We start from the raw sequence: 111,744 nt of genomic DNA, 5'->3' as shown, positions 1-111,744 counted from the left end.
GGCATCCTCAGCGGCACGCCCGACCACTGGGCTCAGTATGGCCACGCCTACCGCACCGCCTGGGACGAGTCCGGCCACCCCGCCGACCGGGCCGACGTAGCCGTCGCCGTCCACGGCTACGTCGCCGAAACCAGCGAGAAGGCCCGCGCCACATACCTCGAGTTGGAGCACCGCATGATGGCCGACGGAATGGCCGAACTCGGCCGCCCCGCACCACCCCGCACCGACCGCAGCGCGGCTCTCGGCCCCGGAGGCATGGTCTTCGCGGGCAGCCCCGACGAGATCGCCGACCGTATCCTCCATCTGCACGGACTGCTCGGTCACACCCGGCAGATCCTGCAGATGGACGTCGGCGGCATGCCACAGCGCGACGTTCTGCGCAGCATCGAGCTGCTCGGCACCAAGGTGCTCCCCCAGATCCGCGCCGAACTGGCCCCGCAGTCCTGATCCGTCGTCAGCGACGTTCCGCGGCAGGTGTTCAGTCGGTCGCGGACATCTCGGCCAAGGTTTGGGCTTCGCGCGCGTTCACCCAACGGGCCAGCTGACGCAGACCCACTTCGGAGGCCGAGCCAGGTTCGGCGGTGTAGATGTTCATCGACAAGCCCGGCTCGGCCTTCATCTCCAGCCCCTCGTAGGCGAGGGTGAGTTCGCCGACGGCCGGGTGGAGAAAGGTCTTCAGCCCGGCGCCATGGCGCCGGACATCGTGGGCGCCCCAGCGGGAGCGGAACTCCTCGCTGCGAGTGGACAGTTCCCCAATCAGATCGTGCAGGTCCTTGTTGTGCGGGTGGTTCCCGGCTTCGGTACGCAGGTTGGCAATCTGGATGTCGGCGAGCAACTCCCAGTCGCGGTAGAAGCACCGGGCGGCCGGGGCGAGGAAGGCAAACCGGGCCAGGTTCGGAGTCGCCCCGCCGAATGCGTACAGATCGCTGTACAGGGCGCGCGCGAGCGTGTTGGCGGCCAGCAGGTCCGAGCGACCGTTGCCGACGAAGGCAGGCCCGGCGACGACCGCCAGCGCATCGGATCCAGCGGCGGCCCGGGCGAGGTTGACTAGATGGGCGCGTTCGGCGTCGTCCAGCTGCAGGGCACGCGCGATGGCCTCCAGTACAGCTGGCGAAGCGCTGCCAAGGTCGCCGCGCTCCAACTTAGCGTAGTACTCGACGCTGACGTCGGCGAGCGCGGCCACTTCGCTCCGGCGCAGACCCGCCACGCGTCGCCGGACGCCGACCGGCAGCCCGGCCCGCTGCGGGGAGATCTTGGCGCGCCGCGAGTTGAGGAACTCGCGGACCTCTTGGCGGTTGTCCACACCACAACGGTACGGCCTGTGACCGCGCCAAGGGGTGTACCAGCAGTACGCCCTTACTGATCTTTTCGTAAGTTCGGTGGGTGTGGTGGGTGGATGGTCAGGCCCGTATGGGCGAGGAATGACCATGGCAGTCGGGGGTTGGCGTTGATGCGGTGGATGCCTTGCTCGGTAGCGTCGGCGACATCGGCGAGCTGGTCGCCGGCGAGGTTGGCGAGTTCGCGCTTCTTGAGCGAGGACCACAGCCGTTCCACCGGATTCAGCTCGGGAGCGTAGGCGGGTAATCGTTCAAGGGTGAGCCAGTCCTGTTCGGCGACCCAGGCCCGCATCGCCCGGCTCCAGTGGGCGGACAGACCGTCCCAGACCAGGACCACTCGCTCGCCGCTGTAGAACACCTTCATCCGCTCCAGGACCTCGATGAGTCCGACCAAGGCCCCGGCCATCGACGCGCGCTTCCAGTTCAGGCGATGCCGCAGGAGCGGAGTCCGCCCTCGCGGCGAGTAGGTGCGGCGGATCTGAGGGAGCAGGGAGACGCCTGATTCGTCGAGGAAGACGATCCAGGCACGTGTGTTCACGGCCCCTTTTTGATGCGCGGCCACTCGTGCGCGATCCAACGGGCGATCTCCGACTCGTTCCGCTCGACCGCCCGCCGCTCGGGCCGTTGCAGGCTCCATCCGAGCCGGCCGGTCAGCAACCGCCACACCGACGCCCTCGACAACACCACCCCCGTTGCCCGGGTGACGACCGCGCCGACTCGTTCCAGGGTCCACAGGTCGGCCTCGAAACCATGAGCCTGGGCACCTTGCGTTCGCTGGCTGACCACAAACCAGGATCTGTACCGCTACCTCAACCAGCGCACGCCCACCGGCGGCTCCGACGACGCCTACACCCTGGTCGACCTCGAGGCCGCCGTCGGCCACCACCTCGCCGGACTGTTCACCGGCTACCTCAGCGCCGCGGAAGCCGACACCCAGGCCGCCGAGCTCTTGGCCTTCGGCGTCGCAGGTTTCGTGCACACGGCGACGCTGCGCTGGCTCAGCACACCGGGCGGCCTCCCCCCGGACGAGTTGGTCGCGAAGCTGGCCCGCTGGATCTGGAGCATGATCGACGAGAGCCTCCGTGGATACGGCATCCACCTGGACCCGCACGCCCCCCTCGACCTCCGCACTGGATAAGCGGTACGCCGCCTCGGGCCAGACCGGGCCTCGCCCGTGTGGCGCGCCGTCGCGTGACCGTTGGACGGAGCCGTCGCGTGGCTGTTGGACGGATCGGGCTTGCGCTCACGGTCAGAAGGCCAGGACCACGCGTCCCCGCAGGCCGCCTGCCTCACAGCCGATGCGCCTTGACGGCCTGTTCGGGAGGCAGGGGCAGGGGCAGGGCGACCCGCATCGCGATCTGCCCCTCCTCCGCCAGATGCCGCAGCCGGTGGAGGGCGGCGTGATCGCGAGCGTACTCGGCACGAAGGTACGCTCTGTGACGATGCCGCGCTCCGTAGCCGGGAGCAGTATGACATGCGCAATCACGGCATGAGCGGGTATGGCAACGGCGGCATCTGCACCGTGGGGCTCACCGAGTATCGCGATGTCGTCGGGCCGGCTCCGGTACTCCGCGTCGCCCCCCGAGACCACGAGCATGAAGAAGGCTCTGCTGTCTGTGTGTATGGGCGCCAACTCCACCGCGGTGGCCTGGGCCAAGCATCCCGAGGAGTTCGCGGAGATTCAGTATCTGATCTTGCTCCAGCCGTTGTCCGGCAGGTCCATGGACGAGCGGTTCTTCGAGGCCATCGGCTTCCAGGGCGGCTACGACCGACTCAACCAGGCCGTCCACGAGTGCACCGGACTCCACTTGGAGGAGCAGTCGCCCCTGACGTACACCCCCGCCATCTCCTTCCCCACGCTGGTGGCGCAGGTCCGTGACGACGCGATGACCCGGCCCGAGGACGTTCAGGCCATCTACGACGCCATCCCGGTCGAAGACAAGAGCATGGTCTGGATCGAAAGCACCACCCGCCGCTTCGACGGCTACAACTACTTCAGCGAACACCCGGAAGACGCCGTCAAATGGTTCGACGACCACGTCCGCTGAAGGTCGCGGAAGCTCGGCGAAGCGGCAGCGAGGTGCGTCTCGGGCCGGGGAGACACCTACCGTTTCAGTACTGCAGGCCGGCCCCGAACCGGAAGAGGGGATTCATGCTCTCCTGGGGGATGTCCGGCCGCCCCTGCTCCACCTCCCGCACCGAGCGCGGCAGTTGGAACGGCAGCTTGCCCTCGGGGCGGACACGGCCGAACAGGACGTCCAGCAGAGCCTCGTCACTGGTTCCGTAGACGGCGAGGAGTGCAGCGGCGTGCTCGGCGATCTCAGGTATGACGGCCGGGCGCTCGAGGTGGATGGCGACGACGGTCGGCACCGTGTCGAGCAGCGTCAGGATCTCCTTGAGGCGGTCCTCGGGGAAGTCGAGGCGTCCGGCATGGAAGTGGGCCTCGAAGCCGCCGGGCCGCGGTTCGAAGGGAGTACCCAGGCGCAGGACGGCGATATCGGCCTTGGCCGGGTCGTGTGTCAACTCGGCGTACCGTGCCGCGGTTTCGGGGGCCACGCCGTCCACGTACAGGAGCGGACGCCTGCTCGCCGGCAGCAGACCGTCCCTGTTCTTGAGCAGGGTGACGGAACGGGCCTGTGCGGCCTTGCCCGCGGCACGGAAGTCGGCACGGCCCACGGTCTGCTCGGCGGCCTCTGCGTCGACGTAACGACGCTCGTCGAACAGGCCGAGGCGGAACTTCTCGGCGAGGAGACGCCGCACGGAGGCGTCGATACGGGACTCGGTGAGGTGGCCGGCGCGGACCAGTTCCACCACGAGCTCGGGACGATGCTCGCCGCCGAACTGGTCGGCTCCCGCGTCCAGGATCTTCCCGGCACGCTCGAGCTCCGTCAGGTGCTCGGCGCCCCAGGCCCGGGCCGGCAGCGGCTGACCCATGATCTCGACGTCGGTGATGAGCCCCCAGTCGGTGACGACGATGCCGTCGAAGCCCAGCTGCTCGCGCAGCAGGCCGGTTAGCACACCCTTGTTGAATCCGAAGCCGATCTCCTCGTACTGGGTGCCGACCGGCATGCCGTAGTACGGCATCATCTGGGCGGCTCCGGCGGCGATCGCGGCGCGGAAGGGCCGCAGGTGGTAGTCGAAGTGTCCGCCGGGGTATACCTGTTCGCGCCCGTAGGCGAAGTGCGGATCCTCGCCGTCCTTCTGCGGACCGCCGCCGGGGAAGTGCTTGACCATCGCCGCGACACTGTCGGGTCCGAGCGTGCGCGTGCCGGGCCCGCGCAGGCCCTCGATGTAGGCGGTGACCAGGCGGGACGTCAGCTCCGCGTCCTCGCCGAACGTTCCGGAGATGCGGGACCAGCGCGGTTCGGTGGCGAGGTCGATCTGCGGGTGCAGCGCGAGGCGGATACCGACGGCCAGGTACTCGCGGCGTACGATGTCAGCGTACTGACGTATCAGCTCAGGGTCGTCGAGGGCGGCAAGTCCCAGGGATTCGGGCCACTGCGAGAAGGGGCCGGACAGCATCGCGGTGCCGGGGTTGTCGGTAAAGGCGTTGCGGGGGTCGGAGGAGAGCGTGACCGGGATGCCCAGGCGTGTCTCCTCGGCCATCTCCTGGAGCCGGTTGTGCCAGGCGGCCATCTCGCCGGGTGCCGCCGACCCGAGGACGTTGAAGTGGTTCATGCCGAGTTCGCCGATCATGCGGTCGGCGGTCGCGGTCATGGCCTGGGCCGGTTCGTCGAGCAGGGTGCCGCCGGGGCCGATCAGCAGCATCTGCTGGAAGAGGAGGCCGGCCTTCTCCTCCAGGGTCATCCGGGCAACGAGGTCCTCGACACGCTCGGAAACGGTGCGCGACGGGTCACGGTAGGCGGGGGTGGTGCTCACAGTAATTCTCCGTGGTTCGGTAAGCTGGCGCGTCAGCGCACGGTACGGATCATGCGAATGGCGAGGGCGCCGACCAAGGCGCAGACGGCGCCGAAGGTGTACAAGGCGGTGTAGTTGGTGTGTGCAGTGCTACCGATGGCCAGGAACAGCGGGGCGATCACGGGGACCAGCGACTGCGGCAGAGCGTTGGCGATGTTGAGCACACCAAGGTCTTTGGCGGCGTCCGCCTTGCTGGGAAGCACACCCACCGTGAGGGCGGTGTCCACGGCCAGGTAAGCGCCGAGGCCGAGGCCGAAGACGAGCATCGCAGCGAGGAACAGCCCCACCTGGTGCGCGGAGGCGATCATGGCCACTCCCAGCACGCACACCAGGGCGCCGAGCAGGACGTACGGCTTGCGCCGTCCGCTGCGGTCGGACAGCGCCCCGCAGCCAAGGGACCCGGCCACCGCACCAACCGTCATCAGCAGCATGGCGATGCCGATGGTCCCGGCAGCGCCGGAGTCGCTCTGCCCCAGCCGGTCGGTCACGAAGTAGTACATGTACGAGGTGACCGTGGCCATGCCCGCGAACATCAGAAACCTGCCTGCGAAGTTCCAGGCGAAGTCCGGGTGCCGGCGTGGTGACACCCAGAACGAGCGAACGAAGGCGCCCAGCCGAAACGGCGGCAGGACGTGCAGGTCTGCCGGTTGTTCCCCGCGCAGGGCGCGGGCGAGCAGCAGCACGCCGATGACGCCCAGCAGACCGGGCACGGCGAAGAGCAGCAGCGGTCGCTCGGAGAATGCCTGCGCGAGAAAACTGCCGAGGACCATGGCAACGTACGACATCATGCCCACGGCGCCGGAAACCTTGCCGCGCTGCTGGTCGGGCACCCGGTCCGGGATGGTCGCCTGAAGGGCGGCCAGGGCTGCGTTGATGCCGAGCTGGGCGACCGCCCAGCCGATGGTCAACAGGGCGATGTTTCCGGCCAGACCGGCGAGGATCAGTCCGAGCAGCCCCACCAGCATGCCGCCGACCAGCCAGGGGCGGCGGCGGCCGAAACGGGAGGTGGTGCGGTCCGAGAGGGCACCGAACACCGGGTTGGCGATCATGGCCAGAAAGGCGCCGACCGCGAGCACGACGCCGAGGGCAGCGGACTTGTCGTCCGGGGCGATCTGCTCCACGCGTAGCGACAGCGATACCACGACCGGGGTGAACAGTGAGATGGACACCAGTCCCTGCGCTGCCACCAGCGACAGGACGAACGACCTGCTCTGGGGTTGTTGGGGCTGTTCACCGCGGAGCGCATCGGCGTGCTCTGCGGTGGTGGGCGTAGTAGTCATAAGACGCTCCTGGGGGCTCCGTCGTCACTGACGGGGATGTGCCGTGCTCAGATTAAAACTTAACGCTTCGAAAATTTTCAAGAGTGGGGAAGATCACCCCTCCTCCAGGAGCGGACCTGTGAGCAACTAGGCTCGTTTCCGTGAGTACGCCAGATGCACCGCAAGGGCCACGCCGCCGTGGACGCGGCACCGGGTCCTACGCCGCGGCGGACACCCGTCGGCACGTCATCGTGGAGGCAGCCACCGCGCGCTTCGCCGCAGAGGGGTACCTCAACACCTCGCTCGCCCAGATCGCGGCCGATGCCGGAACCTCGGCGCCTTTGGTGGCCCATCACTTCGGCTCCAAGGCGAACCTGCTGACAGCAGTCCTCGAACAGCGCGAAGTGCGCACGGAACAACGACTGGACGAACTTGCCGCGGCCGGGCGCCTCAACTGCCTGAACGACATCCTGGCCGCATCCCAGGAACAGATGGCTTACAACCTGGCCAACCCGGGCCTGTTGGAATTGTTCATCAAGCTCTCTGCCGAGGCCGGGAACCCATCCCATCCGGCCCACGACTACTTCGTACAGCGCTACGAGCGAGGAGTGGAGCTCTTGTCCCGCGCCCTCAATCAGGTCGTGGCCTCCGGGGAGATCCGCGCCGACACCGACGTCGGCGGTGTAGCGCGGGAGCTGCTCGCTGTGTCGGACGGCTTGCAGGTCCAATGGGCGCTCGCGAAGAACGCGGTGGATCTCCCTGCAGCCTTGGACGCGTACTTCGCTCGTTTGTCCCGTGCCCTGGCTCCGGACTAAGGAGTTGGCCGAAGCTGGTCACAGACGCTCTGCGGTCGCCCCGGCGCCGCAGTTCAGCGTAGACACATGGGGACGCCATAGGTGCAGTGGAAGGCGACACACAGCACTCTGAACTCGTGCGCGAGCGGGTCCGTGAAGGATTTCTGAGGACCGCCCGTTGCGCCGGGCACGACGCGACGGCAGAACCGCAGCGGCGAACCCGACGAACGGCCTGTCCATGGCTCAGCGCGGGGCGGCAATCAAACGAGCGATGTCCTCACGCATCGGCACCCCGCGCCACCACAGGACGCTCCAGCTGGCCCAGCAACTCCGCCTGCCTGGCGCGGTATGCCGCGACATTGGCCAGCTTGACCTGTTCGTATCCACGGACCATGTCGGGCAGAGCGGCCAGTTCGACTGCCGTCTCTGGGCCCTGGGGCCCCTCGGCGTCCAGGGCCCGCAGTACGGCGTCGCGGAACTCGTCGACAAGAGCTCGCTCCACCCTCCGCACACGCGCGTAGCCGAAGACGTCCATACGGGTGCCTCGTACCTTGCGCATCGAGCGCAGAACACGCAGCACCGGCCGGGACCAGGGGCCGAGGCTGATCTTCCGCTTCATCCCCAGCGCTCGCAGCACCGGCGGATGCAGCTGGTAGGCCAACCGTGAGCCCTCACCGAACTGGTCCTCGATGCCAGCCTTCAGGTCGTCGTCGAGGTGGAGCCGGGCGACCTCGTACTCGTCCTTGTAGGCCATCAGCTTGTACAGGTTGCGGGCCACCACCTCGGTCACCGCGGTGGAACCCGCTTCGAGCTGCCGCACCAGTTCGACGAACTCCGCGTACTCCCGGGCGTAGCTTTCATCCTGATACGCGATGAGTTCCGGCACACGGATGTCCAGGAGCCGGGCCAGTTCCGTGCCGGGTTCCGCGTGTACCAGTGCAGTGATGCGCCGGGCTGCGGCGCTTGGTTCCGTGGCCGCACGGCTGACGCCGGACTCGTTGACGAAGGCGTGCAGGGCCTCAGGGTCGACCACCAGTTGGCGGCCGCATCGGAAGGCCTGCGTATTGCTGTCGACGGCCGCTCCGTTGAGGCGGATGGCCTCCTCGATGGAGGCCGCCGACAACGGGAGTGCTCCGTACTGGTAGGCCGCGCCGAGCAGCAGGATGTTGGCGTACTGGTCGTCGCCGAAGAGCTCCTCGACCAGGCTGCGCGCGTCCACGTAGAAGGCACGCGCGCTGGCGCCGTCGATCACCATGCGGACACTGCTCTGCCCCGGGAAGGTCACCGTCGTATCGATGATCATCTTGCCGGTGGGCACCTCGGTGGTGGACACCACCGCGATCGTACGGCTGGGGTCCGCCGCTGCCAGATATTGCGCGTCGGTTCCCACCAGCGAGTCGCAGGCCACGTACAGATCGCACTCTCCATCGGCCAGCTTCGGAGCCTGTTCCACGATCGTCGAGGTGATCTTGACATCCGAGACCACGGCACCGCCCTTCTGGGCGAGCCCGGTCTGATCGAGGGTACGGACGTGCCTTCCGTCGACTACGGCGGCGGTGGCGAGGATCTGCGCCACCGTGACTACGCCCGTTCCGCCGACGCCCGTGATCCGGACGGTGAAGTCGTCGTCCTTGACCCGTCGTTCGGGGTCGGGCAGTGCCTCGGCATCCAGTCTTGGGACTTCCTTGCGCCCGGGCTTCCGGCCGCTGGGCACCACGGTCATGAACGACGGGCAGTCCCCGGCCAGGCACGAGTAGTCGACGTTGCACGAGGACTGGTCGATCCGCGTCTTGCGGCCGAACTCGGTCTCCACCGGCTGCACAGACAGGCAGTTGGACTTGACGCCGCAGTCGCCGCAGCCCTCGCACACTCGCTCGTTGATGACGACCTTGGACGCCGGGGTCTCGAGCTTGCCGCGCCGCCGCTTGCGGCGCTTCTCCGCCGCGCACTCCTGGTCGTGGATCAGGACGGTGACGCCAGGAACGGCGGCCAACTCCTGCTGGCTACACATCAGTTCATCGCGGTGGCGCACCTCCACCTGCTTGGGCATCTTGGCCTTGCGCAGCCGCTCGGGATTCTCGGTGGTGATGATCACCTTGGCCGCACCCTCGACCAGCAGCAGCCGTGCCACCCGGTCGACGGACAGCCCTCCGACCGCGTCCTGGCCGCCGGTCATCGCCACCGCGGAGTTGTACAGCAGCTTGTACGTGATGTTGACACCGGCCGCGACCGCCGCCCGCACCGCGAGACTTCCGGAGTGCGTGAACGTGCCATCACCTATGTTCTGCACGAAGTGCTGATGGTCCGTGAAGGGCGCCATCCCAATCCACTGCGCGCCCTCACCGCCCATCTGCGTGAGCCCGGTGACCGTGCCCACCTGGTCGGGCTCCATGAAGACAGCCATGGTGTGACAGCCGATCCCGGCCCCGACCAGCGAGCCCTCCGGTACTTTCGTCGACGAGTTGTGTGGACAGCCCGAGCAGAAATATGGGGTCCGGGCCGCGCCGAGTAGCGGCAGCTGGACGCGCTCACGACGACGACGCTCCCGCCATGCGGTGACCGGCTCGATGTCCCCGTACTCGGGCGACGACAACCGCCGCCCCAGCCCGGCTGCTACCGAGTCGGCGCTCAACTCGCCGACCTGAGTGAACAAGGCGGTCCCATCAGGGGCCGTCTTGCCGTGCACGCTGGGGGCGCCGGACACCCCGTACAGGATCTCCTTGACGGCGGACTCCAGGAAGGATCGCTTCTCCTCGATGACGATGATCTCGGTCAGACCATCGGCGAACTCGCGGACGGCGCAAGGGTCTACGGGGTGGATGGCGCCGAGCTTGAGCAGCCGGATCCCGTAACGCTCCAGCGCCGTCTCGTCCAGACCGAGGACGCTGAGGGCCTGTCGGAGGTCCAGGTAGGGCTTGCCCGCAGTGATGATGCCGATCCGGTCGCCCGGCCGGGTGCCACCAATGATTCGGTTGACCCCGCTGGCTCGTATGTACTCCAGAGCAAGCGGTAGCCGCTCGGTGAACAGGCTGCGCTCCAGGGCCGCGAGACTGGCCCCGAGCAGATGAGTACTGGGCTGGTGCGTGTACGGCTCGTTGAAGCCCGACGGCGTCAGAACGGGCGGTGCCCAGTTGCTCCGCACGACCGCAGTGCCGGCGGCGTCGGCGATATTCGTGACAATCTTCATCGAGGCCCACACACCACTGGCCCTGGACAACTCCACAGCGTGTAGGCCCTGATCCAGGACATCCTGCGGGTCCGCAGGATAGAAGATCGGCATCGCCAGGTCGGCGAGGGTCAGCTCCGAGGCACAGGGCACCGTGGAGGACTTGGCGACCGGGTCGTCGCCGACGAGGGCGACCGCCCCACCGCGCGGATCGGTGCCCGCGAGGTTCGCGTGACGGAAGGCGTCGCTCGCGCGGTCCAGACCCGGCGACTTGCCGTACCAAATCCCGGTCACGCCATCGGGCCGCAGAGCACCGACGGTACCCGCGAGCTGGCTGCCCATGACCGCGGTGGCGCCGAGTTCCTCGTTGAGGCCGGGCCGATGTACGACGTCGTACATAGTGAGCAGCTTCGATCGGCGACCGAGCTCCAGGTCGAACCCCGCGAGCGGGGAACCCTCGTAGCCCGAGACGAACGCGGCGGTGTTCCGTCCGTCGCGCCGATCGTGCCTGACTCGGTCGAAAAGGAGACGCACGAGGGCCTGGACCCCGGTGAGATACACCGTGCCGTCTTCGCGCAGATAGCGGTCTTCGAGAGTGAAGCCGCTTTCGGTAAGCCCGGTCAACGCAGCTGACATGTGGAACCGCCCGAGTTCTTGATGTGCACAACCACTTGGCCAATTGGACCGGATGATAGGCTCCACTTACGCGGTCGGGTCAATAACCCAGGCCCTTGACTGGTCCATCGGCACACTTCTGCTGGCGCGTCGCCCGGGTGGGAAAGGCCATCGGTACAGCCATGGATATCGACGATCTGGACAGCGCACTCCTTCGTCTGCTCATCGAAGAACCGCGGGCCGGCACGCGCGAGTACGCGCGCGTCCTCGGGGTGGCCCGCGGAACGGTGCAGAGCAGACTGGCCCGTCTAGAACGCGAGGGTGTGATCACCAGCTCGGCGCCCCGACTCAACCCTGCCGCAATGGGGTATCCCGTGCTCGCGCTGGTCCATCTCCATCTGGCACAGGGCATGTTGGAGGAGGTCGCGGCGCATCTCGGCGCGATAGCGGAGGTGATCGAGGCGCACAGCATCGCCGGTGAGGGTGACCTGGTGTGCCGCGTGGCCGCCCGCGACAACCCTCACCTGGAGGATGTCATCCAGCAACTGATCCGACTTCCTGGCGTGGTCCGCACCAAGACGGAGGTCGCCCTGAGCGAACGAGTTCCCTATCGACTCCTCCCTCTCGTCGCCAAGGCAGGCAAACGACTTGGCCCGCCGAAAACGTAGCGATGGAACCGGAGCACCGTGATCAGAATTGCCACCGCCCGGCGAGGGACAGCCGAGAGCGGCAGCCGGGTACCTGCACGGCCATGACCGGACGAGACGAACCCGGCATACCCTCGCCCAGAATAAGCAAAGGCCCTCCTCCGCATAGCTCGCTTCACGGAGCTGCGTCGGATACGGCCGACTGCCGCCTCGGCGAACGCCTGCGCCCGCCGCAGCCGCTGCGCCGCCCACGGCCAACGGGACCGACATCGCGACTCACGGCTGCGGTACTGGGCGTCAGTCTTCGTTGGGCCCCACGAGGCGTCAACGAGAAACCTCGCCTCAAAATGGCGGCCAGGCCGGGGCGTTTGACTCAGCTTCTCGGGCTCTTGAATCCGTAGACGCGATCCGCATGGTGGACCTGCTGGGCTCGAAGTCCACCTACCACGCCACGGGCATCGGTCCGTGGATCACCACCAAGGACGAGGTTGCCGGCGGCGGCCAGCCCGACCTGGAGATGACGATGCGCGTCAACGGCACTGTCACTCAGAACGACCGCACCAGCTCCATGCACTGGAAGGTCGACGGCGTCCTGCGCGAGGCCGACGTGCGCAGCCGCCTGGCCGCCGGCGACGCCGTGTTCACCGGCACCTGCGGATTCATCGGCGTACCCGACGGATTCTATGAGCCAGGTGACCTGATCGAGGCCGAGATTGAAGGCCTCGGTGTCCTGCGCAACCGAGTTCAGGCGACCAACTCCTATGCGCCCGCCGGGGTATAGGACCGGCTCAGTCGTCGAGCGTTGGCTCAACAAGTAGTTCGGCAGCGAGCTCAACAAGACAAGAGCCGCAGGAAGAGAGAAGGGTCAACCCGTATGAAACCGCGTGCGCTCTCCCACGTCGTCCTCAACTCCTGGCAGCCCGACGTGCTGATGCAGTGGTACGTCGATCTCCTCGACGCCAAGGTCGTCATCGACTCACCCGCCTTCAAGGCGATCACCTTCGATGACGAGCACCACCGGATGGCCTTCGCCAAGCTCCCCGAGAACAAGAAGATGGACCTCACCCGGCCTGGCCTGATGCACGTCGCGTTCACCTACCCCGGCACCCACGCCCTGCTCCAGCACTACGAGCAGATGCGCGACCTTGGCCACGAGCCGACCGTCGCGACCGATCACGGGGTGACCATGTCGCTCTACTACAAGGACCCGGACGGTGGCAACGTCGAGTGCTTCGTCGACAGGTACACAGGTGAGGACGCGTCCGCGTTCATGGACACGGAACCATTCCGCAAGAACCCCTCGGGCATGGACCTCGACTGCGAGGAACTGCTGGCCCGCATGAACGCCGGGGCGACCGAAGAAGAACTGATGGCTCTGGACGAGGAGAAGTTCGTTGCGGCGGACTTCGAGGAAATCACGTCCCGGACGTACGCCCTTCAGGTGCAGACGCCCTGAAGCACCGTTGTCGGGCAGGCGCCGGCACCTGTGGGGTGCACGGCGCCTGTGCCGTCCTGTCCCCGCAGTCCAGGTCCAGGTGGGGTCCAGTGATCACACTCGCCACGCAGAAGTCGCAGCCCGAACGTCAGCCGTTGCCCTCGGTCGGGCAGACCCGCTTGGCGGCCGCGTTGCCGAGCAGCACACGGTGCGTCTGCGCTGGTGTGGGCGCCGCGGGCAGCGGACCGGTCCGATCGGCCCGGAAGCCCTCAAGCATGTAGGCCACCAGTCGCCGCCAGGCGTGCGGCGCGGCACCCCGGGTCGCATGGACCAGGCCGGCGTTGGCCATGAGAAGGACGAAGATGTCCTCGGGTACGAAGTCCTCCCTGAGCCCTCCGGACTCCTGTGCCCTCCGTATCAGTTCCACGGCCGCGCGGTAAGCCCGTTCTCGCACCTCCTGCGCCGTTTCGGAGGCGGGAAGCGCCATGGTAATCACGTCAGTGAAGCCCCGGTCAGACGCCTGCATGCCGCAGATCCGCTCAACATAGGTGCAGAACCCTGCCCAGGGATCCGGATGCTCGAGAGCCTCCTCGGCAGCCACTGCGTATTCCCGGAGTTTACCCTCGAAGACCGCGACGATCAGCTCTTCGCGGGTGGGGAAACGGCGGTACAGCGTGGCGATCCCCACCCCGGCGCGGTCCGCGATGTCCTCCCACGGGACGTCCAAGCCCTTCTCCGCAAAGGCCGAGCGCGCCGCCTCGACGATGCGTTCGCGATTCCGCAGAGCGTCCGCCCTCAGTACGCGCTTCCCGGGGCGAATCTCCTCAGTTGCTGCCACCACGTCAGCCTAGCAAATTGGAGATCAAACTCCGGTTGCCGTAAGGGCAGCATCAGTCCCCCTGCGCCACCGCCAAGTGCTCACCGAAGAACGCCTCTATGCGTTGCCACGCGTCAGCGGCCGATTCGGGGTGCGGACCGATTCCGCTGACGCGGAGCAGCGGACGCAGCAGACGCGGGCCGATCTTGGCGTCATTGAGGAAGGAGTGTCCCGCCTGCGGGTACTCCTTCACGTCATGGGTGACGCCGAGCCGGTCCAGGGCGGCGTCCAGTTTCGCCGCGGCTCCCTTGAGCATCCGGTCTCTTCCGCCGTAGCTGGCGACGACGGGGCAGGCGCCGTTCAGTGTCCGGTCCATGTCCTTGGGCAGGAGACCGTAGTTGGCCGAGGCGGCGTCGAAGGAGCCGCTGCCCGCCGTCATCAGGGCGAACGATCCCCCCATGCAGAAACCGATGAGGCCGATCCTGCCCGTGCAGTCGGGGTGTTCGGCGAGGGTCAGCCGGGCCGCCTCGATGTCCTGGTAGGCACGCCCACGGCCGGACAGGGCGGCGCGCATGGTGGGAACCAGGCAGCGCGCGACACCGCCGTCGGTGAACAGGTCAGGCATCAGGGCGAGATAGCCGGCTCGGGCCAGACGCTCCGCCTGCCGGAGCATGACATCGTCCACTCCCAGGGCTTCGTGAACGATGACCACCCCGGGCCAGGGCCCCGGGCCGTCGGGGCGGGCGAGGTGGCCCGTGAGCCGCCGGGAGCCACCGCTCGTGGCACTGAGGCGGGTGAGATCGATGTGCGTCACAGCCGACATTGCGTCCTCCTGTCAGATATCCGCGCCGGACGCGGTACGCGGCTCGGCAGCGGTACTGGACCGGAACTCCTCGCCCCACATGCCGGGAGCGGTTGCGACCACGCCCAGGCCATCACCGGTCACGTCGATGACACTCAGATCCGTGACGATCCGTTGGATGCAGCCGTGGCCGGTGACCGAGAGCGGCGTGGCCCTGGCCGACGGAAGCCCGCCTGGCCTCTGACGCGGAGTCGAGCACGGGGACGATCGCTAACGTTCCCCAGCTCAAACGGAGAGTACCTTCCGTTAACGTTCCCTGTCCAAGTCCAGAGGGGTGAGGATACGGAAGTCACGACGCATGCAACGCGGCTCGCGTCGACGTGCTTCACAACAACGCCGCGCTGCGCCACGCCTCCTCAGCCGTCGGGCGCCCTCCGCCCGAGCCGACTGCTCACGAAGGCCACCGCCTCGGCCCAGGCCCGTTCGTACGCCGCCGCGTCATGGCGGCCCGGTATCGGGGCGCCGAAAGAGTGGTCGCAGCCCGGTGCGACATGGATCGTATGCTCGACCCCCCACCGCCCGAAGCGCTCACGGACCGACTCCAGCCGGTCCGGGGGCATCAGCGGGTCCTTCTCCCCGTAGACCAGGAACACCGGGCAGTTGAGGTTCCACAGCAGGTCGATGGGGTGCGCTGGACGCCTGTCGGTCAGTTCGTTGAAGACGGGCTGGCTCGGGTAGAAGAGGATGGCCGCCGCGACGTCGCGGCGGAGGCAGGCGGTGAGCCAGGCCAACGTGCCGCCGGTGCAGTATCCCCACACCCCGATCCGCCTCGGGTCGACGGTGGGGTCGGCCTTCAGGTGGTCGAGGGCGGCCATCAGGTCGTACGTGGCCCGCTGGAAGTCCAACCCGTCGACATGTCGCATGATCTCGGCGATGTCGGTGTAGTCGTCGGGGTCGGCCTGGCCCTCGCCGCGGTAGTAATCGGGGACGGCGACGACCAGACCGAGCGCGGCCAGCGCGGCGGCCGTGTCGTGGATGAAGCGATTGACGCCGGTCGCCTCCGCGCCCATGACCAACGCGGGCAGTGGCTCGGCGGGCATCGGCTTGGGCCGGTAGAGCCAGGTGCGCACTTCCGCGTCACCCACCAGAAGCGACACCGCCTCGACCTGCACTCCCGGCTTCGCCTGGGTCCCTTGCTGCATGCCGTCCGGGGCCGTCGCACCGCCTCCTGCCTGTTCCCCGTCCCGGCCCCGGCGGCCGCAGGCGGGCGCATTGTCCGCCCCTCGGTCGGAGCCGGGCAGGCCCGGCACGCGCGCGTGGTGGTCGTCGAGCGGGACCGCCAGGCCCGCGGCGACCCGGGCCACACAGCAGTACCAGGCGATGGTCATGACGAGTTCGACCGCCTGGCGGTCGTCGACCAGATCGGCCACCGGTCCCCAGGTCGCTTCGGCCACGGTGGCGTTCTGCGTCAGTTCGTCGGCCAGAGCGAGCACGGCGCGTTCCAGCGGTGAGTACAGAGCGCTGTCGGGCCACTCCCCGAGCATACCGATCTTGTCCTCGCCGATGCCCGCCCGTCGGGCTTGATGCCAATGGCTGCGCCACACGTAATCGCAGCGCGTCAGCTGCGCCACCCGCAGGATCGCGAGTTCGCACAGGCCCCGGTCGGCGGCCGCGTCCGCACGCAGACTCCAGCCGAGGCCGATCCACCCGTCCAGGATCGCGGGCGAATTGGCGAGGGCCTGGTACATGGCCGGAATAGTGGCCACGGTGCCCTGGACCTTCGCGTAGAGCTCGGCCAGGCGTTCGTCGCCGTCGGCGGTGGCGCGCGGGCGGACGCGTTTACCGCTGGTCATACGTGCCTCCGGGTGCGCTGGTCGCAGCGGCAGGTACCGGTCTGGTGCAACTCGATCATGTTGCCGCTGCCGTCGTACACGAACAGTTGCCGCCGCTCGTCACGCCCCGCCTTCCAGTACGGCACGTCCAGCCGCTCCAGTTCCTTCTTCGCCGCCGCGATGTCGGGCACGCCGAAGGCGACGTGCGGGGTGAAGGGGTCCTGGTCGGGACGGCGTGCGTAGGCCGAGACGCCTTCGACGCCGAAGAGGTGGATCTGCGTGCCGTTGGCGACGTCCATCCAGAACAGCGGCACGTCCGGGATCTCCCGGGCCTCCGGATCGGGTGCGAGGCCGAGCACGTCGCGGTAGAAGCCCAGCGTCTCGTCCGCCGCGTCGGGCCGCATACGGACCGCGTGATGGTGCAGTTCCAGACCGGTCAGCGCCATCGGATCACCTCTCGGGGTCGCACTCGTACCTGTCGTCCTCAGCGTGTGTTCAGCCTATGTAGACTGAACACAATAATCAAGATTAGCTCCAACTGTTCAATGGCTCGGAAGTGGTTCACTCACCTCCGGCAACGGGTGTGCCCGCACCATCCAGATAGCTCTCCGCAACCGCCGCCCCCGCGTCGGTCGCGGTGCCCGACCAGACGGCCACGCCCTTGCGCAGGACCACCGCCGAGTCGGCGAACTCCAGCGCCCGCGTGACGTACTGCTCGATCAGGACGATTGCCGCGCCTGCCGCACGCGCGCTGTCCAGCGCCTCGAAGACCGTGTCGATGAGCGCGGGGGCGAGGCCCAATGACGGTTCGTCAGCGACGATCAGCGCCGGTGCCGGCTGTCCGGCGACTACGCGGGCCAGCGCAAGGATCTGCTGCTCGCCGCCGGACAGGGTCCCGGCTGTCTGCCGGCGCCGTTCCGCGAGGCGAGGGAAACGCTCGTAGGCGGCCTCCACGGCCGGCGAGGACCTGCCGCGGACGCCGAAGAACATGCGGAGGTTGTCCTGCACGCTCAAGCCCCGGAAGATGCCCCGCCCCTCAGGCAGGTACGCGAGGCCGCCCGCACTCACGGCACTGGGCGAGCGTCCGCGGATGTCCTCCCCGCGGAACCTGATCGATCCGGCGGCCGTCGGCACCAGGGCGCACACCGCCTTGCCGAGGCTGGACTTGCCGGCCCCGTTCGTGCCGAGCACCGCCACCGCCGCACCCGCCGACGCGGTGAGATCGACGTCGGACAGCACCAGTGCCGGGCCGTAGGCCACCGACAATCCGCGCACTTCGAGCAGCGGTTTCGCCGGCATGCTCACACCTCCCCGAATCCGAGATAGGCGGCGCGTACCGCTGCCGACTCCGAGATCTCCGCGGGTGTCCCGTGGGCGATGACCTTCCCGAAGTCCAGTACGTACACCTGCTCGCTGAGCCCGAGGACGAACGGCAGATCGTGCTCGACGAGCAGCAGGGCGATGCCCTCGGTGTCGACCGCACGCCGCAGGACCTCGGCGAGTTCGGCCGTTTCGCTCGGGTCCAGGCCAGAGGCGGGCTCGTCGAGCAGCAGGACCCGCGGTTCATTGGCGAGGGCCCGGCCTACCTCCAGGCGGCGGAGCAGACCGAGCGGCAGGATACCCGCCGGGCGGTCGGCTGCCTGCGCCAGGCCCAGTACGTCGAGCAGTAGGGCGATGCGCTCGACTTCGGCGCGGGCAGCGCGCAGACCGAGCGGCGGTATGAGGTCTTTGAGGACGCGGGAGCGCTGGTGGCGGGTCCGCCAACCGAGCGAGAGATGATCCCGCACGGTGGTGGTCGCGAATACCTCCGGCCGCTGGAAGGTCCTGCCGAGGCCGAGCCTGGCACGCTGCTGCGGGGTTGCCCGGCTGACGTCTCTGCCGCCCAGGTGCACGTGGCCCGAGGCGCCGGGTACCAGCCCCGAGAGAACGCCGAAGAGCGTTGTCTTGCCCGCCCCATTGGGACCGATGAGACCGGTCACGGACCCCGGCGGAACCCTCACCGAGACGTCATCAAGGGCCAGGAGTCCGCCGAACCGGACGGTGATGCCCCGGCATTCCAGCAATGCGTTGCTCGTCGCCGCGCTCATCGGGTGACCGCCTGCTTCGGTTCGGACGGTGTGGTGACGCGGTTCCGCGGCGGCCGGAGCCTGTCGGTGAGGGCGTCCAGGGACCTGCTCGCGTCGGCGACGATGCCGTCCGGCTGGCGGACGATCCCGATCGCGGCGAGCCCGAACAGCAGCACCGGCAGTCCGGTCCAGGATGGGGGCAGGTAGGTGACCACCAACTGCGGAATGACGGTGAAGCTGAGACCGGCTAACAGGGCACCCGACAGCGACCGGATGCCGATCGCCACGACGACGGTCAGCCAGATCAGTCCCACCTGTGTGGCGAACGCGTCGGTGAGTGAGGCCTGTTGCTGCATAGCGATCACCGCCCCTCCGAGCGCGGCAACCCCTCCCCCCACCGCGACCACCAGCGTCCGGATCCCGGTCGTGGACAGCCCCAGCACCCGGGCGGCGGGCTCGCTCCAGCGCGCCGCGACGATGGCCCGGCCGGTGGTGGTATGCCTCAGGTAGGCGAGGTAGGCGGCGGCCAACAGGAAGACGGCAAGGGCGAAGTAGAGGAACGGCAGTCCCCCTTCGGCCCATCCGGGGCGTGCGACGTCCACCCCGAAGCCCGCCGCGTAGAAGCGATCGGCCCGGAAGACCAGGTTGTCCGCCAGGAGTCCGACGGTGAGCGTGATCAGCGCTACGTACAGCCCGCCCAGGCGCGCCGTCACAGCGCCGACCAGCGCGCCGACCAGCAGACCCGCGATGGCTGCCGCGCACAGGGCGAGCAGCGGCGGCCAACCCTGCCCGGTGGTCAGTTCGCCCATCGTCAGCGCACCGAGGCCGGCGAAGGTGATCTGGGCGAGGGAGATGAGTCCGCCGTCCCCGGTGACCAGCACAATGGAGAGGAAGACGATCGCGAACCCGACGCCGAGGGCCAGTTGGTCGATCCACAGCGGCTCGAGGAGCGGTACGGCAGCCCCGAACAGGACGAGCGCGGCCAAGGCCCGGAGCCGCACCGCCGGCATCCCGGCACGGCCGCGCCCCGCACGCTCCTGCGTCGACGCGAGCCGTACGCCGAGCCGCCGCAGATCGTCGCCCGTGTCGCCGCCCTGCGCTTGCGCGCCCCGCGTACCGAACAGCAGGAACACCAGGATGAACAGGAACGGCACCGCGATGGCCACCCGACGCGGCAGGTCGCCGTCCTCGGGCACGCCCCACTGCACCAGGGAGATGGCCACCCCCATGAGGAGCGCGGCGATCGCCGCACGCCCCGGACGCCGCAGCCGGGCCAGGACCACGGCGGTGAAGGCAGTGGCGATGAGCACGGTGAAGTTCTGCGGCGAATCGAGGCCGAGCGTCGGGGCCACCAGGACGCCCGCCATGCCGGAGAGCAGGAAACTCACCCCCCACACGGCGACGCCGACCCGCTGGGGGTCAACGCCGGTGAGCGCCGTCATCTCCTCGTTGTCGACGGTCGCCCGCACTACGAGCCCTGCACGCGTAGAGCGCAGCAGCGCTCCGCCGGCGCACAGGACGAGGACCAGGGCACCGAGGACGACGAGCTGGTTCGCCGAGACCGACAGGCCGAGGAGGGTGACGCCGTCGAGGCCGGCCGGGGTGACGCCGGGGACCGAGACGATGTCCTGCACGCCGAACAGCAGTTGGGCCAGCGGCGGGAGCGCCACTGCGAGCCCAATCGTCACGGCCACTTTGACGAGTGCCGAGCCGTCCGCCAACCGCCGGAAGATCAGCGCCCACAGCACGGCGCCGATGGCCGGGGACACCAGCAGGACGACGACGGCCGCGGCGGTCGCGGTGTTCCAGCCCTGCTCGACGGCGAGGAAGTAGAAGAGTCGCGCCGCGAAATAGGCGTAAGCGCCGAACGCGAAGTTCAGTACGCCGGCTGCCAGATACGTCGAGACCAGGCCCAGGGCGGCCAGGGCGTAGACACTGCCGCCGACCAGGCCTGCGAGAATGTACGAGGTCATCGGGGCAAGCCCCTCCTCTTCTGGGGAGTCTGCACGCAGCCGTCAGCTGATCTTCTTGCCGCAGACCGGTTTGCCGCCGTTCTGCATGGCGTAGGCGTCCTTCTCCAGCCGGAGCATGTAGACGCAGCCGTCCGCGCTGAGTCCCTCGGCCGTACCCCGACCGAAGGCAGTGAAGTCGACCTTGCCGGGGAGCATGCCGCCCGCGTCGTAGTCCTTGACCTTGCGCAGGCCGCTGGTGAACGACGCGCGGCTGATGTCGGAACCCGCGGCCTGCAGGCCCTTCACGGCGAGGTCGGCGGCGATCCAGCCGAGGATGTCGAAGCCGTAGTAGTCGCCGTCGGCGAATCCGCCCGACTTCTTGAGCTGGGCGACGATGGCCTTGGTCGCTGCGCTGCCCAGCTCCTGCGGGGTGTAGTAGGTGGAGACGTCGACGCCCGTGAGCGCGGTCGCCGCGTCCGTTCCGAGGACTGCGCGCGAGTAGCCCGACACGATCAGGCCGCCCTTCACATCGGCGCCGGACTGCTTGGCGGCCTGCAAGAGCGCGGCGCTGCCCGCGGCCCCGTAGGCGGTGAAGACGTAGTCGACTCGCTTGTCCTTGGCGGCAAGGGCCTGCGGGCCGAAGTCCTGGCTTCCTATCTGCGCGTCGACGTCCACGACACCGACCTTGAGCCCGGCCGCCCTGGCGGACTTGGCCTGGCTCTCGGCATCGACCTTGGAAGCGGGTGAGTTCCCGAAACCGAAGGCTCCGACGGTGTGCGCACCGGCCTGCTTCATGTAGGTGCCGTACGTCGAGTAGACCGGCGAGGAGGGGTCTGGGCTACCCCAGGTGCCGAACATGTTCTCGTACCCCCGTTGTCCCCACACCTGCCCGGAGTACGGGCCACCGACGACCGGCACCTTCTGCCTGGCCAGGTACCGGGCGCCGCCCGAGACGAACGGCGACTCGACGGCAACGGCGACGGCCTTGTCCCGTTCGACGAGTTTCCTGGCTGCGGCGGCATTCCCCTGGGGGGTGCCCTGGTCGTCGACGACGACCGCCTCGATCCGGCGCCCGCCGAGTTCGTCCTCGTCATTGGCCTTGTCGATACGGGCCTTGAAGTCCCGGTCGACGTTCTTGAACTGCGCGGCGAGCGGACCGCTGAGCGTGGTGATCAGTCCGACCTTCACGGTCCCTTCGCCGTCGCTGGCGCCCTGTCCGCCACCACAACCACCGACACCGGCCGCCAAGGCAATGACGGCGGCTGCCACAACAACCCGGCTGGTTCGCATAGTTCAGTGGTCCCCTCACCGTGTCCATGCGTGTTGCCACGCGTCGTGTGACGACAGTCATAGCACGGTGATGACACTATGCACAGGGTGTGTTCAATATGCTCCACACCGGCACGCGCGGCGAGGCAACGACACCGCTCCGGCACCCTTCGGGAGGCACGCATGACCGGAAAACTCACACGTCGACCGGCCTTCATCACCGGCGCCGCCGGAAGACGTACAGAACGGGACACCGCCGCTCTGCTGCTCCGCGCCACGCTGGGGCCGATGCTCTTCGCCCACGGCTGGAACAAGGTCTACGGCCCCGGCGGCCTCAAGGGCACCACCGGATGGTTCGAGGCCCTCGGACTGCGCCCGGCAGCCGCGCAGGCCCGGCTCGCGGCCGGCACGGAGATGGCAGCGGGCGTCACCATGGCCCTGGGCGTGGCGGGACCGCTGCCTGCAGCGGCCGCCGTCGGCCTGATGACCACAGCCGCCCGCACCGACCACCGGGGCAAGGGCTTCTTCGTCTTCAAAGGCGGCTGGGAGTACGTCGGCGTCGTCGGCGGCGCCGCTGTGGCCCTGGCCGCCATGGGCAACGGCACGTACTCCGTGGACGCCTTGATGCGACGTCAGTGGTCCGGGGCCGGGGCGGCGACGCTCGCCGCCGGGCTCGGCGTAGGCGGCGCCTTGGCTCTGTTGCGGGCGTGCTACCGGCCGGACAGCAATCCGGATGCCGCTCCGGAGGGATGACCGGTCCAACTACTACGAGGCGTGGACGACCCGCCCTCCGCAGACGGTCATCCGCACCAGGTCCGCCGCCGGCTCGTCGAGCGCGACCGCGCGCGGCACGTGCAGGAGGCAGAGATCCGCCGGTTCACCCGGGGCGATCGATCGCGGGGCGCCTCCGGGCCGCAGAGGAGGGGAGAGCATGCCGTCGAGCGCCGTGCACGCGGGCACGCTCTCGTGCGGCCCGAGCGGAGCTCCGTCCGGTGCATGCCGGTCGCGGGCGGCCCGCAGCACGGCCCACGGATCCGGGGAGCCGAACGGCGCGTCGCTGGAGGCGGCGGTCGCGACTCCGGCGCTGAGCAGCGATGCGTAGGGATAGAGATGGGGCAGGTCGACCGGGTCGGCGTCACGGCGGTACGCGTCACCACGTTCCGCGACGAAGCCCGGTTGTGTGACCACCCGTAGCCCCAGTGAGGCCATCGACGCTGCGAGCGCCGGAGGCACGACGGCAGCGTGCTCGATCCGGTCACCGGGCACGACTCCCGCTTCCTCCAGCGCCGTCACGGCGACGACGAGACCTTCGAGCGTCACGCAGTGCACCGCGACGGGCCGGGGCACCACGGGGCCGGCGCCCCGTGCCACGCGGATCCGGGCCAGCAGTTCGTCGTACGGCCAGGGGGCGTGATCTGGGGGCAGCAGTTTGCGTGGTCCCAGTCCTACGCGCTCGGCCGGCAGGCCCGGAGGGAGCGCATCGGCGCCGAGCAGAAGGAGACGCTGCGGGAGGCGGCCGTCCCGGACGGCCGACAGCAGCAGACGCAGGGTGCCAAGAGCCATGTCCGGCGTGGCATCCGTGACCCCGGTGATGCCGTACGCCGCCAGCCGCCGTCCCACTCGGGTGAGGTCCGGTTCCGGATCGACGGCGCCGAGGGTGTCGAGTCGCCCGCGCAGCCAGCTGTCGAGCCGCCAGAGCCGGCCAGTGGCGTGACCGGAGCCATCCCGTTCCACACCTGGCGGGGCGTCGAAGCTGACGGAGTCGAGCCCGAGCATGGCTGCAGCCGCGCTGTTGACCGTCCACAACGCACCACCCCGGTGCTGGATCCGCACCGGGCGGTCGAGGGTCATCGCGTCCAACTGATGCCGGTCGAGGAGTCCCGCCACCGACTCGTGATAGCCAATGCCTCGTACCCATGCGCCGGGCGGAAGTGCCGCGGCGTGGTTCCGCAGCGCCATCCCCAGCGTGGCACTGTCACGTACGTCGGGAGGGCCGCATCCGACGGATGTCTCAGCCGCCGCCATTGCCATCACATGGAGATGGTGATCGTGCAACCCGGGCAGCAGGGCACCGCCTTGGGCATCCAACACCTCCTCACCCCGACGCGAGATCAGCGGGTTGCCGACGGCCACGATGCGGTCGCCGGCGACTCGGACGTCAGCATGGTGACCGGGGCCGACCTCCCCATTCCGCAACAACATCGGCTCCGCAGACTGCGCGGGCAGTTCGTCACGTGACGTGCGCGCGGCCACTACGACTGCTCGCTCGGCGAACCGGCCGACGACGCTCCGGCTGACACCGCCCACGATCCAGCACCTCCTCGGCCCGCTCCCAGCCCCAGGCTCTCTAGCACCGCCTGGCGGTGCTCGCCGTGAGCCGCCGCCCGTCCCGAGGGAACGCGCGCGACCGGGGGCAGTGCGGTGCGGCCGACACGCGCCGGACTGTCGCCGAAGGGAAGAGCCAGCGCGGCGGCGGCCGATTCGCGCATGGCCACATCCACCAACCGGCCGCCGCCCGCGCCGATGCAGGCGAGCGCCGCGACCGCCGCGTGGACACCGGCGAGCGGATCGGCGATCGCGTCCCCGCAGGGCAGCACACCGGTCTCGTCGCGGGCGACGAGTCCCGCAGCGACCGCGACGTCGTCACCGAAGCCGACCCGACCGGACCAGGGGCCGGTGCGTCCGTACGCGGTGATGCTCACCCAGGTCAGGCCGGGCGTCCGGGCGAGGATCGCATATGGGTCGATGCCGAGTTGGGCCATGGCCCGGGGCCGCGAGCTTTCGATGACGATGTGCGCACGGTGCAACAGGGCCCGCAGCAGGTCCAGATCATCGGGATCGGTGAAGTCGAGGGCGATGGCCTCATGGTCCGCGTGCAGCAGGTCGTAGAACGCCCGGGGCCCACGACGGGCACCGTCCGGCCTGCTGGTGCTCTCCACCTTCACCACGCGGGCCCCGGTCAGCCCCAACAGGTGGGCGCAGAGCGGGCCGGCCCACAGCGCGGACAGATCGACGACCAGGGGACGTCCACGCCCGAGCGGCCCCACGGCCTCGCCCACCGAACGCAGCAGGAAAGGACGTACTCGGCCGTACTGGCCTCGGGCCGCGAGCTGAGCGTCCATCATGCCGGGCTCCCCAAGGACCGCCACGGGGATGCCGAGCAGCTGCCCGCGCTCGGCACACGCGGCGGCAGGCCTGCTCGCCGCCCAGGCAGTGAGCACATCCCAGTGGGCCTGCTCCGCTACGTGCCGTTCCGTCAGCGCCGGGACGAGGTCGAGGTCGTCCTGCCGCGCCAGGTTCACCCCGATCCACCCGCCGTCGAGCGTGCCCAGCAGCCGGAACGTCCCGCCCGGCGCGTACGGCCCGCGCCGGGTGAGTTCCGCTGTCGCCGCCCGCTCTGCGAGCAGGCGGGAATCGGGGAGTGCGGGATGGTGGCCCATGCGGTTGGCGAGGGCCTGGATGGCCAGCAGACTGCCGCGAACGGCTGTCGCGGGGCCGCCGGGAGTGGGCAGCGGTGGGCCGTCCGGGCGGCCGGTCAGAGCCATGGCACCGCTCGACGCCCAGTCATCGAGCGGATGTGCCGCGCCGTCACCCGGGTCGATCACGAGGTCCGCCCGCTCGGCCTGGACGGTGTGGGCGCCGAGGCAGTCGAGCAGCCATGCGGCGTAGCGCGCGCCGGGGTCGTCACCTCGCGCCGCCACGTGCAGCCCCGACAGCGGACCGTGGTCGGCATCGGAGCCGGTGGCCGCCTCCCGCACTCGCTTCGTATCAGGCATCCGCGACCACCTCGTCCACGAGACCCCAGCGGTGCGCCCTAGCAGCGTCGACCCGTTCGCCGGTGAGCGCCATCCACGCGGTGCGCCAGCGGCCGATACGCCGGGGCAGACTGACCGTGCCGCCGGCGCCGGGCACCAGACCGAGCGACAGTTCAGGCAGGGCGAAGTATGCGCTGGAGTCCGCCACCACGCGGCCTGCGAACGCCGGCACCTCCACGCCTGCGCCGATGCAGGCACCTCGCAGTTGAACGAGGACACGGTCGGCACACCGATGTACGGCATACCCCACGCTGCGCGCGAGGCGGACTACGTGAGCGGTGGCCGGATCGTCGGCTGTGCCGAACTCGTCCAGGTCGCCGCCACTGCAGAAGTGCTCTCCGCTGCCGCGCAGTTGGACGACGGCGATGCCCGGGTCAGCGGCTACTGCCAACGCGTCAAGCAGTTGGTCCCGCATCTCGCGCCCCAAGGCGTTGCGCCGCGCCGGTCGGTTGAGGGTCACCAACAACTGGTCCCCTGTACGTTCCAGCAGCACCGCATCCGGGGTCGCGGGCGGGATCGGCCGGGCCGGGTGGGCATGCCGCCAGGCGGCAAACTCCGGTCCTGCCAACAGCATCGAGAACCCCAGCGACTCGGCGACGAGCGCGTCCGGCACCGGTAGCATCGGTGTCAGCCGGAGAAGCCCGGCCAGTGTCAGGGCCGCCCTCGGGGCGCCGTGCACGGATTCGATCAACCGATCCAGCGCCGCATCCACGTCATCAACCCTGATGTGGGCCCGTCCGGGTTGATGGACCGTACTGAGTGTCAGCGTGAGTGCGTCAAGCAGTGTCCTGGCAGCGGAAGGCACGCGGCGCCGGGCGACACCCACGAACACACGATGGGCCTGTCCCAGCCGAAAAGCGGCCTCCTGTAGGTCATCCATGCTGTCCAGATCCACCACGGTCAGCACATCGCCGGCCGTGAGTTGCTCGGTCGGCGCCGGGACCAGCAACCGCTCGTCCCGGGCGGCCTCGGCCACCGTCACCACCGGAATGTCCGACACCAGTCGCCCCTTTCTGGCGCTGCCCCACATGGCGTTCGGCGTTGACCCGTCAAGACCGTGACCCTAGTGTGCAGGATGAACAAATACCGTTCAAGTCGTTCACCCTGTTCGGGAGGTCATGTGTTCCAGTTCCTGCTCAGTGCCGATCTCATGGTTTCGGACCCGGACGCCACCGCGTCTCTCCTGGTGAAGTCACTCGGCATCAAGGAGCACCCACGCTGGCGCCAGGCATTCCCCGACCACCCGTACATCGCGCACTTCCTGCGCGTACACAAGTCCCTCGCCGTGGCGCCCACCCGAATCGAACCGCAAGGCCACCTGGACAAGCCGAATCACGGCGACCCCCACTTCCCCGCCTTCCTCAAGAGCCTCGAAGCCTTCCAAGGCGAGCGCCGGCCCATCAAGACGCACTCCCTGGTGCTCATCACCGACCGCCTCGACGACTTGGTACAGCGACTCACGCACCGCCGCCTGCCGTTCCGCATCGCGCCCATGACACCCGAGATGCCCTGGGTACGACTGTGGGTCGGCGTCACGCCCGAGAACCCCCACTACGAGCCCTCGGTCGACGGCGGACTCTGCGTCGAGGTACTGCCGGTCGATCCGCTGCAGATGCCGGCCGAGACCTTCATCACCCCGCCGCCGGAACCGCGCGAACCCACGCCGGGCGAGATGATCAGGGTGACGGCTCGCGGCGTCCTCGTACGGGATATCGACGACACGCTGCGCAAGCTGTCCACCAACCTGGACTGGGAGCCCGCCGGGCCGGTCGAGCACCTACGCAAGGAAGGCTACCGGCGGGCGAGGATGGCCTTCACTCTGCCGCACAGCGCCTCCGTCGACGTGCTCGAACCCACGGCCTGGGACGGCGAGACCGGATCCTACCTGCACAGTTGGGGACCCGGCCCGTACTACACCAGAATCTCGGTCCATGACCTGGAGGCCAAGGCCGCCGATCTGGAGTCCAGGGGAACACCCTTCACCTGGGTGCCGGAGTCCGAAGCGGTCGGCGGAGAATCGCTGATCAAGGTCGACCCGAGGGCGCTCGACGGAGCACTCTTCGAGTTCCACGAGCATCAGGCCGGCCCGCTGCCGACCACGTCCGGCGGGGACTCGGACTGACCGACTGAGCCACAGCAGATGCAACTGAAGGGGCAATCATTGTACAATCCGTTCAGCATGTGCGATTGAACCTGGCCACACATCGGACGGGGGCACCCAACGTGTCCGCAGGACGCAGTATGGAACCCCGCCGTGCGGCCTCCCCCGGGGAGGCCGGAACGGTGGAGCGGATCCTCGACGGCGCGCTCAGAGCAGCCGCCCGCCGTGGACTGCAGAAGCTCTCGATGAGCGACATCGGCGACAGCGCAAACGTCTCAAGGGGCACTCTCTACCGCTACTTCGCCTCTAAGGACGACGTCATCGACGCGCTGCCCGACCATCTCCTCCTGCGCTGGAAGCAGCACCTGCGGCAGGCCGTCGCCCAGCAGCCACGCCCTGAAGAACGAGTGCGGGTGGTCATGGAGGCCATCACCGGATACGCGACCGCCTCCCCCGAGCTGCTGCGGATGATCCAGCTGGAGCCGGAGTTCGGCCTGGACTTCCTGGAGCGGAAGCTCCCGGACAGCGTGCGTATCGTCGCCGACGTTCTGGAGCCCGTGATCGAAGACGCGGCTGTCGTCCATGCCCGTGTCATCACCGGCCCCGAACTCGCCGAAATCCTGCTGCGCATCGCGATGTCCGGCTTCCTCGTACCCGGTACGCGCACCCGGCAACTACCCAAACGCGTCGCCAATTTCTGGGACTACGTGAACGTGGGAGTCGACGTGGCGGCCGAAGAGGGTGACCGCGCCAAGCGTATGGCAGCCGTCGCACAACTCCCGCGCGACCAGCGTCGTCGCCACGCGTGACGTCCACGGCAACGTCGTCCCGTGCATCCTGAAGCGCAGGGCGGACCAGGAATCGGTCCGCCCTGCGCTTCAGGTGCGCAGTCAGAGGAAGATCGCGAGATTCGGCGTGCTCAGCAGGGTCTCATTGAGCAGAACCGTCCTGCGAGCGAGTCGCCACCCCTGCTCGGTTCGTCGCAGCAGATCCTGACGCTCGGCAGCGATCAGGTCCGGGGCGGCGTCGTTGAAGCGATGGCGGACCACCAGCAGATTGTGGACACATTCGAACTCGTCGGGCGAGTCGGTCCGGTTGACCAGCACATTGGACACCATCCGCCGGCATCGCGAAGGCGGGTCCTCTGCCCACGCGCTACTGGTACCGATCAAACGGTAGACCCGGCCCGTAAGCGATCCACGGTCCTCGAAGAAGTGGTAGTTGCCACCGGAGAAGCCTGCCCCATCGGCACGTTGGACGGTCTGCCGGACCGGGGCGCGGTAATCCAGGTCCTCGGTGAGCAGCTCCAGCCATTCCTGGAAGCGCCCCTGGTCGAGCAGGGCCGCCTCCTCGTACAGGAATTGTGTGAGCTCGTTGTGGACCGGATCTCCGACGGGGACCCGGGCTGCGGCGGTTTTGGCGGTTGTGGTCATGGAGTGCGCCTTCCTACCAGGGGTTGCCCGTCATGAACTGCAGCCAGCGCAGCCACCAGTTCCACTGACCGTCGTCCTTCGAGAAGCCGTCGTAGACATAGCCGCTGCCCGGCCAGTCGTCGGGCTTGTTGACGCCCAACAGGGCCTGGTACTTCATCGTCTGGCGCCGTCCCATGGCGCCGTACGAGGACCGGTGCATGGACGGCCACGCCTCGGCGTCGTCCTGCTCGACGGTGCCGCTGGTGCCCACGGCCCGCACCGAGGCCTTGAGCATCTTCTCCTTGACCTCGTCGGGGGCGTCGCGTTCGACGAGCACCCAGTTGATGAACTCGAACTCGTCGGGCCCCTTGGGCATGAAGGTGTGCCAGGTCATGGTCGAGCCCATGGTCCCGTCGGGCGAGGGCTGCCAGATGGACACCAGGCCCGTGTTGGGGAACAGGCCGCCGACCTGGGGCGCGGACTCGGCGAGAACGCGCATCTCGTCCTGGTTGAAACGGCGGGGGAGATGTTCCACGAGCTCGGGCGTCAGCCCGGGAGGGGGAAGGGTGCGCAGCCGTTCCATCGAGCTGAGCTGCGACACGTCCTTGCCCAGCAGCATGCTGAAAGTGGTCTCTGCGGGGATGCAGCGCAGAGAGTGTCCCTGCGGCACGCTCACGTCGACTCCGTACATGGCCGGGGCCATCTCGACGACGGCTTCTCCGGTGGTGTCGGAACCGATCACGCCCAGCTCGAACAGCGAACGATGCAGGGTGAGCGTGTGGTAGCCGTCGGCGTTGAACTGCTCACCCGCGCACTTCCAGTTCGCCTTGACGGTGAACCGCTGGGGAGGGCCGAGCGCTTCGAGGCCACTCTCGGTGCGGTCGTACATCAGATCCAGGTACCACTTGTAGTCGCCGAACCAGTCGTCCAGCGAGGGCGCGGCCGGGTCGAAGGTGGCGAAGACCATGCCGCCGAAGCGCTCCACGCGAGCCTCGGGCAGGCCGAGTTCGGAGCGGTCACGCACGTCGCCCCACATCTGCTCCTTCTTCACCGGGGAGCCGAGAAAGCGGCCGTCCTGGCCGTAGACCCAGCCGTGGTAGACGCAGCGGAACTGGTTGCTGTTGCCTGCGTCAACCCGGCAGACCTGCATGCCGCGGTGCTGACAGATGTTGAGCAGGACCTTTACGTCCCCGGCTCGGGTGCGCGTGATGATGACCGGATCGGCAGCGAGGGTTCGGGTGACGAAGTCACCCGGCCGCGGGATCTCACTCTCGTGCGCCACCGGGATCCATGCCTTCCGGAAGAGGCGCTCGAGTTCCAGTCGGAAGATCTCCGGATCGGAGAGCACCCGCATCGACACCTCGCGTTTCTCCACATCGACGAGGTCCGCGAGAGACGTCCCGTCGGAGAGGATCGGCACCGTGCTACGGGCCATGCCGACTTCCGCCACCATGATGAGCTCCCATCCTGACTGTCGCGCACAACGAACCGTGACAGTACACCTGACGCTAAATCTGTTCAATATGCTCCTAGCGGCAGAACTCTGCGTTCCCGGGCTACAGTTCGGGCGCAGAGGCAAAGACCGGCGTCACGGTCCCTCGTGCACGACGAGCGCCCGTTGGGGGCAGATGTCCGCCCCCTCCCGCGCCCTGCCCTCCAGGCCGGACGGAATGTCTGGGTCCGCTATGTACACGAAGCCGTCGTCGTCAATGCTGTAGACCTCGGGGCACACCTCATTGCACAGGGTGTAGCCGCAGCACCTCCCCCTCAGCGCCTCGACACGCAACTCTTGCCTCCAGGTCGGCGAGCAGCTGCTCGCGTCGTTCGACGTCCAAGGCCGTCGCCACCTGACCGCTTCGCAGCTCTATTCGAAACCTCACAGTCGCAGGGCTGCAAGCGAAAGCTGGATCACTGATTGAACGGACTATGATCTATCTGTTCCATGCGTAAACAGGAGCCTGGATGAACATGTCGTCTCGTCGCCGAACGGCGGCCCACGAATCGACGGGGCAGCACCCTGCCACTCCCCCGACCCCCAACGCGCGGTTGAGCCGACCTCTCGTCCTGGTCATGGCTGTCACAGCGGCGATGGCCATCGCAGGCAACTACTACGCCCAGCCGCTGCTGCCCATGATCGGACGCGAGTTCGACATATCCAACGGCACGGCCGCCCTGATCATGACCCTCGGCCAGCTCGGCTACACATGCGGCCTGCTGTTCATCGTGCCCCTGGCCGATCTGCTGGAGCGTCGACGTCTAGTGGTGGTCATGTCGCTCGCCGCCGCTGTTGCTCTGGCCATCCTCGGCTCGGCGACCTCGGCTGCCGTCCTGCTGCCCGTAGCGTTGCTCGTCGGCACGGCCAGCGTGCTCGCCCAGCTGATCGTGCTCACCGCGACCGCGCTGGCCGACGACGCGGAACGAGGCCGCGCCCTCGGCACCGTCAGCGCCGGGCTCACACTGGGCATCCTGCTGGCGCGCACGGTGTCCGGCGCGCTCGGGGACGCCGGCGGCTGGCGGCTGACGTACTGGCTGGCCGCCGCACTGATGCTTGTTCAGGCAGGCGTGCTCGCACGGGTCCTGCCCCGCTCCCAGGAGGCGGGTCCGCGACTGCGCTACGGGGCCCTTCTCCGGTCGATCCCGGCGCTGCTGCGCGACGAACCGGTGCTACGGCTGCGCGTCGGGTACGGGATGGCGATGTTCGCGTCCTTCAACCTCATGTGGACCGCGATCGTCTTCCTTCTCGCCGAGCCGCCCTACGCGTACGCGGCCGGCGCCATCGGCTTGTTCGGCCTCGCCGGCGCGGTCGGCGCGGCAGCGTCGTCCACGACAGGACGGCTCGCCGACCGCGGGCTTTCCGTCCCCGTGACCGGTGTGGCCTCCTTTCTGCTTGTCGCCGCCTGGCTACCGCTGTGGCTCGGTGGGCACTCGCTGGCGGCACTGATCGCGGGAGTGGTCGTCCTCGACCTGGGCCTGCACGTGATGAGCGTGCTCAACATGAGCGAGATCCTGGGGCTGCGGCCCGAAGCCCGCAGCCGCCTGCAGGCCGCCTATCTCCTCTGCTACTTCGTCGCCGGGGCAGCGGGCTCCGCCCTGGCTGCCCTGCTGTGGACGCACTTCGGCTGGACCGCCGTGTGCGTCGCCGGGGCAGCATGCGGCGCTCTCGATGTCCTGCTCTGGCTTGCCACCTGCCGTTCCCCACGGCTGCGCGCTGCCGACCGGTCCCTCGACTGAACACTCCGAACCCAATGCGGGACTCAACACCCGGAAGCGGACGCTGTGTTGTGACTACCACTATGAGCACGATTCCCCGGGCTCCACCTGCCGCGTCCGCGCAGTGCCCTTCGCGACCCTCGCCGTGCCGAACAGATTGACTCCAAGTCGTTTAATATGTTCACTTGAGTGCTGTGAAGGGCCAGCCGACGGGTGCCGACTGCAGTCGACGTGACACCGCCTGCGCGTGGCTTGCGAGCCAATGGAACCGGAGGTCCCCGTGACGAAGGACGGCTGCCACGTCTGTGCGCTCGGCGCGAGCGCGACGGACACCCAGACCATCTACAAGGACAACGCCTGGACGGCGGCCAGCCCGGCTCCCGTACCGGGATGGATCATGCTCTTCCCCAATCGCCACAACGAGGGTGTCTGGGAGCTCGGCATGGACGAGGCAGAGCAGTTCGGTCGATTGACCGTCCTCCTGACCGGCACGCTGAGGGAGGTGTGTGACGCCGATCGGGTCTACGTGATGTATGCCGGTGAGAACTCCCCGCACTTCCACGCCATGTTGATGGCCCGCGGCGCGGGCATCCCGGCTGAGTGGCGGGGCCCGGCCCTCGTCGACCGGCACTCCGAACTGCTCGACCCCGACCGGGCCAACGGTGTTCTCGCGTCCCTGCGCGAGAGACTCGACGTGACGTCGTCCTGAGACCCACCGGTCCTTCCTGTATCCCGTCGGCCCTTCGGCCTGACGCACCGGCCACCCGCCGACCCCGGCGACCGACCAGACCGCACCAAGCGTCTGGGATCAGTTGAACCACGCAAAAAAGACGGAGCTGCAGAATGACTGAACCGACCTACCATCACGTGGGTGTCCTGGTGCCCGACATGGACAAGGCCATTGCGTGGTTCCAGGAGGTGGAGGGCATCTCCTTCCACCCGCCGCACCGCATGACGACGGTGGGACGGGTCGACCCCAACGAGTTCGGCGACGACGAACCCCACCAGGGAACGTCCTATCTCGCCTGGTCGAAGCAGGGCCCGCCCTACTACGAACTCGTGGAGGCGAAGGGGAGCGGCCTGCACTCCATCGAGCGCCACGGCGCCGGGCTCCACCATGTAGGTCTGTTCGTGCCCGATGTCGACGCGGTGATTGCCAGGCTCGCGGCGCAGGGCGTCGGGCTCGAAGGCAAGGTTCTGGGCCCCGGCGGCACCACCATGGTCTGCTGGGCCTCCCCCAATTCCGCCACAGGCCTGATCGTCGAGTACATGGACGGGCGGCTCCGCACCGGTATTCAGGGATGGATAGACACAGGCACTCCCCCGGCCGCTCCTGGGACCATCGCGAGTGAGTGAGAACCACCCGGCGGCCATCCGATCCCCTTTCCGGTAGCCGCCACAATCCAGCGTTCACGAACGTGTCCCGGCTCGGCCGGCATAGCTGATTCCCCCGGAACACGCCGCTCGCTCGAGCCATCACCATCGGCTGCCGCTTCAGACCCCGCCCGGTATCCGGACGGTCAGGGGTGCGGCGTCACGGCCTGGAAGGGACGCCGATCCGTACACCCTGCCGTTGGACAACCCGGACGAGCCGGCATTGTCAACATGCCGGCCAGAACAGGAAGGACTCGCGATGGACGACGAACGGCCTTCAGCCGACAACGCCCGCGCCGACGCCGCCAAGAAGGTGGCATTGGCGTTTCTCGCCTCGCTCGTGTCGTGCGACCCGGACGCGGTGCGCGCAACCCTGTCCCCCGATGCGGTGCTCGTGCTGCCCCGGCCGGCATACGCCGGCACCACGATCCAGGGCGCGGACAACCTGGCCGAGGCGATCGCCGAACTCGGCCGTCAGTACGAGTCGCCTCAGCCGTCCTTGGGCGCGGTGGTGGCATCCGACCACCAGGTGATCGCGGAGTGGCGGCTCCAGGCCACAATCGCTGCAACGGGACAGCCGTACGACCAGCACTATTGCTGGGCTTTCGACCTGGTTGACGGCCGAATCACCGAGATCCGGGAGTATCTGGACACAAAGTACGGCCTAAGTGTGATGGGCGAGACAGCCCGGCCAACGCTCCGATCGCACGCATCTGCCGGAGCCGAACGCCATGGGTGACCGCCTGCAGGGCACAGTGGCCGTTGTCACCGGTTCCACCAGCGGGATCGGCCGGGCGACGGCGCTGCGGTTCGCCAGTGAGGGCGCCGCCGTCGTGGTGACCGGGCGCACGGCGGCCCGAGGGGAGAAGGTTGTCAGCGAGATCGAACGGTCCGGTGGCCGAGCGGCCTTCGTGCCCTGCCAGTTGGACCAGGAGGACGACGTCCGTCGCGTCGTAGACCATGCCGTGGAACGGTTCGGGCGGCTCGACGTGCTGGTCAACAACGGTGTGGCCACTGACCTCGTGGCGCCGGGCGGTGTCGATACCCAGGTCGGCGACCTGGACACGAGTCGATGGGACGCCATCATCCGGGGCTGCACCACGACCGTGATGTGGTCGTGCCGGGCGGCGCTGCCTCACCTTACCGCCGCTGGCGGGGGAGCCATCGTCAACGTGTCCTCCGCTGCCGCGTCGCGGGGCATACCTGGGGCGGCCGCATATCAGTCGGCAAGGGCGGCCACCGAGGCACTCACCCGCTCCATCGCTGTCGATTACGCCGCACACAACATCAGAGCCAACAACCTGATCGTCGGCTTCGTCGCCAGCCGGCCCAGCCACGAGGCGATGCTCGCCGATCCGGTGGCGGGCCCGGCGATCCGGGCACTGCATCTGACGCCGGTCGGCCGTCCGGATCACATCGCCGCCGCCGCGCTTTTCCTTGCGTCCGACGACGCGGTGTACCTCACCGGTACCGACCTGTTCGCCGACGGAGGGGCCACCTCGCGGATGCCCGTCCCGGACCTGACCGCGGCGCGGGCTGCTGGGGCACGGGCGACGGCGGCGCAGGCGATGGCTGACAGGACCTGACGGCGGTCGCAGTTCTGGAACACCGGCCGAGGTCTCCGCCGCGAACAGGAGCCGCGTGCTGCGCTGCCGAGTTCGGCCCTCCTCTGGGCGAAGTGGAAGAGCCAGGGCCAGCACTTTGTCGGTGCCGTCGCCTTCCCCCGCCTGCAGGGAACGGCCCCCATTGGCCAGTTGTACAAAGCCGGCCTTCGAGGCCGGAACTCGCCCAGCACACGACAGCGCGGCCCGCCGGATGTCCGGTGGGCCGCGCGCTAGGGGTGGGTAGTGCGTCACATGTGGACGGTGGGGGTCGCGTCGGGGTTCTGGGCGGGGGCGCCGCGCCGGTAGAGGATGACGCTGATGATCAGGCCCGCGACGAAGAAGGCGGCGGACCACCAGTAGGCGGCGACGTAGCCGCGCGATGCCCAACGAGCCGCCGATCTGCTGCATGGTGTTGACGGTGGCGGAGGCGACGCCCGCGTCCTCGCTGCCCACGCCGTCGGTGGCCAGATTCATGGCGGGGGCCATCACCAGACCGAGGCCCGACACGACCAGCGGGGGAAGGATCTCAATGGCGTAGCTGCTGTCGAGTCCGAGGGCGGTCAGCCAGACCATGCCGGCGGCGGCCAGTCCCATGCCGAGCGGCACGACGGACTTGGGGCCGAAGCGGGGGATCAGTGGCAGCAACTGCCGACTGGGCCACGGACCATCACACGTCTCCCGGCCGTGGATCCTGCAGCGCAGTTAAGACCTCAATGGCACACAGCTGTCCAAACCGTCCCAGGCCAGGTACTGCTGCGATCAGCTCGTCCAGCGCGTCTGACCCCATAGCGATCAGCGCATGCTGGGCGTCCTCCGCCACTTCGCTCAAATCTGCATCCAGTTCGCCAACCAGCTGGGCAATCGTGCCGTCCATAACCCTGAGCTTGGCTCGGCGGCACCCACCACGACCACTCGATGAACCACTCATCCCACGCCCACGACGACGCTGGTGTCCACGGCCCCCGGACGACCGGACGCTCACCCACACCACAGCAGCTCCCACCAACCAGTGAGAGTGGAAGATCCAGATAACGGCCTGCTCATCAGTCAGAAACTCCACCGCCGACGCCCGCCCGACGACCTTTCCACGAACCCCGGCGGCACCCCCGACAGGTGTGCTAGCCAACCAAGATCAATCTCAGCGGCACTTTCCGTACCGCAACTACTCACACCCGGCGAGGCCCGCGAGTTCGCGGAAACTGAAGGTCTTTTCGCGGGAACCCGAGGATGGACGGTCGTGTTCTCGTGGGTTCGGCTTCCAGGTTCAGGCGAACACGCGGGGCAGGTGCCGAGCGGGCCCGCCCCTGGGTGCCTTCCCTGGAAACGGTCCTGACACCGTAGGAGTCATGAGAGCAGAAGGAACGACACCGGAACCGGAAACCTCTATGCAGAGTGGGCTCACATCTCTGGGTGGGGTAGCGTGCCGTTATCAGGCGGATGAGATACGCCCGGAAGATCTGCCGATGATCGCTGCTGAGGCGCTCGCAGCCGGACTGGACAGCCCGACATTGTGCGAGCTCGCCGGTTGGCCTCGCAACGCGGATGCCCGCGACATTCGTGACGCGTTCGAGCAAGCACTTGCCGAGTCCGGGATCCGGTTGCCGGATCGGGGCCTGGCGCGGCGCCACGCTCTGCGCCGGATGGCGGCGAGACTCATCGATGGAGAGATAACTCCCGCTGACCTGGCGACGGACGATTGGTGGGAGACGGATGTCGAGACCGCGGCGGAGCAATCGTTCGTGGCGCTGATCCCGCAGTGCGATTGCTGCATCGAGTACACGTTGGGGCTTGACCAGCAGACGTGGGCGGCCCAGCTGCGGAACGCTGCCCTCGCCCTGACATCGTCTCCGCCGATCAGCCGCGGATGCTGACTGTGCCTGGCGTGCTCATCCTCAGCAAAGGGGTGGACCGTTAAGCAGATTTCACTGAGCCTCTTTCATCCTCTGCTGGAGGGTGTTTGTGCGCGCAGAGAACACTTCGACGGCGCTGCCAGACAAGCATCGTTTGTACAGACCCGTAACTTCTACGTGAAAGGGGCCTGTCTGCAACTGACGGTCCCGCGCGCTGTATCAAGGGAGTGAGTCATGAGTTCTCAGGTGAAGGCATTCGGGTTCGGCATGCCGTGGGAGTCGTTGTACGGGTACAGTCAGGCCACTCAGGTCGGTGACACGGTTTATGTGTCGGGGCAGCTGTCTCATGACCGTCACGGCAACTTCGTGGGTGCCGGCGACTTCGAACTGCAGGTCCGCACCACGCTGGAGAATCTGGACCTGGTGCTGAGGCAATTCGGGGCCGAGCGTGGCCAGATAGCGGAGACCACGGTTCTGGTGAGGAACCTGCGGGAGAACTTCGACACGACAGCACGCCTCCACGCCGAGTACTTCGGGGAGCACCGGCCCGCCAGCACGGTCATGGGCGTTTCCGACTTGGCACTGCCGGACCAACTCGTGGAGATCGGCGCGCTCGTGCGTCTCGATGTGAAGCCATAGGTGAGGAGGCCGGCCTGATTCCTTCAGTGAACCTCTTACATCCTGAATAGTTGCAGGTCAGCAGCGTGTGGACGGCTTGGACGATGGTGCCGATAAGGCGGGTGGAGCATCTGGCTCGTCGTAGCAGCCGCCAGGCTTTCAACTGGGCGAAGGCGCGTTCGCCGGGGGCTCTCAGCCGGGCATGATCGCGGATGAACTGCTGGTAATGCGGGGGCTGTTCGCGGTGGCCATGCGGGACGTCGAGCGGGGCAGGATACGGAACCAACAGGGCCCCTTCGGCCGCCGGTGTGATGAGTGGAATCACCACGCCAACGACGAGGGGCCCTGCCTCGTCACCACACCCGCTGACCAGCCCATTTCATCCTCCAGCACAGGACGAAAGAGGTTCACTGAAGTGGCTGTTCAGCGGCCTGGTGCAGCAGCGCCCGTGCGGAGTCCGCGTATCGCATCGCGGTCTTCTCGTCGAGCCCGAACACCTCGGCGAGGTGGAGCGGGTCGGGCCCGTGAGTCAGGGCCTCTTCGAATTGTCGGTCGACGCGGAGCCGCTCCAGCGTCGCGTCCTGCCCACGCATCGCGGCGCTGATCCAGTGGTTGCTGGCGCGGCTGGTTTTCGTGGCGGTCTGGTTGTTGATCAGCAGGTGGAGATTCGCGGTATTCGGCCACCGGCGGCGCCGGTGCTCTAGCCAGTCCAGCAGCAGCTTCCGGGTGAGATCGTCGAGCGGGCGGACGCGTCCGGCGATGGTCAGCCGGCGATTGCCGAGATCGACGTCGTCGAGCATGAGGTTGGCGATCTGGGCGACCCGGACGGCGTGGACCGCTGCGAGGGCGAGGATGAGCCGCGTCGCCGGCGTGGTGGCCGCCGCGACGGAGCGGTCGACCTGCTCGGGGACAAGCGGTTGCAGCACGGCGTACTCGTATTGCCCGACCTTGATCCGACTGGTGGGGTTGCGGAAGATCAGCCCGTTCCGCTTGGCCCATGTGAATAGCGAGCGCAGGGCGACGAGTTGGTCGTGGCGCTGGTGGCCGTGCAGTGTTTTGATGTAGGTGAGGACGTCGTCGCGGGTCACTTCACGCAGGTGGTCGTAGGGGTTCGACCATTCCAGCAGGGCCGGGCGGACTCGGTTGAGGTAGAGCCAGACTGTGCCTTCCCGTCGCGGGAGGCTGCGGGGGCCGCCGTCGTGCAGGACGCGGGTCCAGCGCTCGGCCTCCGAGCGGATGCCGGGTGCGAGACCCTCCAGCCTTTTGGCGAGCCAGCGTTCGAAGGAGGGTTCGCTGTCGTCCTCGAAGATCCCCATCTCGTCCAGGACCGTGACGGTGTGGCCGACCGGCAGGTCCAGGGCCCGCAGCGGGGTGAAGATCTCCGTGTGCCGGATGACGTCGCCCTCGACGTGTCCGGTGAGGACGAGGGCCAGGCCGCGGTTGACGGCGAAGCGTATGTTGCGTCCCCAGCCTCGGGTCTCGGCGAGCCGGTGGGCGAGGTACTTTGCCCAGGCCAGCCACGGGCTGGTCAGGTCGGCGTCGGCCAGGGCGAGCCGGCTGTAGTCACGGGGGATCTGTGCGAACAGCGGTAGCTGCTGCCAGCCGGGATCCGGGTGCCAGGCCGGTGCAGGAGGCGGCTTGCGCGGGGCTCCCCGCCGTCCTCCGCGCGTCCGAAATGTGGGGGTCGGTCTCCTGCGGTAGTGCATCCCGACGAAGAACAGTTGGTGATGCCGGACGGCGGCGAGCCGGTCCCGCACGTCCGTCTCGTCCGTGGGCTGGCCGACGACGGCCTTCGCACTGAGGCGGGCCTGGCACCAGCACAGGCGGCAGTAGTTCCACTTCAGCGGCTGGACGCGACGGCAGCCGGTGCATGCGGCCGCGTCGTGGCCGCGGCCGAACATGTAGCAGGTGGGGCAGAGGCGGCCGCTGAAGTTTCCCCAGGCGAGGCAGCTGTCGCAGGAGTCGGTGGGCTTGACGTAGCCCTTCGGGAACCGTGCCACTGGATCACTCCGGCGGCAGCGACCGGCCGTCTCGGCGCTTGGGGATCACCTTCGGTGCGGCGGTTCCCGCACCGACCGCGGCCCGTTCCGTCTCCTCGGCCCGGCCAGGGCGGCTGACCTTCTCCGGTTCGGGGATCAGCAGGTCGCCGATCTCGCAGCCGAGGACCACGCAGATGACGTCCAGGTCCTCCAGCTTGAGCGAGACCGGCTGGCCGGACCACAGCCCGGACATCTTGCCGGCCGAGATCACCAGGCCGTGCTCGGCCAGGCTCCGCTGGAGCTCGGACGCCTTCCAGATACCCTTGTGCGCGGCGGTCAGCCGCAGGTTCCACCTCATCGGGCCAGTCCTTCCAGCCGCTTCGCGGCCCGTTCCATCCCGGCGGCCCAGGCGTCCTCGACCCGGGTCTGCTGCACGTGGATATACCGCATGGTCGTGGCGATCCAGGAATGTCCTAAGACCTCCTGGATTGCGAGCAAATCCAGTCCGTTTCCATAGAGTTGGGACGCACAGAAATGCCGCAGGACGTGCGGTGTCAACCTGTCCGTCCAGCTCGGCAGGTGAGCCTGGACCGCGTTGTCGAGCCCGTTGCGCAGGGCGTCGTCGCCGACCCGGCGGGCAGAGCCGTCGGTGTTCTTGCGCTCGCTCGGGAACAGCGGGGCACCAGGGCGAGTGTGATCGTCGTCGAACTGACCCCACACATCCTCGATGAACCACCGCAGTGTCCGGTCGGCACCATTGATCAGCGGAACCATCCGCTCGCGCGGCCCCGAGCCGCGGGCCCCCTTGCCGTGGCGGACGTGGAGCTTGCCGAAGCGGCCCAGGTCCCACTTGATGTCGCCCAGGTCGAGCCCACACGCCTCGCTCACCCGCAGGCCGACCTGGGACATCAACTTCGAGGCGGTGTAGTTCCGTGCGGTCGGGGCGAACTTCCGGCAAGTGGCCAGCTCGCCGCCCCAGCCGGTGAACAACGTCCGGATCTCCGGCTCACTCGGCGGGATCCGCAGCTGGGTGTCCTTGGCCCCGCGCGGCCGGTTCATCTCGTCGATCGGGCACTCGACCACCCGGCCGGTCATCCGGTGGATTTCGACCTTGTGCCGCAGCTCCAGGAACATGAAGTACGTGCTCAACGCCTGCGACCGGCCCAGCCGGGTACCGCTGGGCGAGTCCCGCAGCACCTTCCCGAAGTACATGTCCGCGTCAGCAGGCTCCATGTCCCACAAGGGCCGGCCGAACCAGGTCCTGATCTGATCCAAGTGACCGACGTCCCCGCGGATGGTGCCGTCCGCCAGCCCTGCTGAGGCCCGTGCCAGGACGAACCCGGACAGCACATCGGTCTCGAACCGCTCCAGCTCCTCCGCCGACGCGGGCGCCCAGTGTTCACGCAGGTCCCGTACGACTGCCAGCGCCGCCAACCCGAGCCTCCTCACCTTCGACCCGACTGCGAATCGGTCGGACGAGATGAGAACGCTTCAAGAATCCCGAAGTTACGTCACAAGCAAGCAGAGCACACAAAGGAGGAAGAACCCCCTGGCCACAGGCCCAGGAACTCAGCGGGCTCAGGGGAACTCGCGGAATGTCGCACACACCCGTAGGCCGCAGGCCCAACGCGGCGCACGCACGACCCCGCCCGTCCCGGAATGGGGGACCGGACATCTGCCTTGTCTCGCTGTTGAGGACGACGAAAGCCGCGACCAAGGTCTGATCGCAGCATCCGTTTGTATCGCGGGATGCCCGTGAGGGGCGCCTTTCAGACGGCGAGCTGTTCGCTGATCTTGCCGGCCTGGAGTCGGGCCTGCTCGTGCGCGTCGGCCAGGGACGCCTCGTGGAGCGGGCGGAGTTCCGCCAGGGCGGGCATGACGGGCGCGTACGTCAGTTCCGGGACTATGGTGCGCACGTCGAGTCCGAGGACGTGGTGGTCGCCGAGGATGGTCTCCAGGGCCGGGACGACGAAGTCCTTGCCGTGGTTCGGCGTGCCGGGACCGTAGCCGCCGCCGCGAGCGGAAACGAGCACGGCCGGACGGCCTGCCGAGGCGGGGCCCTCCGGGCCGAAGTTCAGCGTGCGGCCTATAACCAGGACCTGATCGATCCAGGCCTTGAACGCGGACGGCATCGAGTAGTTGTACATCGGCACGGTGAACAGGTACGCGCTCGCGCCCAGGAACTCCTCAACGAGTTCCTCCTGAACCGCAACGGCCCGGGCCTCTTCGGGGGTGTGCTGCGCCGGGTCGGTGACACGGGCGGATATGCCGGCCGCAGTCAGGTGCGGGACTGGGGTGGCGGCGAGATCGCGGTGGACCACGCTGCCGTTCCAGGCATCACGGAAGGACTGGGCAACCCGGCGGGAGTACGAGTCGGCGCCAAGGGCGGAGGAGTCAATGTGCAGCAGGTAGGACATGGTTGATACCTCTCGGAAGATAGGCGGAACGTCGTACTGGGCGTCGTTCCTCAGCCGGGGGACGAGCGAGGAACCCCAGCACGTTGGGCTCTGCAGAGTGACGGGTCAGTTGGCGATGGGCTTCACGGTCGGGGCCCAGCCCTTGGCGACGAACTTGTGGCCCCAGGCTTCGGAGTTGGAGGGGTTGGCCTGGACGAAGCTCTCGTCGAGCACCGTGCCGCCCGCGCCGAACTCCATGTCGAAGCCGGTGGGTGTGCGCAGGTAGAAGGAGACGAGGTTGTCGGTCATGTGACGGCCAAGAGTCACGGTGATCTCGTGACCACGTTCCTGTACGAGGTCGTAGGCCCGGCCGACGTCGTCGAGGTGGTCGGACTCGATCGCGATGTGCTGGACGCCCCGCATGCCGGGTATCGCGACATAGCCGAGGCAGTGGGTACGCGGGTTGCAGCGGTAGAACTGCGGGCCGGTCTGCTGTCCGTCGGGCAACTTGGCCGTCCAGTCCCCGAACAACTCCATGCCGAGCACCCCGGTGACGAAGTCCTCAAGTTCGGGAGTGATGTCGGGCACGACAAAGACGACGTGGCCGACGCCGTCGATGCCCGCGACGAAGTCGCCGGTCATGGGCTTACCCGGGAGGAAGGACCCGGACGTGAAGGTGGCACCGTAGAAGATCTCGTGGACGAAGTCGTACGGGTCCTTGAACTGGGCGAGTCCCTGAACCTGACGCTCGGCGGCCTCCTCCGGCGTACCCAGCCGCGGGGCGAAGCCCTTGTCCTCCAGCTCCTTGACGGCCGCCCGGAAAGCGGCCTTGTCCTTCAGCTCCCAGCCGACGTAGGCAAGGCGCTCCTCATCGCCAGGGTGGATGGCGATGCGCTGGTGGCGGTCGTCCATCCGCAGTCGGACCGTGCCGTCGGCACCGGGCTCGCCCAGGCCGAGGCCGAAGACCTCCGGGCCGAAGGTCTCCCACTCCTTGTACTGGGGGGACTCGAAACCGAGGTAGCCGAGTGAGCGGATCTGCATGATGTGACTCCTGTTCAGGGTTGGGCAGCTGCGGCAACAGCGAGAATGAATGGCGTACGGCAAGGACAAGCGGCACCCCCACGGCACCGCGTTGAAGGTGAAGGCACCGGGGTCATTGCGGCGCGTGCGAGTGACTGCGGCGAGACCCGTACGACGGCCTCACCGGTGGCTGACGACGGGGTCAGCGCCGTGGCGATGTCCGTGGCGCCGAGCAAGATCAGGCTGGCCAAACGCGCCGAGCGATTCGGGCGCGTCGATGACGTCACACAGTGGTGAAATCGCAGAGCGCCGAAGGAGAGGTCCCCGCCTGCGGCAGGCTCTTGGCCAGCTTCTCCTTCGACCGGATGTGCTTCACCAGTCAGGCGACGGCGAACCTGGCAGCGAAGAGCGCCCCGACGATCCACGGGGCGGCGTTCACCTGAGGTGCACTCCGGTCAGGCTGAGTCCACCCGCCAGGGGAGGTGGAAGGCAAGGCGACGCGGCGCGTCACGCAGAAATGATCGCGAGCTTGCCGAGCGAGCCGGAGCCGAAGTCGGCGAATGCCTGCGGCGCCTGCTCCAGCGGGTAAGTGGCGGTGACCGGCACCCTCAGGCGACCGGCGGCGACGTCAGTCACCAGGCGCTCCAGGGTCGCGGTGTTGGCGTCGGCCATCACTGAAAAGGCGGTGAGGTCGCGGCCCTCGACGGCCTCGGGACCGAAGCCCAGCGTGGAGGCGATCCGGCCGCCGGCCGTCACCAGGTCGGCCAGGGCGGATCCGTCGCCGGCCAGGTGGATCGCGGCGTGCACCCCGGCAGGGGCGATGGCCGTCACCTGGGCGGCGAGGTCACCGGTGTAGTCCACGACGTGGACGTTCGCACCGCCGAGCGAGCGGACGAAGTCGGCGTCCGCACCGGGCCTGGCGGTGGCGATCACGCGGGCGCCCCGCGCGGTGGCGTACTGCACGGCGATGGAGCCCACCCCGCCGGTCGCCCCGGCGATCAGCACCGTCTCCCCCTCCTTGGGGTCGACGGCGTCCAGGCTGCCGACGGCGGCAGCACCGGCAAGGCCCAGCGCCCCGGCATCCGTGGCGGACACGCCTTCCGGGATGCGCGCGACGCCGTAGCCGGCGGGCACGGCGACGTACTCGGCCAGCGACCCGGCGCCCAGGAACGGCTTGGCCGCGACTCCAAAGACCGCGTCTCCGGCGGTGAACGCTGTCACACCCTCGCCGACCGCCTCGACGGTGCCGGCGAAGTCCATGCCGAGCACCAGCGGGAAGCGGTGCTCCAGCATCTCCTGGACGTATCCAGCGGCCGCGGCGACATCGAAGCCGTTGACCGACGACGCCGCGACCTTCACCAGCAGCTCACCAGCCTCCAGCTGCGGCACCGGCGCCTCGGCGATGACGGGGGTGGCGGGAACGGAGTGAACGGTCAGAGCACGCATGGCGCGCCTCCTCAAGAACTAAGTGGATGCGGTCTTCCGCTTCTGTCGAACCACCATAACAGGCGAACTGGATGGGGTATTCCAGTTGGCCTTAGGATGGGTGCCATGACGCCGCCCACAGCCTCCGACGACACACCGCAGCCCTTGCGTACGGACGCCGAACGCAACCGCGAACGTCTGCTCGCGGCAGCCCGGCAGGTCTTCTGCCAGCAGGGACTCGACGTACCGATGGCGGCGATCGCCCGTCAGGCCGGTGTCGGCATCGCCACCCTCTACCGCCGCTTCCCCACCCGCGAAGACCTCATCGGAGCCGTCTTCGCCGACCGGATGGACGCCTACGCGGACGCCATCACCGAGGCCCTCGCCGACCCCGACCCGTGGCACGCCTTCGCCGCGTACATCGAGCGCATCTGCGCCATGCAGGCCGCCGACCGCGGCTTCGCTGATCTGCTCACCCTCACTTTCCCCACCGCCAAGGCCCTGGAGGCCAAGCGCGCAGAGGCCTACGAGGGCTGGCTCGAACTGATCAAGCGAGCCCAGGGCACCGGCCGCCTGCGGCCCGACTTCTCCCCCCAGGACCTGCCCGTCCTGTTGATGGCCAACGCCGCGATCATCGCCGCCACCGACGACACCGCGCCCGATACCTGGCGGCGCCACGTCACGTACATGCTTCAGGCCTACGCCGCAGACCCGGCCGACGCCGGCGAGCTGCCGCCCGCTCCCACCCCGAAGGCGCTGTTCCGGGCCATGATCCGCCTGACCCGGGATCCTGCCTCGCGCCGCTGAGCACGGACCGCCGTCGGTGCTGACGCTCCGGTCACGCAGAATGTCCGGGCGCCCGGCTCTGCTCCGATTGCCAGCGACGCAAGAGGAACGCCGTCACGCGGCTGGTGGCCGTGCCGACGCTGCGGCGCGCGCCGACGAGTGCCTGGATTCCGATGAGGACCCAGACGAAGTTCGAAGTGACGGAGGGCCACAGCCACTACGACTGCAACGTCGCCCTGTCGCTGGTCGCAGGGGGCCTTGGAGTCGCGGTGGTGCCGTCCCTTGCGGTGCTCGGCATGCCACTGGACGGGGTGAAGGCGGTGTCTCTGCCGGGACTCGGCTCTCGTAGCCTGACCGCCCGGCACCGTGCCAGCCGTTCCGAGCCCCGCAAGGAGGTCGCGATCGTCCTGGACGGCATCCTCAAGTCCGCCGCCGACCTGCCCCGGACTACCTGAATGCTCCTGGCGGGACCAGTCATGCATGGTTGGGACCTCGGTGACCCGCGTTGTCACATCGGACGCCCGCTACCGGGCCGCCTCAGTGCTGGCCCCAGATGTTCGTTGCCGTCTTCCCGGCGGACGGCGTGCGGGTGCCGTCGAAGGCACCGGGAAAGTGCGCTTCGACGGCCCGCCGCATGCCCTCCTCCCAGCCGACCTTGCAGTCCCCGATCAGCGACCGCCGCCTGGTGTTGTCCGAGGCAAACGACTGCCGGGACTCCGCGCTCGGGACGAAGCCGACCTCCAGCCCTGCTCGTCGGGCGAGAGCGGTGCAGTACTCCCGCAGTGAGAGAGCGTCGTCGCCTGCCAGGTTGACGATGGCTGGCGTCGTCGAGGCCACGTCCCACAGGCGAGGGAGGAACATCGTCACGTCCTCGGTGCTGATGGGCGAGGACCAGATGTCGGATCCGTCTTCCGGAAGCCAGATGGGTTCGCCTGCAAGGATGCGGCCGAAGAACTCGACCGGAACACCACCCCAACCGGTGGGGCCGTAGCAGACGTTGAGGCGCGCAATGGTGGTGCGCAGGCCGAGAACGCGGGCGAACGCACGGACTGCGGCCTCGGCGGCCAGTTTTCCGATCGGGTAGGTCGGCGCATACGGGGCGTGACCGCCGAGCGGGTCATTTTCGGCGATGAGGTGGTCCGGGGTCGGCGGCTGCCTGTACACGGCGAACGCCGAGACGAAGACAAATGCCTCGGCCGCACGGCAGTGGTGCATGAAAGTGCCCGCCGCCACCGCGTTGGCCTGGGCCGCGGTGTCCGAGTCGGGCTGCCCCCGGTACGGGGCGGCATGGACGACATGGGTGAAGTCCGACGGCACCCCGTCGACGTTGTCGGCACCCATGGCCCAGGAGACGGTCCTGATACCGAGGGACTCCAGATCTCTTCTGACCACCGGATCGGTGAAGCGCGCCGCACACCAGACCTCGTTGTCCTGCGCCAACGCCTCCGCAGCCGGCCGGAACGCCTGGCCGGTCGCTCCGGTGAAGAGAATCTTCCTGTCCGTCAGCGTCACTGCCTCGTCCCGTCCTCTGATCGAAATTCGGCCTTACGACCGGATAATCCGCCTGAGTGATTGAGATCGAACGGATCAGGCGCGGCTCCGGATCGGTCTCTACGCGGCTCCCTCCAGGTCGCCCTACTCCCCCCGCCAGACCGGATCCCGCTTCTCCGAGAAGGCCAGCGCTCCTTCCCGGGCGTCGGCCGAATTCCGGACCGGGTCCACGATCGCCGCCTGCCGCTCGAACGCCTCGTGGGACGGCCAGTCCTGCGACTCGACCACGACGCGCTTGGAAGCGGCAACCGCCAGCGGTCCGTTGGCAGCGATGCGCTCGGCCAGGCTGCGTGCCTCCGCCAGCGCGCCGCCGGGCGGCGTCAGCCGGGTGACCAGGCCGAGTCGTTCCGCGGCCTCGGCGCCGAGCCGTTCACCGGTGAGGACGAGCTCCATCGCGCGGTGGTAGGGGATGCGGCGAGGCAGCCGGAGCAGTCCGCCCCCCGAGGCGCACTGGCCCCGCTGCACCTCGGGCAGTCCGAAGACCGCGTCCCGGGCAGCCACGACGAGATCGCAGGCCAGGACGATCTCGAAGCCGCCGCCCAGGGCGAAACCCTCGACCGCGGCGATCACCGGAGCACGCGGCGGCTGCCACACGATCCCGGCGAAGCCGCGCTCGCTGCGGGGCAGCCTGTCGCCGGCTGCGAAGGCCTTCAGGTCCATTCCGGCGCTGAACGTTCCGCTACCGCCGGTGAGGACGGCGACGTACAGGGACGGGGCGGCGTCGAGCTCGTCGAACGCGGCCGAGAGGGCCTGCGCCGTGTCGTAGTCGATGGCGTTGCGCACGGCAGGGCGGTCGATGGTGATGACCATGACGCCGTTGTCGCGCTCGACGGCGACCTGTTCCTGCGCCATGGTCACCGCACGCCCCACAGCACGGCCTTGGTCTCCAGGTACTCCTCGAGCCCCGCCTCGCCGAATTCGCGCCCGATGCCACTGCGCTTGTACCCGCCGAACGGGCCGTGCGGGTTGGTCCCGCCACCGCCTCCGTTGAGCGCGACCATGCCGGTACGCACCTGCCGGGCGACGGCGAAGGCACGCTTCGGGTCGGCCGCCCAGACGGCGCCGGACAGCCCGAAGTCGGAGTCGTTGGCGATGGCTGCGGCCTCGGTGTCGTCATCGAAGGGGATCACCACACCTACCGGGCCGAAGATCTCTTCCTGGGCGATGCGCATGGAGTTGCGTACATCTGCGAAGAGCGTGGGTTCGTGGAAGAAGCCCGAGTCGAGGCCGGTCGGCCGCCCGCCGCCGTACACCAGCCGTGCTCCGTCCTCCTGCCCGATCCGCACGTAGCGCTCGACCCGCTCGCGCTGGGCCTCCCGAATCAGGGGCCCCATGTCGGTGGCGGGATCGTCGGGGTCACCGATCTTGAGTCCGGCCAGCGCAACGGACAGGCGCTCCACGGTCTCCGGGTAGCGGCTGCGGTGCACCAGCACCCTGGTCAGACAGGCGCAACCCTGGCCGCTGTGACGGGTGAAGCCGAGGGCTGCATGCGGTACGGCGCGGTCCAGGTCGGCGTCGTCGAGGATGATGTTGGCCGACTTGCCGCCGAGTTCCAGCACGACCTTCTTGATGCCCGGAGCACCCTGGGCCATGATCTTGGCGCCTACGGCGTCCGAGCCGGTGAAGGTGACGACGTCGACTCCGGCGTGCGTGGTGAGGCGCTCCCCGGCCGCGATGTCTCCGGTGACGACGTTCAGCACGCCCGGCGGTATCTCGGCCTGTTCGGCGATCTCGGCGATCAGCAGGGCCGCGAGGGGGGTGTACGGCGAGGGCTTGAGCACGATGGTGCAGCCGGCGGCGAGCGCGGGCACGACCTTGCTCATGTTGGTGAGGAAGGGGTAGTTGAACGGCGTGATGGCCGCGACCACCCCGGCGGGCTCGCGCAGCACCACACCCTGGCCGATGCCGGCACCGAAGGTGGGCGGCATCGGGCGGCTGAACTGGAAGGTGGCCAGTACCCGGTCCACCATGTCCGCCAAGTGGTCGAGTGGGGACTGCACTTGGAGCGTCTCGGCGAGTTTGCGGGGTGACCCCGCTTCGGCGACGGTGAGATCCACGATCTCGGGCTTACGGGCGGCCAGCAGGTCAGCGAACCTGTGGAGAACGACGGCCCGCTCCGCAGGGGTGGTCCGCCCCCACGGCCCTTCGTCGAACGCGCGCCGGGCCGCCAGCACGGCGTCGTCGATGTCCGCGACCGTCGCCTGCGGTACGTCGGCGAGTTGCGCGCCGGTCGCCGGGTTGATCACGGCGAGTGCCGTGTCCCCCGACCCTTCGGACCACTTGCCGTCGATGTACAGGCGACGTTGCACGGCTGGGTTCCTCACTTTTCGTCAGACAGTGCGATGGGACAAGGTGATGGCGCGCTCCGGGCAAGCCTCGGCAGCCTCGGCCGCCTCTTCGGCTGCGGACCCGGAGAGCACGCCGGGTGCTGCTTGGGCAAAGCCCATGTCGTCCAGGCTGAACAAGCGCGGGGCGATCTCGGCACAGATGCCGTAGCCACAGCACTTCGACCGGTCGACACGGATCTCCGCGGCCTCCGCGCTCATCAGATGTTCTTGAGCAACCGCAGGGCATTGCCGCTACGGATCTTCTCCCGGTCCTCCTCCGCCAGCCCGAAGCCGTCCGTCAGGTCACCGACGTGACTGTCGGAACCGGAGAAGTTGTCGCCGTACAGCAAGTGGTCGACGCCGACGATGTCGGTGACGGCCCGTCGCATGGCCGGGTGGTGGACGTCCAGGTCGTAGTAGAAGTTCGAGGCGTACTCGATGACGTCCTTCTTGTTCTTCGAGTCGGGCGCCATGGTCTTGTTGGTCTCGTTGAACCGCCCCAGCTGGTAGGGGATGAAGCCGCCGCCGTGGGTGACATAGATCTTGAGCTGCGGGAAGTCGTCGAGGACTCCACCGTTGATCAGGTGCCAGAAGAACAGCGTCTCATCGTGGTTCATCCCCACGATCGAGGTGGTGTCGTACGGATCCGTGCCCGCGTCCTTGCCCCAGGTGACCGACTGGTTGTAGCCGTGCACGAAGACCATCACGTCCAGCTCGCAGAGCTTCTCCCACAGCGGCCGGAAGGACGGGTCGGAGACCTCCTTGCCGCCGAAGTTGGCGCCGCCCATGCTGATGCCGGACGCCCCGAACCGCGTGACCGTACGCTCCAGTTCGGCTGCGGCGGCCTTGGGATCCTGAGCGGGCACGTGCGCCCAGTACTTGAGTACGTCGGGGTCGTTGGCGCAGTACGCCGCCAGGCTGTCGTTGACCTCCTGGGCGAACCGGATCGCGAACTCCGGTTCGGTGTGGTAGTTGACCATGTGGAACGGCATCGACAGCACGGCCTTGTCGATACCGGCCTTACGGAAGGACTCGAGCCGAAGTTCCGGGGTCCAGCGCTCCTCGTATATCTGTTCGATCGTGGGCGCCTCGGGCCTGGTAGTCCCCAGGGTCCAGTCCCCGATCCGCAGGGTGCCGCTCTCCCAGAACGGCCCCCAGTGGGGGTGCTTGTCGAACATCTCGGTGGTGAGCTGGTGCGCGTGCAGGTCGAGCAGCATGGTGCGACTCCTTAATCGGATCAGGACGCGACCCCGTACGCCGTGTACTGACACCCGCGGGTACAAAAGTAGTTAGCCATAATGAACAGTGTGCGTCAATACTGTTCCATTGGTTTCCGCGACAACGAACGCCGGAGTCCCCGGGGACCGCAGCCAAGCACTTGCCCACAGACGCAGGCCGAGCACATCCACCGCGCGTCCAGGCCGCGCCACCACCCGAGCGGTGACCCTTCGCCCCCGTCCGGCATCGGGCGTCGAGGTCACAGCGGCGTCGGCGACGTCGGGATGCCTGCGCAGCAGGGCCTCGACCTCGGCGTCGGACGCGCGTGGGGCCCGATCCGCAGGGACATCCACCCAGTTACTGAGGAAGACGTAGCCGGCCTCGTCCTTCCAGCCCCGTTCGGGGAGCCTCGCCCAGGCCGACGCGCCGACGGCCCCGGAGCGTCTCACCCACACCTCACCGTCCACTCGCGGAGGGCACGGCCGCCCACAGGGGTCGCGGACTGCGACGTCGATCCCCGGCATCGGCCGGCCGATCGAGCTGATCCGCTCCCCTCCGAAACGGTGAGCTTCCGGTTCGAGCACGGTGACGACCGGCTCGACCGGATCCGGCAGATAGGTGCGCACGAAGTCCGTCTCAGGGAAGACCCGAAGCGCCCGCTCCAGCAAGGATCCGGGCAACGGCTCGCCGTCGTACACGATCACCCTCGGTGCCGTCGCACGCCGGAGGGGCGTGCGCCTCTCCCGGTGCTCGACAATCCTGCCGAGCATGGTGGGGGCCACCAGGGTGTGCGTGACATTCCATCGGGCGATCGCCGCCAGCCATGCCTCGGGGCTGAAGCCGGGCAGCTGAACCAGACGACGCCCCGCGCGGAGGCTTCCGAGCAGTCCGGTCACGCTGGTGAACCGGTGGGGTTCCAGGCAGATCAGGGCTGCCTCGCCAGGCTCTGCGAGGACAAAGTCCGGCGCGTCGAGCACGGGCCGGCACAGGTCTTGGTGGCTGAGGGAGACCGTTGCACCGTCGTCGGAACACAGCAACAAGGCAGCGGCGTGCAGGGAGACCGGGGCGGGCGCGGCGTGGGGAGGCGGTGGGGCTGCCGTAGCGGCAACCCAGTCCCTCGCAGTCAGGACACGGGGCGCCGAGACCATGCGGGCGCCTCGGGCCGCCGTGTCCGCGATGACGAGGGCCGGGCCGGTCCTGCGCAGGATGTCACGCAGTCGAGCCATGCCCCACCTGGGGTCCAGGGGCAGCAGAGGCCGTCCCGCGAAGGCGCTCGCACAGAGTGCCAGCGCGAAGGCGGGGCCACTGGGGCCGATGAACACGACGGGACCGGCGCCCTCCTCCTTCACCAGCGCCGCACCGGTCAGGGACCGGCGCCACAGGTCGGCAAGGGAGAGTGCCGCCCCTTGAGGCCCCAGCACCTCACGGTGCGGCGCAACCCGAACCGCCCGCTCGAGCAGCATGGCGATGCTCACCCGGCTCACCTCCACGGTGGTTCAGTCGGACGAGGGCAGCGGTTTGGCGGCCTTGATGCCCAGCGGCCGCCCGTCGACGGCCAGTGGTCCGCCACCGCCCTTCGTGCACAGCAGCTCCAGCCCGGACGCCTCGTCGTGGTAGCGCTTGCCGAGCAGCACCGCTTCGCTGTCGGGAGCCGCGCCGGGGACTGCCGACGCGGCATTTTCCAGGGGGATCAGCGTCGCGTCCGCGCATGTGAGGGAGACGGGCTGCGCCGGGGGGCGGACCACCACCACCTCGACGCCGGACGAGGGGCTGCGCAGTCGTGCGCCTACGGCGAACGCCGTGCGGGGACCAAGGGATTCGGTATCGGAAGTACCCATGAGCAGGACGGTACAACTTTTACGAAATCTGTTCAAGCGGTCTCATTTAAGTGCGAGCCCGGGAAGCGCCCGGAGCAGGGTCGGCGCCTCGTGGGCAGGACCCCTGTCGTCGGCGTCGCACACCCGGCCGCCGACAAGTACCCAGAAAGCGTCCACGCGTTGATCGACCGAACCCGCCCGGCCGCCAGGGACAAGGAAGTCGGCGAGGGCGATGCGCAGCGCGAGTTCCGCCGCGTCATGGCGGCTGATGACCCTGGTCCGCACGGCTTCGGCCGAGTCCAGAACCGGGGTCAGGGCGCGGGCGACGACCTGCACGATCTCCGGGAAACGGCGCTGGAGATGGGACAGCACGTACGCCGGGTCGTTGTCGAAGAGCATCTGCGAATCGGGCAGCACCTCCGCCATGCCCGGCAGACTCGCCATCACCACGTGCACGCGGCGTTCCACTGCGGGTTCGGCCTGCACCGCCTCGTACAAGGCTCGCTCCCAGCGGTGCCGCACCCGCTCGTTCATGCACTCCAGCAGAACGTCCCGGGTACCGAAGTAGCGGTAGACAGTTCCTCGGGACACGCCGGCCGCGGCGGCGACGGTCGCCATCGAGAGCGCTTCGACCCCGTCGTGGGCAGCCACCAGAAGCGCACCCGCAAGGATGCGCTGCACCATCTCCGTCTCTCGCCCCGCGGCCTTCGCGTTCGCCGCTGCGAACTTGCGGTCGGCCTGCCGTGACCCGCCCCTGGTCGCGCTCATGCCGCAGCTCCTCCTCGCCTACCGTGGCGCGGCACATGAAGCCGCGCCCCCGGCATGTCGAGGTGCTGGTACACGCTGAGCTGCACGGCGACACTGCCGGACGGGCGGGACGTTATGCACGTTACGTCCCGAAGTGAGCCTAGGCTCGCGTTACGGAGGGGTCAATCCATTTACATCGGCATTCTTGCATCAGGACCTCACGTATGTCACCGACGGCTGTTCAACCTCATCTCCTCGGAGACGTCACGCCCCGGGTCACCGTCGGCCAGGTAGGAGTAGTCGCCGCGCCGCTGCCGATCGACGAGTTCCTGGTGAACCTTGCGGAACCGCAGGCCGGCGGCGTCGAACCGGGAGTTCATGTCCTTCTCTTCGGTGCTGCGGTCCAGATAGAGCGGGTTCTGGGGGCGCACGGCCCAGTTGTCCTGGCTGCCGACGATGTGCGTGCTGAACGGGAAAAGGTTCCGGGCCAGCTTCGTGGTGTGCTGGACGTTGTAGATGACCGGTGTGCGGGTGCGCCCTGGAGTCTCCGGATTGGCCGGGTGCAGCATACGTACCGATATGCCCGGATTGAAGTCTCCGTGCAGCACACAGACCCCGCTGCGCACATGCACCAACGTGACCAGGCAGGCGTCCTGGGTGTCGGACTTGGCCAGTCCTCGCTGCATCTTCGGCGTGGGGCGGCCGATGGCCGTACGGGTCATGGTGACGGTCTCGGATGTGGAGTCGACCGTGATCTCGTCGTGCTCCGAGAGCGGGTCGCCGGTCAGCCAGGAGTGCAGGAAGTCGGCGTGGGTGAGGTCGAGCAGGTTCTCGCAGATCAGCTCGTAGCTGCAGTCGAAGACTACGTTCTGATGGAAGTGGTGGGGCAGTCCGCCGGCTTCCGGCAGGTGCGGGATCTGCGGTACGAGGTCCGGTGACGCGTTCGCCGGGTCCCCGTACCAGACCCAGGCGTAGCCGTATCGCTCGACGACCGGGTACCGGCCCGTACCTCCGGTGAACTCGCTGGCGCGCAGCCGACCGCGGTCGCGATCGCGGGGAGAGTCCTCGCTCGCGACCAGGACGCCGTTCTCGCGCGCCAGATAGATCGGGCGTCCGTGGATCACCCGCAGCCGGGGGCGGCGCCCGATGAACACGGTCTGCAGGACGGGGAACCATGCGTCCCGCAAGGCGAACGCTCCGGGGCGGAAGCCCGCGGTGATCGATGCCGAACGATTCTTTCGCAGCTCGTCGGACTCGGATGCCGAGGAAGCGGAGGAAGCGGCAGCGGATAGATCGGTGGTCGTCATCGCCTTTCCTTTCACAACGGGGGCCATACCGTAGGGGGCTCAGGCACGCAGTGCGCGCAGTTGATCGAGAGCGGGGTCGAAGACCGTCTCCACGGCATCCGCAGCGGCCTCCAGTGGTTGTCCGGCACGGCCGGTCAGCCGCCTGCCGACCACCGACGGCCGACAGGCGGCGAGAAGGGCTCGAGCGGCGGCTCCCTGGGCCTGGACCCGCCAGCGCACGGTCGTGCGGTGCGATCCCGTCGGGGTCAGCGCGGCCAGTACCCGTACGGAACCTCCCCCCGGGACATCGGCCACCACGGTGGTGAAACCGGTGGCCACGCGGGTTCCGATGTCGGTGACGGTCGTGATCCCGCCGAGGGGGGCCTCGAAGGTCTGGATCCGGGGCAGGTCCAGCGTGAGCCGGTCGCGCCGTACCGTGACGACATCACCCTCGCCGTCGAAGTCATGCTCCGGGCCCAGCACTTCATCGCCGGAGCCGAGCAGCGGGCCGAGGTTCAGCGCGACGCCCGGGTTGAACAGCAGCGCCTCCGAGATGCGCTCGTACGATGCGCGCGCCAGGGCCGTGCCGCGCACGACCGCGCCGCCGGGCGTCACCGATCCGGCGGACGGCACAACGAGATCGGAGCGGGGGGCGGGCGCACCGGCGCCCGTCCACAGGAACACCAACCCCTCGGCCTCCGCGACCGGAAACGCGGCCACCTTGATCCGCGGCGAGGGGGTCTCCCCCGGTTTGAAGTTGGGGATCAGCGTGCACTGGCCGTCGGCGCCGTTGAACGTCCAGCCGTGGTAGCCACACTGCAGACCCTCGTCGATCACCCGGCCCATGGACAACGGCAGCCGCCGGTGCGGGCAACGGTCCAGCACGGCACGGGCCTTGCCGTCCCCGTCTCGGTACACGGCGACCGGCTGGGCACCGAGCCGCACCGGCCGGGGCTTGCCGCCGAACTCGGACGCGTACCCGATCGGCCACCAGCCGGCGGGCAGGCCGAATCCCCTGTCCGTCTGCCGCTCCGCGGGCGCCCACGACGGGCCGTCCTCCCGTGGCACATTCACGTGTTCCTGTACTTCCACCGGTCCACCTCCGTGTCCGTTCGCGACTCCTGAACAAGCTGTCAGCGTGTGAGCAGGAAGCACCCACCGAGTGGGCCGCCGCCGGCTCCCACGAATGCCGTCTCTGCGCCTGCGACCTGACGCTCGCCCAAACCGCCGCGGAGCTGCGCCACAGCCTCGTGGAACAGGCCGTAGCCGTGCAGCCGACCGCCGGACAACTGCCCCCCGCCGGTGTTCAGCGGCAGTTCCCCGCCCAGTCCGATCCTTTTGCTGCCCGCGACGAACGCCGCACCTTCCCCCGGGCCGCAGAATCCGGCTGCCTCCAGCCACAGCAGGGCGAGGATGGAGAAGCCGTCGTAGAGTTGCGCAACGTCGACGTCACCGGGGCGCAGCTCGGTTCGCGACCAGAGATGGCGGGCGGCGTCGCGCTGCGGCAGGTCCAGCGGATCTGCCCACTGGTCCCAGAACGGGCGCGCTCCGAGCGCACCGCCCATCGCCTCGATCCGCACCGGCGACCGGAGGTCCGCCTTCGTTTCCGCGGCAGACACGATCACCGCCACCGAGCCGTCGGCCGGCACATCGCAGTCGTAGAGGCACAGCGGGGTGGTGATCATCCGGGCGGCGAGGTAGTCCTCGATGGTCAGCGGCTGCCGGTAGACGGCTGCCGGGTTGAGCCCGGCCCAGCGGCGACTGGACACGGCGAGCCCGCCGACCTGCTCCTTGGTGGCGCCGGTTTCGTGCAGATACCGCTGGGCGACCATGGCCAGCCAGTGCGCGGCGGTGACGGCGCCGAACGGGCGCAGCCACTCCTGAAGACCGGTGACCCCGGTGACATCCGCAGGGCTGGTGGTGTTGCGGCCTCCGCCCGCCTGGCCGGTCGACTCGGAGGTGGTGCGGTAGACCAGCACATGGCGGGCGTACCCACTGGCCACGGCCATGACCGCGGACATCACGGCAGCCAGCTGGCTGGGGCCGTCCTGCACCCCGGCGTGCCAGGCGAGTTCCAGGCCCAGTGCGTCCTTCACCCTGCCGAGTGCCGGGCCGCAGAAGCCGGGGGCCGCCGGCCACTCCCCCGGCCATGCTACGAGTCCGTCAACGTCGTCGGCAGTCAGCCCGGCATCGGCCAGCGCGCGGTGGCAGGCCTCCCGTGTGAGATCCAGGTCGGAGCGGCCGAGCCGACGTCCGACCTCGGACTGCCCGACGCCGGAGATGAGTGCACGGTCCTCGGTCTGCTCAGGCATCCGCTCCTGCCTCTCCCGCGGGTCCTTCGGCCGGCGCGAACAACGGCAGGTACACCTCGCCGTGCCGCTCGAAGACCGCCGTGACCCGCATTCCGATGCTCACGTCCTCCGGGGCGACATCCACCAACCGTGTCGTGAGATGGACGTCCGGCTGCTCGCCCAGGGCCACGATGGCCAGGACGTAGGGCGGCTGCAGCCACGGCACAAAGGCCTGGTGGTTGACTGTGAAACTGAAGATCGTCGCTCGTCCCGACACCGGAACCGGACCCGAGCCAAGTGCCCCGCAGGTGCGGCATTCCGGCGTGGGCGGGTGGGCGTACCGCCCGCATTCCGCGCAGCGCTGGATCCGCAGGAACCCGTCTACTCCCGACTGCCAGAAGAACGCTGTGTCGGCCGACAGCCGCGGCATCGGGGCACGTACGTCGTCCGCGATGCGTACCGGTGCGACGGTCATGACTCGGTCACCGCCAAGGCCCGCTCGGGGCAGGCGGCGACGACGAGCCGCACACGGGCCTCGTCGGCCTCGGCGACCTCGGTCGGCTCCAGGGCCGCGTATCCAAGGTCGTCCAGCGGGAACATCTCGGGGTCTGTCATGCTGCACAGTGCATGCCCCTGGCACTTCGTGCGATCGACGATGACGCGCATCGCGGGCCTTTCCTGTTCGATTCGTATGCCTGCGGCAGCCATCAGCCGACGAAGCAGACGCCGCCGTCGGCGATGAGCGTCTGCCCGGTGAGGGCAGCGCTCTGATCACCGGCGAGGAAGAGCAGCACCCCGACCATGTCGCCGGTGTGCAGCTGGCGGCCGATGGCCTGGCCCGCCACCGCCCGGGTGAGTACGTCCGCCGGCACACCCGTCAGCGTGGCCTCGGTGTCGATGGCGCCGGGCGCGATGCAGTTCACCCGCACCCCGTCCTTGCCCAACTCCTTGGCAAGGGACTTGGTCATGCCGTGGACGGCCTGCTTGGTCACGTTGTAGTGCAGCCGGTTCGGGCTGTTGTGGTACGCGGCGGTGGAGCCCTGGTTGATCACCGAACCGCCGCCGCGCGCCCGCAGATACGGCAGCACGACGCGGGTGGCGAGGAATGTGCCCTTGACTCCGACCGACCAGACGCGGTCGAAGCGCTCGACAGGCATGTCCTCGATGCTCTCGAAGGGCAGGCCCGCGAAGATCATGGCGTTGTTGACCAGGATGTCGATGCCGCCGAACTCCTCGGCGGTGCGCCGGGCCATGTCCTCGACGGAGGCCAGGTCGGAGACGTCGGTGCGGACGAAGAGCGCCCGGTGTCCGTCCTTGCGGAGACTCGCCGCCACCTCCTCGCCCGGCCCAGACTGCACATCGGCGACCGTGACCGCAGCGCCGGCCTCCGCTAGCCCTCGGGCGTACTCCGCCCCGATGCCCTGTGCCGCTCCCGTGACGACGGCGACCTTGCCCTGCAGCTGCATGACACTCCTCGGTTCCGCTGCGTTCCCATCCGACAGCAACACGCTACGAGACAGTGAACGACATGTACAGAGTTCGTCGATTCTGTTTATATGGGAGCCATGGAGCCGCTGCAACCACGACATGCCTATGTGGACGGACGCTGGGAACTGGCCACCGGTGTCAGAACCCGGCCCGTCGTGAACCCCGCCACCGAGGAAACCGTCGCCGTAGTCTCCGAGGCCTCCACGGAAGACGTCGACCGGGCAGTACGCGCCGCCCGACGCGCCTTCGACGAAGGGCCGTGGGGGCGCACCTCGCCGCGGGACCGTGCCCTGCTGCTGCGGCGGTTCCTCGACCGGCTCGTCGAACGGCAGGACGAGGCGGTCGACCTGGTGATGACCGAGGTCGGCACCCCGATCCGGCTCGCCCGCGGCCTGCAGGTGAGCGTCCCGCTGGATCACCTCGCCGACATGGTCGACCGGGTACCGGCGACCTACCCGTTCTCCACACCGCTGCCGCCCACCTTCGGCGCCGGGATCGGCCAGGGAGTGGTGCTGCGCGAGCCCGCCGGGGTGGTGGCCGCCATCACCCCGTTCAACTACCCCTTCTTCACCAGCCTCTCCAAGGTTGGTCCCGCTCTCGCGGCAGGCTGCACCGTCGTCCTCAAGCCCGCCCCCGCTACTCCGCTGTCCGCGCTGCTCCTTGCCGAGGCCGCCGAGGAGGCGGAACTCCCGCCCGGTGTGCTCAATGTCGTTCCCACAGGTGATGTCGAGGCCGTACAACGGCTCACGGGACACCCCGGGGTCGATGTCGTCAGTTTCACCGGATCCGTCCCCGTCGGGGCGGCCATCAGCGCCCAGGCAGCCCCCGGCATCAAGCGCGTCGCTCTGGAACTCGGCGGCAAGAACGCCGATGTCATCCTGGAGGACGCCGATCTGGAGCAGGCCGTGGCGCACTTCGCCTATGGGTTCACCCGCAACAGCGGCCAGGGCTGCGGCTGCATGACGCGCCTCGTGGTGCACGAGAGCCGACACGACGAGGCCGTCCGCCTGCTCCTTGACAAGGTTTCCGCCCTGCGTGTCGGCGGCCCGCGTGACCCCGATACGGATCTCGGCCCGCTGATCAGCGCCGCACAGCGGGAGCGGGTCGAAGCGCACATACGAGGCGGAGTCGCCGAAGGCGCCGTACTGGCCTGCGGAGGTGGCCGACCGCCGCACCCGGAGCGCGGCTTCTACCTGGAGCCGACCGTGTTCACCGGAGTGAAGAGCTCCATGCGCATCGCCCAGGAAGAGATCTTCGGGCCCGTGGCCGCGGTCATCGCGGTGGCCGACGACGACGAGGCCGTCACCGTGGCCAACGACTCCCGCTTCGGCCTGAGCGGCGCGGTGTGGAGCGGCGATCCACAGCGCGCCTACGCGGCGGCCCGCCGGATCCGCACCGGGCAGGTCACGGTCAACGGCGGAGGCGGGGGGACCAATCCCCATGCGCCGTACGGCGGTTACAAGCAGAGCGGCATCGGTCGCGAATTCGGCGAGGCCGGCCTTGAGCAGTACCTGGTGAGTAAGACCGTGCTGTGGGGGCTCGCGTCGGGATGACGGGCCGCCGGCACGTACAGATCGGCGATATCACCACTGAGAGGACCGGGAAGCATGACCACGAGGGACACCGCATCAGCTGGGCAGACCAGGCCGGCATCACTGGACCAGGAATCGGGTCCGCGCCCCCTGACGCCCGACGAAGTGGCCTACTTCGCCGAGAACTTCGACCATCACCACCCGGCCTTCGGCCAGGATCCGTATCCGGTCTACGAGCGGATGCAGGCCAAGTGCCCCGTCACCCACAGCGACAACTACGGCGGCTTCTGGGCCGTCACCGGGTTCGACGAGGCCCGCTACGTCTGGCAGCACGCCGACCTCTTCGCCACCCAGCCCTCGGTCAGCGTCCCGCACGGCCTCGGCAACAAGCGGCCCTTGCTGCCGCTGGAGGTCGACCCTCCGCTGCACACCAAACACCGCATGCTGCTCGCCCCCGTCTTCGCGCCCAAGCGCATCACCGCGATGGAGCCGAAGATCCGCCGCATCTGCGACGAACTGATCGACACGTTCATCGAACGCGGGGAGTGCGACCTCGTCGCGGAGCTCGCTCAGCCCTTCCCGACGAAGATCTTCGTTGACATGCTGGGCATACCGCAGGAGGAGGCCACCGACTTCCGCGACTGGAACCACGAGATCCTCCACGGCCAGCACAAGGACCCGTCCGGAGCGTCCCGCGCCAAGGCGGGCGCCGCGGCCCGAGGGCGGCTGGCAGAGCTGCTGGCCGAACGCAAGCGCCACTCTGAGGACGACATCATCAGCGTCCTCGTCGACTCCGAGATCGACGGCCAGAAGCTCGAGGACGAGGAAATCCTCGACCACGCCTTCCTCCTCTTCCTGGCCGGCCTCGACACCGTGCAGGGCGCGATCAGCTTCCAGTTCTCCTTCCTCGCCCAGAACCCCGGCCACCGCGACCAGCTGGTGAACGAGCCGGGCATCATCCCCCAGGCCGTGGAGGAACTGCTGCGCTGGGAAGGCCTCAACATCTCCGGCCGCAACGCCACTCAGGACGTCGAACTGGGCGGCGCCACGATCCGCAAGGGAGACCCGGTCGTCATCGTCAACCGTGCCGCCGACCGCGACCCCAAGGTCTTCGAGAACCCGAACACCGTGGACTTCGCCCGCAACCCCAAAGGCACGCTCGCCTTCGGCGCCGGGCCGCACCGCTGTGTCGGCTCCCACCTCGCCCGGCTCGAACTGCGCATCATCCACGAGCACATGCACCGCCGCATCCCTCACTACCGGCTGCTCGACGGCCACCGGGTGAGCACCCACGGCGGCAACGTCGCGGGCGTCGACTCGCTGCCCCTGGTCTGGGACTGACAGCCACAGCCCATGAAGGAGGGGAGGCCGCAGCGGCCTCCCCTCCTTCATGCTCCTTCTTGTCGTTCAGTTGATGGCGCCGCTGTCCTTGTACGCGATGATCTGCTCCCACGTCAGCCCGAGTTCCAGCAGGAGTTCCTCGGTGTGCTGCCCGTGATCCGGTGCACCGGACGTGCGGGGCGGCTGCCCGTCGAACTGCACCGGATTGGACGCGACCGCGAGAGAGCGGCCGCTGGTGGTGTCGAGCTCACGAATCAGACCGTTGGCGGTGATCGCCGGGTCGTCGTGGACCTCCAGCGGGGTCTGCAACGGCGCCCAGACGCCTTCGAAGTCCGCCAGCGCGGCGCGCCATTCGTCCAGGCGGCGGGAGGCGAAGACCGTCTTCAGCTCCTGTGTGCAGTCACGCGAGTTGCGGCCCCTTGCGGCATGGTCGACAAAGCGTGGATCATCGGCGAGGTCAGGGCGCCCCAGGCGATCGGTGAAGTCCCGCCAGTAGCGGTCGGACTGCAGCAGGGTGAAGTTGAGGTGCCGGCCGTCCTTGGTCCGGTAGATGCCCACCGTCGGATTGATCAGGTTCTCCGGGTCATAGCGGAAGACGTCGTCGTCGGGCCGCAGCTTCGCGGAGGCCACATCGACCGAGATGTTCCACAGCGCCACGCCGAGCAGGGAGACGTCGACGACGGACGGGATTCCCGTCCGCTCGCGGCGGAAGAGCGCTGCGGCGATGCCACCCGCGAGCGACATGCCGCCCATCACGTCTCCGAAGGCGGAGCGCATGCGGACGGGATGCTCGTATTCGGGCGGGGAGACCGTGTAACCGATGCCGCCGCGTGCCCAGTAGGTCGACGAGTCGAAGCCCCCCTTCTCGGCATCCTCACCCCGCTGGCCGTGACCCGACCCACGGACATAGATGATGTCGGGATTGTGCTTGCGAATGTCCTCCACCTCGATACCCAGCGAACGGCGGGCGTCGGGCAAGAAGTTGGTCAGGAAGACATCGCAGTCCGCGGCCATTCGGTAGAGCAGCTCGCGGCCCTCGGGATTCTTCAGGTCGATGCCGATACTGCGCTTGCCCCGGTTGGGAACCTCCATCATGTAGTTCAGCCCACCTTCCTCCTCCGGCAGAAAGCCCGAGTTGATGAGCCCGCGCTGCGGATCACCGCTCACCGGGTGCTCGACCTTGATCACATCGGCGCCCCACTCGGCCAGAACGGCTCCCGCAGACGGTACGAAGGTCCACATGGCCACCTCCAGCACCTTCACGCCCGCCAGCACGTCTGTCATTGGTACCTCCATCGATGTTCCCGCACGGTCAGGGGTATGCCCGTACGCTCAGCTCCCCGACGACCGAGCCGCCGGTCTGCTGCAGGACGAAGAGCAGTGCCTCGGCGACACGCTCCGGAGACTGCGGTGCCGCGCCCGAGACACGTGCCAGGAATCCGCCCGCCTCCCAGGCGTTCATCGCCTTCTCCAACTGCCCGGGATCCCAGTCACTCTTGAAGCCGGTCGCCGTCTGCCCGACACGCAACAGCGTGCAGCGGATTCCGTCGGGCCGAAGCTCGTGCGCCAGCCCTCGGGTGAGGGTCTCCAGGGCGGACTTGGTGGCCGCGTACACCAGCAAATACGGGTACGGGTCCGCGGTGGACTCCGAGGAGAGGTTCACGATGTGCGCCACGCCGGACCGGCGCAGCAGCGGGACGGCCTCACGGACGGTGTAGAGCGGGCCGAGCAGATTCGTTCCGACCTCCCGGCCCAGCTGGGCGTCGGCTAGGTCCTCGATGCGGTGGGGGCGGGCGGTGGCGGCATTGTTGACCAGGTAGTCCAGGCCACCGAACTCATGCCGCACGGCGGCGAAGGCGGCGCGGACCTCGTCGGGGTCGCACAGGTCGGCGGGCAGCGGGAGCCCGGCCTTGCCGAGTTCCTTGGCCGCCTCGTCGAGTGCGTGACCGGGTCGTGCGAGCAGGCCGACGCGCACGCCCGCGGCGGCCAGCGCCCGGGCGACGGCGAGTCCGACTCCTTGCGACGCACCGGTGACCAGGGCTGTACGTCCGACCAGCGGGCTCACGCGTCGTCCTGCGCGACCCAGCGGTTGCCGATGACGCCGAGTCCCTCGACCTCCAGCTCCACGAGGTCACCGGACTGCGGATAACGACGCAGTTCCAGTCCACAGCCGCCGCCCACCGTGCCGGTGCCGATCACGTCGCCGACGTGCAGGGTCTCGCGACGGCTGAGGTGGCTGACGATCTGCGCGACGGAGTAGTGGATGGTGTCGGTGGAACCCCGGCTCCACTCCTCCCCGGCCACTCGCGCGATCATGGCGTGCGGCGCGTCGGGGTCCCACTCGTCCGGGGTGACGAGGTACGGGCCGAGGACGTTGGTACCGTCCGTATCCTTGCCCTTCGCGGGACCGAGCCCGGTGCGCATCTCCTTGAACTGGGCCCGGCGTTCGGAGATGTCGTTGAACACGGTGTAGCCGGCGATGTACGCGGCCACGTCCTTCTCGGCGATGTCCGAGCCCGAGCGGCCGATGACGACGGCGTACTCCAGCTCGTAGTCGAGCCGGTCGACGCCCGACGGGACGACGATGTCGGTACCGGTGCCGACGACGGACTCCGGGTTGCCCTTGTAGTAGACGGGCATCTCGTACCACTCCGGTGGCACGTTGCCACGAGTCGCGGTCTTGACGTGCTGCTCGAACGCCGAGCAGTCGCGCAGCGAAGCGGGACGCGGTAGTGGAGACAGCAGCCTGACTTCGTCCTCGGCGTAGACGAGGCGTCCGCCCAACGCGCTCTGGGCCGTGGGGTCGTCGGCCACCGGCTCCATCGCCTCCACTGTCTGCGCGACGGCGGCCTGGCTCACCTGCCCCCCGGCCAGCAGGGCGCTGAGATCGGGAGGTACGACGGCGTCAGCGAGGATCCGGGCACGGGAGCGGTCGACACGGTCGGCGAGCACCTGCGCGTACCCCTGGTTGAGGTCCAGCAAGTGTCCGCCTGCCGTCACCGCGCCGATGCGGCGCCTCGGCCCCACTGGGGTGTCCACCTCGAACGTCGCGTAACGCACAGCACGTACCTCCAGGAATTGCATGCGACAACAGAGACAGATTATGTGCAGTGCGTATACCCTGTCCATGCCTCGTCGGGACAGGGAGATGCCCATCGAGCTCATGTCGGCCGCCGGGATCGTGCCCGGCCCTGAGAGGAGTGGGACGCATGGCTGAGCTGGACAACAAGGTCGCGATCGTGACCGGCGGCGCCTCCGGAGTGGGCGCAGCAACCGCAAGCGTGCTCGCCCGGGAGGGGGCCGCCGTGGTGGTCGCCGACATCAACGCGAGCGGCGCGGAGGCGGTCGCCAAACAGATCCAGGCCTCAGGCGGGCGTGCCGCAGCCGCGGCCGTCGACGTCACCGAGGACGACCAGGTCGCGGCGATGGTCGCCACGGCGGTGCGCGAGTTCGGACGCCTGGACGTACTCCACAACAACGCCTTCCTCAGCTCACCAGACGTGATGGCCAAGGACGCCGCGATCACGGACATCGACCCGGACCTCTGGGACCGCGTGCTGCGGGTCAATCTGCGGGGCTACGCGCTCGGCTCGAAGCACGCCATCCCCGCGATGCTGGCCGACGGCGGTGGCGTCATCATCAACACCACCTCCGGAACCGGCCTGTTGGGGGAGCTCTCCCGGCCCGCCTACGGCACGTCCAAGGCCGCGATCGTCGGACTGACCCGCAACATCGCCGCCCAGTACGGCAAGCAGGGCATCCGCAGTGTCGCGATGGCACTCGGCCTGGTGACCACCGAGGGACTCAAGGCCAACATGCCGGCCGCCGCGCAGGAGATGATGCTCGACCACCACCTCACGACCCGACTCGCCGCGCCCGAGGACATCGCCGAGGTGGTGAGCTTCCTCGCCTCCGACCGCGCTTCCTTCATCACGGGCTGCACCATCCCCGTCGACGGCGGTGCCACCTCTCACATCGCTTCGTACGCGGACGAGCGCCGCTTCATGGACGCGGCGGGCCAGCACACCCGTGAACAAAATTGAGGCCAACCGTTCAATCGCTGGAGGAGGTGCGCCCGTGCGGGAGACATACGTGATCGTCGGTGCCGGACTGGCCGGCGTCACCGCCGCCGCCACCCTGCGCGCCGAGGGGTTCGGCGGCCGAGTGGTGATCCTCGGCGACGAAGACCGCGCGCCCTACCCACGGCCGCCCCTGTCCAAGCAGGTGATCAGTGGTCGACTGCCCATGGATCGGCTGTTTCTGCGGCCCACATCCTGGTACGCGGCCAAGGACATCGAAAACCTCGGCGGGGTCGGTATCACCGCGCTGGACACGAACGCACACACGGTGAGTTGGGACGGTGGCACCGGCTCGCTGTCCTATGACCGTCTGCTCCTCGCCACCGGCGGGCGGCCCCGGACGCTACCCGGCACCGAGGGTCTGCCGGGCGTCTACGCCTTGCGTACCGCAGAGGACGCGGTGGCCATCCGGGACCGGCTCGGCCGGGGCCGCCGCTTGCTGGTCGTCGGCGCCGGCTTCCTCGGAGCCGAACTGGCCGCGAGCGCACGAACGGTCGGCACCGACGTCACTGTGCTGGAGGCCGCGCCGCTCCCACTCACCCGTTCCCTGCCACCCGTGCTCGGCCTGTTGTACGCACGGATCCATCGCGACCGGGGCGTTGAACTGCGGACCGGGACGAGTATTGACCAGCTCGTCAGCGAGGGCGGCGGGCTGCGCGCGGTCGGATCCGACGGTCGCCGGTATCCCGCAGACGGCCCGGCTGACGCCGTCGTCGCGGCCATCGGCATCCGCCCCAACACCGAGCTCGCTGCGGCGGCAGGCATCGCTGTCGACGACGGCATCCTGGTGGACGAGTACTGCCGTACGTCCGCGCCGGACGTGTTCGCCGCCGGGGACGTGGCCAATCACCCCAACCCGCTGCTCGGCTGCCGCGTCCGACTCGAGCACTGGCAGAACGCGCAGCACCAGGGAGCCGCGGCAGCCCGCAACATGCTGGGCAAGAAGCAGCCTTTCAGCGAGGTGCCCTGGGCCTGGTCCGATCAGTACGGCCTGAACCTCCAGGTCGTCGGCCTGCCGGTCCCGGAAGACGATGTGGTGCTGCGGGGCGACCCGGACAGCGACAGCTTCACTGCTCTGCTCCTTCGCGACGGCGTGCTGCGCGCTGCCATCGGTATGAACCGTGGTGATGAGATCCGCATCGCCCGCCGACTGATCCAGCAGGGCTGTCGGCCGGGCCGTGACCTGCTCGCCGACGACGACAGCCCCCTCGACTCGCTCCTCACCGTCGAGTCGGAACCCGCACCCGCAACCCCTTGAAGGAGTCCCGCCATGAAGATCGGCCGATGCCACGACGGGAAGGCGGCGTTCTGGGCCATTCTGGACACGGAGGCGGCCACCGCCCGCCCCCTTGCCGGACGGTTCACCGAATGGGCTCCCGCCCTCACCGCCGACCTGGCCGGCGAGCCCGCGTGGGCGGGGCCGGCCCGTCCGCTGGATGGTCTGCGCCTACTGGCTCCCGTCGAGCGCGGAGCGAAGATCGTCGCCGCCGGAGCGACCTACGCCAAGCATGTGGACGGACTCGGCCTGCAGATGCCGAAGCAGCCCGCCGCTTTCCTGAAGCCGTATGAGTCGATCATCGGCCCTGACGACGAGATCGCGTATCCGGCGCTCACCACCCAGCTCGACTATGAAGCCGAGTTGGTGGTGGTCGTCGGCGCCGATCACATCGCCGACCGCTCTGCCGCCGTCGACGGTGTGCTCGGATACACCGTCGGCAACGACGTCTCCGCCCGTGACCTGCAGTTCAGCGGTGGCGTTACCGGGATGGACATGTTCTCGGCGAAGGCGTTGGACCGCACGACGGGGGTGGGCCCCTGGATCGTCACACGTGACGAGTTCGGCGGCGAGCACCCCGATCTGGAAATCGCGCTGACCGTGGACGGCGCACCCCGGCAGAAGGACCGGACATCCAGCATGGTGTGGGGTGTCGGCGAACTCCTCAGCTATGCCGACTCCCGCAGCAGTATGCATTCCGGTGACATCTTGTTCACCGGCACAACAGCCGGCGTGGCCCATGAGAGCGGGCGCTATCTCGAGCCGGGGCAGGTCGTGCGGGTCACGATCGAAGGGATCGGATCGCTGAGCAACACGGTGGGCCCACGGCCTGCCGTCGCATGACATCGCCACATCCACGCATGCGCGCGGATGCCTCACGCAATCGTGAGCGGATCCTCGATGCCGCCCGCGAGGCCATCAGGGACTACGGCACCAACGTGCCGTTCAACGAAGTCGCACGGCGGGCCGGTGTCGGCAACGCCACCGTCTACCGCCACTTCACGACCCGGCGCGAACTCATCCACCAGGTGACGCTGAGTTCGATCTCCATGATCACGGACGTGGCGGAGCAGGCTCTCGCCGATCAAGCCGACGCCTTCGAGGCGCTACGGCACTTCATGCACCGGGCGCTGGATGAGGGCATCGGCGCCCTGTGCACCCTGGTCACGGACAACGGCAACCCGACCTGCCCAGAGGTGGATCAAGCTAGGACACGACTCGAGCGCGCCTTCGAGACGTTGATGAGCCAAGCCCGCGTAGCGAGCTGCCTGCGCACGGACGTGGCTGTCGATGACCTGGGCATGGCACTCGCCCAACTGACACGTCCGCTGCCTGGAATCATGTACGTCAACTTCCGGCAGTTCGCACACCGCCATCTACAACTGTTCCTCGATGGCCTGAGTGTTCCCGTTGAGCCGACGCTGCCCGGCGCCCCGCCCTGACGGTCCATGCGGCTCAGCCCCTGATCACCGGCGGCCGCTCGTCATCCTCGTACGCCCGCAAAGCCCTGGCCAGTCGCCCGGAGCCCAGCATGAGGGCGGCGAACATGCCCAGTTCCACGATCTCGGCGGCGGTGAAGTGGCGGTGAAGTTCACCCAATACGTCATCATCGATCGCCAGGTGGTCCATCGCGAAGAGCTCCGCAAAGCGCAGTGCCGCCGCTTCCTTCGCCGTGTACCGAGGGTCGTCCGCCGAGAGGCACGCCACGTCCTCCTCGGACACGTCGTCGGACTTTCGTGCCACCTGGCAGGCCCGGCAGTCGTTCGCAGCCGCGATCCTGAGGCGCACCAGCTCCATCAACCGCCCGTCCAGCAAGCGGCCTTCATGGGCCTCGCGCTGCAACCGGAGCTGGGCTTTGGCGAGTTCCGGCCGGTGGGCCCATATACGTACGGGCAGGTCACTGCTCAACGCCCGGGATGCCCGGGCCTCTCCCATGAGGGCGTGCAGCTCCTCGTCCAGATCAGCCCGAGGCACAGGTTCGACAGCAGCCATGGCTCAAGCCTATCGTCGATGAATCAGATGTGACAAATTTTGCACACATAGTTCAACACCGTCAGCACAGGGAGGCAGCGCAATGAACGGACGCCTGGAAGGAAGAGTCGCCCTCATCACGGGCACCGGCGGAGGCATGGGCCGGGCCGCCGCGCTCCGTTTCGCCGAGGACGGCGCGGTGGTCGTCGGCTGCGATCTCAACGTCGAGGCCAACGACGAGACCGCCACTACGGTCAGGGCCGCCGGCGGCCGAATGACCACGGCCGCCCCGGTCGACCTGGGCGACAGCACGGCCGCACGCACATGGGTCGAACAGGCGGTGGCCGAGCACGGGCGACTCGACATCGTCTACAACAACGCGTCCGCGGCCCGGTTCGGCCCAGTGGGCGCGATACCCCTAGACGACTGGCACTTCACGGTACGCAACGAACTCGACCTGGTCTTCCACGTCACCCAGGCCGCGTGGCCGCACCTCACGGAGCGTGGCGGAGTGGTCATCAATATCGCGTCCATGGCCGGCCACACAGCCAGCCGCACCGTCCCGATGCTCGCTCACGCGGCCACCAAGGGTGCCGTTCTGGCGATGACCCGACAGCTGGCGGCGGAAGGGGCCCAGCACGGGATCCGAGCAGTGAGCATCAGCCCCGGAGTAGTCGAAACCCCGGGCACGGCAGCCCAGTTCGCCGACCCCGCGGTCCGAGACGCTCTTACGGCCCAGCTCCTGGTCCCCCGCCCTGGCCTGCCCAGGGACATCGTCGGCTTGGCCGCCTTCCTCGCCTCGGACGAGGCCTCGTACATCACCGGTGCGGACTTCGTGGTGGACGGCGGCATGTCGACGATCTGAGGCGCTGAACACATTGAACAAAATTTGACTCATTAGCTATGCTGCATCTTCGGATCCGCCGAGCACCATCGTAGATGCCCCCGACGGGACTCGGCGGATCACGCAGGCGCCACAGCGCCATCTACCGGAAAGGGGAGCGTCGTGAAGGTCGCCGTGATCGGTGCCGGGACAATGGGATCCGGCATCGCGCAGCTCTGTGCCTCGACCGGCCATGACACCTTGCTCGTCGACACCTCCGAGGCGCAGCTCGATCGCGCCGGCACCGCGATGACGTCGAGCCTGGATCGATTCGTGGCCAAGGGCCGCATGACCCGCGAGGCAGCAGACAGCGCACTGGACAAGCTGGAACGTACGACCGATCTCAAGCATGCCGTCAGCGGCGCCCAGGTCGTCGTCGAGTCGGTCGTCGAAGACCTCGCGGTGAAACAGTATGTCCTCCGCCAGGCCGTCGAGTCCGCTCCGGCGACCGCACTGCTCGGCACCAACACCTCGCAGCTGTCCATCACCGCCATCGGCAGCGCGGTACCCGACGATGCCCATCGCCTCGTAGGTCTGCACTTCTTCAATCCGCCGGTGCTGATGCGGCTGGTCGAGATCGTCCAGGGACTGGTCAGCAGCGAGGAGTGTGTTCAACGCGCCGTGGCGTTCGCCGAGGGGCTCGGCAAGGAGACCGTGATCTGCCGCAAGGACAGCCCGGGCTTTCTCACCTCCCGGATCTCGGCGATCGTTCGCCTGGAATGCCTGCGCATGCTCGAGGAGGGTGTCGCCAGTGCCGAGGACATCGACCGCGCATTGCGGCTCGGGCTCAACTTCCCGATGGGACCTCTGGAGTTGGGCGACTTCAACGGCCTGGACACCTACCTGAAGATCCTCACCTCCCTGGAAGACACCCTCGGGGAGCGGTTCAAGCCGACCGTGACCCTACGCAATCTGGTGGCGGCCGGCCGCATGGGGCGTAAGACCGGACACGGCATCTACCAGTACAGCGCGGACGGAAAACGCCTCGCCGAACCTTCGACCTGATCGTCATGGACTGCGTGCGGGGTGCGGAGCATGTCGCGCTCCGCACCCCGGGCACGTTCGCGTATTCAGCCGTCCGCGGCCGGCGAGGCGTCGCAGGGGCCGTCGTGGGTGGTGCGAACACGGGCCAGGAGTGAGCGCAGGGTGTCGCGTTCCTGCGCGGTGAGGTCGGCGAAGAGCTCGTCCTCGACACAGCCGATGGCGGCGTCGAGCTTGGTAACGGCAGCCTTGCCCGCTTCGGTGATCTGGACGATGTGACGGCGGCGGTCGGCGGGATCCCGGCGTCGTCGAACCAGATCACGGTCCTCCAGCGCGTTGAGGAGGGCGACCAGGACGCTGGGATCGACGCGCAGCCGGGCACCGAGTTCGCGCTGGCCGAGCTGCCCGCCGTCGAGGTCCATCAGCACGACGGCATGGCGGGGTGTGACCCCGGACGCGGTAAGCGCCTGGCGGATCCAGGCCTCGGTGACGCCACCGTGCCGCGCCAGGAGCAAGGCGAGGCGCGACTCCGGACAGGCGGATTCAGGGATGTCGTCGCAGGTCGCGGAAGCGTCGGGAGCGCGAGGCGCGGGGGCGGTGTCGCCGGATCGTTCACTGGCCATGGTCCGACCGTAGCAAGTGCTGGGACAGTCAGTTGCAATTAATCATTGATGAACTTACATTATTTCTATTCGCACATCGTTTACCATCCTCCATACGCGGACCGGTCAAGGGTCCTCGTCCCCACCTTCGGAGTTCTCCGTGTTCATCGCCTATGTCGTCCTCGCTGTCGTGCTGTCCCTGTTGCTGCTCACCTCTGCCCGCGGCGACATCGCCCGCGACCCGAAGATCACGGAGGGGCTCAAGGCGGTCGGGGTAAAGGACAGCTGGTTCCTGCCGCTCGGCCTGATCAAGATCGCGGGTGCTCTCGGGCTGCTCGTCGGAATCGCCTACCGGCCGCTGGGCATCGCAGCGGCGATCGGTGTCGTCCTGTACTTCCTGGGCGCCGTGATCACTCACGTCCGTGCCGGCGACAAGAAGGGTGTCGGCACCCCGGCCGTCATCATGCTCGTGTCCGTGGCGCCGGTGGTACTGGGCTTTGCATCGCTCTGATCGTGCTCCACGGTCGCGATCTCGGACCAGCTCACGATCACATGGCACATCCACTGCCGGGCACGTGCCTCCATCCCCCGGGATGGAGGCACGTTGTCGTTGCGGGACATCCGGCGCCGACCACGTCCGGGCCGAGGCGCCCGGATCGCCGGTCAGGCCGTCGGCGCTTCAAGCGCGCTGGACTGTTTCGCCCTTCGGGATCAGCACGGTCGACAGTCCTCCGAGCAGGACCAGGCCCGCACAGGTGTACGCCGCCGCCTGGAATGCCCCCTCGGTCACCGCGCCCCCGTGCGCGGTCGCACTCGCGGTCAGGATCGCCGCGAGCACCTGGGTGAGGACCGATCCGCCGATGAGGCGCAGGGTGTAGTTCGCCGACATGGCGACCGCGGTCAGGGACGGTTCGACGCCTCTTATCACGAGGTTGGCGACGGAGGCGCTGCACATCCCGAACCCGACCCCGCCAAGGAAGAGCGCTACGGGGATCACCACGTGCGTGCCGTGGAACATAGCGATGGCCAGGTACTCCACCAGGAAGAGACCGAAGCTGGTCGCGAGCAGGGTCCGGGGGTCGGCGACGTTCTTGAAGAAGGTGGTCAGGGGCCCGCCGAGCAGAATGCCGATGCTGCACGCGAGCAGCAGCCGCCCGGCGTCTGTAGCCGTCTCTCCCCAGTTCCAGGATGTCTTCACAGCGCCAAGGACCACCAGCTGGGGAATCAGGAAATTGGCCCCGAGGCTGCCCACGCTGTCGGAGAGCGCGGGTATGTTCAAAGACCACACGGAGCGCCGGGACAGCGCCCGCAGGTCCAGCATCGGATCTCGTACGGTCAGCTCCGCCTTGACGAGGGCGACCGCCGCGACCACGCTCAGTGCCACATACAGGAGCCCCTTCGTCGAGAGCCAGCCCCACTCGGACCCCTTGCTGATGTACAGAAGCAGCGGGACCAGGGCCACGGCCAGCAGGAGTGCGCCGAGCAGGTCGATTCTCTTGCGTTCCCCGGTGGTGGTCGGCCGCAGCCCGAAGACGGTCGCAGACAGCAGGAGGATGCCGATGCCCGCGACGATGGCCACGGACCACGCCAGCCAATCGAGGCCGAGATGATCCATGATCGGCCCCGAGAACAGGAAGCCGAACCCCGCGCCCACCCCGAAGACCGCACTGAGCAGACTGACACCAAGTCCGACGCGCTCCGGCCGCAGCGCGTCCCGGGCCACGCTGAGTGAGAGGGGAACAGCGGCGACCGTGGCGCCCTGCAGCACACGTCCGACGATCAGCACGGGGAGCGTGGACGCCAGGCCCGCGACGACAGCCCCCACAGCAGTGACCGCGAGGACGACAACGAGCAGCCGGCCCCGGCCGTACAGGTCCCCCAGACGGCCGGCGATCGGCGTCAGCACTGCCGCGAACAGGAGGTGTCCGGTGAGCAGCCAGCTCACGTCTGCGAGCGGCTTTCCGTACTCCGCAGCGACCGCGGGCAGGGCAGGCGAGTAAAGCGTCTCGGCCAGCAGGAAGGGCAGCGCGGCGAACATCAGTGCCGCAATGACGGCGAACTCACGGAAGCCGGAGGCTCCTTGGGTCTCCGGGGGACGCTCACTCACATCAACAGGAGGTTGTTGCAGGTCCATGCGTGCGGCTCCTCGTGGGTGGTGGTCATACGTCGGTGGTGGTGTGGTGTCACTCCGCGTCGGTGATGAGTTGCCAGATCCCCCGTGCGCCCGCGGCCAGGGCCAGGTCGCCGATCCCGGTCGCCCAGTGCGCCTCGTCACCCGCCTCGTCGCGCCAGGCCCACAGGCGGGTGGTGGCCAGCCTCAGCGGATGCTCGTCGGTGAAGCCGATCGCGCCATGGACCTGGTGGGCGATGCGCGCGACCACTCCGGCGCCGCGTCCGGCCTGGACCTTGGCGGCGGCGACGGCGAAAGCAGCCCGCTCGTCCGCGACGCCCTCGGCATCGCAGAGCGCGACGGCGGCGTCGGCCGCCGCACGGATCGCCGTCGTCTCGGCGGCCAGCTCGGCTACTTGCTGCTGGACGGCCTGAAACTGTCCCAGCGCTCGGCCGAACTGCTCGCGTTCGGAGGTGTACCGCAAGGTGAGAGCCAGGACACGCTGAGCAGCCCCGGCGATCAGGACCGTACGGAGAAGCGCGTGCCGCAGGCGCAGCCGGTCGGCGGTGCCCGAAGGCACGGGGGCCACGTGATGCGGTTCCGGCCGGATGTCGACGTACAGGTCGTCGCGCGGCTCACCGGCTGAGCTGAGGCCCGGTTCGACGGTGAAATCCGCAGGCCTGAGCAACACCACGGCCTCTTCGGAGTCCTCCGACACGACCACGGCGGCGACCCCCGCCGCATGCCTGCCCCACGGCACCCGTGACAATCGTCCGCGCAGCTCCCAACGGTCGCCGCTCCGCCGCGCGGTGAGCGCACCCGTCCCGTCCGCCGCCGTCAAAGGGCCGTTGGTGACCGGCAGTCGGGCCTGGGCCGGCAGCCAGGCGCCGAGCAGCGCCGTCTCGCCCAGCGGCACGCAGGCCGCGTACTCGCCCGCCGCGCGGATGACGGCGGCCGCCTCCCGGAGTGTTCCTCCACTGCCACCGGCCTTCTCCGGCACGGATACCTGAGCGAGTCCGGATTCCTCCAGCACTTGCCACAGTTCCGGGTCCCACCCGCCCGCCGGAGGCCGTCCGTCCTCGTGCGCGGCGAAGATCTCGGCGCAGGTCGCGGCCAGTAGCCGCAGTTCGTCCTCGGACACCGTGCTCGTCATCGCATCCCCATCGCCCGCGCCACCACGCCGCGCAGGATCTCGTTGGTGCCGCCGCGCAGTGTGAAGCCCGGGGCGTGCAGCACGGCATCGGCAAGCAGCCGGGGTAGGCCGGTGGCCGCGGACGGATCGGGCTCGGTACGGGTGAGCAGCCGCGCGGTGTCGGTGATCTCGTTCTCCAGCCGGGTCCCCAGGTCCTTCACGAGCGCGGCGGCAACGTCCGGCACCTCGCCCCGGTCGAGGGCCGCCGCGACCGACAGGGACAGGCGGCGCAGCGTCCACACCCGGGACACAAGGTGGCCGAGTTCACGCCGGCCCGTGCCGCCCTGCGCGACGAGCTCGTCCACGAGGGCGGCGAGCAGCGGGAAGGTGGACAGGAAGCGCTCGGAACCGCTCCGCTCGAAGGCGAGTTCCGAGGTGACCTGACGCCAGCCCTCCCCGAGGGTGCCGAGCACCATGTCGTCCGGGACGAAGACGCCGTCCAGCACGGCTTCGTTGAAGTGGTGCTCACCGGTGATCAGCCGGATCGGCCTGATGGTGACACCGGGCGCAGACAGTTCGACGACGAACTGGGACAGCCCGGCATGACGGCTCCTTCCTTCCTGTGGTGCGCTACGGGCCAGGACGAAGAAGGCATGCGCGTGGTGGGCTCCGCTCGTCCACACCTTGGTCCCGGTGATCTCCCAGCCGCCGGCTACCCGTTCGGCCCTGGTCCGCACTGCCGCGAGGTCGGAACCGGCGTCCGGCTCGCTCAGCCCGATGGCGAAGTAGCACTCGCCGCGGGCGATGCCCGGCAGGTACCGCTCACGCAGCTCCGGGGTCCCATAGCGGAGCAAGGACGGTGCGGTCTGCCGGTCGGCGACCCAGTGCGCCGCCACGGGGGCACCGGCGGCGAGCAGTTCCTCGGTGACGACGTACCGTTCCAGGGCGGTACGGCCGTGACCGCCGTACTCCCGGGGGATCGTCATGCCGAGCCAGCCACGCGCGCCGAGGCGACGGCTGAAGTCTTCGTCCCAGCCGGACAACCAGCTGTCGCAGCGCGGCTCGAAGGTCCCTGCGGCCTCCTCGGCCGTCAGGAATGCCCTTACCTCGCTGCGCAGTTGCGCAGCATCCGCATCGAGGCGGACAGGTCGGGGAACGAGGGCGGCCGCGGTGAACACGGCCATCAGGAGCCTCCCAGCCGTTCGATAACCGTGGCGTTGGCCATGCCTCCGGCCTCGCACATCGTCTGCAGGCCATAGCGGCCGCCGGTGGACTCCAGCGCGTGCACCATGGTGGTCATCAGCCGGGCCCCCGACGCACCCAGCGGGTGGCCGAGGGCAATCGCACCGCCGCGCGGGTTGAGCCGCTCGGGGTCGGCTCCGGTTTCCGCCAGCCAGGCGAGCGGAACGGGGGCGAATGCCTCGTTCACCTCGAAGTGGTCGATGTCCTGGACGGTCAGGCCGGCTCGCGCGAGAACCTTCTCGGTGGCCGGGATCGGCCCGGTGAGCATGGTGATCGGGTCGTCGGAGACGACAGCGAAGGTGTGAAAGCGCGCCAGCGGACGCAGACCCAGCTGCTCGGCGCGCCGCTCGCTCATGACCAGCAGGGCGCTGGCCCCGTCCGCGAGCGACGAGGAATTCCCCGCCGTCACCGACCAGTTGATCTCCGGGAATCGTGCCCCCATCTGCTCACTTCGGAACGAGGGTGCCAGCCGGGCGAGAGCGTCGGCGGAGGTGCCGGGCCGGATCGTCTCGTCGACGGCGACCACGGACCCGTCAGGCATGGTGATCGGGACGATTTCGGCGTCGTACGCTCCGGACTGCGCCGCCTGTGCGGCCAACTGCTGCGACCTCAGGGCATACGTGTCTGCCTGATTACGCGTCACCTTCCATTTGGCGGCGACGAGTTCGGCGGAGATGCCCTGCGGGACCAGACCGGGCGCGTACCGGGCACTCGCCGTCGGGCCGAAGGGGTCGCCACCCATCCGCGCCGATCCCATCGGCACCCGGCTCATCGACTCGATGCCGCCGACCACGGCGATGTCGTACGCCCCGGCCAAGATGCCCTGCGCGGCGAAGTGCGCGGCCTGCTGGCTCGACCCGCACCGGCGGTCGATCGTGACGGCGGGGACGTGTTCGGGCAGGCCCGCGGCCAGCCAGGCCCAGCGGCCCGGCGTTCCGGCCTGGTCCGCCGCTTGACTGACGCAGCCGACGAGCACGTCGTCGACCTCGCCCGGATCGACGTCGTTGCGAGCCATCAGGGCCTTGAAGACCTGGGCCAGCAGATCGACGGCGTGCAGGGACGAGAGCGCGCCACCGGGTTTGCCGCGCCCGCTCGGGGAGCGCACGGCGTCCACGATCACAGCAGATTGCATGGTGTGCCTTCCTCAGGCGTGAGAGGTCCGCAGGGCCGTCCGTACCGTGTCGGCTACCTGCTTGCGGGCGAGTTTGCCGAGGTCGCTGTACGGCAGGTCGGGGACCAGGACGACGATGTCGGGGGTCTTGGAGCTGCGCAGTACGGCTCGTACGTGCTCCCGCAATGCATCGGGGGTGGGCGGGGCGGCCTCCGCCGTGAGTACGACTGCAGCCGCGATGCGCTCGCCCCACTCCTCGTCGGGCAGACCGGTCACGGCGGCGTCGGCGACCGCCGGGTGGGCGCGCAGCACCTCTTCGATCTCGGCGGGGGCGATGTTCTCGCCGCCGCGGATGATCGTGTCGTCCGCGCGCCCCAGGATGAACAGATAGCCGTCGGCGTCGACGTACGCGCGGTCGCGCGTGTGGAACCAACCTCCGGGCTCCCGGGCCCCGTTGACACCGAGGTACTCGCCGGAGATCTGGTCGCCGCGCACCCACAGGGCACCGGGCTCCCCCGGTGGCAGCGGTTCACCGTTCTCGTCGCGGATCTGGGCCTCGACGCCTGGCACGATCCGCCCCGCCGATCCGAGCCGGGCCGGGTCCCGGTGATCCTCCGGGCCGAGCAGGGCGATGGTCGAACTCGTCTCGGTGAGGCCGTAGGCGTTGACGAAACCGGTGTGCGGGAACAGCCGCAGCGCCCGCTCGATCACCGCGGCGGGCATCGGCGCACCTCCGTACGCAAGCGATGTGAGCGTCGGTACGTCCGCAGGGTGGGCGCCGAGGTACTCCGTGATCCGGGCGAGCATGGTCGGTACGACCAGTGCGTGGCTGATGCCCTCGTCGCGCGCGGCGGCGAGCCAGCTGCCGGGGTCGAAAACGGGCAGGTGGACCACCCGGCGACCCGCATAGAGGTTGCTGACCGTGTTGGAAACTCCGGCGACGTGGTACGGCGGCACGCTGACCAGCGCGGCCTCCTTCTCGCCCGCGCCCGCGAACTCCACGGTGGACAGAACATAGGAGGACACATGGCTGTGCCGGAGCACGGCCGCCTTGGGCGCCGCGGTAGTGCCGCTGGTGTAGAGCAACAGTGCGATGGGGTCGGCCTCGGTCACGGGCGCCGGCTCGGCCGCCTCCCCGGCCGTCAGTTCAAGCCACTGCTCGGGCGTCAGCCGCGCCGGCACGTCCCCGAGCCGAGCCGCGCTCGTGTCATCGGCGACAACCAGACCGGGTTCGTGAGCGGCCACCAACTCCCGCAACCGTTCAGCGCCGAGCCGGTAGTTGAGCGGGACCACCGGCACGCCGGCCGCGGCTCCCGAGAACAGCGCCACCGCGAAGGCCGCCCCGTTCCCGGCGAGATAGACCAGCGAACGGGCCCCGGAACGCCTGATGTGTGCGGCACCGGACAACGCTCGCGCATGCAGCTCCGCGGCGGTGACGCCGCCGCGCGGACTCCCGAGCACGACGCGGTCACCGAAGCCCGCGGCCGCCATCTCCAGCAGCAGAAGCAGGTTCATGTGAACACATTAATCAGTTTCTGTTCAGAGCGTCTATAGCCCGCTCGGTGTCGATGCCCTCTCGTCGCTCAGCGACCTTCGAACACCGGCTTGCGCTTCTCCCGGAACGCCGCGTACGCCTCCTGTGAATCCCTCGTGGACTGAACGACCGCCTGATGCGAGGAGATGAGGTCCAGAGCGGAGCGCAGATCCGACGTCTGCCCCTGGCGGACAGCCCGCTTGATGAGCCGGATGGCCACCGGTGGGCCGTCTGCCAGCCTGCGGGCGAAGGCGTACACCTCGCGAAGGAGTTCCGCGTCCGGATGCACGTGGCTGACAAGGCCGATCCGCCTCGCCTCTTCGGCATCCACGAAGTCACCGGTCCACAGCAGCTCCAGCGCCTTGGCCGTACCCACGATCCGCGGGAGGTAGTAGCACCCGCCGTCTCCGGGCACGAGTCCGACGCGCACATACCCCTCGGAGAATCGCGCCGACCGTGCGGCGAACCGGATGTCGCACATCAGCGCCATGTCCATCCCCGCTCCGACCGCCACCCCGTTCACGGCCGCCAGCACCGGCTTGTCCAGGTCCTCCAGTGCCAGCGCGACCCGGTGCACCCGATCGGTGAGCAGCTCCTTGTCGGCCAGCACCGACGTCCGGCCACCGGTGAAGTCGTCCAGATCCACACCGGAGCAGAAAGCGTCACCCTCCCCGGTCAGCACCACGACACGCACCTCGGCGTCCGTTCGGGCTTCGGTGAGCGCCGCCGCCCAGGCATCCACCATCTCCAGGGTGAACGCGTTCTTCCGCTTGGGCCGGTTCAGGCGGATCGTCGCGATGCCGTCAGCAACCTCATACTCCAAATCAGCCATGGCGCAACTCCTGTTGAGGTCTCGGGGAAGAGGAACGAAGAAGGCGGACAGCGGACCGGCGCCTGCCGTCAGAGGCCAGGAGGGCGGCTCTGATAGCGGGGGAGATGCTGCCCCCCGTCGACGTGGATCGTCTCCCCTGTGACCCAGCGCGAGCCGTCAGAGGCGAGGAACACCGCGACGGGTGCGACGTCCGCTTCCGGGTCACCGACCCGGCCGAGCGGATTGATCGAGGCGGCCATCTCGGCGAAGCCCGGGGTGGCCGCGGCGAGTTCCTCGAAGACGCTGCCGGCGGCGGTCGGGGCGATGAGGTTGACCAGGATTCCGTGGCGACCCCACTCGGCGGCAGCGGTCCTGGTCAGACCACGCACGGCATCCTTGGTCGCGTTGTAGTCGGCGTGCAGCCAGGCACCCGCCTCGGCGTCGATCGAGTAGAGATTGACGACGCGTCCGCCGCCCTGGTCCCGCATCACGGGAAAGGCCGCCTGCATGGCCCACCAGGTGCCCCACAGTCCCGTGCGCAGCACACGGTCAAGCATGTCGTCCGTCTTCTGTTCCAGCAGGACGTTCGGTGACAGCGCCATCGCGTTGTTGACCAGCACGTCGAGTCGGCCGAACCGACCCGTCGTCGTACGGACCGCGGCGAGCACGTCCTCCTTGCGCCCGACGTCGGCGGGCGCAAGGGCCGCGGTGCCGAATTTCTGGATCTCCGCGACGGTCCGGGCACCCGCCTCCTCGTCGATCTCGGCGATCACCACCGCCGCGCCCTCGCGCGCGTAGGCCCGGGCGATCCCTCGCCCGATCCCCTTGCCGCCGCCCGTGACCAGGGCCACCTTGCCGTCGAGTCTGCTCACCGGATGCCCTCAGTCCCGTAGCGCGGCACTGAGACGGGCCAGCATGCCCTCGGGATCGACATTGCCGGGCAGCGGCGCGATGAGACAGCTGAAACCGAGCTTCTCCAGCTCGTCGGTGTAGGCGCGCACTTCCTGCGGGCTCCCCGTCACTCCCCTCAGTCCGACGAGGAAGTCGGTCAGCCCCAGCTCCTCCACCATGCGCGCCTGCGGGCTACCGACCACCACATGCTCCCTGGGGTCGTACCGTCGCTCCAACTCCTCCACCGCACCCAGGAGTTCGGGTGGAATGATCGCCCGCATGTGCGGGGACTTCAGCCCCATACCGCCGACCGACGCGAGGAAGGCGCTGATGTCGTTGTTCGCTTCGGCCCGGCTGTCCCGTACGGAGGTGAAGCCCATGCCCCAGAAGTCGATCGCGTGGGGATCCCGGCCCGCGTCGCGCGCGGCCTCGCGGACCGTGTCGATCTTCTGGGCAACGAGGTCCAGCGACAGTCCGACGCCGATGACGACTCCGTCGGCGAGCTCACCGGCCAGCCGCAGCGCACGGGGGCCGTCGGCCGCGAGGTAGACGGGCAGGCTACGGGCGCGCGCCAGTCTCGCGGTCGTGGAGCCGTCCACCTCCGCCCGGCGCCCTTCCAGGAGTTCACGGAGGGCACCCAGGTAGTCGCGAACCTCTGAGATCTTCGCCCGGGAGCGCCCCAGCGAGGCCAGCGCGCTGCCGCCGATGCCCATGGTCAGACGGAACCGTCCACCGGCGAGTTCATGCAGGGAGGAGGCGGCGCTCGCGGTGACGGCGGGATGCCGCAGGAAGGGTGTGGTGACCATCGTCGCGAGAGTGGCGCTGCTGGTCTCCTGCGCTGCCACGGCCAGCGACACATACATGTCGTGCCAGGCGGCCGGCGAGTCCCCGACGCCGATCACTTCGCAACCGAGTTCCTCCGCCAGGCGCACCTGCCGGCGGAAGTCCGCAATGTCGTCGCCCCACAGCACGACCGTCCCGAGCCGCATACCGGTTCCTCCCAGGTAACTCGCCTTTGCGGTGACTTGACGCAACTGCCAGCGAGACGCACGATACTGAAATCGTAACATCCGTTCAATGAGCGGACCCGGCTGGGAAAGGAAGTTGCACGATGGACATCTTGGGTATCGGCTACGTCGGGGTTGAGTCGCCCAATTACCGTGACTGGCTCACTTTCGGTCCTGAGGTCCTCGGATTCGGGCTCGCGCCTGCCCGCGAGGGTGACGAGACCGTGTTCCTGAGGATGGACGACCGCCGGTACCGCATCGCGGTCCACCCCGGGGAATCGGAGCAACTGGCCTACATCGGGTGGGAGATCGCCAACCGCCCCGCCTACGACGCGGCGATCGCCAAGCTCCAGGATGCAGGCGTCGAGGTGTCCGTCGGCGACGCGGAGCTGGCGGAGAAGCGCGGGGTGACGGAGCTCGTGCAGTTCACCGACCCGGTCGGCTACCGGCACGAGCTGTTCTACGGCCAGAAGTTCACCCAGCGCTCCTTCGTCCCCGGTCGACCGCACGCCGGTTTCGTCGCCGACGAGCTGGGCGTCGGGCACCTGGTCCTCATCATCCCCGAGTACCCGCCGGAGCTCGACGACTTCCTGGCGAATGTCATGGGCTTCCGCTGGTTCGGCCACGGAATGGGAGGCTACCGGGGGCAGATCGGCTTCTGGGGCACCAAGCTCTCCACACTCAGCCACAACATCGCCTACGGCATGATCCCGGGCCACCGGGGCCTGCACCACATCGGCATCGGCGTCAACGACCTGGACGACGTCGGCATCGCACACGACCTGGTCCAGGAGCGCGGCACCGGCATGGTGTACTCGCTGGGCAAGCACACCCAGGACCCGGTGATCTCCTTCTACCCGATCACCCCGAGCGGCTTCGCCTTCGAGTACATCAACGGCGGTATGACCAGTGCCAATTGGGGACTCATCAGCGAGCGCAACCCGGAGACCCTGAGCGTGTGGGGCCACAAGGCGGTCTCCCCCGGACTGCCGAAGAGCGTGGCAGCGGTGGCCAAGAGCGACTGACGGAGACATGGTTGCCTCATGCGGTTCCCGCGGGAGCCGCATGAGGCAAACATGAGTCACTCCACTCAATGCGGAATGCTTCGTGCGCGATCAGCGGCGGGCCAGGGACAAGGAACCAATCCCCCTCGCTAAGAGAGTCGAGACATTCGCGTTCAGGACGGCATCGCGATCCTCGGCGGAGAGATCTACGCGCGTGATGTCGTCGACGCAACGCTCCGCCGGCCCGTGGAGGCAACGGCCGGATCCGAGGAGGACCGGGCGGACCCACCGTGGCGAGCCCGCACCGCAGTGCGGGCTCGCCGTACGCGCGAGTGTCCAGGTACAACACGGTGCCGTAAGTAGTGCAGGACATCCTGATCATCGCCCCAGACCCGGTCAAGTCCTTCAGGCGCTGGGGGAGATGGGTCAGGACGGGCCCCACGACATTTGTAAGCGAGCCGATTCGCTCGATGCGGGCGACCACCTTCTGGTCTGGTTCGGGTTGCAGGTAGCGGCCGCCCTTGCGACCCACGTCCACCAGCGTTCCAGTGAAACGGGTCGGCCCCCTCCGGTCGAAGATCGCGACAAGCGGCAAGCACTACGGGACCGCCCACCGGATCTCGGCGAACTCAAGGAATCACGCCCCCGCGGCTGAGACTCAGTCCTGAGGGGCGTGCTGCGACACGGCCCAGGCGAGAAGCGAGTCAAACGCCGGCTGCAGGGACCGGGCCTTGTCAGTGAGCGTGTACTCCACGCGCGGCGGAACTTCGGCGTAGACCGTCCGCACCACCAGGCCGTCGCCTTCAAGTTCGCGCAGCTGCTTGGTCAACATGTGCTGAGTCACCTGGGGAATCTCACGGCGGAGCTCTCCGAACCGGTGCGTCCGCTCATGCAGCAGCCACAAGATCTCCAGCTTCCACTTACCGCTGATCATTCCCAGGACCCGGCGCATCTCACGCCGCGCGTCCTCTACCTCCGCCATGACACCCTCTAATAGTATTCAAAAAGATACTTACAATGTAAAAAAGATCCTACTACCGACATTCCATCCAAGCTCGTACGGTGGTGTTAGTCGCTAAGGCAAACAAAGGAGAACAGCGATGAACACCAGGACCATCGTTCACCCGCGCCTGCATCACCTCGGGCTCACCACCAGCAACGCCGACGCCATGGTGGCCTGGTACCGCACCGTCATCGGGATGGATCTCGTCCACCGCACCGACTCGGCGACCGACACCTCGGACGGTGCCCCGGTGATGAAGTCCGCTTGGGTGACCAACGACGAGGCCAACCACCGGATGGCCTTCGTGGAATACCCCGGACTCCGCCCTGACGAAGACAAGGCGCAGCACCACCGCGTCCAGCACTTCGCCTTCGCGTACCGCACCCTCGAAGAACTGCTCGGCACCTATGTACGCCTCAAGGGCGAGGGCATCACCCCGGTCCTTTGCACGGACGGCGGCGCCCAGACCGCGTTCTACTACACAGACCCCGACGGCCACAGCGTTGAGCTCCACGTCGACAACTTCGGCGACAGCTGGACGTCGATGGAGCACATGCGCCACTCCCCGGAGTTCGCCGCGAACACCATCGGCCACTTCGTCGACCCGGACAAGCTCGTCGAAGCCTGGGAAGCCGGGGCGTCCGCCTCCGAGATCAGCGAGCGCGCATGGCGCGACGAGTTCGCGCCGACCGAGCCCTACGACCCGCGCGTCCTGCTCTGACCCCGAGCGCCGGGACAGCGGCGAGGACGAGGACCCGAAACCACAGCCCGCCTCCTGAGCCGCAACGGCTGTCAGTGAGGGAGCGTCCGGCGCCCGATACCGCCCACGAGCCAAGACCCTTCTCGTCGAGTCTCATCGAGAAGGGTCTTCGTAGCGGCGGAGAGCGCCTCCTGTCCGGCAGGCGATCCCCGTGCATTGCGCAGTACCCGCCTGCCGATGTCACGAGCTGGGATTCGCCGCCCGGAGAGGCGCGACCTCACAGTCCCAGCGACCGCGAGATGATCACTTTCATCACCTCGCTGGACCCCGCCAGGATCCGGGATACTCGGGCATCGGCGTACGCCCGGGCGATCGGGTACTCCCACATATAGCCGTAACCACCGTGCAGTTGCAGGCATCGGTCGACCACACGCCCCTGCATCTCGGTGCAGAAGAGCTTGACCATGGCCGCGTCCTGTGGGCTCAGCTCCCCGCGCTCATGGGCGAGCAGCGCGGTGTCCACCAGCGCCTGACCGGCCGCGATGTCGGTCGCGCAGGCCGCAAGCTCGAAGCGGGTGTTCTGGAACGACCCGACCGTGACTCCGGAGACCCTGCGGCCTCCGACGTAGTCCACTGTGTGTGCAAGCGCGGCACCGGCCGCGGCCTGCGAGGCGACCGCGATGGACAGGCGTTCCTGGGCGAGGTTGGCGATGAGGTACTCGAAGCCGCGGTTCTCCTCCCCCAGCAGATTGCCCACCGGCACCCGTACATCGGTGAAGGACAGTTCCGCCAGCTCTTGTGCCTTCAGGCCGACCTTCTTGAAGTTCCGGCCGCTCACGAAGCCCGGCATTCCGCGCTCCACCACCAGCAGGCTGATACCGCGGCGTCCGGCCTCCGGGTCCGTCTTCACGGCGACGATCACCAGGTCGGCGCTGATCGCGTTGGAGATGAAGGTCTTGGTCCCGTTGACGACGTAGTGGTCGCCGTCCCGGACCGCCGTGGTGGCGACGGCCTTCAGGTCCGATCCCGCGCCCGGCTCCGACATGGCGATCGCGGCGATCGCCTCGCCCGATGCCAGCCGCGGCAGCCATCGCCCACGCTGCTCGGGCGTGCAGTACCGCAGGTAGTAGGGCATGCAGATGTCCGTATGCACCCGGAGCCCGCCGAGTCCCACCCCCGCGGCCTGCGCCTCCTCCGTGATCACGGCGTTGAACAGGTAGGTGTCGGCCCCTCCGCCGCCGTGCTCCTCCGGAACCTGCACGCCCAGGAGTCCCAGCTCGCCGGCCCGGGTCCAGAAGCTCCGGGGCGGCCCGCCTGCCTCCTCCCAGGCCTCGTACTCCGAGGCCACCTCGGACTCGAAGAACGCCCTGACCACCTTGCGGAAAGCCTCGTGGTCGTCGCCGTACACCGTGCGCCGCACGCAATCCTCCTCACGCCCGGCCGACGCCGAGCCGTTCCGCCGCCTTGATCAGATGATTGAGGCGGCCTCGTACGGCCTCCAGTTCGACGGGAGGTGCTCCGCCGTCCCGGAGTGTCTCCAGTTCCTGGCGCAGGTCGCGGATGCGCTCGGTGATACGGGCCCGCGCCTCACGGATCGTCAGCAGATCCGCATCCTCCGAGAGCGGATCATGCTCGACCGGCTGTTGATCGGGCGCCATCAGCCGTCCAGCTTGAAGAGCTTGCGGGCGTTGAGCTCCACCATGGCGTGAACCTCCTCGTCCGGAACGTCCGCCACTGCGTCGTGCAGGACCTTGCGGCTGTTGGGCCACATGGAGTCGGAGTGCGGGAAGTCGCACTCCCACATGATGCGATCGATGCCTATGTCGTGGCGCAGGCCGATGCCGGTGTGGTCGGTGATGAAGCAGCCCCAGATGTGCTTGCTGAACAGCTCCGAGGGACGGACGTCCTGGTTGATGTCCTGCCAGAAGCGTTGCCGCTCCCACGTGGTGTCAGCTCGCTCCAGCAGATAGGGAATCCAGCCGATGCCGCCCTCGGCCAGGGAGACCTTCAGGCCGGGGTGACGGTGGAAGACGGGTGAGAAGCACAGGTCGACCAGCGCCTTCATGGAGTTGAGGCCCATGAGGGAGATGAAGGTCGCTTCCGGTGCGTCGTCCGAGGTGAACGGCCGGGTCCCTGAGGTGCCGAAGTGCATGCTCAGCGGGATTCCCACCTCTTCGAAGGTGCTGAACAGCGGGTCCCAGTGGTCGGTGTGGAAGGACGGCAGTCCCAGAGGGCTGGGGCTTTCGACGAAGCTGACCGTCTTCGCGCCCTTGGCTGCCGTGCGCCGCAGCTCGGTAATGCTCGCGTCGACGTCCCACATCGGCAGGATCACCACGGGTACCAGCCGGTTCGGGTCGGTCGCCGACCACTCGTCGAGGACGAAGTCGTTGTACGCCTGGACACAGCGCAGCGCCAGGCCCTTGTCCTGGCCCTCGAGGAAGACCGTGCCGGCGAACCGTGGGAAGGACGGGAAGGCCATGCCGGCGTACACACCGTCGACGTCCATGTCCTTCAGCCGCTCGGCGGGGTCGTAGCAGCCCGGCAGCATGTCGTCGTAGCGGACCGGGTCCCAGCCCCACTCCGTGGGGTCCTTGCCGACCACCGCGTTGAGCCCGATGTTCGGGTAGACCCGCCCTTCGTAGGTCCACACCTGGCGGCCCTCGTCGTTCTCGATGATGCGGGGGCCCGCCTCCTGGTCCCTGGCGGAAAGGCGATCCGCCCAGACCCTCGGATGCTCGATGAGGTGGTCGTCGACGGAGATCAGTTTCATGTCGTCACGGAGCGGCATCGCTTCTCCCAGGTCAGATGCGTTGTGGTTGTCTTCAGACGGTCCATGTGTCGGCGCCGCGCAGCAGGTCACGCAGCGGTGTGCGCGGTCCGGCTCGTCTGAGCTGGTCGCGGACGAGGTCGTCGTAGGCGGGCCGGGACACGGACCGGAACACACCGGTGACCGTGTGCCCCACCCCGATGTCGCCCGGCCGATCCAGCCGGGACAGCGCAAATGCCTGCGCGGGGTCGGCGGCAGTTGCGTCGTGAACAATGACGTCCAGCTCGTTGTCCTCGCTGACCTCAGCGACGCGCAGCCCTCCATCCTGGCCGCGCACCACCCCGTAGGCGCCGTCGGCTCCGAAACGGATGGGTTCGCCGTGCCGGAGGGGGACGAAGCGGCGCTCACGCTCGCCCGGCTCCTTGAGTGCGTCGAAGGCCCCGTCGTTGAAGATGGGGCAGTTCTGGTAGATCTCGACGAGTGCGGTGCCCTGGTGCTCGGCGGCCGCCCGCAGCACCTCGGTGAGCTGCTTGCGGTCGGAGTCGAATGCCCGGGCGACGAACGTCGCCTCGGCCCCCAGAGCGAGCGAGACCGGATTGAAGGGATGGTCGAGCGAGCCCATCGGCGTCGACTTGGTGACCTTGCCGACTTCGGATGTGGGACTGTACTGCCCCTTCGTCAACCCGTAGATCTGGTTGTTGAACAGCAGGATCTTTAGGTTCACATTGCGCCGCAATGCGTGGATCAGGTGATTGCCGCCGATCGACAACGCGTCGCCGTCGCCGGTGACGACCCACACCGAGAGGTCGGAGCGACTCACTGCCAGACCCGTGGCGATCGCCGGAGCCCGGCCGTGAATGGAGTGCATCCCGTACGTGTTCATGTAGTAGGGGAAGCGGGACGAGCACCCGATGCCGGACACGAAGACGATGTCCTCCCGGGCCAGCCCTAGTTCGGGCATGAATCCCTGTACGGCGGCGAGGATCGCGTAGTCGCCGCACCCGGGGCACCAACGCACTTCCTGATCGGTCTTGAAGTCCTTGGCGGTCAGGCCGGGCAGGCCCAGATCGACACTGGTCACGCGGGCACCTCCTTGAAGTCCTCGAGCGCCGAAAGGAAGTGGTTCTCCAATTCCTCGGCTTTGAAGGGGAGCCCGGCGACCCTGTTGATACCGAGCGTGTCGACCAGATACCGGGCACGCAGCATCAAGGCGAGCTGCCCCAGGTTCAGTTCGGGCACCACGACCTTGCGGTAGCGGGCGAGGATCTCACCCAGGTTGGCGGGCAAGGGGTTGAGATGGCGCAGATGCACGTGCGCGATGTCCTCACCCCGATGCCGCACGCGACGACACGCGGCACCGATCGGCCCGTACGAGGAGCCCCAGCCGACGACCAGCACCTGCGCCGCGCCCGACGGGTCATCGACCTCGGCGTCGGGAACGGCGATACCGTCGACCTTCGCGGCCCTCAGCCGGACCATGCGGTCGTGGTTGTCCGGGTCGTACGAGATCTCGCCGGTGCCGTCGGCCTTCTCCAGACCGCCGATGCGGTGCTGCAGCCCGTGAGTTCCGGGTACGGCCCAGGGCCGGGCGAGCGTCTCGGGGTCACGCAAGTAGGGCCAGAAGGTGTCGCTGCCGTCCGGTGCGTTCGCTTCGGTCGCGAAGTCGACACGGAGGTCGGGCAGGTCCTCCGGCTCGGGGATCAGCCAGGGCTCCGAGCCATTGGCCAGTGAGCCGTCGGACAGCAGCAATACAGGAGTGCGGTAGGTGAGCGCCATCCGGGCCGCCTCCAGGGCACTGTCGAAGCAGTCTGCGGGCGAGCGCGGAGCCACCACAGGCAGCGGGGACTCACCGTTGCGGCCGAACATCGCCATCAGCAGGTCGGCCTGTTCGGTCTTGGTCGGCAGCCCGGTCGAGGGGCCGCCACGCTGGACATCAAGGACCACCAGCGGCAGTTCGAGGGAGACCGCAAGGCCGACCGTCTCCGCCTTCAACGCCACGCCCGGCCCTGATGTCGACGTGACGGCGAGCGCGCCGCCGAACGCCGCTCCCAGGGCCGCGCCCACCCCGGCGATCTCGTCCTCCGCCTGGAAGGTCGTCACACCGAGATTCTTGTGCCGCGCCAGTTCGTGCAGGATGTCGGAGGCCGGGGTGATCGGATAGGAGCCGAGGAACACCGGCAGACCGGAGCGCTCACCGGCGGCCACGATCCCGTACGCGAGTGCCGCGTTGCCGGTTATCTGGCGGTACGTGCCGCGAGGAAGGCTCGCGGCCGCGATCTCGTAGCTGACGGCGAACGCCTCAGTGGTCTCGCCGTAGTTCCAGCCGGCCCGGAAGACCAGCACGTTCGCGTCGGCCAGCTCCGGTCGGCGGGCGAACTTGTCACGCAAGGACTGCTCGGTGCCTTCCGTCGGGCGGTGATACATCCAGGACAGCAACCCCAGCGCGAACATGTTCTTGGCTCGCTCGGCATCCTTCTTCGTCAGCCCGGTGTCGGAAAGCGCCTGGCGGGTCAGCGTGGCCATGGGAACCAGGTGCACCTGGAAGGCGTCCAGCGATCCGTCGGCCAGCGGGTCGGTCGGGTACCCCGCCTTGGCCAGCGCCCGTTTCCCGAACTCGTCCGTGTTGACGATGACGGTGCCACCCCGCGCCAGGTCTTTGAGGTTGGCCCTGAGCGCCGCCGGGTTCATGGCGACCAGGACATCCGGCCGGTCACCCGGGGTCAGGATGTCGTAGTCCGCGAAGTGCAGCTGAAAGCTGGAGACTCCCGGCAGCGTCCCGGCAGGCGCCCGGATCTCCGCAGGGAAGTCCGGCAACGTCGCCAGATCGTTCCCGAAAGCCGCCGCCTGCGCGGTGAACCGGTCACCGGTCAACTGCATGCCGTCGCCGGAGTCCCCGGCGAACCGGACTACCACCCGGTCCAGCCGACGCACCTGGCCCGCCGGTTCGCTCATGTTCGTCTCCATTCATCCAGCACCTACTGAACAGAGTATACAGATTCAGTGCCTACTGTCATGCTCGCCTGCCCTCAGCTGCCCTGATCGAACAGGTGGTGCCCTTTCTGGTGGTACCGTCAACAGGTGACTGCGATCACCAAGACCACGGAGAAAATCGTCGAGGGCGCCATTCGCGCCGTTGGCCGCTACGGTGTGCGCAAGTTCTCGATGAGCGACGTCTACACGGAGACAGGCGTCTCCCGCGGGACGCTGTACCGATACTTCAAAAGCAAGGAACAAGTCCTCGAAGCGATCGGCGAGTACGTCGAACGCACCCTGCATGCCGCTCTCGACGACGCGGTCGCGGCTCGCCCCGAGCCCGAGGACCGCCTGGAAGTCGTCCTCCAGGCCCTGCTCGACTACCGCACGACACATGCTGACGTCATGCGGATCGTGGAGTTGGAGCCTTCGGTCGTGCTCGACCTGCTGTCCCGCGAGTTCAACCGGCTCCTCGCAGTCGTCTCCGACGCTCTGGACCCTGTCCTCCGGGACGCCCCCCCGGTGCGCGACGGCACGCTGACGAAGCGGCAGTTGGCCGAGATGTTCATCCGGCTGACGCTGTCGGTCTACCTCGTCCCCTCTGCGGGCTCCGACGCAACGGCCGCGCGAGTGGCCTCTCTGTGGAAATCCATGACGGCTACGTCGGCCAACAGCACCGGTCGGTCCAAGTCACGCGCGACCGGCTGAAGCCGACAGCCTCAGTCGGCGTCATCCCCGCAGGACCGAGTCCAATCCTCCGGACGATCTGGCGCAGATCTCCCGCGAAAGAACGCACTCCGCGCACCCTTTGGAACGTGTCGTGAGTGATCAGGGGCCATGGCCGCTCGCGAAGAGAAGCGATGCATTCACATTCAGAATACTGTCGCGGTCCTCGGCGGAGAGATCTGCGCGTGTGATGTCGTCCGCGCAACGCGCCGCCGGTCCACGGAATGGATAGTCAGAACCTAGGAGAAGGCGGGCGGGCCCCACCGTCTCGAGGGCGCACTTCAGAGCTGGCTCGTGGTATGAGCAGGTGTCCAGGTACACGCGATGGCGCAGGTAGTGCAGGACATCGTGCTCACCGTCACCGGACCCGCTCAAATCCACCAGGCGCTGGGCGAGATAGGGCAGGACGCCCCCCAGGTGCGGAATAATCAAGGTGAGCTGCGGTACACGGTCGAGCGTCCCCGCCAGCATCATCCTTGCGGCCTGGAGGCTCGTCGAGACGGGTGGGGCGAGGCTGTCGCTCAGACGCCAGCCGTCGATCTGCGGAAGGGGGTCGGCTTCGGGATGAAGAAAGATCGGGAGTCCAAGATCGGCAGCGGCAGCCCAGACGGATTCGTACCTCAGGTCGTCCAGGGGCCGGCGTGTGGGCGTCGCGTAGACCATGACTCCGCTGACAGCCGGATGGGAGCCTATGCGCCCCAATTCGGCCAGCGACTGTGCGACGTCGGGTAGTGGCAGCGCGATCATCGCCGAAATGAACGGCGCGCCGCTGCCGGCCGCATCGATCAACTCGTCGTTGCAGGACCGCAGGACGGCTGCCGCGTCCGGCCGGCCATCGAGGGCTCCACCGATCGGCGGCAGCGAAAGTACTGCCGTGCCCCCTGCCGCGGCGAGTTCTTCACGCTGCGCCCCAAGGTCGGCAAGGGACGGGAAGACCCGGGCCGCCGCCCGCACGGCAGCTGTCCCTCCTTGGTCCGCATCGGACGTCTCGGTGAGGGCGCGCTGCAAACTGGGCGAGATCCAGTGGTGATGGACGTCTGTCCATGCCTGCCCCATCAGCGCGACCCCACAGTGTTCGAGAGTGAACCGATTCGCTCGATACTGGCAACGACCTTTTGGCCCGGTTGTAGATAGCGGCCGTCTTCATGACCCACTCCCGCGGGCGTACCGGTGAAGAGAATGTCGCCTGGGCCCAGGCTGGTGCGGGCGTCGGCGTAGTTCAGCAAGTCGGCCACGTTCCGCGCCATGGAACTGGTGCGGTCGTTCTGACGCACCTCGCCGTCGACGGTCAGGGTCAGTTCGAGATCGGGCTGCCCGTCGCCGAACTCATCGCGGGTGACGATCCAGGGACCGAGGCCCGTGGCATGGTCGAGGACCTTGGCAGAGAACATGTCCACTTTGAGTACCCCACCGAGTGCAAGGTCGCGGGCAGTGACATCGTTGCCGACCGTATAGCCCAAGACACGCTCCCAGGCTGACGCGACTTGCTCCGACGGACCGGGGCGGGATGCGCCGATGACGGCCACGAGCTCGACTTCGTAGTCCAGTTGCTCGGTCAGGGAGGAAAAGGCGATCTCCTCATCGGTGCCGATGACGGCGTTGTACGGCTTGAGCAGCATGGCCGGGCGATCGGAGAGCTCGGAGCCCAACGCGGCAAGGTGCGAGCCGTAGTTGGCACCGGCGACAACGATGGTGCTGCCGCGTTCGACCGGTGGAAGCAGCCTCAGGTCGGACAACCGGAGGGTGTGCCCGGGGGTGGCGGTCGGAACTGCTCCCCCCAGCACCGTCGGCGCCCAGGAAGCGATGGGGCCCGGCAGCGGGGTCGCGGAGTCGGCGTCCGGATCGATAACGGCCCAGAACACCGCTTTGCCGTCCGTGCAGCGTCCGATTTTCACTGGTTCTGCCTCTCTTCCAGGCCGCCGACCCAGCGCCGGACCTGCGACCATAGGGGCCATCCGAGACTGGTCACCCCACTAAGGCGTTCGCGGCAACAGGTTGGGCAGGGCACGCCCCAACTGCCGACCGCTCGCGCCGCGGGACGACGCCTCCCACAGCAGCGAGGGACTTGACTGAGCGGACTTCTCGCTTCAGTTGAGAACAGATTAAACATGATCAGAACTATTCGTCTAGTCCTCCGGAGAGGTGGCGCCCCCGAGACGACGTCCACCTGACCGCCTCCGGTCCGGGTCGCACGGGAGACGCAGGCTCGCACGGTGCGGGGTCTCCGCCCGGTCCGCGAGCACGTAGCCCGCAAGGTCCCTACCGCCGGGCGGGAGGAGCTGTCCGAGGTGGACCAGCCGTTGGGCCACCAGTACCGTCCGCTGGAGAGGCCGGAAAGCGAGTTACATAGCAGCACGACCGTGGCGGCGCCGAGCAGAAGCCAGCCATGCCCAGGAGGAATTCAAGGCCGAGCACGGTCGTGACCAGTGCCGCCAGGCCCAGGGACATACCGAGGCTGGTGATGAGGTAGCCGCCGGCCAGGGAACCGATGCCGTCTTGAAGGACGGCGATGACAGCGAAGCCGGCTGCCAAGTCACGTTCTCCACGGGCGCGGGCGGTTCGCGCGGGCCTTTTGTCGACCTGCCTGGTGAGGGAGTTCTAGGTCTCAGTTCAATTGGCGCCGAGAGATACAGGAGGATCCCGTCTGCCTCGTCCAAGGCGACGCCACACCTGGTCGCGCGCGACAGCAGCAGCGAGACTTCCGGGAAGATGGTGACTCTCGTCGAGGGACACGCTCGCACTCACCATCTCTTCGATGCGTGTGGTGAACTCCCCGGCGAGGGTGCGGAACAGGTCCAGCTCGCTCGCCACCGTCAAGATCGCTCCAGCCCTGGCGGCAGGCAACACAGTTGTGCTCAAGCCCAGTGAACTCGCCTCGGCCTCCACGCTCGAGTTCGCCAGCCTCTGCCACGACGCTCGAGTCTCACCCAGGCAACCGTCTCCGGCAACTTGCGATACGTGCCATCGCGGGTGGGCCGCCACATCACGTTTCCTGGCTTGATAGTCACGACGGTGCAAGGGGCGATGCTGTACTGATGCAGGCTTATCCAGTACGCCACCCGCCGCCAAGCCTTGTCTTCGACGGCGAACTTAACGAAGGCGTCGGCGACGGGGTCAGGTGACCTGTTCATCACATATAAGGCGCGTAGTGTTCCGTCATCGGCTCTGTCCACCCACCAAGAGACTCGTCGCGCCTGAGCGCGCGCGGCCCGATCAGAGTCTTCCTTAGACTGTTGAAGCTGGTCCTGCGACACCATGGCGCCGAAGTACGTCGCCACACCAGTGAAGAGCAGGCTGCCGATGGCTGCCACAACCCCGACCACCGTTGCGGTTTTGCCCCAGTCCGCTCGGCGCCACCACCTCGCCGTGGACTCGGGTTGCAGCTCCGGTTCTGGTGTCTCGTCACGCACCCGAGGCCGGACGCGATTCGGCCTCGGGTGCAGCCGTGCGAGACGTAGCCGGACGGATCGCTGTGGTTCGTTAGTCACTATTCTCCCTGCCTCGTCATCAACCAGACGTTCGCACGTCTCATTTGCCCCACGCAGCTCACTCTCTGATCCTCCGCCTGAGGCGGACTCCGTCCGTACTCAAGACTGCGGCGCGTTGGTCGCGGCGTGTGCCTGGGCATGGGCAGGGCCGCCACGTCTTCTGTCGGTGGGTCTCGGCCCTGCTGATCACGTTGGTACGTCATCAGCGGCGCGGGAGGGGCGCCGGGGATGTGCTGATGACCGTGCTCAGCTCACAGCGGAGCCGCGCTGGAGCACGTCGTCCTTGGCTGCCAGGTCTGACAGCAGGAGCCGGTGCTGTTCCTTGAGCTGGTTGAACTCGGTTCGGGTACGGGCGAGTTTGCCCGTGAGCCGCTGGTTGCGCTCCCACAGCCGGGCGATGTGCGCTTCGCGCGGATCGGGCTGCCAGTCTGCGGCACAGGCGGCAGCCCGGCGCTTCGATCTCGTCCTTGAGGTGTAGGCCTCCGCGCCGCAGGGCTGGCACACGGTGAGCCGTCCAACCTCGGCTGACGCGGGCGGGCAGCTTCAAGACCCGATGGTGACGTCCCGACCAACCATTGCTCGAGCTCGATACGATGAGAACCAATTCAAGTGTCTCAACTGTCAGGAACAGGAGTCTAGTTGAGCGATGACCGGAGCGGCGAAAGCCCATCTCCCGATGCCGCCACCTCCCTGGAGCACCGGCTACGAGCAGCGACAGAGAGGGACGATCCAGCAGCGTGGATACAGTTGGGTTCTTGGCTGCTCAAGCACGGCAGAACCGCCCGGGAATACGGCCCCTGGCTGCGAAAAGCAAGAGGCCGAGGGCTCAACGGCCTGGACTACAACCTTGAGCTGCAGCTGGAGGATTCGGTTGCCGCCGGCTGGGCGCAGGAGGCGTTCGAATCCCTGTATCTGTCCGGGGCATCAACCGAGGTGGACGCCCTTTTGAGGGTGGCGTGGCGGGCTGAGCGGCACCGGCCTGAGGAAGCCGAAGGATGGTATCGCCGAGCGGCCGAGACCGGACAGCCAGCGGGACTACGCGCGTACGGGCAGTGGCTGGAGAAGGCGGGGCGCAGCACAGAAGCCGGTCCGCACTTCGCAGCGGCGGCAAGCTGCGGCGACCACAGCGCCCTTCTCGACCTGGCGCGCTGGCAGGCTCAGCACGGACAGTACGGCCAGGCGCTGAAGAGTGCCGGACGGGCCGTCCGGGCGGCCGAATCCCTCCCTGGGGAGCGCGGCGCGCTTCGCCCAGCCTTGTTCGACGCAGGCGATGTGGCCTTTTTCTGCGGTGACATGGAGGCCATGGCTGACCGGTACGGTCGCGCCGAGTCCATCGAGCACCCTTTGGTGCCACGAGCGGACGGCTGGGAAACCGCAATCATCGCTGCGACGGTTTCCACGGCCGTCGTTCCCTTCGTGCAGGCGCTCGCCGGGCTGGCAGCAAAAGGTGCTTACGAGACGGCCCGAACCGCACTTCGCCGCGTCTTCCGTCGGGGCATCGACCCACGTGACGAGCGCGCCCTGACAGAGCCCGGTCGTCGCTTACTCATCGCCGACGATCTGACGCGGCAGCTTCGGTTGCATATCCCCACCGAGGCGACAGACAAGGCGCTCGATGCCCTCGCGGGGCTCGATCTCACCCCCGATGCTCAGCAAGCGACCCGCGGCACATTGCGCTGGAACTCCGAGCTCGGCGAGTGGGAGCATCACCCTTGATCTTCTGCAGAAGGCCGTGCCCAGACAGCCTGAGCGGGCTGGTGGCGGAGCCGCCCGCAGTGGGTTCCGCCGGCCGAGCGGGCGCTGCCGGTGGCCGTCCGCTACCGCACGAACCCTGCGGAGCTGAGCCCCTGCGTCACATCCCATGTCGCCCAGGGCAGCCTTCGAAGCACTGCAGGCCAAGGCAGGAATTGTGCAGCGCCTCACGCAGCACCCGCGCACGAGCAGCCGCTGCCGCAGTGCGAAGGATGCACGCACGTCGGCCTCGTGTGCGAAGCGGCCGATCAGGGCGGGCAATCCGGTGTCGTCTCCCCCACGGGCGGCCGACACGATCTGCACCGTCGACCGCGCCATCAACCGGTTGAAGGGCTTCCGAGCCGTGGCCACCCGCTACGAGAAACGGGCCTACATCTACCTCGGCACCGTCACACTCGCAGCACTCCTGATCTGGCTCCGCACATGATCCGAGAAACAGTGCCTAAGTCGCGGCGCCCCGTCGGCGACAGCGCCATATCGCAGCGACGCTTACGTTTTGCGCCGCTATTGGACATGCCCTGCTGCGGCAGCAGAACGGTGCAGCGGAGGCAACCCGGCGGCACGGTTCGCCACGAGCAAACCGTCCGCATCCGGCCTGCCGCATCCTCATGGCCGATACCGCGCGCCACCGGTTGAACCGTGTCCTCCCGGTCTCGCCGGGACACCACTAACCGAGCACCATCGCGCGGGCCTCTCCCGTGCCCACACCATCACCGGCAGGCAACTCCGGCGGCTCGCGCGGTCACGGCCTGCCCGTCGCGATCGGCGTAGCGTTCGGGCTGCGTCACCAGACCCGACCCAAGGTGTTCCCCCTCATCTCCGACGGCGAGATCGACGAAGGCTCGACCTGGGAGGCAGCACATGACCTTGGCGCGCGGATGTCGTCGCGTGATCGCGCGCACTGTCTGGTGTCCGCTTCCTGTTCCTCCCACTGCCTACGGCCCTCGCGACACACGACTGCCTCGGCAAACCTCCACCGGTGCTGGTGTTTCAACCACAACGGCAGACAGCCACTACCTGACGCTCCGTCATCAAAATCGCCATGAGGTCAGCATCAGCCCCGCCAGAGACCGCCAAGATCAGGAATTGAGGGCACCCACTCAGGCCACGTGGCGAGTCACTACCAGGTCCTCCCCAGCCTGACCAAATCGCGCCTCGAACCGACACTCATCTCCCTGGCGACTCTGGAGGTTCGATGCGCCCGCAGTTCATGGATACCAAGCAAACCGCCGAGTATCTCAACATGTCCGTCACCTGGGTCTACCGCGACGCGCCCCGACTGGGCCTGCCCGCCTACAAGTTCGGTGCCGGACGGAACGCGAAGTTGCAGTTCAAGATCTCCGACGTGGACTCGTGGGCTCGACAGCAGCGCCTCGGCTGATACGGCGGCGGCTCCGGGACTTCGCGTTCCCGGAGCCGCCGCGTTTCACGCGGCCAATGCCACGTCAAACACCTGCGCCACCTTCCCAATCGATCCAGGCATCAGGGGCCGATAGATCTTGAAGGTGACGTCAGTGCTTTGATGTCCCATCCACTCCGCGACATCTGTGATCGCGAGGCCGTTGGCCAGGCAATTCGACGCGAAGAAGTGGCGGTATCCGTAGATCACCATGCCCTCCGGGATGTCTACGGCTCCCGCCTCCTTGAGCCGCTTCCACTGGTTCGCCCCCGTGCGGATACGGCTTCCCCGGGTCGGTCGGCCGGCGCAGCAGATATCCGTCGACGATGCCGTACTTCTCGCCGTACCAAGAGATCGTGTCCCGTACCCGGGCCGGAAGCGGAACGTCGCGGTACTCCACCGCCTTCCGGTGCTTCAACGGCCTGTACTTTCCCGTCGTCTGGACCACCTGCTCACTCACGTGGTCCACGTCGTCCGCGCCAAGGTGCTGAGGTTGACGGCAGCTGCTTCCCCGTCGCGCAGTCCGCAGCCACTCATCAGGTCGACGAGCAACATCCACGCGTCGTCCCCGGCCGTACGGTGCCCCCACAGCTGCTCGAGCGAGGGGATGACGGCGCACGCCGGGTCGTACTGCGACCCTTTCACCCCCTCCAGAGGATTTTCCGCGTAGAGGCCAAGCCGCTGGGCGTCGAGGATGATCGCGCGGACCTTGTCGAAGGCGTTGGACTGCGTCGCCAGGCCAGTCTGCGCCCGCTCCATGGTCCGGATGAAACCGTCGACCAGCTTGTGATCAAAGCTCATCATCTTGCGGCTACCGATGGCCGGGAAGATGTGGTGCTCAAACAGCAATTCGAGATGACGGACGGACGAGGCAGTAAGAACTGCTCTGCCATCCGTCACGGCAATCGCCAGTCCACCGGCTACCCGCCCTGCCGCTGGAGCAGCTCATTGTCCCAACTGAACGGCCGCGCCCCGAAGAGACTACGGTTCTCCGACATCAGCGACGGATGAGCAATTCCGATCCCCGGGTAAAGCCCCGGCGGCACTGCCCGCGCTCATGGCCTTCGTAGCGGGCGCCACGCTACTGGCAACTCTGCCCCGCCGCTTCGGGCGCGGCTCCTTGGAGCAACTGCTCCGCTCCGCCGCCCGGTCCGCACGGTCACTTGCCTCGCCACAGAACGCTCTACCCACACCATCACCTAACGGTGCGTCAGGAAAGTCAGCAAGTGGTCAGCACGCACCCTGATTCACCCGACAGCACATGGCCACACGTGCGGCTCGCCGAGTGCACCCCAACACAGCTCCGTCCAGCAAGAACACCGGCTATACGGGGCTGGTTGCCTGTCGCGCCCTTGACATGACGAAGAAGGTCATGAACGCGAACACGCCGAGCGAGTGCCCGCGCGGCCCCCACCGCCGCGCGTACACGCCGGCGCCCACGACCGCGAGGAACGCCAGGTCACGGGGGACGGGCAGGTCGTGCAGGGCGGCCGCGAGCCCGAGCACCGGGAGGCCGACGGCCGGAAGCAGCGCGGTCGTCACGGCCTGTCGGCGCACCGTCGCGTCGGTCACGGTGAACAGGGCGAGCAGCGCGGCCAGGCCACCGGTGATGGCCGCGACGAGCGAGTGTCCGGCGAGCCCGCACAGGGCCACCGCAAGGCTGATACCGAGGACGCCACGGGCCGCGAAGCGCAGCCGTAGCCGCCCCGGATCCGGAGCCACGAACACCCTCTTCAGCACAGCCACCCACCCTTTCCGCGTCACCGCGAAACTCCGCACGAAAAAGGCGCCGCGGAGATCCCGCAGCGCCATCGACGGGAACATCACAGCATCTCGAGGGCCTATGGATCAACAGCAGGAGAAATCCTTGGGCCAATGGCTCAGTCAAACGCTCCGTACGTAAGCCGGGAGGGGACCAACGGACCACGCCGAGCGCGGCGCGCTGCTCCTGCGCGTGGCCGCCCTCATCGAGCGCGACAAGAACGCACTCGCCCGCGCCGGATCCATGGATACCGGGAAACGGCTCGTGGAGAGCGAGTACGACATGGACGACATCGCGAACTGCTTCCGCTACTTCGGCAATCTGGTGGCCTCCGGCGGCACCGGCCGGATCGCCGGCACCGGCAACCCCGGCGTGGACAGCCGAGTGGTGCACGTGCCGGTCGGCGTGTGCGCGCTGATCACTCCCTGGAACTGTCTGCTGCTGCAGACCGCCTGGAAGGTCGCCCCCGCGCCCGGCGCGGGCAACCCCTTCGTCCTCAAGCCCAGCGAGCTTACGGTGCGGCCCGCCCGCGCGGCCACGGCGCACGGTTCTGTGGTGATGGAATACAAGATCGCCTACGAGGGTTGCGGCAGACGTCGGACATTGATCCACCTGGCAGCGGGAGACAGCTCATGAGCTTCAGCGACAGCAGCACGCAGGCATCCGCGATCGGCAGGTACGGCCTGTGGAACACGGGGCTGCGCGACCCAGACCCTGCTCGGGCGGCCGAACTCTCCGAAACCGCAATGGAGTTGGAACAGCTCGGATACGGCGCGCTCTGGCTCGGCGGCAGCAGTGGCATCGAACACGCCGCCCCGCTGATCGAGGCCACCTCGAAGATCACGGTCGCGACCGGCATCCTCAGCATCTGGCAGCACGAGGCGCGGGAGACCGCCGACCGCTGGGCCGCCCTGGAGGCCGCCCACCCGGGCCGGTTCCTGCTCGGCCTCGGCGTGAGCCACGCGAAGCTCACGGCGCAGTACAAGCGTCCGTTCGCCGCCATGGTCGACTACCTCGACGCGCTGGACGCGGCGGGGATCCCGGCCGAACGCCGCGTGCTGGCCGCGCTCGGCCCGCGCATGCTGGAGCTCTCCCGGGACCGCGCCGCCGGTGCCCACCCGTATCTGGTCACGCCGGAGCACACCGCGCAGGCCCGTGAGGCGCTCGGCCAGGGGCCGCTGCTCGCGCCGGAGTTCACCGTGGTCCTGGAGGCCGACCCGGACCGCGCCCGGGCGACCGCCCGCGAGACGCTCGCGCTCTATCTGCAGCTGGCCAACTACACCAACAGCTGGCTGCGTCTTGGCTTCACCGAGGACGACTTCGCGGACGGCGGCAGCGACCGGCTCGTCGACGCCCTCTTCGGCTGGGGTGACGAGCAGCGGGTTCGCGAGCGGATCGACGCCTTCCTGGACGCGGGGGCGGACCACGTCGCCATCCAGGTGCTGGCCCCGGGCGAGGACCGGGCCGGCCTGCCCCGCGAGCAGTGGCGGCGGCTGGCGGCGGCACTGGAGCTCTGAGTCCCATGAACTGATGGTGTAGGTCTGGCCGACCGCCGGCGCCCACCCGGACTGCGGCGAGACGAGGGCCGAGTTCGCCGGGACCTGGCGGAACATGCCCAAGATCGTGTTCTCCAGATGCTGCGCTACCGGCGCGCGGCGGAGCCGGCGCCGTAAGCCACCCGTACCGCAGATACGGGACCGCCCCGGTCGGCATCAGCCGACCGGGGCGGAACACGTCAGACCGGGAGTGCTCAGGCGAGCGACGCGATGGCCTGGTTGAACGTGGCCGACGGGCGCATGATCGCCGCGGCCTTGGTGGCGTCGGGCTGGTAGTAGCCGCCGATGTCGGCCGGGTTGCCCTGGACCGCGATCAGCTCGTCGACGATCGTCTGCTCCTGCTCGCCGAGGGTCTTGGCGAGCGGCGCGAACGCCTCGGCGAGCTGGGCGTCGTCGGTCTGCTTGGCCAGCTCCTGCGCCCAGTACAGGGAGAGGTAGAAGTGGCTGCCGCGGTTGTCGATGCCGCCCAGCTTGCGGCTCGGCGACTTGTCCTCGTTGAGGAAGGTGCCGGTCGCGCGGTCGAGGGTCTCACCCAGGACCTTGGCGCGGGCGTTGCCCGTGGTGGTCGCGAGGTGCTCGAAGGAGACGGCGAGGGCGAGGAACTCACCGAGGCTGTCCCAGCGCAGGTAGTTCTCCTTGACGAGCTGCTGGACGTGCTTCGGGGCGGAGCCGCCGGCGCCCGTCTCGAACAGACCGCCGCCGTTCATCAGCGGGACGACGGAGAGCATCTTCGCGCTCGTGCCCAGCTCGAGGATCGGGAAGAGGTCGGTCAGGTAGTCGCGCAGCACGTTGCCGGTGACGGAGATGGTGTCCTCGCCGCGGCGGATGCGCTCCAGGGAGAAAGCGGTCGCCTCGACCGGCGACATGATCTCGATCTGCAGACCGTCCGTGTCGTGGTCGGCCAGGTACGTCTTGACCTTCTCGATGAGCGTCGCGTCGTGCGCGCGGCCCTCGTCGAGCCAGAACACGGCCGGGTTGCCGGTCGCGCGGGCGCGGGTGACGGCGAGCTTGACCCAGTCCTGGATCGGCAGGTCCTTGGTCTGGCAGGCACGGAAGATGTCGCCCTCGGCGACCTCCTGCTCCAGGACCACGTTGCCCGCGGCGTCCACGAGGCGGACGGTGCCCGCGGCCTGGATCTCGAAGGTCTTGTCGTGGCTGCCGTACTCCTCGGCCTTCTGCGCCATGAGGCCGACGTTCGGCACCGAGCCCATGGTGGACGGGTCGAAGGCGCCGTTGGCGCGGCAGTCGTCGAGGACGACCTGGTAGACGCCGGAGTAGCTGCTGTCGGGCAGCACCGCGAGGGTGTCGGCCTCCTCGCCGTCCGGGCCCCACATGTGGCCGGAGGTGCGGATCATGGCCGGCATGGACGCGTCGACGATGACGTCGGACGGTACGTGCAGGTTGGTGATGCCCTTGTCGGAGTCGACCATGGCGAGGGCGGGGCCCTCGGCGATCTCGGCCTCGAAGGACGCCTTGATCTCGGCGCCCAGGTGGGGCACGGAGTCCAGGCCCTTGAGGATGGTGCCGAGGCCGTCGTTCGGGGACAGGCCGGCGGCGACGAGCGCCTCGCCGTACTTCGCGAACGTCTTGGGGAAGAAGGCGCGCACGACGTGGCCGAAGATGATCGGGTCGGAGACCTTCATCATCGTGGCCTTGAGGTGCACGGAGAACAGGACGTCCTCGGCCTTGGCCTTGGCGATCTGCGCCGTGAGGAACTCGCGCAGCGCGGCGACGCGCATGACGGAGGCGTCGACGACCTCGCCGGCGAGGACCGGGACGGACTCGCGCAGGACGGTGGTGGTGCCGTCGGCCGCCGCCAGCTCGATGCGCAGGGTGCCGGGCTCGGCGATGACCGCGGACTTCTCGGTGGAGCGGAAGTCGTTGACGCCCATGGTGGCGACGTTGGTCTTCGACTCGGGCGTCCACTTGCCCATGCGGTGGGGGTGCGCCTTGGCGTAGTTCTTGACCGACGCGGGGGCGCGGCGGTCGGAGTTGCCCTCACGCAGGACCGGGTTGACGGCGCTGCCCTTGACCTTGTCGTAACGGGCGCGGACGTCCTTGTCCTCGTCGGTCTGCGGGTCGTCCGGGTAGTCCGGCAGCGCGTAGCCCTGACCCTGCAGCTCGGCGATGGCCGCCTTCAGCTGCGGGATGGAGGCCGAGATGTTCGGCAGCTTGATGATGTTCGCGCCGGGCGTCTTGGCCAGCTCGCCGAGCTCGGCGAGCGCGTCGTCGATGCGCTGGCTCTCCGCGAGGCGCTCCGGGAAGCTGGCGATGATCCGCCCGGCCAGCGAGATGTCGCGGCTCTCCACACGGACGCCGGCGGTCGAGGCGTAGGCCTCGACCACGGGCAGGAACGAATACGTCGCGAGGGCCGGGGCCTCGTCGGTGTGCGTATAGATGATGGTCGAGTCAGTCACCGGGTGCTCCGCTCCACAGTCTGCGTCTCTCGTCTGCAACATTGCTCGACATCAAGATATCTCCTGACCGACCCCCTCTCGACAGGACCCCGCACCGGATCCGCACCGGATCCTGGGCTGCCCCCCGGGTGCGCTCCACTGGCCCGCACAATCCCGGATCCACTGGACCATTGGTACAGTCGTCCGGCGATCACCGCCCCGCGAAGGAGGCCGCAGCCCATGGCCGTGGACGAGTTGGACACCCGTATCCTGCGTCTCCTCCTGGAGCAGCCGCGTACGAGTGTGCGTGAGTACGCCCGCATTCTCGGCGTGGCCCGCGGCACGCTCCAGGCGCGGCTCGACCGGCTGGAGCGCGACGGGGTGATCACCGGCACCGGCCCGGCCCTCTCCCCCACGGCCCTCGGCCACCCGGTCCTCGCGTTCGTTCACATCGAGGTCACGCAGGGTCATCTCGAAGACGTGGGCGACGCGCTCGCCGGCGTGCCGGAGATCATCGAGGCCTTCTCGATCACCGGCGGAGGAGACCTCCTGACCCGCGTCGCGGCTCGCGACAACGGCCATCTGGAGGACATCATCCAGCAGCTCAACCGGCTGCCCGGCGTGGTCCGCACCCGTACCGAGGTCGCGCTGCGCGAGCGCGTGCCGCACCGGGTCCTGCCGCTCGTCGAGGCGATCGGCCGGGCCGCCGCCGAGCGCAGGTGACCGCGGCCTTGGCATCCTGGAGCGCATGAGCACCCTGGGCAGCACTGCGGTCGTCCTCGACCTCGACGGAACCCTCGTGGACAGCGAGCCGAACTACTTCGAGGCGAGCCGGCACACCCTCGCCGAACACGGCGTCCCGGACTTCACCTGGCAGGAACACGAGTCCTACGTCGGCATCAGCACCCAGGAGACCATCGAGATCCTGCGCCAGAAGTACGGGATCCAGGCGCCGGTGGAAGCGCTGCTCACGGAGATGAACACCCGCTACCTCGCGCTCGCCCGCGCCGGCACACCCGTGTACCCGCAGATGCGGAAGCTCGTGGAGCGGCTGCACGAGGAGGGAGTCCCGATGGCCGTCGCGTCCGGATCGTCACCCGAGGCCATCGACGCGATCCTGTCGGGTACGGGCCTCGCCGCACAGCTGAGGATCTACGTCTCCGCGGACGAGGTCACCCACGGCAAGCCCGCGCCCGACGTGTTCCTGGAAGCGGCGCGCAGGCTCGGCGCGATGCCCGCGCACTGCACGGTGATGGAGGACGCGATCCCGGGAGCCGCGGCCGCGTATGCCGCGGGGATGCGCTGCATCGCGATCCCGTACGTGGCCGCGCAGGCCGACGATCCCGCGTTCGCCACGGCGGGGCTGCTGTTCCGGGGCGGGCAGCGGGAGTTCACGGCCGAGGCCGCGTACGGCTGGCTGGCGAGGACGGCGACCACGGGCATGTGACCGCCCGTGCGCAGGGGGCGGCACCTGAAGTCTCTGGACGAACAGTCCAGCTCTTTATAAACTGTCAACATGCCCGAACCCGGCCACACCCATCTCATGGAGCAGCTCCAGCAGGTCGCCAAGGGGCTCGCGGCCACGTTCGCACCGTTCTGCGAGGTCGTCGTGCACGATCTCGACGACCCGGACCACGCGATCGTCGCCATCGAGAACAACCTGTCGGGCCGTTCCGTGGGCGACCCCGCCACCGAACTCGGGCTCGCGCGGCTGGCCGACGACGGGTACCCGCAGGTCGTGGCGAACTATCCGAACCGGTTCGCGGACGGCCGCCGGGTCAAGAGCACGTCGATCGGCATCAAGGACGAGCGGGGGCACTACGCCGGCGCGCTCTGCCTGAACATCGACATGACCGTCTTCGACGGCATCAGCACCGTGCTCGACCACTTCGGGCGCTCCGACGGCGCCGCCGCCCCCACCGAGTCTCTCGACCCGGCGAACGGCGACGCCATCCGCGCCCGCATCGACGCGTTCGCCGCCGACCGCGCGACCACTCCGCGCGCCCTGCGGACGACCCAACGCCGGGAACTCGTACGGGAGTTGAAGGCCCAGGGCTTCATGGAGGTACGCCGGTCGGCAGGCATCGTCGCCGACCACCTGGGTGTGTCGAGGGCGACGGTGTACACGGACGCCAAATAGGCGGATGCCGTATGCCCGAATGCCCGGGTGCCCCGTCCGGATGCCCAGATCCCCAGATGCCACATGATCAGCTGCCGATTGAGAGGAAGCCCCCGATGGCCGACCTGACGCCGTCCGACCTGCCGACCTACGAGGACGTCGTGCGCGCGCACGAGCGCGTCGCCCCGCACGCCCACCGCACCCCCGTTCTCACCTCGCGCCTCACCGACGCCGAACTCGGCGCCTCGCTCCACTTCAAGTGCGAGAACTTCCAGCGCATGGGCGCCTTCAAGTTCCGCGGGGCGTTCAACGCGCTGTCCAGGTTCTCGCCGGAGCAGCGCCGCGCCGGCGTCGTCGCCTACTCGTCCGGCAACCACGCACAGGCCGTGGCCCTGTCCGCCGCCATCCTGGAAATGCCCGCGACCATCGTCATGCCGCACGACGCCCCCGCGGCCAAGCTGGCCGCCACCAAGGGGTACGGCGCGGAGGTCGTGATGTACGACCGCTACACGGAGAACGTCGAGGAGATCGGGCACCGGGTCGCCGCCGAGCGAGGTCTGACGCTGATCCCGCCCTACGACCACCCGGACGTGATGGCGGGTCAGGGCACCGCGGCCAAGGAACTGTTCGAGGAGGTCGGTGAACTCGACGCGCTGTTCGTGCCGTTGGGCGGCGGCGGGCTGCTCTCCGGGTCGATCCTCGCCGCCCGCGCCCTGTCCCCGGGCTGCGCCGTCTACGGCGTCGAGCCCGAGGCGGGCGACGACGGCAGGCAGTCGCTGCGCGAGGGCCGCATCATCGACATCGACACCCCGCAGACCATCGCGGACGGCGCGCAGACGCGACACCTGGGCAAGCACACCTTCGCCGTCATCAAGGACGGCGTCGACGACATCCTCACCGCCACGGACGACCAACTGGTCGAGTGCATGCGGATCTTCCACACCCGGATGAAGACCGTCGTCGAGCCGACGGGCTGCCTCGGCTTCGCCGCCGCGCGCGACCTTGCCGGGCAGCTGCCCGGCCGCCGCGTCGGTGTGATCGTCAGCGGCGGCAACGTCGACGTCGCACGCTTCACCGAGCTGCTCCGGCCCTGAGGCGCTTCTCGGTTGCGCTGCGTACTCAGCAGCACCGCGTCCTCGGTAACCCTGCGAACTCAGCAGCACCGCGCTCTCAGTACCGCTGCGCCTTGACGATCTTCGCGGTCAGCTTCAGCTCCGGGGGCTTGCGGCTGATGGCCAGGGGCTGGGCCCGCTCGCCGGGGTCGAGGTTCTCCGCGCCGACGTACCGGGTCTCGACGACCTTGCCGTCGGCGTCCTTGAAGTCGACCTGCACGGCGTAGGACGCCTTCTTGTCGGTGCGGTTGGTGATGTTGACGACGACGGCGAACACCCCGCCCGTCTGGGACCGCGGCTTCCCGGTGAGGGCGACATCGGCCATGGCGTTGCCCTGGCCCTTGACCTTCAGGAGTTCGCTGGCGGCCGCGGCGTTGGCCCGTTCCACCTCGGCCGACACGGACGCCTCGAACTCGGAGGCCCTGGCCGACGCGGAGCTCGCCGCCGCCGAGGCCTCCGCCTTCGCGGAGGCGACGGCCGACTCGGCGGCTGACGCCATCGCGGAGGGCGGGGTGCCCGAGAAGGAGGCCGTATTGGGGGGTGTGGGGCGCGGGCTCACGCTCGTCGAACTGCCGTTGCCGTTGTCCGTGCTGCACGACACGAGGGCCGCGGCGCTTGTCGTGGCGGCGAGCACGGCCAGGACGGCCGTCATGGACCGCCGCCGGCGCGACGCTGGCTTCTTCCCGGAGGGACCGGCACTCATTCAGACGTCTCCTTGCATCTATCCGAAAGCTCTGGCTCAGTAGCGCATGATTCCGACGATTCCCGACGCGTCCGGGAGGGTTCCGTCAGGGACGAAGCGCACCTCGGCGCCCGTCTCCAGGGCCCGTTCGACGATCTCGTCGACGATGTCGTCGTGGGCGTCCAGGTCACCGGGCGCGGCCGGGACCAGGTGGTCGCCGTCCTGCCGGACGGTGGTGCGGAAATGCTCTTCGACGACCAGTGCGCGAACCCGCCCGGCGGCGACGTGCTCCCACACCTCGTCCACGCCCGCGGCGAACTCCTTCCAGCCCCGCGCACGCTCGATGTCCGCCATGGTGGCGGCCACGCTCTGCTGCTCCTGAGCGGTGACGGCGGGCCGCACCGCCTCACGCACCGTCTCCGCATCGGCGTTCGCGAGTCCGCCGTGGGCCACGGGGACGGCGTGCCCGGTGGCCGTTCCGACCTCGTTCAGCAGGGTGACGGCCGCCTGCTCACCGGCGACGTACAGCCGCGCGGTGGGAGCGAGGGCTTCGTCGAGCGCCGTGTCGACCTGCCGGAGGAACCGGCGGGTCTGCTCGTCGCGGTAGGTGCTCGGCAGGTCCCCGACGCGCTCCTTGCGCTCGGCGTCGGGGTCGTCGAGGCTCCGGGTCAGCGGGAATCCTGCCGTGTGCTCCTCCACGAGGCGCCGCGCGTCGCCCTTCCACAGAGCGGCACGGTCCGCCGAGACCGCGAGCACCCAGTAGGGCTGTTCGGCGCTGTAGGCGGCGACGAGATTGCGGGTCAGATACGTGTCGGCGAGCACGACCCGTTCGGGGACGGTGCGCGGCAGCGACCACACGTGGTGCTCGCCCGGCGAGGCGAAGATCGCCAGACCGTCCTCGGCGTGGTCGAGGTCGATCTCCGCGAGCGCCAGATCCAGCTGCTCGACGACGTCCTGGCGGCGCTCCGGTGTCACCGCGGGATCGGCCTCCAGCTCGTTGGCCGCCTCGGCGAGGAGATTGCGCAGCCGGATGGGGTCCTGCGCGTTGTCCGGCTTCCGCCGGTGCGTGGGCATGAGGACCGACACCGCCGGATAGTGCCGGGGCCGGCGCAGCGACGCGAGCACGGCGGGGGTCAGTTCGGGCTGCATGGGAGCGCCTTTCCAAAGGCGTGAGGCTTCACAAGGCTTCCTCGATGCACGATATGCCCGAATTTCCGGTTCGGCGCGCGACACCACTCCCCTTGCCGCCCCCAACCCTCCAATGGGACATATCTGACATTTTGCGAATATGGTCGTCCTCTGTCGGTTCCAACGCCCCACGGCCAGAGGAAGACATGACGCAGGCAGAAGGCACCCTTTCCGCCGACCGGCCCGAGCAGTCGCCCACAGCCAAGCTGACCCTCCTCACGCTGACGACGATGGTCGTCGGATCCATGGTCGGCGCCGGCGTCTTCTCCCTGCCGAGCCGCTTCGCGCAGGAGACCGGCGTGGCCGGCGCCCTGATCGCATGGGCCATCGCCGGCACCGGCATGCTGATGCTCGCCTTCGTCTTCCAGACGCTCGCCGTCCGCAGGCCCGATCTGGACGCCGGCGTGTACGCGTACGCCAAGGCCGGGTTCGGCGAATATCTGGGCTTCTTCTCGGCCTTCGGCTACTGGGCCAGCGCGTGCGTCGGCAATGTGACGTACTGGGTGCTGATCATGTCGACCGTCGGCGCGATCGCCCCCGCCCTCGGCGACGGCGACACCGCCCTCGCGATCATCCTGTCCTCGGCAGGGCTGTGGGCGTTCTTCTTCCTGATCCGGCGGGGCGTCAAGGAAGCGGCCACGATCAACCGCGTCGTCACCGTCGCCAAGGTCGTGCCGATCCTCGTCTTCGTCGTGCTGGCCCTGTTCTGCCTCAAGCCGCACGTCTTCGCGGAGAACTTCGGCGGCGCCGACTATGCGGGCTCGCTGTTCTCCCAGGTCAGAGGGACGATGCTGGCCACGGTCTTCGTGTTCCTCGGTGTCGAGGGCGCGAGCGTCTACTCCCGCCACGCCAAACGCCGCGAGGACGTCGGCCGCGCGACCGTCCTGGGTTTCCTGAGCGTCTTCGCCGTCTTCGCCTCCGTCACGATCGTGTCGTACGGCATCCTGCCGATGAGCGAGATCGCCGAGCTGCGCCAGCCGTCCATGGCGGGCGTCCTCGAGGAGGCGGTCGGCACCTGGGGCAAGGTGTTCGTCAGCGTCGGCCTGATCATCTCCGTGCTCGGCGCCTATCTCGCGTGGACGCTGATGGCGGCCGAGGTCCTCCTCGTCGCCGCCAGGGACCAGGACATGCCGCGGTTCCTGGCCCGCACGAACCACGCCGACGTGCCCGTGCCCGCACTGGTGATGACCACGGCCCTCTCCCAGGCCGTCCTGGTCATCACCTCGTTCTCGGACGACGCGTTCAACTTCGCGCTCGATCTGACCAGCGCCCTGTCGCTGATCCCGTTCCTGCTGGCCGCCGCGTTCGCCGTGAAGATCGCGCTGCGGCCGGACGAACTGACCGTCGGGGCCCGCGACGTGCGCGGCGAACTCGTCGTGGCGGCCATCGCGACCGTCTACACGGCGTTCCTTCTGTACGCGGCCGGGGTGAAGTTCGTCCTGGTGTCCCTCATCATCTACGCGCCCGCCACCGTCCTCTTCGTGATGGCCCGCCGCGAACAGGGCAGACGCCTGTTCTCCCCCACCGAACTCGTCATCCTCGCGGTGTCCGTGGCCGGAGCGGTCCTCGGTGTCATCGCCCTGGCGGCCGGATGGATCAGCCTGTGACCGGCCCGCCCGTCGCACCGACTCCCTGGAAAGGCACATCGTGACCAGCAACGACACCACGGCCGAGCCGGCGCTCGGCGTCCACTCCGAGGTCGGCACGCTGCGCAAGGTCCTGGTCTGCGCGCCCGGCCTCGCCCACCGCAGGCTCACCCCGACCAACTCCGACGACCTCCTCTTCGACGACGTGATGTGGGTGGAGAACGCCCAGCGCGACCACGCCGACTTCGTCAACAAGCTGCGCGATCGCGGCGTCGACGTCGTGGAACTGCACGAAGTCCTCGCCGAGACCATGACGATCCCCGAGGCGAAGGCCTGGCTCCTGGACCGCAAGATCGTCGCGAACGAGGTCGGTCTCGGCCTCATGAACGACACCCGGACCTTCCTCGACGAGCTCAGCCCGCACCGTCTCACCGAGCATCTGATCGGCGGGCTCGCCACCACCGACCTGCCGGACGAGTTCCGCTCCGACTACGTCGCCCTGGTCCGCGAGTCGACAGGCGTACGCGAGTACCTCATGCCGCCCCTGCCCAACACCCTCTACACCCGCGACACGACGTGCTGGCTGTACGAGGGCGTCACCCTCAACCCGCTGTACTGGCCCGCGCGCCACGACGAGACCCTGCTCATGAAGGCGCTCTACGCGTTCCACCCCGACTTCACGGGCTCCACCGTGTGGTGGGGAGACCCCGAACGGGACTGGGGCCAGGCCACGTTCGAGGGCGGCGACATCATGCCCGTGGGCAACGGGGTCGTCCTGATGGGCATGAGCGAGCGCACCTCACGGCAGGCGATCACTCAGGTGGCCGCCGCACTCTTCAGGAACGGCGCCGCGGAGCAGGTCATCGTCGCCGGTATGCCGAAGCTGCGCTCCGCCATGCACCTGGACACCGTCTTCACCTTTGCCGACCGCGACATCGTCACGCTCTACCCGGCCATCATGGACGCCGTCCACACCTTCACGCTGCGCCCCGGCAGCGATCCGTCCGGCCTCCACATCACCGACGAGGGCTCGCGCCCGTTCGTCGACGTCGTGGCGAAGGCGCTCGGCCTCGGCGCACTGCACGTGATCGAGACCGGAGGCGACGTCTACGCCTCCGAGCGCCAGCAGTGGGACAGCGGCAACAACGCCGTCGCGGTCGAGCCGGGCGTCGTCATCACGTACGACCGCAACACCCAGACGAACACCCTGCTGCGCAAGGCGGGCGTCGAGGTCATCACCATCGTCGGCGCGGAGCTCGGCCGCGGCCGAGGCGGCGGACACTGCATGACGTGCCCGCTGATCCGGGACCCCGTCGCCTTCTGACCGGCGCCGTCCCGGCAGCGGGGACGAGAGCGGCAGGGTCACTGCCAGTCGGTGCGTCCGCCCGTGTCGCACAGCTCGAAGACCACTTCCCCGGCATCGGGGTCGCTGCCGGCCACGGGGCGCACGTGCGCGCCGATCCACACCAGGTTCGGGGCGGCGCCGACGACGCGGCACCGGAACACGAAGCCTTCGGGGAAGCGGACGAGGGACTCGTTGCGCGCCGTCCCCGTGTACCGGTTCACGACGCTGGACTGCACGACGACGCCAAGCCCGTCGCTGTGCTCGGGCTGCAGATCGCTCGACGCGCACACCGGACACAGGAGGCGCCGGAAGGAGGCGGTGCCGCACCAGCGACAGCGCTGGATCGTGAGGCCGGTCCCCTCGTGCCCGGTCGACGCGGTTCGGGACACCGCGTGCTCGATCGGCGCGGTGTGGGTTGCTGTCTCGGACACGGCTCGGCCCCCTGCGCTCGGCTCTGATGCGCCGCACCATCGCGTCGGCGCCTCCGCACCGTATGGCACTGAGTTCCCGGCTGTAAAGGTACTGAGTGCCAAATCCAGCCGGATCCGTCCGGGGACCGGGTCCTCAGCCCTGCCCGAAGGCCGACTCGATCCGCTGCACGACCTGCCACATCGGGGCACCCTTCGGGGCGACCATCACCACGACTTCATCCTCGGCGGCCGCCCCCGCCGCGCCGTCGCCCGCGCCACTCCACACCGCGCGCACCATCCCGAGAGCGTGGTCCACGGCCGCGTACGGGTCCCCCTCACCACCCGAACGGAGCCAGGTCCGGAGCACGTTGTTATGCGCGGCGACGACGGACGCCGCGATCACCTCGGCCCGCAGCGCGCCGTCCCGCTCCCCCTCGAAGCGCTCCCGCAGATAGCCCGCGAGGGTGCGCTCGTAGCGCCGCACCACCGACAGCTCGTACGTCCGAAGTCCCGGCACCTCGCGCGTGAGGCGGTAACGCTGCACGGAGAACTCGGGGTTGGCCGCGTACATGCGCAGCACGAGGCGCGCCCCGTCGGAGACGGTGCCCACCGGGTCGCGGCCGTCGGCCTCTTCGAGGAACGCGGTCATGTCGGCCAGGCAGCGCTCGTGGTCCGGGAAGACCGCGTCCTCCTTGGACGGGAAGTACCGGAAGAACGACCTGCGCCCGACGCCCGCCCGGGCGACGATGTCGTCGACCGTGGTCTGTTCGAAACCCCGGTCGAGGAAGAGCTGGAACGCCGCCTCGGCGAGCACCTCGCGCATCGGCGCCTTCTTGGCCGGTCTGGTCGCCTCAGTCATGCCGGGAACGTAACACCGAAGCGGCTCATCTGGCACCACGTACCTTGCAAGAGGGTACTGAGTGCCATAGTGTCGCTTTCAGGAACCACACCAGGGTAGGAGAGCCGGCGTGAGCTTGAGGATCGTTGTCACCGTGAAGTATGTGCCGGATGCGACGGGGGACCGGCATTTCGCTGAGGACCTGACGGTG

110 protein-coding genes and 7 pseudogenes (1 of these 117 only partly in view) are annotated in these 111,744 nt (G+C 68.4%); 44 read left to right on the top strand and 73 right to left on the bottom strand.

Annotated elements, in window-relative coordinates; all coding sequences use genetic code 11:
• Positions 1-447, top strand: the end of a protein-coding gene (locus tag ACWIGU_RS39655; protein WP_454406670.1) for an LLM class flavin-dependent oxidoreductase. 597 nt of this gene lie to the left of the window's left edge; 447 of the gene's 1,044 nt are visible here — the last part of the coding sequence; its start codon lies off the left edge, out of view; its stop codon occupies positions 445-447.
• Positions 448-478: 31 nt separating this feature from the next.
• Here ACWIGU_RS39655 and ACWIGU_RS39650 read toward each other — a convergent pair whose 3' ends face one another.
• The 3 genes from ACWIGU_RS39650 to ACWIGU_RS39640 are packed head-to-tail and all read right to left on the bottom strand — an operon-like array spanning position 479 to position 2,123.
• Positions 479-1,303, bottom strand: coding sequence for a helix-turn-helix transcriptional regulator (locus ACWIGU_RS39650; RefSeq protein ID WP_454406669.1), 825 nt, complete (start codon positions 1,301-1,303; stop codon positions 479-481).
• Between the two features lie 53 nt (positions 1,304-1,356).
• Entirely contained in the window at positions 1,357-1,875 is a 519-nt protein-coding gene (locus ACWIGU_RS39645; protein ID WP_454406668.1) for an IS630 family transposase, read from the bottom strand.
• Positions 1,872-2,123 (bottom strand): helix-turn-helix domain-containing protein, encoded by a 252-nt coding sequence (locus ACWIGU_RS39640; RefSeq protein ID WP_454406666.1) that lies wholly within the window; start codon positions 2,121-2,123, stop codon positions 1,872-1,874. The genes ACWIGU_RS39645 and ACWIGU_RS39640 overlap by 4 nt, the downstream gene beginning before the upstream one ends.
• Before the next feature lie 187 nt (positions 2,124-2,310).
• Between ACWIGU_RS39640 and ACWIGU_RS39635 the strand changes: the two genes are divergently transcribed.
• Together ACWIGU_RS39635 and ACWIGU_RS39630 are read left to right on the top strand one after the other, a co-directional pair.
• Positions 2,311-2,475 (top strand): hypothetical protein, encoded by a 165-nt coding sequence (locus ACWIGU_RS39635; protein ID WP_454406665.1) that lies wholly within the window; start codon positions 2,311-2,313, stop codon positions 2,473-2,475.
• A 457-nt stretch (positions 2,476-2,932) separates the two neighbouring features.
• Positions 2,933-3,385 carry a hypothetical protein gene (locus ACWIGU_RS39630; protein WP_454406664.1) on the top strand — a complete coding sequence of 151 codons (453 nt, stop codon included), beginning with the start codon at positions 2,933-2,935 and terminating at the stop codon, positions 3,383-3,385.
• 64 nt (positions 3,386-3,449) lie between these two features.
• Here the strand turns inward: ACWIGU_RS39630 and ACWIGU_RS39625 are convergent, their stop codons facing one another.
• Together ACWIGU_RS39625 and ACWIGU_RS39620 are read right to left on the bottom strand one after the other, a co-directional pair.
• On the bottom strand, positions 3,450-5,216 hold the full coding sequence (locus ACWIGU_RS39625) for a glycoside hydrolase family 3 protein (protein WP_454406663.1): 1,767 nt from the start codon (positions 5,214-5,216) through the stop codon (positions 3,450-3,452).
• 32 nt (positions 5,217-5,248) lie between these two features.
• Positions 5,249-6,535: an MFS transporter gene (locus ACWIGU_RS39620; RefSeq protein ID WP_454406662.1), complete on the bottom strand. Its 1,287-nt coding sequence runs from the start codon at positions 6,533-6,535 to the stop codon at positions 5,249-5,251.
• Between the two features lie 140 nt (positions 6,536-6,675).
• Here ACWIGU_RS39620 and ACWIGU_RS39615 point away from each other — a divergent pair, with 140 nt between their 5' ends.
• On the top strand, positions 6,676-7,329 hold the full coding sequence (locus ACWIGU_RS39615; RefSeq protein WP_454406661.1) for a TetR/AcrR family transcriptional regulator: 654 nt from the start codon (positions 6,676-6,678) through the stop codon (positions 7,327-7,329).
• 256 nt (positions 7,330-7,585) lie between these two features.
• On the opposite strand, the gene ACWIGU_RS39610 is transcribed toward ACWIGU_RS39615, so the two are convergent.
• Positions 7,586-11,110: an indolepyruvate ferredoxin oxidoreductase family protein gene (locus ACWIGU_RS39610; protein WP_454406660.1), complete on the bottom strand. Its 3,525-nt coding sequence runs from the start codon at positions 11,108-11,110 to the stop codon at positions 7,586-7,588.
• Positions 11,111-11,271: 161 nt separating this feature from the next.
• Here ACWIGU_RS39610 and ACWIGU_RS39605 point away from each other — a divergent pair, with 161 nt between their 5' ends.
• The 3 genes from ACWIGU_RS39605 (at position 11,272) to ACWIGU_RS39595 (ending at position 13,192) form a co-directional block, all read left to right on the top strand.
• Positions 11,272-11,757: an Lrp/AsnC family transcriptional regulator gene (locus tag ACWIGU_RS39605; protein ID WP_454406659.1), complete on the top strand. Its 486-nt coding sequence runs from the start codon at positions 11,272-11,274 to the stop codon at positions 11,755-11,757.
• Between the two features lie 286 nt (positions 11,758-12,043).
• The gene (locus ACWIGU_RS39600) at positions 12,044-12,517 is read left to right on the top strand and encodes a fumarylacetoacetate hydrolase family protein (protein ID WP_454406658.1); all 474 of its coding nucleotides are present in this window, start codon (positions 12,044-12,046) and stop codon (positions 12,515-12,517) included.
• Positions 12,518-12,610: 93 nt separating this feature from the next.
• Positions 12,611-13,192, top strand: a complete 582-nt coding sequence (locus tag ACWIGU_RS39595) for a VOC family protein (RefSeq protein WP_454406657.1) — start codon at positions 12,611-12,613, stop codon at positions 13,190-13,192.
• A gap of 127 nt (positions 13,193-13,319) precedes the next feature.
• Here the strand turns inward: ACWIGU_RS39595 and ACWIGU_RS39590 are convergent, their stop codons facing one another.
• The 8 genes from ACWIGU_RS39590 to ACWIGU_RS39555 all read right to left on the bottom strand — a co-directional run bounded on the left by ACWIGU_RS39590 (position 13,320) and on the right by ACWIGU_RS39555 (position 21,828).
• Positions 13,320-14,009 carry a TetR/AcrR family transcriptional regulator gene (locus ACWIGU_RS39590; protein ID WP_454406656.1) on the bottom strand — a complete coding sequence of 230 codons (690 nt, stop codon included), beginning with the start codon at positions 14,007-14,009 and terminating at the stop codon, positions 13,320-13,322.
• A 52-nt stretch (positions 14,010-14,061) separates the two neighbouring features.
• Positions 14,062-14,811 carry a dienelactone hydrolase family protein gene (locus ACWIGU_RS39585; protein WP_454406655.1) on the bottom strand — a complete coding sequence of 250 codons (750 nt, stop codon included), beginning with the start codon at positions 14,809-14,811 and terminating at the stop codon, positions 14,062-14,064.
• Between the two features lie 395 nt (positions 14,812-15,206).
• Positions 15,207-16,643, bottom strand: a complete 1,437-nt coding sequence (locus ACWIGU_RS39580; RefSeq protein ID WP_454406654.1) for a dienelactone hydrolase family protein — start codon at positions 16,641-16,643, stop codon at positions 15,207-15,209.
• Entirely contained in the window at positions 16,640-17,068 is a 429-nt protein-coding gene (locus ACWIGU_RS39575; protein WP_454406653.1) for a VOC family protein, read from the bottom strand. Before ACWIGU_RS39575 ends, ACWIGU_RS39580 begins: the two co-directional genes overlap by 4 nt.
• 115 nt (positions 17,069-17,183) lie before the next feature.
• Positions 17,184-17,921, bottom strand: a complete 738-nt coding sequence (locus ACWIGU_RS39570; protein WP_454406652.1) for an ABC transporter ATP-binding protein — start codon at positions 17,919-17,921, stop codon at positions 17,184-17,186.
• A gap of 2 nt (positions 17,922-17,923) precedes the next feature.
• On the bottom strand, positions 17,924-18,709 hold the full coding sequence (locus ACWIGU_RS39565; RefSeq protein ID WP_454406651.1) for an ABC transporter ATP-binding protein: 786 nt from the start codon (positions 18,707-18,709) through the stop codon (positions 17,924-17,926).
• The gene (locus tag ACWIGU_RS39560) at positions 18,706-20,661 is read right to left on the bottom strand and encodes a branched-chain amino acid ABC transporter permease (RefSeq protein WP_454406650.1); all 1,956 of its coding nucleotides are present in this window, start codon (positions 20,659-20,661) and stop codon (positions 18,706-18,708) included. The genes ACWIGU_RS39565 and ACWIGU_RS39560 overlap by 4 nt, the downstream gene beginning before the upstream one ends.
• 42 nt (positions 20,662-20,703) lie before the next feature.
• A complete protein-coding gene (locus ACWIGU_RS39555) occupies positions 20,704-21,828 on the bottom strand; it encodes an ABC transporter substrate-binding protein (protein WP_454406649.1) in 1,125 nt (374 codons plus the stop codon).
• A 264-nt stretch (positions 21,829-22,092) separates the two neighbouring features.
• Between ACWIGU_RS39555 and ACWIGU_RS39550 the strand changes: the two genes are divergently transcribed.
• A complete protein-coding gene (locus tag ACWIGU_RS39550) occupies positions 22,093-22,662 on the top strand; it encodes a DoxX family protein (protein WP_454406648.1) in 570 nt (189 codons plus the stop codon).
• 12 nt (positions 22,663-22,674) lie between these two features.
• On the opposite strand, the gene ACWIGU_RS39545 is transcribed toward ACWIGU_RS39550, so the two are convergent.
• Genes ACWIGU_RS39545 through ACWIGU_RS39535 form a run of 3 tightly spaced genes read right to left on the bottom strand, consistent with a single transcriptional unit; the run spans position 22,675 to position 26,724 of the window.
• Positions 22,675-24,111 carry an amidohydrolase family protein gene (locus ACWIGU_RS39545; RefSeq protein ID WP_454406792.1) on the bottom strand — a complete coding sequence of 479 codons (1,437 nt, stop codon included), beginning with the start codon at positions 24,109-24,111 and terminating at the stop codon, positions 22,675-22,677.
• A 50-nt stretch (positions 24,112-24,161) separates the two neighbouring features.
• Positions 24,162-25,685, bottom strand: a complete 1,524-nt coding sequence (locus tag ACWIGU_RS39540) for a CoA transferase (RefSeq protein WP_454406647.1) — start codon at positions 25,683-25,685, stop codon at positions 24,162-24,164.
• Complete coding sequence (locus ACWIGU_RS39535) at positions 25,678-26,724, bottom strand: enoyl-CoA hydratase/isomerase family protein (protein ID WP_454406645.1); 1,047 nt, start codon at positions 26,722-26,724, stop codon at positions 25,678-25,680. Before ACWIGU_RS39535 ends, ACWIGU_RS39540 begins: the two co-directional genes overlap by 8 nt.
• A 120-nt stretch (positions 26,725-26,844) precedes the next feature.
• Here ACWIGU_RS39535 and ACWIGU_RS39530 point away from each other — a divergent pair, with 120 nt between their 5' ends.
• Together ACWIGU_RS39530 and ACWIGU_RS39525 are read left to right on the top strand one after the other, a co-directional pair.
• Entirely contained in the window at positions 26,845-27,846 is a 1,002-nt protein-coding gene (locus ACWIGU_RS39530; protein WP_454406643.1) for a hypothetical protein, read from the top strand.
• A gap of 119 nt (positions 27,847-27,965) precedes the next feature.
• Entirely contained in the window at positions 27,966-28,634 is a 669-nt protein-coding gene (locus ACWIGU_RS39525) for a TetR/AcrR family transcriptional regulator (RefSeq protein ID WP_454406642.1), read from the top strand.
• A gap of 81 nt (positions 28,635-28,715) precedes the next feature.
• Here ACWIGU_RS39525 and ACWIGU_RS39520 read toward each other — a convergent pair whose 3' ends face one another.
• The 3 genes from ACWIGU_RS39520 to ACWIGU_RS39510 all read right to left on the bottom strand — a co-directional run bounded on the left by ACWIGU_RS39520 (position 28,716) and on the right by ACWIGU_RS39510 (position 31,023).
• Positions 28,716-29,258 carry an aromatic-ring-hydroxylating dioxygenase subunit beta gene (locus ACWIGU_RS39520; RefSeq protein ID WP_454406641.1) on the bottom strand — a complete coding sequence of 181 codons (543 nt, stop codon included), beginning with the start codon at positions 29,256-29,258 and terminating at the stop codon, positions 28,716-28,718.
• 13 nt (positions 29,259-29,271) lie between these two features.
• Positions 29,272-30,690, bottom strand: a complete 1,419-nt coding sequence (locus tag ACWIGU_RS39515) for an aromatic ring-hydroxylating oxygenase subunit alpha (RefSeq protein ID WP_454406640.1) — start codon at positions 30,688-30,690, stop codon at positions 29,272-29,274.
• A 135-nt stretch (positions 30,691-30,825) separates the two neighbouring features.
• Positions 30,826-31,023 (bottom strand): ferredoxin, encoded by a 198-nt coding sequence (locus tag ACWIGU_RS39510; protein WP_454406639.1) that lies wholly within the window; start codon positions 31,021-31,023, stop codon positions 30,826-30,828.
• A 284-nt stretch (positions 31,024-31,307) separates the two neighbouring features.
• Between ACWIGU_RS39510 and ACWIGU_RS39505 the strand changes: the two genes are divergently transcribed.
• The 5 genes from ACWIGU_RS39505 (at position 31,308) to ACWIGU_RS39485 (ending at position 35,407) form a co-directional block, all read left to right on the top strand.
• A complete protein-coding gene (locus tag ACWIGU_RS39505; protein WP_454406638.1) occupies positions 31,308-32,468 on the top strand; it encodes an MFS transporter in 1,161 nt (386 codons plus the stop codon).
• A 259-nt stretch (positions 32,469-32,727) separates the two neighbouring features.
• Positions 32,728-33,156, top strand: coding sequence for a hypothetical protein (locus ACWIGU_RS39500; protein ID WP_454406637.1), 429 nt, complete (start codon positions 32,728-32,730; stop codon positions 33,154-33,156).
• A 134-nt stretch (positions 33,157-33,290) separates the two neighbouring features.
• Entirely contained in the window at positions 33,291-33,803 is a 513-nt protein-coding gene (locus tag ACWIGU_RS39495; protein ID WP_454406636.1) for a VOC family protein, read from the top strand.
• 277 nt (positions 33,804-34,080) lie between these two features.
• A complete protein-coding gene (locus tag ACWIGU_RS39490) occupies positions 34,081-34,560 on the top strand; it encodes a nuclear transport factor 2 family protein (RefSeq protein ID WP_454406635.1) in 480 nt (159 codons plus the stop codon).
• A complete protein-coding gene (locus tag ACWIGU_RS39485; RefSeq protein WP_454406633.1) occupies positions 34,553-35,407 on the top strand; it encodes an SDR family NAD(P)-dependent oxidoreductase in 855 nt (284 codons plus the stop codon). Before ACWIGU_RS39490 ends, ACWIGU_RS39485 begins: the two co-directional genes overlap by 8 nt.
• 266 nt (positions 35,408-35,673) lie before the next feature.
• On the opposite strand, the pseudogene ACWIGU_RS39480 reads toward ACWIGU_RS39485, so the two are convergent.
• A pseudogene (locus ACWIGU_RS39480) lies at positions 35,674-36,061 on the bottom strand (MFS transporter); the annotation flags it as partial.
• A gap of 31 nt (positions 36,062-36,092) precedes the next feature.
• The gene (locus ACWIGU_RS39475; RefSeq protein WP_454406632.1) at positions 36,093-36,299 is read right to left on the bottom strand and encodes a hypothetical protein; all 207 of its coding nucleotides are present in this window, start codon (positions 36,297-36,299) and stop codon (positions 36,093-36,095) included.
• Positions 36,300-36,888: 589 nt separating this feature from the next.
• Between ACWIGU_RS39475 and ACWIGU_RS39470 the strand changes: the two genes are divergently transcribed.
• Together ACWIGU_RS39470 and ACWIGU_RS39465 are read left to right on the top strand one after the other, a co-directional pair.
• On the top strand, positions 36,889-37,296 hold the full coding sequence (locus ACWIGU_RS39470) for a hypothetical protein (protein ID WP_454406630.1): 408 nt from the start codon (positions 36,889-36,891) through the stop codon (positions 37,294-37,296).
• Between the two features lie 213 nt (positions 37,297-37,509).
• On the top strand, positions 37,510-37,914 hold the full coding sequence (locus ACWIGU_RS39465; RefSeq protein WP_345515915.1) for a RidA family protein: 405 nt from the start codon (positions 37,510-37,512) through the stop codon (positions 37,912-37,914).
• A 40-nt stretch (positions 37,915-37,954) separates the two neighbouring features.
• Here the strand turns inward: ACWIGU_RS39465 and ACWIGU_RS39460 are convergent.
• The 7 genes and pseudogenes from ACWIGU_RS39460 to ACWIGU_RS39430 form a co-directional block, all read right to left on the bottom strand.
• Positions 37,955-38,140 (bottom strand): annotated as a pseudogene (locus ACWIGU_RS39460) (IS5/IS1182 family transposase); the annotation flags it as partial.
• Positions 38,141-38,300: 160 nt separating this feature from the next.
• On the bottom strand, positions 38,301-39,893 hold the full coding sequence (locus ACWIGU_RS39455; RefSeq protein WP_454406628.1) for a tyrosine-type recombinase/integrase: 1,593 nt from the start codon (positions 39,891-39,893) through the stop codon (positions 38,301-38,303).
• A 4-nt stretch (positions 39,894-39,897) separates the two neighbouring features.
• Positions 39,898-40,230: a helix-turn-helix domain-containing protein gene (locus ACWIGU_RS39450; RefSeq protein ID WP_384145147.1), complete on the bottom strand. Its 333-nt coding sequence runs from the start codon at positions 40,228-40,230 to the stop codon at positions 39,898-39,900.
• Complete coding sequence (locus tag ACWIGU_RS39445; RefSeq protein WP_454406626.1) at positions 40,227-41,306, bottom strand: tyrosine-type recombinase/integrase; 1,080 nt, start codon at positions 41,304-41,306, stop codon at positions 40,227-40,229. Before ACWIGU_RS39445 ends, ACWIGU_RS39450 begins: the two co-directional genes overlap by 4 nt.
• A gap of 335 nt (positions 41,307-41,641) precedes the next feature.
• Entirely contained in the window at positions 41,642-42,289 is a 648-nt protein-coding gene (locus ACWIGU_RS39440; RefSeq protein ID WP_454406624.1) for an FMN-dependent NADH-azoreductase, read from the bottom strand.
• A 105-nt stretch (positions 42,290-42,394) separates the two neighbouring features.
• A complete protein-coding gene (locus ACWIGU_RS39435) occupies positions 42,395-43,309 on the bottom strand; it encodes a VOC family protein (protein ID WP_454406623.1) in 915 nt (304 codons plus the stop codon).
• A gap of 486 nt (positions 43,310-43,795) precedes the next feature.
• Positions 43,796-44,734: an NADP-dependent oxidoreductase gene (locus ACWIGU_RS39430; RefSeq protein WP_454406622.1), complete on the bottom strand. Its 939-nt coding sequence runs from the start codon at positions 44,732-44,734 to the stop codon at positions 43,796-43,798.
• Between the two features lie 105 nt (positions 44,735-44,839).
• Between ACWIGU_RS39430 and ACWIGU_RS39425 the strand changes: the two genes are divergently transcribed.
• Both ACWIGU_RS39425 and ACWIGU_RS39420 read left to right on the top strand, forming a co-directional pair.
• Complete coding sequence (locus ACWIGU_RS39425) at positions 44,840-45,520, top strand: TetR/AcrR family transcriptional regulator (RefSeq protein ID WP_454406621.1); 681 nt, start codon at positions 44,840-44,842, stop codon at positions 45,518-45,520.
• 152 nt (positions 45,521-45,672) lie between these two features.
• Complete coding sequence (locus tag ACWIGU_RS39420; protein WP_454406619.1) at positions 45,673-45,954, top strand: hypothetical protein; 282 nt, start codon at positions 45,673-45,675, stop codon at positions 45,952-45,954.
• An 82-nt stretch (positions 45,955-46,036) separates the two neighbouring features.
• On the opposite strand, the gene ACWIGU_RS39415 is transcribed toward ACWIGU_RS39420, so the two are convergent.
• The 14 genes from ACWIGU_RS39415 to ACWIGU_RS39350 form a co-directional block, all read right to left on the bottom strand.
• Positions 46,037-47,011, bottom strand: coding sequence for an NAD-dependent epimerase/dehydratase family protein (locus tag ACWIGU_RS39415; protein WP_454406618.1), 975 nt, complete (start codon positions 47,009-47,011; stop codon positions 46,037-46,039).
• Between the two features lie 123 nt (positions 47,012-47,134).
• Positions 47,135-47,902, bottom strand: a complete 768-nt coding sequence (locus tag ACWIGU_RS39410; protein ID WP_454406791.1) for a crotonase/enoyl-CoA hydratase family protein — start codon at positions 47,900-47,902, stop codon at positions 47,135-47,137.
• A 2-nt stretch (positions 47,903-47,904) separates the two neighbouring features.
• Positions 47,905-49,359, bottom strand: a complete 1,455-nt coding sequence (locus tag ACWIGU_RS39405; protein WP_454406617.1) for an aldehyde dehydrogenase family protein — start codon at positions 49,357-49,359, stop codon at positions 47,905-47,907.
• 21 nt (positions 49,360-49,380) lie between these two features.
• Positions 49,381-49,596, bottom strand: coding sequence for a ferredoxin (locus ACWIGU_RS39400; protein ID WP_454406616.1), 216 nt, complete (start codon positions 49,594-49,596; stop codon positions 49,381-49,383).
• Entirely contained in the window at positions 49,596-50,594 is a 999-nt protein-coding gene (locus ACWIGU_RS39395; RefSeq protein WP_454406615.1) for an amidohydrolase family protein, read from the bottom strand. The genes ACWIGU_RS39400 and ACWIGU_RS39395 overlap by 1 nt, the downstream gene beginning before the upstream one ends.
• A gap of 72 nt (positions 50,595-50,666) precedes the next feature.
• Complete coding sequence (locus ACWIGU_RS39390) at positions 50,667-52,070, bottom strand: class I adenylate-forming enzyme family protein (RefSeq protein ID WP_454406614.1); 1,404 nt, start codon at positions 52,068-52,070, stop codon at positions 50,667-50,669.
• Between the two features lie 21 nt (positions 52,071-52,091).
• Positions 52,092-52,433 carry a hypothetical protein gene (locus ACWIGU_RS39385; protein WP_454406613.1) on the bottom strand — a complete coding sequence of 114 codons (342 nt, stop codon included), beginning with the start codon at positions 52,431-52,433 and terminating at the stop codon, positions 52,092-52,094.
• A gap of 42 nt (positions 52,434-52,475) precedes the next feature.
• Positions 52,476-53,180, bottom strand: a complete 705-nt coding sequence (locus tag ACWIGU_RS39380; protein ID WP_454406612.1) for a TetR/AcrR family transcriptional regulator — start codon at positions 53,178-53,180, stop codon at positions 52,476-52,478.
• Between the two features lie 206 nt (positions 53,181-53,386).
• Positions 53,387-54,466 carry a hypothetical protein gene (locus ACWIGU_RS39375; RefSeq protein WP_454406611.1) on the bottom strand — a complete coding sequence of 360 codons (1,080 nt, stop codon included), beginning with the start codon at positions 54,464-54,466 and terminating at the stop codon, positions 53,387-53,389.
• A 39-nt stretch (positions 54,467-54,505) separates the two neighbouring features.
• Entirely contained in the window at positions 54,506-55,537 is a 1,032-nt protein-coding gene (locus ACWIGU_RS39370) for a Rieske 2Fe-2S domain-containing protein (protein ID WP_454406609.1), read from the bottom strand.
• Between the two features lie 41 nt (positions 55,538-55,578).
• Positions 55,579-56,757 carry a thiolase C-terminal domain-containing protein gene (locus ACWIGU_RS39365; RefSeq protein ID WP_454406608.1) on the bottom strand — a complete coding sequence of 393 codons (1,179 nt, stop codon included), beginning with the start codon at positions 56,755-56,757 and terminating at the stop codon, positions 55,579-55,581.
• Positions 56,750-57,211 carry a Zn-ribbon domain-containing OB-fold protein gene (locus tag ACWIGU_RS39360; protein WP_454406607.1) on the bottom strand — a complete coding sequence of 154 codons (462 nt, stop codon included), beginning with the start codon at positions 57,209-57,211 and terminating at the stop codon, positions 56,750-56,752. Before ACWIGU_RS39360 ends, ACWIGU_RS39365 begins: the two co-directional genes overlap by 8 nt.
• Positions 57,208-57,402 (bottom strand): ferredoxin, encoded by a 195-nt coding sequence (locus ACWIGU_RS39355; protein ID WP_454406606.1) that lies wholly within the window; start codon positions 57,400-57,402, stop codon positions 57,208-57,210. The genes ACWIGU_RS39360 and ACWIGU_RS39355 overlap by 4 nt, the downstream gene beginning before the upstream one ends.
• A gap of 41 nt (positions 57,403-57,443) precedes the next feature.
• Positions 57,444-58,202, bottom strand: a complete 759-nt coding sequence (locus ACWIGU_RS39350; protein WP_454406605.1) for an SDR family NAD(P)-dependent oxidoreductase — start codon at positions 58,200-58,202, stop codon at positions 57,444-57,446.
• Positions 58,203-58,292: 90 nt separating this feature from the next.
• On the opposite strand from ACWIGU_RS39350, the gene ACWIGU_RS39345 reads away from it, so the two are divergent.
• Positions 58,293-59,777, top strand: a complete 1,485-nt coding sequence (locus ACWIGU_RS39345) for an aldehyde dehydrogenase family protein (RefSeq protein ID WP_454406604.1) — start codon at positions 58,293-58,295, stop codon at positions 59,775-59,777.
• A 54-nt stretch (positions 59,778-59,831) separates the two neighbouring features.
• Positions 59,832-61,097, top strand: coding sequence for a cytochrome P450 (locus ACWIGU_RS39340; RefSeq protein ID WP_454406603.1), 1,266 nt, complete (start codon positions 59,832-59,834; stop codon positions 61,095-61,097).
• 66 nt (positions 61,098-61,163) lie between these two features.
• Here ACWIGU_RS39340 and ACWIGU_RS39335 read toward each other — a convergent pair whose 3' ends face one another.
• The 3 genes from ACWIGU_RS39335 to ACWIGU_RS39325 are packed head-to-tail and all read right to left on the bottom strand — an operon-like array spanning position 61,164 to position 64,157.
• Positions 61,164-62,381, bottom strand: a complete 1,218-nt coding sequence (locus ACWIGU_RS39335) for a CaiB/BaiF CoA transferase family protein (RefSeq protein WP_454406602.1) — start codon at positions 62,379-62,381, stop codon at positions 61,164-61,166.
• 28 nt (positions 62,382-62,409) lie between these two features.
• On the bottom strand, positions 62,410-63,162 hold the full coding sequence (locus ACWIGU_RS39330) for an SDR family oxidoreductase (protein WP_454406601.1): 753 nt from the start codon (positions 63,160-63,162) through the stop codon (positions 62,410-62,412).
• Entirely contained in the window at positions 63,159-64,157 is a 999-nt protein-coding gene (locus ACWIGU_RS39325; RefSeq protein WP_454406600.1) for a fumarylacetoacetate hydrolase family protein, read from the bottom strand. Before ACWIGU_RS39325 ends, ACWIGU_RS39330 begins: the two co-directional genes overlap by 4 nt.
• 149 nt (positions 64,158-64,306) lie before the next feature.
• Here ACWIGU_RS39325 and ACWIGU_RS39320 point away from each other — a divergent pair, with 149 nt between their 5' ends.
• Genes ACWIGU_RS39320 through ACWIGU_RS39305 form a run of 4 tightly spaced genes read left to right on the top strand, consistent with a single transcriptional unit; the run spans position 64,307 to position 67,894 of the window.
• The gene (locus ACWIGU_RS39320; RefSeq protein ID WP_454406599.1) at positions 64,307-65,140 is read left to right on the top strand and encodes an SDR family NAD(P)-dependent oxidoreductase; all 834 of its coding nucleotides are present in this window, start codon (positions 64,307-64,309) and stop codon (positions 65,138-65,140) included.
• A gap of 34 nt (positions 65,141-65,174) precedes the next feature.
• Entirely contained in the window at positions 65,175-66,434 is a 1,260-nt protein-coding gene (locus ACWIGU_RS39315) for an NAD(P)/FAD-dependent oxidoreductase (RefSeq protein ID WP_454406598.1), read from the top strand.
• A gap of 12 nt (positions 66,435-66,446) precedes the next feature.
• Complete coding sequence (locus ACWIGU_RS39310) at positions 66,447-67,295, top strand: fumarylacetoacetate hydrolase family protein (protein WP_454406597.1); 849 nt, start codon at positions 66,447-66,449, stop codon at positions 67,293-67,295.
• Positions 67,296-67,312: 17 nt separating this feature from the next.
• Positions 67,313-67,894 carry a TetR/AcrR family transcriptional regulator gene (locus tag ACWIGU_RS39305; protein WP_454406596.1) on the top strand — a complete coding sequence of 194 codons (582 nt, stop codon included), beginning with the start codon at positions 67,313-67,315 and terminating at the stop codon, positions 67,892-67,894.
• Between the two features lie 13 nt (positions 67,895-67,907).
• On the opposite strand, the gene ACWIGU_RS39300 is transcribed toward ACWIGU_RS39305, so the two are convergent.
• Complete coding sequence (locus ACWIGU_RS39300; protein ID WP_454406594.1) at positions 67,908-68,387, bottom strand: carboxymuconolactone decarboxylase family protein; 480 nt, start codon at positions 68,385-68,387, stop codon at positions 67,908-67,910.
• Between the two features lie 139 nt (positions 68,388-68,526).
• Here ACWIGU_RS39300 and ACWIGU_RS39295 point away from each other — a divergent pair, with 139 nt between their 5' ends.
• Positions 68,527-69,288 (top strand): SDR family NAD(P)-dependent oxidoreductase, encoded by a 762-nt coding sequence (locus ACWIGU_RS39295; RefSeq protein ID WP_454406593.1) that lies wholly within the window; start codon positions 68,527-68,529, stop codon positions 69,286-69,288.
• A 141-nt stretch (positions 69,289-69,429) separates the two neighbouring features.
• Positions 69,430-70,311, top strand: coding sequence for a 3-hydroxyacyl-CoA dehydrogenase family protein (locus tag ACWIGU_RS39290; RefSeq protein ID WP_454406592.1), 882 nt, complete (start codon positions 69,430-69,432; stop codon positions 70,309-70,311).
• Positions 70,312-70,376: 65 nt separating this feature from the next.
• On the opposite strand, the gene ACWIGU_RS39285 is transcribed toward ACWIGU_RS39290, so the two are convergent.
• Positions 70,377-70,910 (bottom strand): MarR family winged helix-turn-helix transcriptional regulator, encoded by a 534-nt coding sequence (locus tag ACWIGU_RS39285; protein WP_454406591.1) that lies wholly within the window; start codon positions 70,908-70,910, stop codon positions 70,377-70,379.
• Between the two features lie 139 nt (positions 70,911-71,049).
• Here ACWIGU_RS39285 and ACWIGU_RS39280 point away from each other — a divergent pair, with 139 nt between their 5' ends.
• Positions 71,050-71,400, top strand: coding sequence for a DoxX family protein (locus ACWIGU_RS39280; protein WP_454406590.1), 351 nt, complete (start codon positions 71,050-71,052; stop codon positions 71,398-71,400).
• A 168-nt stretch (positions 71,401-71,568) separates the two neighbouring features.
• Here ACWIGU_RS39280 and ACWIGU_RS39275 read toward each other — a convergent pair whose 3' ends face one another.
• The 8 genes from ACWIGU_RS39275 to ACWIGU_RS39240 form a co-directional block, all read right to left on the bottom strand.
• Positions 71,569-72,996, bottom strand: a complete 1,428-nt coding sequence (locus tag ACWIGU_RS39275) for an MFS transporter (RefSeq protein WP_454406588.1) — start codon at positions 72,994-72,996, stop codon at positions 71,569-71,571.
• 76 nt (positions 72,997-73,072) lie between these two features.
• Entirely contained in the window at positions 73,073-74,152 is a 1,080-nt protein-coding gene (locus tag ACWIGU_RS39270) for an acyl-CoA dehydrogenase family protein (RefSeq protein WP_454406586.1), read from the bottom strand.
• Entirely contained in the window at positions 74,149-75,315 is a 1,167-nt protein-coding gene (locus ACWIGU_RS39265; RefSeq protein WP_454406585.1) for an acyl-CoA dehydrogenase family protein, read from the bottom strand. Before ACWIGU_RS39265 ends, ACWIGU_RS39270 begins: the two co-directional genes overlap by 4 nt.
• The gene (locus ACWIGU_RS39260; protein WP_454406584.1) at positions 75,315-76,505 is read right to left on the bottom strand and encodes a thiolase family protein; all 1,191 of its coding nucleotides are present in this window, start codon (positions 76,503-76,505) and stop codon (positions 75,315-75,317) included. Before ACWIGU_RS39260 ends, ACWIGU_RS39265 begins: the two co-directional genes overlap by 1 nt.
• A 12-nt stretch (positions 76,506-76,517) precedes the next feature.
• Positions 76,518-77,999, bottom strand: coding sequence for a class I adenylate-forming enzyme family protein (locus ACWIGU_RS39255; RefSeq protein ID WP_454406583.1), 1,482 nt, complete (start codon positions 77,997-77,999; stop codon positions 76,518-76,520).
• A gap of 68 nt (positions 78,000-78,067) precedes the next feature.
• On the bottom strand, positions 78,068-78,850 hold the full coding sequence (locus ACWIGU_RS39250) for an enoyl-CoA hydratase/isomerase family protein (protein WP_454406581.1): 783 nt from the start codon (positions 78,848-78,850) through the stop codon (positions 78,068-78,070).
• A 68-nt stretch (positions 78,851-78,918) separates the two neighbouring features.
• On the bottom strand, positions 78,919-79,701 hold the full coding sequence (locus ACWIGU_RS39245; RefSeq protein WP_454406580.1) for an SDR family NAD(P)-dependent oxidoreductase: 783 nt from the start codon (positions 79,699-79,701) through the stop codon (positions 78,919-78,921).
• 9 nt (positions 79,702-79,710) lie between these two features.
• Entirely contained in the window at positions 79,711-80,709 is a 999-nt protein-coding gene (locus ACWIGU_RS39240; protein ID WP_454406579.1) for an LLM class flavin-dependent oxidoreductase, read from the bottom strand.
• Positions 80,710-80,831: 122 nt separating this feature from the next.
• On the opposite strand from ACWIGU_RS39240, the gene ACWIGU_RS39235 reads away from it, so the two are divergent.
• The gene (locus tag ACWIGU_RS39235) at positions 80,832-81,752 is read left to right on the top strand and encodes a VOC family protein (protein ID WP_454406578.1); all 921 of its coding nucleotides are present in this window, start codon (positions 80,832-80,834) and stop codon (positions 81,750-81,752) included.
• Between the two features lie 637 nt (positions 81,753-82,389).
• Here the strand turns inward: ACWIGU_RS39235 and ACWIGU_RS39230 are convergent.
• A complete protein-coding gene (locus ACWIGU_RS39230) occupies positions 82,390-82,713 on the bottom strand; it encodes a winged helix-turn-helix transcriptional regulator (RefSeq protein ID WP_454406576.1) in 324 nt (107 codons plus the stop codon).
• Positions 82,714-82,831: 118 nt separating this feature from the next.
• Here ACWIGU_RS39230 and ACWIGU_RS39225 point away from each other — a divergent pair, with 118 nt between their 5' ends.
• Complete coding sequence (locus tag ACWIGU_RS39225) at positions 82,832-83,455, top strand: VOC family protein (RefSeq protein WP_454406575.1); 624 nt, start codon at positions 82,832-82,834, stop codon at positions 83,453-83,455.
• 256 nt (positions 83,456-83,711) lie between these two features.
• Here the strand turns inward: ACWIGU_RS39225 and ACWIGU_RS39220 are convergent, their stop codons facing one another.
• From ACWIGU_RS39220 to ACWIGU_RS39200, 5 genes are read right to left on the bottom strand one after another with little or no spacing between them, the layout of a single operon-like run.
• Positions 83,712-84,854 (bottom strand): acyl-CoA dehydrogenase family protein, encoded by a 1,143-nt coding sequence (locus ACWIGU_RS39220; RefSeq protein ID WP_454406574.1) that lies wholly within the window; start codon positions 84,852-84,854, stop codon positions 83,712-83,714.
• 10 nt (positions 84,855-84,864) lie between these two features.
• The gene (locus tag ACWIGU_RS39215) at positions 84,865-85,092 is read right to left on the bottom strand and encodes a hypothetical protein (RefSeq protein WP_454406573.1); all 228 of its coding nucleotides are present in this window, start codon (positions 85,090-85,092) and stop codon (positions 84,865-84,867) included.
• Positions 85,092-86,222, bottom strand: coding sequence for an amidohydrolase family protein (locus ACWIGU_RS39210; protein ID WP_454406572.1), 1,131 nt, complete (start codon positions 86,220-86,222; stop codon positions 85,092-85,094). Before ACWIGU_RS39210 ends, ACWIGU_RS39215 begins: the two co-directional genes overlap by 1 nt.
• A 34-nt stretch (positions 86,223-86,256) precedes the next feature.
• A complete protein-coding gene (locus tag ACWIGU_RS39205; protein ID WP_454406571.1) occupies positions 86,257-87,282 on the bottom strand; it encodes a 2-oxoacid:ferredoxin oxidoreductase subunit beta in 1,026 nt (341 codons plus the stop codon).
• The gene (locus tag ACWIGU_RS39200; RefSeq protein WP_454406570.1) at positions 87,279-89,153 is read right to left on the bottom strand and encodes a 2-oxoacid:acceptor oxidoreductase subunit alpha; all 1,875 of its coding nucleotides are present in this window, start codon (positions 89,151-89,153) and stop codon (positions 87,279-87,281) included. The genes ACWIGU_RS39205 and ACWIGU_RS39200 overlap by 4 nt, the downstream gene beginning before the upstream one ends.
• A gap of 126 nt (positions 89,154-89,279) precedes the next feature.
• Between ACWIGU_RS39200 and ACWIGU_RS39195 the strand changes: the two genes are divergently transcribed.
• Entirely contained in the window at positions 89,280-89,882 is a 603-nt protein-coding gene (locus ACWIGU_RS39195; protein ID WP_454406569.1) for a TetR/AcrR family transcriptional regulator, read from the top strand.
• A gap of 120 nt (positions 89,883-90,002) precedes the next feature.
• Here ACWIGU_RS39195 and ACWIGU_RS39190 read toward each other — a convergent pair whose 3' ends face one another.
• Positions 90,003-90,956, bottom strand: coding sequence for an amidohydrolase family protein (locus tag ACWIGU_RS39190; protein WP_454406568.1), 954 nt, complete (start codon positions 90,954-90,956; stop codon positions 90,003-90,005).
• Positions 90,956-91,795 carry a fumarylacetoacetate hydrolase family protein gene (locus ACWIGU_RS39185; protein ID WP_454406567.1) on the bottom strand — a complete coding sequence of 280 codons (840 nt, stop codon included), beginning with the start codon at positions 91,793-91,795 and terminating at the stop codon, positions 90,956-90,958. Before ACWIGU_RS39185 ends, ACWIGU_RS39190 begins: the two co-directional genes overlap by 1 nt.
• 860 nt (positions 91,796-92,655) lie before the next feature.
• Between ACWIGU_RS39185 and ACWIGU_RS39180 the strand changes: the two are divergent.
• A pseudogene (locus ACWIGU_RS39180) lies at positions 92,656-92,817 on the top strand (aldehyde dehydrogenase family protein); the annotation flags it as partial.
• 817 nt (positions 92,818-93,634) lie between these two features.
• On the opposite strand, the gene ACWIGU_RS39175 reads toward ACWIGU_RS39180, so the two are convergent.
• Positions 93,635-93,892, bottom strand: a complete 258-nt coding sequence (locus ACWIGU_RS39175) for a hypothetical protein (protein ID WP_454406566.1) — start codon at positions 93,890-93,892, stop codon at positions 93,635-93,637.
• 135 nt (positions 93,893-94,027) lie between these two features.
• Between ACWIGU_RS39175 and ACWIGU_RS39170 the strand changes: the two genes are divergently transcribed.
• From ACWIGU_RS39170 to ACWIGU_RS39160, 3 genes and pseudogenes are all read left to right on the top strand, one after another.
• The gene (locus tag ACWIGU_RS39170) at positions 94,028-95,104 is read left to right on the top strand and encodes a hypothetical protein (RefSeq protein ID WP_454406565.1); all 1,077 of its coding nucleotides are present in this window, start codon (positions 94,028-94,030) and stop codon (positions 95,102-95,104) included.
• A gap of 340 nt (positions 95,105-95,444) precedes the next feature.
• Positions 95,445-95,567, top strand: a pseudogene (locus ACWIGU_RS39165) (IS5/IS1182 family transposase); the annotation flags it as partial.
• A 783-nt stretch (positions 95,568-96,350) separates the two neighbouring features.
• The gene (locus tag ACWIGU_RS39160; protein WP_454406564.1) at positions 96,351-96,521 is read left to right on the top strand and encodes a helix-turn-helix domain-containing protein; all 171 of its coding nucleotides are present in this window, start codon (positions 96,351-96,353) and stop codon (positions 96,519-96,521) included.
• Positions 96,522-96,566: 45 nt separating this feature from the next.
• On the opposite strand, the gene ACWIGU_RS39155 is transcribed toward ACWIGU_RS39160, so the two are convergent.
• From ACWIGU_RS39155 to ACWIGU_RS39145, 3 genes and pseudogenes are all read right to left on the bottom strand, one after another.
• A complete protein-coding gene (locus tag ACWIGU_RS39155; RefSeq protein ID WP_454406563.1) occupies positions 96,567-96,752 on the bottom strand; it encodes a hypothetical protein in 186 nt (61 codons plus the stop codon).
• Positions 96,753-96,995: 243 nt separating this feature from the next.
• On the bottom strand, positions 96,996-97,439 hold the full coding sequence (locus ACWIGU_RS39150; protein ID WP_454406562.1) for a hypothetical protein: 444 nt from the start codon (positions 97,437-97,439) through the stop codon (positions 96,996-96,998).
• Between the two features lie 462 nt (positions 97,440-97,901).
• A pseudogene (locus ACWIGU_RS39145) lies at positions 97,902-98,279 on the bottom strand (FUSC family protein); the annotation flags it as partial.
• A 178-nt stretch (positions 98,280-98,457) separates the two neighbouring features.
• Between ACWIGU_RS39145 and ACWIGU_RS39140 the strand changes: the two are divergent.
• Together ACWIGU_RS39140 and ACWIGU_RS39135 are read left to right on the top strand one after the other, a co-directional pair.
• A pseudogene (locus ACWIGU_RS39140) lies at positions 98,458-98,829 on the top strand (aldehyde dehydrogenase family protein); the annotation flags it as partial.
• Between the two features lie 104 nt (positions 98,830-98,933).
• Positions 98,934-99,818: an LLM class F420-dependent oxidoreductase gene (locus tag ACWIGU_RS39135; protein WP_454406561.1), complete on the top strand. Its 885-nt coding sequence runs from the start codon at positions 98,934-98,936 to the stop codon at positions 99,816-99,818.
• A 233-nt stretch (positions 99,819-100,051) separates the two neighbouring features.
• Here the strand turns inward: ACWIGU_RS39135 and ACWIGU_RS39130 are convergent, their stop codons facing one another.
• Positions 100,052-102,274 (bottom strand): NADP-dependent isocitrate dehydrogenase, encoded by a 2,223-nt coding sequence (locus ACWIGU_RS39130; RefSeq protein ID WP_454406560.1) that lies wholly within the window; start codon positions 102,272-102,274, stop codon positions 100,052-100,054.
• A 219-nt stretch (positions 102,275-102,493) separates the two neighbouring features.
• On the opposite strand from ACWIGU_RS39130, the gene ACWIGU_RS39125 reads away from it, so the two are divergent.
• From ACWIGU_RS39125 to ACWIGU_RS39110, 4 genes are all read left to right on the top strand, one after another.
• Entirely contained in the window at positions 102,494-102,976 is a 483-nt protein-coding gene (locus tag ACWIGU_RS39125; RefSeq protein ID WP_326776986.1) for an Lrp/AsnC family transcriptional regulator, read from the top strand.
• 25 nt (positions 102,977-103,001) lie between these two features.
• Complete coding sequence (locus ACWIGU_RS39120; protein WP_454406559.1) at positions 103,002-103,700, top strand: HAD family hydrolase; 699 nt, start codon at positions 103,002-103,004, stop codon at positions 103,698-103,700.
• 69 nt (positions 103,701-103,769) lie between these two features.
• Positions 103,770-104,393, top strand: coding sequence for a helix-turn-helix transcriptional regulator (locus ACWIGU_RS39115; RefSeq protein WP_454406558.1), 624 nt, complete (start codon positions 103,770-103,772; stop codon positions 104,391-104,393).
• Between the two features lie 95 nt (positions 104,394-104,488).
• Positions 104,489-105,466, top strand: coding sequence for a threo-3-hydroxy-L-aspartate ammonia-lyase (locus ACWIGU_RS39110; protein WP_454406557.1), 978 nt, complete (start codon positions 104,489-104,491; stop codon positions 105,464-105,466).
• A 76-nt stretch (positions 105,467-105,542) separates the two neighbouring features.
• Here the strand turns inward: ACWIGU_RS39110 and ACWIGU_RS39105 are convergent, their stop codons facing one another.
• Both ACWIGU_RS39105 and ACWIGU_RS39100 read right to left on the bottom strand, forming a co-directional pair.
• Positions 105,543-106,187, bottom strand: a complete 645-nt coding sequence (locus ACWIGU_RS39105; protein ID WP_454406556.1) for an FxLYD domain-containing protein — start codon at positions 106,185-106,187, stop codon at positions 105,543-105,545.
• Positions 106,188-106,223: 36 nt separating this feature from the next.
• Positions 106,224-107,315: a baeRF3 domain-containing protein gene (locus ACWIGU_RS39100; protein WP_454406555.1), complete on the bottom strand. Its 1,092-nt coding sequence runs from the start codon at positions 107,313-107,315 to the stop codon at positions 106,224-106,226.
• Positions 107,316-107,500: 185 nt separating this feature from the next.
• On the opposite strand from ACWIGU_RS39100, the gene ACWIGU_RS39095 reads away from it, so the two are divergent.
• Positions 107,501-108,961 (top strand): basic amino acid/polyamine antiporter, encoded by a 1,461-nt coding sequence (locus ACWIGU_RS39095; protein WP_454406554.1) that lies wholly within the window; start codon positions 107,501-107,503, stop codon positions 108,959-108,961.
• Positions 108,962-109,001: 40 nt separating this feature from the next.
• The gene (locus ACWIGU_RS39090; protein WP_454406553.1) at positions 109,002-110,264 is read left to right on the top strand and encodes an arginine deiminase; all 1,263 of its coding nucleotides are present in this window, start codon (positions 109,002-109,004) and stop codon (positions 110,262-110,264) included.
• A 38-nt stretch (positions 110,265-110,302) separates the two neighbouring features.
• On the opposite strand, the gene ACWIGU_RS39085 is transcribed toward ACWIGU_RS39090, so the two are convergent.
• Entirely contained in the window at positions 110,303-110,716 is a 414-nt protein-coding gene (locus tag ACWIGU_RS39085) for a Zn-ribbon domain-containing OB-fold protein (protein ID WP_454406551.1), read from the bottom strand.
• A gap of 133 nt (positions 110,717-110,849) precedes the next feature.
• On the bottom strand, positions 110,850-111,554 hold the full coding sequence (locus tag ACWIGU_RS39080; RefSeq protein ID WP_454406549.1) for a TetR family transcriptional regulator: 705 nt from the start codon (positions 111,552-111,554) through the stop codon (positions 110,850-110,852).
• 109 nt (positions 111,555-111,663) lie between these two features.
• Between ACWIGU_RS39080 and ACWIGU_RS39075 the strand changes: the two are divergent.
• Positions 111,664-111,744 (top strand): annotated as a pseudogene (locus ACWIGU_RS39075) (electron transfer flavoprotein subunit beta); the annotation flags it as partial.

This window comes from Streptomyces sp. NPDC055400 (genome assembly GCF_053644375.1).
The sequence above is the reverse complement of the archived record's forward strand: the minus strand, read 5'-3'. Positions and strand labels throughout refer to the sequence as shown.

Excerpts from the sequence above, each read along its gene's own strand:
- ACWIGU_RS39470 (WP_454406630.1), top strand. The coding sequence starts at position 36,889 with ATGATCGCTGCTGAGGCGCTCGCAGCCGGACTGGACAGCCCGACATTG.
- ACWIGU_RS39110 (WP_454406557.1), top strand. The coding sequence starts at position 104,489 with ATGGCCGACCTGACGCCGTCCGACCTGCCGACCTACGAGGACGTCGTG.
- ACWIGU_RS39575 (WP_454406653.1), bottom strand. The coding sequence starts at position 17,068 with ATGGCGCTGACCGGTCTGGAACTGCACCATCACGCGGTCCGTATGCGG.
- ACWIGU_RS39155 (WP_454406563.1), bottom strand. The coding sequence starts at position 96,752 with ATGGTGATCTACGGATACCGCCACTTCTTCGCGTCGAATTGCCTGGCC.
- ACWIGU_RS39335 (WP_454406602.1), bottom strand. The coding sequence starts at position 62,381 with ATGACAGACGTGCTGGCGGGCGTGAAGGTGCTGGAGGTGGCCATGTGG.
- ACWIGU_RS39360 (WP_454406607.1), bottom strand. The coding sequence starts at position 57,211 with ATGACCGTCGCACCGGTACGCATCGCGGACGACGTACGTGCCCCGATG.
- ACWIGU_RS39340 (WP_454406603.1), top strand. The coding sequence starts at position 59,832 with ATGACCACGAGGGACACCGCATCAGCTGGGCAGACCAGGCCGGCATCA.
- ACWIGU_RS39255 (WP_454406583.1), bottom strand. The coding sequence starts at position 77,999 with ATGAACCTGCTTCTGCTGCTGGAGATGGCGGCCGCGGGCTTCGGTGAC.
- ACWIGU_RS39400 (WP_454406616.1), bottom strand. The coding sequence starts at position 49,596 with ATGAGCGCGGAGGCCGCGGAGATCCGTGTCGACCGGTCGAAGTGCTGT.
- ACWIGU_RS39410 (WP_454406791.1), bottom strand. The coding sequence starts at position 47,902 with ATGGCGCAGGAACAGGTCGCCGTCGAGCGCGACAACGGCGTCATGGTC.
- ACWIGU_RS39080 (WP_454406549.1), bottom strand. The coding sequence starts at position 111,554 with ATGACTGAGGCGACCAGACCGGCCAAGAAGGCGCCGATGCGCGAGGTG.
- ACWIGU_RS39225 (WP_454406575.1), top strand. The coding sequence starts at position 82,832 with ATGAACACCAGGACCATCGTTCACCCGCGCCTGCATCACCTCGGGCTC.
- ACWIGU_RS39260 (WP_454406584.1), bottom strand. The coding sequence starts at position 76,505 with ATGCAATCTGCTGTGATCGTGGACGCCGTGCGCTCCCCGAGCGGGCGC.
- ACWIGU_RS39345 (WP_454406604.1), top strand. The coding sequence starts at position 58,293 with ATGGGAGCCATGGAGCCGCTGCAACCACGACATGCCTATGTGGACGGA.
- ACWIGU_RS39105 (WP_454406556.1), bottom strand. The coding sequence starts at position 106,187 with ATGAGTGCCGGTCCCTCCGGGAAGAAGCCAGCGTCGCGCCGGCGGCGG.
- ACWIGU_RS39125 (WP_326776986.1), top strand. The coding sequence starts at position 102,494 with ATGGCCGTGGACGAGTTGGACACCCGTATCCTGCGTCTCCTCCTGGAG.
- ACWIGU_RS39525 (WP_454406642.1), top strand. The coding sequence starts at position 27,966 with ATGGAACCCCGCCGTGCGGCCTCCCCCGGGGAGGCCGGAACGGTGGAG.
- ACWIGU_RS39550 (WP_454406648.1), top strand. The coding sequence starts at position 22,093 with ATGACCGGAAAACTCACACGTCGACCGGCCTTCATCACCGGCGCCGCC.
- ACWIGU_RS39605 (WP_454406659.1), top strand. The coding sequence starts at position 11,272 with ATGGATATCGACGATCTGGACAGCGCACTCCTTCGTCTGCTCATCGAA.
- ACWIGU_RS39560 (WP_454406650.1), bottom strand. The coding sequence starts at position 20,661 with ATGACCTCGTACATTCTCGCAGGCCTGGTCGGCGGCAGTGTCTACGCC.
- ACWIGU_RS39240 (WP_454406579.1), bottom strand. The coding sequence starts at position 80,709 with ATGCGGCTCGGGACGGTCGTGCTGTGGGGCGACGACATTGCGGACTTC.
- ACWIGU_RS39320 (WP_454406599.1), top strand. The coding sequence starts at position 64,307 with ATGGCTGAGCTGGACAACAAGGTCGCGATCGTGACCGGCGGCGCCTCC.
- ACWIGU_RS39215 (WP_454406573.1), bottom strand. The coding sequence starts at position 85,092 with ATGGCGCCCGATCAACAGCCGGTCGAGCATGATCCGCTCTCGGAGGAT.
- ACWIGU_RS39355 (WP_454406606.1), bottom strand. The coding sequence starts at position 57,402 with ATGCGCGTCATCGTCGATCGCACGAAGTGCCAGGGGCATGCACTGTGC.
- ACWIGU_RS39475 (WP_454406632.1), bottom strand. The coding sequence starts at position 36,299 with ATGGACGGCACGATTGCCCAGCTGGTTGGCGAACTGGATGCAGATTTG.
- ACWIGU_RS39200 (WP_454406570.1), bottom strand. The coding sequence starts at position 89,153 with ATGAGCGAACCGGCGGGCCAGGTGCGTCGGCTGGACCGGGTGGTAGTC.
- ACWIGU_RS39610 (WP_454406660.1), bottom strand. The coding sequence starts at position 11,110 with ATGTCAGCTGCGTTGACCGGGCTTACCGAAAGCGGCTTCACTCTCGAA.
- ACWIGU_RS39595 (WP_454406657.1), top strand. The coding sequence starts at position 12,611 with ATGAAACCGCGTGCGCTCTCCCACGTCGTCCTCAACTCCTGGCAGCCC.
- ACWIGU_RS39495 (WP_454406636.1), top strand. The coding sequence starts at position 33,291 with ATGACTGAACCGACCTACCATCACGTGGGTGTCCTGGTGCCCGACATG.
- ACWIGU_RS39545 (WP_454406792.1), bottom strand. The coding sequence starts at position 24,111 with ATGTTGTTGCGGAATGGGGAGGTCGGCCCCGGTCACCATGCTGACGTC.
- ACWIGU_RS39630 (WP_454406664.1), top strand. The coding sequence starts at position 2,933 with ATGAAGAAGGCTCTGCTGTCTGTGTGTATGGGCGCCAACTCCACCGCG.
- ACWIGU_RS39620 (WP_454406662.1), bottom strand. The coding sequence starts at position 6,535 with ATGACTACTACGCCCACCACCGCAGAGCACGCCGATGCGCTCCGCGGT.
- ACWIGU_RS39135 (WP_454406561.1), top strand. The coding sequence starts at position 98,934 with ATGAGCTTCAGCGACAGCAGCACGCAGGCATCCGCGATCGGCAGGTAC.
- ACWIGU_RS39300 (WP_454406594.1), bottom strand. The coding sequence starts at position 68,387 with ATGGGAGAGGCCCGGGCATCCCGGGCGTTGAGCAGTGACCTGCCCGTA.
- ACWIGU_RS39420 (WP_454406619.1), top strand. The coding sequence starts at position 45,673 with ATGAGGACCCAGACGAAGTTCGAAGTGACGGAGGGCCACAGCCACTAC.
- ACWIGU_RS39230 (WP_454406576.1), bottom strand. The coding sequence starts at position 82,713 with ATGGCGGAGGTAGAGGACGCGCGGCGTGAGATGCGCCGGGTCCTGGGA.
- ACWIGU_RS39515 (WP_454406640.1), bottom strand. The coding sequence starts at position 30,690 with ATGGTGGCGGAAGTCGGCATGGCCCGTAGCACGGTGCCGATCCTCTCC.
- ACWIGU_RS39440 (WP_454406624.1), bottom strand. The coding sequence starts at position 42,289 with ATGTCCTACCTGCTGCACATTGACTCCTCCGCCCTTGGCGCCGACTCG.
- ACWIGU_RS39465 (WP_345515915.1), top strand. The coding sequence starts at position 37,510 with ATGAGTTCTCAGGTGAAGGCATTCGGGTTCGGCATGCCGTGGGAGTCG.
- ACWIGU_RS39380 (WP_454406612.1), bottom strand. The coding sequence starts at position 53,180 with ATGAGCGCGACCAGGGGCGGGTCACGGCAGGCCGACCGCAAGTTCGCA.
- ACWIGU_RS39295 (WP_454406593.1), top strand. The coding sequence starts at position 68,527 with ATGAACGGACGCCTGGAAGGAAGAGTCGCCCTCATCACGGGCACCGGC.
- ACWIGU_RS39095 (WP_454406554.1), top strand. The coding sequence starts at position 107,501 with ATGACGCAGGCAGAAGGCACCCTTTCCGCCGACCGGCCCGAGCAGTCG.
- ACWIGU_RS39285 (WP_454406591.1), bottom strand. The coding sequence starts at position 70,910 with ATGGCCAGTGAACGATCCGGCGACACCGCCCCCGCGCCTCGCGCTCCC.
- ACWIGU_RS39425 (WP_454406621.1), top strand. The coding sequence starts at position 44,840 with ATGACGCCGCCCACAGCCTCCGACGACACACCGCAGCCCTTGCGTACG.
- ACWIGU_RS39395 (WP_454406615.1), bottom strand. The coding sequence starts at position 50,594 with ATGCTGCTCGACCTGCACGCGCACCAGCTCACCACCGAGATGTTCGAC.
- ACWIGU_RS39570 (WP_454406652.1), bottom strand. The coding sequence starts at position 17,921 with ATGCCGGCGAAACCGCTGCTCGAAGTGCGCGGATTGTCGGTGGCCTAC.
- ACWIGU_RS39585 (WP_454406655.1), bottom strand. The coding sequence starts at position 14,811 with ATGTCGGCTGTGACGCACATCGATCTCACCCGCCTCAGTGCCACGAGC.
- ACWIGU_RS39450 (WP_384145147.1), bottom strand. The coding sequence starts at position 40,230 with ATGAGGTGGAACCTGCGGCTGACCGCCGCGCACAAGGGTATCTGGAAG.
- ACWIGU_RS39540 (WP_454406647.1), bottom strand. The coding sequence starts at position 25,685 with ATGCCTGATACGAAGCGAGTGCGGGAGGCGGCCACCGGCTCCGATGCC.
- ACWIGU_RS39270 (WP_454406586.1), bottom strand. The coding sequence starts at position 74,152 with ATGACGAGCACGGTGTCCGAGGACGAACTGCGGCTACTGGCCGCGACC.
- ACWIGU_RS39160 (WP_454406564.1), top strand. The coding sequence starts at position 96,351 with ATGGATACCAAGCAAACCGCCGAGTATCTCAACATGTCCGTCACCTGG.
- ACWIGU_RS39375 (WP_454406611.1), bottom strand. The coding sequence starts at position 54,466 with ATGACGACCACCGATCTATCCGCTGCCGCTTCCTCCGCTTCCTCGGCA.
- ACWIGU_RS39190 (WP_454406568.1), bottom strand. The coding sequence starts at position 90,956 with ATGGGGCAGGCATGGACAGACGTCCATCACCACTGGATCTCGCCCAGT.
- ACWIGU_RS39305 (WP_454406596.1), top strand. The coding sequence starts at position 67,313 with ATGCGCGCGGATGCCTCACGCAATCGTGAGCGGATCCTCGATGCCGCC.
- ACWIGU_RS39350 (WP_454406605.1), bottom strand. The coding sequence starts at position 58,202 with ATGCAGCTGCAGGGCAAGGTCGCCGTCGTCACGGGAGCGGCACAGGGC.
- ACWIGU_RS39565 (WP_454406651.1), bottom strand. The coding sequence starts at position 18,709 with ATGAGCGCGGCGACGAGCAACGCATTGCTGGAATGCCGGGGCATCACC.
- ACWIGU_RS39580 (WP_454406654.1), bottom strand. The coding sequence starts at position 16,643 with ATGACCAGCGGTAAACGCGTCCGCCCGCGCGCCACCGCCGACGGCGAC.
- ACWIGU_RS39490 (WP_454406635.1), top strand. The coding sequence starts at position 34,081 with ATGGACGACGAACGGCCTTCAGCCGACAACGCCCGCGCCGACGCCGCC.
- ACWIGU_RS39485 (WP_454406633.1), top strand. The coding sequence starts at position 34,553 with ATGGGTGACCGCCTGCAGGGCACAGTGGCCGTTGTCACCGGTTCCACC.
- ACWIGU_RS39100 (WP_454406555.1), bottom strand. The coding sequence starts at position 107,315 with ATGCAGCCCGAACTGACCCCCGCCGTGCTCGCGTCGCTGCGCCGGCCC.
- ACWIGU_RS39310 (WP_454406597.1), top strand. The coding sequence starts at position 66,447 with ATGAAGATCGGCCGATGCCACGACGGGAAGGCGGCGTTCTGGGCCATT.
- ACWIGU_RS39365 (WP_454406608.1), bottom strand. The coding sequence starts at position 56,757 with ATGCCTGAGCAGACCGAGGACCGTGCACTCATCTCCGGCGTCGGGCAG.
- ACWIGU_RS39265 (WP_454406585.1), bottom strand. The coding sequence starts at position 75,315 with ATGGCCGTGTTCACCGCGGCCGCCCTCGTTCCCCGACCTGTCCGCCTC.
- ACWIGU_RS39120 (WP_454406559.1), top strand. The coding sequence starts at position 103,002 with ATGAGCACCCTGGGCAGCACTGCGGTCGTCCTCGACCTCGACGGAACC.
- ACWIGU_RS39385 (WP_454406613.1), bottom strand. The coding sequence starts at position 52,433 with ATGGGTACTTCCGATACCGAATCCCTTGGTCCCCGCACGGCGTTCGCC.
- ACWIGU_RS39435 (WP_454406623.1), bottom strand. The coding sequence starts at position 43,309 with ATGCAGATCCGCTCACTCGGCTACCTCGGTTTCGAGTCCCCCCAGTAC.
- ACWIGU_RS39520 (WP_454406641.1), bottom strand. The coding sequence starts at position 29,258 with ATGACCACAACCGCCAAAACCGCCGCAGCCCGGGTCCCCGTCGGAGAT.
- ACWIGU_RS39430 (WP_454406622.1), bottom strand. The coding sequence starts at position 44,734 with ATGCGTGCTCTGACCGTTCACTCCGTTCCCGCCACCCCCGTCATCGCC.
- ACWIGU_RS39250 (WP_454406581.1), bottom strand. The coding sequence starts at position 78,850 with ATGGCTGATTTGGAGTATGAGGTTGCTGACGGCATCGCGACGATCCGC.
- ACWIGU_RS39210 (WP_454406572.1), bottom strand. The coding sequence starts at position 86,222 with ATGCCGCTCCGTGACGACATGAAACTGATCTCCGTCGACGACCACCTC.
- ACWIGU_RS39235 (WP_454406578.1), top strand. The coding sequence starts at position 80,832 with ATGGACATCTTGGGTATCGGCTACGTCGGGGTTGAGTCGCCCAATTAC.
- ACWIGU_RS39115 (WP_454406558.1), top strand. The coding sequence starts at position 103,770 with ATGCCCGAACCCGGCCACACCCATCTCATGGAGCAGCTCCAGCAGGTC.
- ACWIGU_RS39505 (WP_454406638.1), top strand. The coding sequence starts at position 31,308 with ATGGCTGTCACAGCGGCGATGGCCATCGCAGGCAACTACTACGCCCAG.